At 39.5% G+C, this 111,392-nt stretch carries 114 protein-coding genes and 1 pseudogene (1 of these 115 cut by a window edge); 84 read left to right on the plus strand and 31 right to left on the minus strand.

Going from position 1 to position 111,392, the window contains the following annotated elements; all coding sequences use genetic code 11:
- On the plus strand, positions 1–335 hold the final stretch of the coding sequence (locus tag ACTHOQ_RS04720) for a TrkH family potassium uptake protein (protein WP_440494524.1). It extends 1,015 nt beyond the left edge of the window; only the last 335 of its 1,350 coding nucleotides appear in the window; its start codon lies beyond the left edge, outside the window; it ends in the stop codon at positions 333–335.
- A 226-nt stretch (positions 336–561) separates the two neighbouring features.
- Positions 562–729: a hypothetical protein gene (locus ACTHOQ_RS04725; protein ID WP_440494525.1), complete on the plus strand. Its 168-nt coding sequence runs from the start codon at positions 562–564 to the stop codon at positions 727–729.
- A gap of 156 nt (positions 730–885) precedes the next feature.
- On the opposite strand, the gene ACTHOQ_RS04730 is transcribed toward ACTHOQ_RS04725, so the two are convergent.
- The gene (locus ACTHOQ_RS04730) at positions 886–2,622 is read right to left on the minus strand and encodes a B12-binding domain-containing radical SAM protein (RefSeq protein WP_440494526.1); all 1,737 of its coding nucleotides are present in this window, start codon (positions 2,620–2,622) and stop codon (positions 886–888) included.
- A 167-nt stretch (positions 2,623–2,789) separates the two neighbouring features.
- Between ACTHOQ_RS04730 and ACTHOQ_RS04735 the strand changes: the two genes are divergently transcribed.
- Both ACTHOQ_RS04735 and ACTHOQ_RS04740 read left to right on the plus strand, forming a co-directional pair.
- Complete coding sequence (locus tag ACTHOQ_RS04735) at positions 2,790–4,250, plus strand: ATP-binding protein (protein ID WP_440494527.1); 1,461 nt, start codon at positions 2,790–2,792, stop codon at positions 4,248–4,250.
- A gap of 320 nt (positions 4,251–4,570) precedes the next feature.
- A complete protein-coding gene (locus ACTHOQ_RS04740; RefSeq protein ID WP_440494528.1) occupies positions 4,571–5,017 on the plus strand; it encodes a MarR family winged helix-turn-helix transcriptional regulator in 447 nt (148 codons plus the stop codon).
- A 134-nt stretch (positions 5,018–5,151) separates the two neighbouring features.
- Here ACTHOQ_RS04740 and ACTHOQ_RS04745 read toward each other — a convergent pair whose 3' ends face one another.
- The 3 genes from ACTHOQ_RS04745 to ACTHOQ_RS04755 form a co-directional block, all read right to left on the minus strand.
- Complete coding sequence (locus ACTHOQ_RS04745; RefSeq protein WP_440494529.1) at positions 5,152–5,847, minus strand: chemotaxis protein; 696 nt, start codon at positions 5,845–5,847, stop codon at positions 5,152–5,154.
- Positions 5,848–5,909: 62 nt separating this feature from the next.
- Positions 5,910–6,521, minus strand: a complete 612-nt coding sequence (locus tag ACTHOQ_RS04750) for a CPBP family intramembrane glutamic endopeptidase (protein WP_440494530.1) — start codon at positions 6,519–6,521, stop codon at positions 5,910–5,912.
- A gap of 85 nt (positions 6,522–6,606) precedes the next feature.
- Positions 6,607–6,792, minus strand: coding sequence for a YkvS family protein (locus tag ACTHOQ_RS04755; RefSeq protein ID WP_008403508.1), 186 nt, complete (start codon positions 6,790–6,792; stop codon positions 6,607–6,609).
- Between the two features lie 179 nt (positions 6,793–6,971).
- Here ACTHOQ_RS04755 and ykzS point away from each other — a divergent pair, with 179 nt between their 5' ends.
- The 12 genes from ykzS (at position 6,972) to ACTHOQ_RS04815 (ending at position 18,376) form a co-directional block, all read left to right on the plus strand.
- Entirely contained in the window at positions 6,972–7,160 is a 189-nt protein-coding gene (gene ykzS, locus ACTHOQ_RS04760; protein ID WP_440494531.1) for a protein YkzS, read from the plus strand.
- Between the two features lie 93 nt (positions 7,161–7,253).
- Entirely contained in the window at positions 7,254–7,457 is a 204-nt protein-coding gene (locus tag ACTHOQ_RS04765; RefSeq protein ID WP_440494532.1) for a Spo0E family sporulation regulatory protein-aspartic acid phosphatase, read from the plus strand.
- A 214-nt stretch (positions 7,458–7,671) separates the two neighbouring features.
- Positions 7,672–8,538 (plus strand): NAD(P)-dependent oxidoreductase, encoded by an 867-nt coding sequence (locus ACTHOQ_RS04770; protein WP_440494533.1) that lies wholly within the window; start codon positions 7,672–7,674, stop codon positions 8,536–8,538.
- A 93-nt stretch (positions 8,539–8,631) separates the two neighbouring features.
- The gene (locus ACTHOQ_RS04775; RefSeq protein WP_440494534.1) at positions 8,632–9,537 is read left to right on the plus strand and encodes a chemotaxis protein; all 906 of its coding nucleotides are present in this window, start codon (positions 8,632–8,634) and stop codon (positions 9,535–9,537) included.
- Positions 9,538–9,741: 204 nt separating this feature from the next.
- Positions 9,742–11,283 carry a Ppx/GppA phosphatase family protein gene (locus ACTHOQ_RS04780; RefSeq protein WP_440494535.1) on the plus strand — a complete coding sequence of 514 codons (1,542 nt, stop codon included), beginning with the start codon at positions 9,742–9,744 and terminating at the stop codon, positions 11,281–11,283.
- Position 11,284: 1 nt separating this feature from the next.
- A complete protein-coding gene (locus ACTHOQ_RS04785) occupies positions 11,285–13,456 on the plus strand; it encodes an RNA degradosome polyphosphate kinase (RefSeq protein ID WP_440494536.1) in 2,172 nt (723 codons plus the stop codon).
- A 246-nt stretch (positions 13,457–13,702) separates the two neighbouring features.
- Entirely contained in the window at positions 13,703–14,470 is a 768-nt protein-coding gene (fadH, locus tag ACTHOQ_RS04790; protein ID WP_440494537.1) for a 2,4-dienoyl-CoA reductase, read from the plus strand.
- 95 nt (positions 14,471–14,565) lie between these two features.
- Positions 14,566–14,805 (plus strand): short-chain dehydrogenase, encoded by a 240-nt coding sequence (locus ACTHOQ_RS04795; RefSeq protein WP_440494538.1) that lies wholly within the window; start codon positions 14,566–14,568, stop codon positions 14,803–14,805.
- A gap of 215 nt (positions 14,806–15,020) precedes the next feature.
- Positions 15,021–15,464, plus strand: a complete 444-nt coding sequence (cbpB, locus tag ACTHOQ_RS04800; RefSeq protein WP_440494539.1) for a cyclic-di-AMP-binding protein CbpB — start codon at positions 15,021–15,023, stop codon at positions 15,462–15,464.
- A 74-nt stretch (positions 15,465–15,538) separates the two neighbouring features.
- Complete coding sequence (gene ccpC / locus ACTHOQ_RS04805) at positions 15,539–16,438, plus strand: transcriptional regulator CcpC (protein ID WP_440494540.1); 900 nt, start codon at positions 15,539–15,541, stop codon at positions 16,436–16,438.
- Between the two features lie 91 nt (positions 16,439–16,529).
- Positions 16,530–17,243 (plus strand): 2,3,4,5-tetrahydropyridine-2,6-dicarboxylate N-acetyltransferase, encoded by a 714-nt coding sequence (gene dapD / locus ACTHOQ_RS04810; RefSeq protein WP_440494541.1) that lies wholly within the window; start codon positions 16,530–16,532, stop codon positions 17,241–17,243.
- Between the two features lie 14 nt (positions 17,244–17,257).
- Positions 17,258–18,376, plus strand: coding sequence for an N-acetyldiaminopimelate deacetylase (locus ACTHOQ_RS04815; protein ID WP_440494542.1), 1,119 nt, complete (start codon positions 17,258–17,260; stop codon positions 18,374–18,376).
- A gap of 321 nt (positions 18,377–18,697) precedes the next feature.
- Here the strand turns inward: ACTHOQ_RS04815 and ACTHOQ_RS04820 are convergent, their stop codons facing one another.
- Positions 18,698–19,885 carry an MFS transporter gene (locus ACTHOQ_RS04820; protein WP_440494543.1) on the minus strand — a complete coding sequence of 396 codons (1,188 nt, stop codon included), beginning with the start codon at positions 19,883–19,885 and terminating at the stop codon, positions 18,698–18,700.
- A 182-nt stretch (positions 19,886–20,067) separates the two neighbouring features.
- Between ACTHOQ_RS04820 and ACTHOQ_RS04825 the strand changes: the two genes are divergently transcribed.
- A complete protein-coding gene (locus ACTHOQ_RS04825) occupies positions 20,068–20,529 on the plus strand; it encodes an 8-oxo-dGTP diphosphatase (RefSeq protein ID WP_440494544.1) in 462 nt (153 codons plus the stop codon).
- A 233-nt stretch (positions 20,530–20,762) separates the two neighbouring features.
- Here ACTHOQ_RS04825 and ACTHOQ_RS04830 read toward each other — a convergent pair whose 3' ends face one another.
- Genes ACTHOQ_RS04830 through ACTHOQ_RS04860 form a run of 7 tightly spaced genes read right to left on the minus strand, consistent with a single transcriptional unit; the run spans position 20,763 to position 27,778 of the window.
- Positions 20,763–22,376, minus strand: a complete 1,614-nt coding sequence (locus tag ACTHOQ_RS04830; protein WP_440494545.1) for a class I adenylate-forming enzyme family protein — start codon at positions 22,374–22,376, stop codon at positions 20,763–20,765.
- A 9-nt stretch (positions 22,377–22,385) separates the two neighbouring features.
- Entirely contained in the window at positions 22,386–23,165 is a 780-nt protein-coding gene (locus tag ACTHOQ_RS04835; RefSeq protein ID WP_440494546.1) for an enoyl-CoA hydratase/isomerase family protein, read from the minus strand.
- Complete coding sequence (locus tag ACTHOQ_RS04840) at positions 23,162–23,566, minus strand: acyl-CoA thioesterase (protein ID WP_440494547.1); 405 nt, start codon at positions 23,564–23,566, stop codon at positions 23,162–23,164. Before ACTHOQ_RS04840 ends, ACTHOQ_RS04835 begins: the two co-directional genes overlap by 4 nt.
- 46 nt (positions 23,567–23,612) lie before the next feature.
- On the minus strand, positions 23,613–24,458 hold the full coding sequence (locus ACTHOQ_RS04845; protein ID WP_440494548.1) for a 3-hydroxyacyl-CoA dehydrogenase family protein: 846 nt from the start codon (positions 24,456–24,458) through the stop codon (positions 23,613–23,615).
- Positions 24,448–25,638 (minus strand): thiolase family protein, encoded by a 1,191-nt coding sequence (locus tag ACTHOQ_RS04850; protein ID WP_440494549.1) that lies wholly within the window; start codon positions 25,636–25,638, stop codon positions 24,448–24,450. The genes ACTHOQ_RS04845 and ACTHOQ_RS04850 overlap by 11 nt, the downstream gene beginning before the upstream one ends.
- Positions 25,639–25,691: 53 nt before the next feature.
- Entirely contained in the window at positions 25,692–26,987 is a 1,296-nt protein-coding gene (locus tag ACTHOQ_RS04855) for a GntP family permease (protein ID WP_440494550.1), read from the minus strand.
- Positions 26,988–27,004: 17 nt separating this feature from the next.
- The gene (locus ACTHOQ_RS04860) at positions 27,005–27,778 is read right to left on the minus strand and encodes an enoyl-CoA hydratase/isomerase family protein (protein ID WP_440494551.1); all 774 of its coding nucleotides are present in this window, start codon (positions 27,776–27,778) and stop codon (positions 27,005–27,007) included.
- Positions 27,779–27,992: 214 nt separating this feature from the next.
- On the opposite strand from ACTHOQ_RS04860, the gene ACTHOQ_RS04865 reads away from it, so the two are divergent.
- The 3 genes from ACTHOQ_RS04865 (at position 27,993) to ACTHOQ_RS04875 (ending at position 31,664) form a co-directional block, all read left to right on the plus strand.
- Positions 27,993–28,988: a LacI family DNA-binding transcriptional regulator gene (locus ACTHOQ_RS04865; RefSeq protein WP_440494552.1), complete on the plus strand. Its 996-nt coding sequence runs from the start codon at positions 27,993–27,995 to the stop codon at positions 28,986–28,988.
- 81 nt (positions 28,989–29,069) lie between these two features.
- A complete protein-coding gene (locus ACTHOQ_RS04870; protein WP_440494553.1) occupies positions 29,070–30,491 on the plus strand; it encodes an aldehyde dehydrogenase family protein in 1,422 nt (473 codons plus the stop codon).
- Complete coding sequence (locus ACTHOQ_RS04875) at positions 30,492–31,664, plus strand: iron-containing alcohol dehydrogenase (RefSeq protein ID WP_440494554.1); 1,173 nt, start codon at positions 30,492–30,494, stop codon at positions 31,662–31,664.
- A 177-nt stretch (positions 31,665–31,841) separates the two neighbouring features.
- Here ACTHOQ_RS04875 and ACTHOQ_RS04880 read toward each other — a convergent pair whose 3' ends face one another.
- From ACTHOQ_RS04880 to ACTHOQ_RS04900, 5 genes are read right to left on the minus strand one after another with little or no spacing between them, the layout of a single operon-like run.
- A complete protein-coding gene (locus ACTHOQ_RS04880; protein ID WP_440494555.1) occupies positions 31,842–32,918 on the minus strand; it encodes an ABC transporter substrate-binding protein in 1,077 nt (358 codons plus the stop codon).
- Positions 32,915–33,715 carry an ABC transporter permease gene (locus tag ACTHOQ_RS04885; RefSeq protein ID WP_440494556.1) on the minus strand — a complete coding sequence of 267 codons (801 nt, stop codon included), beginning with the start codon at positions 33,713–33,715 and terminating at the stop codon, positions 32,915–32,917. Before ACTHOQ_RS04885 ends, ACTHOQ_RS04880 begins: the two co-directional genes overlap by 4 nt.
- Positions 33,715–34,518 carry an ABC transporter permease gene (locus ACTHOQ_RS04890; RefSeq protein ID WP_440494557.1) on the minus strand — a complete coding sequence of 268 codons (804 nt, stop codon included), beginning with the start codon at positions 34,516–34,518 and terminating at the stop codon, positions 33,715–33,717. The genes ACTHOQ_RS04885 and ACTHOQ_RS04890 overlap by 1 nt, the downstream gene beginning before the upstream one ends.
- Positions 34,511–35,611, minus strand: a complete 1,101-nt coding sequence (locus tag ACTHOQ_RS04895) for an ABC transporter ATP-binding protein (RefSeq protein ID WP_440494558.1) — start codon at positions 35,609–35,611, stop codon at positions 34,511–34,513. The genes ACTHOQ_RS04890 and ACTHOQ_RS04895 overlap by 8 nt, the downstream gene beginning before the upstream one ends.
- A gap of 17 nt (positions 35,612–35,628) precedes the next feature.
- Positions 35,629–36,171 (minus strand): helix-turn-helix domain-containing protein, encoded by a 543-nt coding sequence (locus ACTHOQ_RS04900; protein ID WP_440494559.1) that lies wholly within the window; start codon positions 36,169–36,171, stop codon positions 35,629–35,631.
- 267 nt (positions 36,172–36,438) lie between these two features.
- Between ACTHOQ_RS04900 and ACTHOQ_RS04905 the strand changes: the two genes are divergently transcribed.
- Together ACTHOQ_RS04905 and ACTHOQ_RS04910 are read left to right on the plus strand one after the other, a co-directional pair.
- Positions 36,439–36,867, plus strand: coding sequence for a TlpA family protein disulfide reductase (locus ACTHOQ_RS04905; protein WP_440494560.1), 429 nt, complete (start codon positions 36,439–36,441; stop codon positions 36,865–36,867).
- A 59-nt stretch (positions 36,868–36,926) separates the two neighbouring features.
- Entirely contained in the window at positions 36,927–37,589 is a 663-nt protein-coding gene (locus ACTHOQ_RS04910; protein WP_440494561.1) for a potassium channel family protein, read from the plus strand.
- Positions 37,590–37,656: 67 nt separating this feature from the next.
- Here ACTHOQ_RS04910 and rnjA read toward each other — a convergent pair whose 3' ends face one another.
- Positions 37,657–39,324: a ribonuclease J1 gene (gene rnjA / locus ACTHOQ_RS04915; RefSeq protein WP_440494562.1), complete on the minus strand. Its 1,668-nt coding sequence runs from the start codon at positions 39,322–39,324 to the stop codon at positions 37,657–37,659.
- A 5-nt stretch (positions 39,325–39,329) separates the two neighbouring features.
- The gene (locus ACTHOQ_RS04920) at positions 39,330–39,539 is read right to left on the minus strand and encodes a DNA-dependent RNA polymerase subunit epsilon (RefSeq protein WP_440494563.1); all 210 of its coding nucleotides are present in this window, start codon (positions 39,537–39,539) and stop codon (positions 39,330–39,332) included.
- Between the two features lie 343 nt (positions 39,540–39,882).
- Between ACTHOQ_RS04920 and ACTHOQ_RS04925 the strand changes: the two genes are divergently transcribed.
- Positions 39,883–40,653, plus strand: coding sequence for a Cof-type HAD-IIB family hydrolase (locus ACTHOQ_RS04925; RefSeq protein ID WP_440494564.1), 771 nt, complete (start codon positions 39,883–39,885; stop codon positions 40,651–40,653).
- A 348-nt stretch (positions 40,654–41,001) separates the two neighbouring features.
- Here ACTHOQ_RS04925 and def read toward each other — a convergent pair whose 3' ends face one another.
- Positions 41,002–41,559, minus strand: a complete 558-nt coding sequence (gene def, locus ACTHOQ_RS04930; protein ID WP_440494565.1) for a peptide deformylase — start codon at positions 41,557–41,559, stop codon at positions 41,002–41,004.
- Positions 41,560–41,943: 384 nt separating this feature from the next.
- Between def and pdhA the strand changes: the two genes are divergently transcribed.
- The 7 genes from pdhA to ACTHOQ_RS04965 all read left to right on the plus strand — a co-directional run bounded on the left by pdhA (position 41,944) and on the right by ACTHOQ_RS04965 (position 49,138).
- A complete protein-coding gene (pdhA, locus tag ACTHOQ_RS04935) occupies positions 41,944–43,059 on the plus strand; it encodes a pyruvate dehydrogenase (acetyl-transferring) E1 component subunit alpha (protein WP_440494566.1) in 1,116 nt (371 codons plus the stop codon).
- A 3-nt stretch (positions 43,060–43,062) separates the two neighbouring features.
- The gene (locus ACTHOQ_RS04940) at positions 43,063–44,040 is read left to right on the plus strand and encodes an alpha-ketoacid dehydrogenase subunit beta (protein ID WP_440494567.1); all 978 of its coding nucleotides are present in this window, start codon (positions 43,063–43,065) and stop codon (positions 44,038–44,040) included.
- 18 nt (positions 44,041–44,058) lie between these two features.
- A complete protein-coding gene (locus ACTHOQ_RS04945; RefSeq protein WP_440494568.1) occupies positions 44,059–45,447 on the plus strand; it encodes a dihydrolipoamide acetyltransferase family protein in 1,389 nt (462 codons plus the stop codon).
- Positions 45,448–45,451: 4 nt separating this feature from the next.
- Positions 45,452–46,864, plus strand: a complete 1,413-nt coding sequence (lpdA, locus tag ACTHOQ_RS04950; protein WP_440494569.1) for a dihydrolipoyl dehydrogenase — start codon at positions 45,452–45,454, stop codon at positions 46,862–46,864.
- Between the two features lie 394 nt (positions 46,865–47,258).
- Entirely contained in the window at positions 47,259–47,891 is a 633-nt protein-coding gene (locus ACTHOQ_RS04955) for a hypothetical protein (RefSeq protein WP_440494570.1), read from the plus strand.
- Between the two features lie 181 nt (positions 47,892–48,072).
- Positions 48,073–48,486 carry a CidA/LrgA family protein gene (locus ACTHOQ_RS04960; protein WP_440494571.1) on the plus strand — a complete coding sequence of 138 codons (414 nt, stop codon included), beginning with the start codon at positions 48,073–48,075 and terminating at the stop codon, positions 48,484–48,486.
- Positions 48,449–49,138, plus strand: a complete 690-nt coding sequence (locus ACTHOQ_RS04965; RefSeq protein ID WP_440494572.1) for an LrgB family protein — start codon at positions 48,449–48,451, stop codon at positions 49,136–49,138. The genes ACTHOQ_RS04960 and ACTHOQ_RS04965 overlap by 38 nt, the downstream gene beginning before the upstream one ends.
- Positions 49,139–49,178: 40 nt before the next feature.
- Here ACTHOQ_RS04965 and ACTHOQ_RS04970 read toward each other — a convergent pair whose 3' ends face one another.
- Positions 49,179–50,648 (minus strand): aminotransferase class I/II-fold pyridoxal phosphate-dependent enzyme, encoded by a 1,470-nt coding sequence (locus tag ACTHOQ_RS04970; RefSeq protein WP_440494573.1) that lies wholly within the window; start codon positions 50,646–50,648, stop codon positions 49,179–49,181.
- A 127-nt stretch (positions 50,649–50,775) separates the two neighbouring features.
- Between ACTHOQ_RS04970 and ACTHOQ_RS04975 the strand changes: the two genes are divergently transcribed.
- Positions 50,776–51,735 carry an NAD(P)H-dependent flavin oxidoreductase gene (locus ACTHOQ_RS04975; protein WP_440494574.1) on the plus strand — a complete coding sequence of 320 codons (960 nt, stop codon included), beginning with the start codon at positions 50,776–50,778 and terminating at the stop codon, positions 51,733–51,735.
- 24 nt (positions 51,736–51,759) lie between these two features.
- Positions 51,760–52,032, plus strand: coding sequence for a UPF0223 family protein (locus tag ACTHOQ_RS04980; RefSeq protein ID WP_440494575.1), 273 nt, complete (start codon positions 51,760–51,762; stop codon positions 52,030–52,032).
- A 108-nt stretch (positions 52,033–52,140) separates the two neighbouring features.
- Here ACTHOQ_RS04980 and ACTHOQ_RS04985 read toward each other — a convergent pair whose 3' ends face one another.
- Positions 52,141–52,770: a YktB family protein gene (locus tag ACTHOQ_RS04985; RefSeq protein WP_440494576.1), complete on the minus strand. Its 630-nt coding sequence runs from the start codon at positions 52,768–52,770 to the stop codon at positions 52,141–52,143.
- 193 nt (positions 52,771–52,963) lie between these two features.
- Between ACTHOQ_RS04985 and ACTHOQ_RS04990 the strand changes: the two genes are divergently transcribed.
- Positions 52,964–53,161: a YkzI domain-containing protein gene (locus ACTHOQ_RS04990; RefSeq protein ID WP_440494577.1), complete on the plus strand. Its 198-nt coding sequence runs from the start codon at positions 52,964–52,966 to the stop codon at positions 53,159–53,161.
- 315 nt (positions 53,162–53,476) lie between these two features.
- Positions 53,477–54,271 carry an inositol monophosphatase family protein gene (locus tag ACTHOQ_RS04995; RefSeq protein ID WP_440494578.1) on the plus strand — a complete coding sequence of 265 codons (795 nt, stop codon included), beginning with the start codon at positions 53,477–53,479 and terminating at the stop codon, positions 54,269–54,271.
- Positions 54,272–54,352: 81 nt separating this feature from the next.
- Here the strand turns inward: ACTHOQ_RS04995 and ACTHOQ_RS05000 are convergent, their stop codons facing one another.
- On the minus strand, positions 54,353–54,568 hold the full coding sequence (locus ACTHOQ_RS05000; RefSeq protein WP_440494579.1) for a DUF5325 family protein: 216 nt from the start codon (positions 54,566–54,568) through the stop codon (positions 54,353–54,355).
- 131 nt (positions 54,569–54,699) lie between these two features.
- Between ACTHOQ_RS05000 and typA the strand changes: the two genes are divergently transcribed.
- The 3 genes from typA (at position 54,700) to ACTHOQ_RS05015 (ending at position 57,856) form a co-directional block, all read left to right on the plus strand.
- Positions 54,700–56,550 carry a translational GTPase TypA gene (gene typA, locus ACTHOQ_RS05005; RefSeq protein WP_440494581.1) on the plus strand — a complete coding sequence of 617 codons (1,851 nt, stop codon included), beginning with the start codon at positions 54,700–54,702 and terminating at the stop codon, positions 56,548–56,550.
- Between the two features lie 24 nt (positions 56,551–56,574).
- Complete coding sequence (locus ACTHOQ_RS05010) at positions 56,575–56,973, plus strand: YlaH-like family protein (RefSeq protein ID WP_440494582.1); 399 nt, start codon at positions 56,575–56,577, stop codon at positions 56,971–56,973.
- A gap of 244 nt (positions 56,974–57,217) precedes the next feature.
- Complete coding sequence (locus tag ACTHOQ_RS05015) at positions 57,218–57,856, plus strand: fucose permease (protein WP_440494583.1); 639 nt, start codon at positions 57,218–57,220, stop codon at positions 57,854–57,856.
- A gap of 41 nt (positions 57,857–57,897) precedes the next feature.
- Here ACTHOQ_RS05015 and ACTHOQ_RS05020 read toward each other — a convergent pair whose 3' ends face one another.
- Entirely contained in the window at positions 57,898–58,101 is a 204-nt protein-coding gene (locus ACTHOQ_RS05020; RefSeq protein ID WP_440494584.1) for a YlaI family protein, read from the minus strand.
- A gap of 12 nt (positions 58,102–58,113) precedes the next feature.
- Positions 58,114–58,614, minus strand: coding sequence for a peptidyl-prolyl cis-trans isomerase (locus ACTHOQ_RS05025; RefSeq protein WP_440494585.1), 501 nt, complete (start codon positions 58,612–58,614; stop codon positions 58,114–58,116).
- A 170-nt stretch (positions 58,615–58,784) separates the two neighbouring features.
- Here ACTHOQ_RS05025 and ACTHOQ_RS05030 point away from each other — a divergent pair, with 170 nt between their 5' ends.
- The 3 genes from ACTHOQ_RS05030 (at position 58,785) to pyc (ending at position 63,749) form a co-directional block, all read left to right on the plus strand.
- A complete protein-coding gene (locus ACTHOQ_RS05030; RefSeq protein ID WP_440494587.1) occupies positions 58,785–59,066 on the plus strand; it encodes an Fpa/YlaN family protein in 282 nt (93 codons plus the stop codon).
- 61 nt (positions 59,067–59,127) lie between these two features.
- Positions 59,128–60,297, plus strand: a complete 1,170-nt coding sequence (locus tag ACTHOQ_RS05035) for an FtsW/RodA/SpoVE family cell cycle protein (RefSeq protein WP_440494588.1) — start codon at positions 59,128–59,130, stop codon at positions 60,295–60,297.
- Positions 60,298–60,314: 17 nt separating this feature from the next.
- Entirely contained in the window at positions 60,315–63,749 is a 3,435-nt protein-coding gene (pyc, locus tag ACTHOQ_RS05040) for a pyruvate carboxylase (protein WP_440494589.1), read from the plus strand.
- 40 nt (positions 63,750–63,789) lie between these two features.
- On the opposite strand, the gene ACTHOQ_RS05045 is transcribed toward pyc, so the two are convergent.
- Complete coding sequence (locus ACTHOQ_RS05045; protein ID WP_440494590.1) at positions 63,790–64,701, minus strand: COX15/CtaA family protein; 912 nt, start codon at positions 64,699–64,701, stop codon at positions 63,790–63,792.
- 960 nt (positions 64,702–65,661) lie between these two features.
- Here ACTHOQ_RS05045 and coxB point away from each other — a divergent pair.
- From coxB to ACTHOQ_RS05075, 6 genes are all read left to right on the plus strand, one after another.
- A complete protein-coding gene (coxB, locus tag ACTHOQ_RS05050; protein WP_440494591.1) occupies positions 65,662–66,732 on the plus strand; it encodes a cytochrome c oxidase subunit II in 1,071 nt (356 codons plus the stop codon).
- A gap of 37 nt (positions 66,733–66,769) precedes the next feature.
- Positions 66,770–68,710, plus strand: a complete 1,941-nt coding sequence (locus tag ACTHOQ_RS05055) for a cytochrome c oxidase subunit I (RefSeq protein ID WP_440494592.1) — start codon at positions 66,770–66,772, stop codon at positions 68,708–68,710.
- Positions 68,710–69,336 carry a cytochrome (ubi)quinol oxidase subunit III gene (locus tag ACTHOQ_RS05060; RefSeq protein WP_440494593.1) on the plus strand — a complete coding sequence of 209 codons (627 nt, stop codon included), beginning with the start codon at positions 68,710–68,712 and terminating at the stop codon, positions 69,334–69,336. Before ACTHOQ_RS05055 ends, ACTHOQ_RS05060 begins: the two co-directional genes overlap by 1 nt.
- A 1-nt stretch (position 69,337) precedes the next feature.
- Entirely contained in the window at positions 69,338–69,682 is a 345-nt protein-coding gene (locus ACTHOQ_RS05065) for a cytochrome C oxidase subunit IV family protein (RefSeq protein WP_440494594.1), read from the plus strand.
- A 178-nt stretch (positions 69,683–69,860) separates the two neighbouring features.
- Complete coding sequence (ctaG, locus tag ACTHOQ_RS05070) at positions 69,861–70,775, plus strand: cytochrome c oxidase assembly factor CtaG (protein WP_440494595.1); 915 nt, start codon at positions 69,861–69,863, stop codon at positions 70,773–70,775.
- 82 nt (positions 70,776–70,857) lie between these two features.
- The gene (locus ACTHOQ_RS05075) at positions 70,858–71,319 is read left to right on the plus strand and encodes a DUF420 domain-containing protein (RefSeq protein WP_440494596.1); all 462 of its coding nucleotides are present in this window, start codon (positions 70,858–70,860) and stop codon (positions 71,317–71,319) included.
- An 86-nt stretch (positions 71,320–71,405) separates the two neighbouring features.
- On the opposite strand, the gene ACTHOQ_RS05080 is transcribed toward ACTHOQ_RS05075, so the two are convergent.
- A complete protein-coding gene (locus ACTHOQ_RS05080; RefSeq protein ID WP_440494598.1) occupies positions 71,406–71,762 on the minus strand; it encodes a YugN family protein in 357 nt (118 codons plus the stop codon).
- Between the two features lie 150 nt (positions 71,763–71,912).
- Here ACTHOQ_RS05080 and ACTHOQ_RS05085 point away from each other — a divergent pair, with 150 nt between their 5' ends.
- The 3 genes from ACTHOQ_RS05085 (at position 71,913) to ACTHOQ_RS05095 (ending at position 75,010) form a co-directional block, all read left to right on the plus strand.
- A complete protein-coding gene (locus ACTHOQ_RS05085; RefSeq protein ID WP_440494599.1) occupies positions 71,913–72,962 on the plus strand; it encodes a CAP domain-containing protein in 1,050 nt (349 codons plus the stop codon).
- A 71-nt stretch (positions 72,963–73,033) separates the two neighbouring features.
- Positions 73,034–74,500 (plus strand): UDP-N-acetylmuramoyl-L-alanyl-D-glutamate--2,6-diaminopimelate ligase, encoded by a 1,467-nt coding sequence (locus ACTHOQ_RS05090; protein WP_440494600.1) that lies wholly within the window; start codon positions 73,034–73,036, stop codon positions 74,498–74,500.
- Between the two features lie 63 nt (positions 74,501–74,563).
- Positions 74,564–75,010: a YlbF/YmcA family competence regulator gene (locus ACTHOQ_RS05095; RefSeq protein ID WP_440494601.1), complete on the plus strand. Its 447-nt coding sequence runs from the start codon at positions 74,564–74,566 to the stop codon at positions 75,008–75,010.
- Positions 75,011–75,766: 756 nt separating this feature from the next.
- Here the strand turns inward: ACTHOQ_RS05095 and ACTHOQ_RS05100 are convergent.
- Positions 75,767–76,676, minus strand: a pseudogene (locus ACTHOQ_RS05100) (glycerophosphodiester phosphodiesterase family protein).
- Between the two features lie 245 nt (positions 76,677–76,921).
- Between ACTHOQ_RS05100 and ACTHOQ_RS05105 the strand changes: the two are divergent.
- On the plus strand, positions 76,922–77,194 hold the full coding sequence (locus ACTHOQ_RS05105) for a YlbG family protein (RefSeq protein ID WP_440494602.1): 273 nt from the start codon (positions 76,922–76,924) through the stop codon (positions 77,192–77,194).
- 8 nt (positions 77,195–77,202) lie between these two features.
- Here ACTHOQ_RS05105 and ACTHOQ_RS05110 read toward each other — a convergent pair whose 3' ends face one another.
- Positions 77,203–77,592, minus strand: a complete 390-nt coding sequence (locus ACTHOQ_RS05110) for a DUF7147 family protein (protein ID WP_440494603.1) — start codon at positions 77,590–77,592, stop codon at positions 77,203–77,205.
- A 54-nt stretch (positions 77,593–77,646) separates the two neighbouring features.
- Between ACTHOQ_RS05110 and ACTHOQ_RS05115 the strand changes: the two genes are divergently transcribed.
- The 3 genes from ACTHOQ_RS05115 to coaD all read left to right on the plus strand — a co-directional run bounded on the left by ACTHOQ_RS05115 (position 77,647) and on the right by coaD (position 80,224).
- Positions 77,647–79,062: an RNA polymerase II gene (locus ACTHOQ_RS05115; protein WP_440494604.1), complete on the plus strand. Its 1,416-nt coding sequence runs from the start codon at positions 77,647–77,649 to the stop codon at positions 79,060–79,062.
- Between the two features lie 107 nt (positions 79,063–79,169).
- Complete coding sequence (gene rsmD, locus ACTHOQ_RS05120; RefSeq protein WP_440494606.1) at positions 79,170–79,742, plus strand: 16S rRNA (guanine(966)-N(2))-methyltransferase RsmD; 573 nt, start codon at positions 79,170–79,172, stop codon at positions 79,740–79,742.
- Positions 79,739–80,224: a pantetheine-phosphate adenylyltransferase gene (gene coaD / locus ACTHOQ_RS05125; RefSeq protein WP_440494607.1), complete on the plus strand. Its 486-nt coding sequence runs from the start codon at positions 79,739–79,741 to the stop codon at positions 80,222–80,224. The genes rsmD and coaD overlap by 4 nt, the downstream gene beginning before the upstream one ends.
- Positions 80,225–80,395: 171 nt before the next feature.
- Here coaD and ACTHOQ_RS05130 read toward each other — a convergent pair whose 3' ends face one another.
- The gene (locus ACTHOQ_RS05130; protein ID WP_440494608.1) at positions 80,396–81,274 is read right to left on the minus strand and encodes a hypothetical protein; all 879 of its coding nucleotides are present in this window, start codon (positions 81,272–81,274) and stop codon (positions 80,396–80,398) included.
- A 295-nt stretch (positions 81,275–81,569) separates the two neighbouring features.
- On the opposite strand from ACTHOQ_RS05130, the gene ACTHOQ_RS05135 reads away from it, so the two are divergent.
- Positions 81,570–82,619: a SepM family pheromone-processing serine protease gene (locus tag ACTHOQ_RS05135; RefSeq protein ID WP_440494609.1), complete on the plus strand. Its 1,050-nt coding sequence runs from the start codon at positions 81,570–81,572 to the stop codon at positions 82,617–82,619.
- On the opposite strand, the gene ACTHOQ_RS05140 is transcribed toward ACTHOQ_RS05135, so the two are convergent.
- A complete protein-coding gene (locus ACTHOQ_RS05140) occupies positions 82,616–83,824 on the minus strand; it encodes a nucleotidyltransferase (RefSeq protein WP_440494611.1) in 1,209 nt (402 codons plus the stop codon). The two genes, ACTHOQ_RS05135 and ACTHOQ_RS05140, sit on opposite strands and share 4 nt — an antisense overlap.
- Before the next feature lie 184 nt (positions 83,825–84,008).
- Between ACTHOQ_RS05140 and ACTHOQ_RS05145 the strand changes: the two genes are divergently transcribed.
- The 30 genes from ACTHOQ_RS05145 (at position 84,009) to ACTHOQ_RS05290 (ending at position 111,102) form a co-directional block, all read left to right on the plus strand.
- Positions 84,009–84,542, plus strand: coding sequence for a YceD family protein (locus ACTHOQ_RS05145; protein ID WP_440494612.1), 534 nt, complete (start codon positions 84,009–84,011; stop codon positions 84,540–84,542).
- A 23-nt stretch (positions 84,543–84,565) separates the two neighbouring features.
- Positions 84,566–84,739, plus strand: coding sequence for a 50S ribosomal protein L32 (gene rpmF / locus ACTHOQ_RS05150; protein WP_008403415.1), 174 nt, complete (start codon positions 84,566–84,568; stop codon positions 84,737–84,739).
- A gap of 154 nt (positions 84,740–84,893) precedes the next feature.
- Entirely contained in the window at positions 84,894–85,658 is a 765-nt protein-coding gene (locus ACTHOQ_RS05155) for an enoyl-CoA hydratase/isomerase family protein (RefSeq protein WP_440494614.1), read from the plus strand.
- Between the two features lie 175 nt (positions 85,659–85,833).
- Positions 85,834–86,220, plus strand: coding sequence for a transcriptional regulator (locus ACTHOQ_RS05160; protein ID WP_440494616.1), 387 nt, complete (start codon positions 85,834–85,836; stop codon positions 86,218–86,220).
- Positions 86,221–86,357: 137 nt separating this feature from the next.
- Positions 86,358–86,570, plus strand: coding sequence for a biotin/lipoyl-binding carrier protein (locus tag ACTHOQ_RS05165; RefSeq protein WP_440494617.1), 213 nt, complete (start codon positions 86,358–86,360; stop codon positions 86,568–86,570).
- A gap of 17 nt (positions 86,571–86,587) precedes the next feature.
- Positions 86,588–88,126, plus strand: coding sequence for an acyl-CoA carboxylase subunit beta (locus ACTHOQ_RS05170; protein ID WP_440494618.1), 1,539 nt, complete (start codon positions 86,588–86,590; stop codon positions 88,124–88,126).
- A gap of 68 nt (positions 88,127–88,194) precedes the next feature.
- The gene (locus ACTHOQ_RS05175) at positions 88,195–89,088 is read left to right on the plus strand and encodes a ketopantoate reductase family protein (protein ID WP_440494619.1); all 894 of its coding nucleotides are present in this window, start codon (positions 88,195–88,197) and stop codon (positions 89,086–89,088) included.
- A 20-nt stretch (positions 89,089–89,108) separates the two neighbouring features.
- Positions 89,109–89,480 (plus strand): DUF3397 domain-containing protein, encoded by a 372-nt coding sequence (locus ACTHOQ_RS05180; RefSeq protein ID WP_440494645.1) that lies wholly within the window; start codon positions 89,109–89,111, stop codon positions 89,478–89,480.
- A 113-nt stretch (positions 89,481–89,593) separates the two neighbouring features.
- Positions 89,594–91,210, plus strand: a complete 1,617-nt coding sequence (gene bshC / locus ACTHOQ_RS05185) for a bacillithiol biosynthesis cysteine-adding enzyme BshC (protein ID WP_440494620.1) — start codon at positions 89,594–89,596, stop codon at positions 91,208–91,210.
- A gap of 176 nt (positions 91,211–91,386) precedes the next feature.
- Complete coding sequence (gene mraZ / locus ACTHOQ_RS05190; RefSeq protein WP_440494621.1) at positions 91,387–91,818, plus strand: division/cell wall cluster transcriptional repressor MraZ; 432 nt, start codon at positions 91,387–91,389, stop codon at positions 91,816–91,818.
- Between the two features lie 108 nt (positions 91,819–91,926).
- Positions 91,927–92,877, plus strand: a complete 951-nt coding sequence (gene rsmH, locus ACTHOQ_RS05195; RefSeq protein ID WP_440494622.1) for a 16S rRNA (cytosine(1402)-N(4))-methyltransferase RsmH — start codon at positions 91,927–91,929, stop codon at positions 92,875–92,877.
- A gap of 3 nt (positions 92,878–92,880) precedes the next feature.
- On the plus strand, positions 92,881–93,261 hold the full coding sequence (gene ftsL, locus ACTHOQ_RS05200; RefSeq protein WP_440494624.1) for a cell division protein FtsL: 381 nt from the start codon (positions 92,881–92,883) through the stop codon (positions 93,259–93,261).
- Positions 93,262–93,299: 38 nt separating this feature from the next.
- Positions 93,300–95,486: a penicillin-binding protein gene (locus tag ACTHOQ_RS05205; protein ID WP_440494625.1), complete on the plus strand. Its 2,187-nt coding sequence runs from the start codon at positions 93,300–93,302 to the stop codon at positions 95,484–95,486.
- A 59-nt stretch (positions 95,487–95,545) separates the two neighbouring features.
- Positions 95,546–97,462, plus strand: a complete 1,917-nt coding sequence (locus ACTHOQ_RS05210) for a penicillin-binding transpeptidase domain-containing protein (protein ID WP_440494626.1) — start codon at positions 95,546–95,548, stop codon at positions 97,460–97,462.
- 129 nt (positions 97,463–97,591) lie between these two features.
- Positions 97,592–98,566 carry a phospho-N-acetylmuramoyl-pentapeptide-transferase gene (gene mraY / locus ACTHOQ_RS05215; protein WP_440494627.1) on the plus strand — a complete coding sequence of 325 codons (975 nt, stop codon included), beginning with the start codon at positions 97,592–97,594 and terminating at the stop codon, positions 98,564–98,566.
- Positions 98,563–99,915 (plus strand): UDP-N-acetylmuramoyl-L-alanine--D-glutamate ligase, encoded by a 1,353-nt coding sequence (murD, locus tag ACTHOQ_RS05220; protein WP_440494628.1) that lies wholly within the window; start codon positions 98,563–98,565, stop codon positions 99,913–99,915. Before mraY ends, murD begins: the two co-directional genes overlap by 4 nt.
- A gap of 45 nt (positions 99,916–99,960) precedes the next feature.
- The gene (gene ftsW, locus ACTHOQ_RS05225; RefSeq protein ID WP_440494646.1) at positions 99,961–101,016 is read left to right on the plus strand and encodes a putative lipid II flippase FtsW; all 1,056 of its coding nucleotides are present in this window, start codon (positions 99,961–99,963) and stop codon (positions 101,014–101,016) included.
- A gap of 7 nt (positions 101,017–101,023) precedes the next feature.
- The gene (locus ACTHOQ_RS05230) at positions 101,024–101,878 is read left to right on the plus strand and encodes a cell division protein FtsQ/DivIB (RefSeq protein ID WP_440494647.1); all 855 of its coding nucleotides are present in this window, start codon (positions 101,024–101,026) and stop codon (positions 101,876–101,878) included.
- Positions 101,868–102,605, plus strand: a complete 738-nt coding sequence (locus tag ACTHOQ_RS05235) for a DUF881 domain-containing protein (protein ID WP_440494629.1) — start codon at positions 101,868–101,870, stop codon at positions 102,603–102,605. The genes ACTHOQ_RS05230 and ACTHOQ_RS05235 overlap by 11 nt, the downstream gene beginning before the upstream one ends.
- A gap of 23 nt (positions 102,606–102,628) precedes the next feature.
- Positions 102,629–103,336: a DUF881 domain-containing protein gene (locus ACTHOQ_RS05240; protein WP_440494630.1), complete on the plus strand. Its 708-nt coding sequence runs from the start codon at positions 102,629–102,631 to the stop codon at positions 103,334–103,336.
- Positions 103,337–103,350: 14 nt separating this feature from the next.
- Complete coding sequence (locus tag ACTHOQ_RS05245; RefSeq protein ID WP_440494631.1) at positions 103,351–103,716, plus strand: small basic family protein; 366 nt, start codon at positions 103,351–103,353, stop codon at positions 103,714–103,716.
- Positions 103,717–103,818: 102 nt separating this feature from the next.
- A complete protein-coding gene (ftsA, locus tag ACTHOQ_RS05250; protein ID WP_440494632.1) occupies positions 103,819–105,111 on the plus strand; it encodes a cell division protein FtsA in 1,293 nt (430 codons plus the stop codon).
- Positions 105,112–105,151: 40 nt separating this feature from the next.
- Positions 105,152–106,297: a cell division protein FtsZ gene (ftsZ, locus tag ACTHOQ_RS05255; protein ID WP_440494633.1), complete on the plus strand. Its 1,146-nt coding sequence runs from the start codon at positions 105,152–105,154 to the stop codon at positions 106,295–106,297.
- A gap of 439 nt (positions 106,298–106,736) precedes the next feature.
- Positions 106,737–107,558 carry a sigma-E processing peptidase SpoIIGA gene (locus ACTHOQ_RS05260; RefSeq protein ID WP_440494634.1) on the plus strand — a complete coding sequence of 274 codons (822 nt, stop codon included), beginning with the start codon at positions 106,737–106,739 and terminating at the stop codon, positions 107,556–107,558.
- Between the two features lie 13 nt (positions 107,559–107,571).
- The gene (sigE, locus tag ACTHOQ_RS05265) at positions 107,572–108,279 is read left to right on the plus strand and encodes an RNA polymerase sporulation sigma factor SigE (protein WP_440494635.1); all 708 of its coding nucleotides are present in this window, start codon (positions 107,572–107,574) and stop codon (positions 108,277–108,279) included.
- A gap of 83 nt (positions 108,280–108,362) precedes the next feature.
- Positions 108,363–109,133: an RNA polymerase sporulation sigma factor SigG gene (sigG, locus tag ACTHOQ_RS05270; RefSeq protein ID WP_440494636.1), complete on the plus strand. Its 771-nt coding sequence runs from the start codon at positions 108,363–108,365 to the stop codon at positions 109,131–109,133.
- A 153-nt stretch (positions 109,134–109,286) separates the two neighbouring features.
- Positions 109,287–109,526: a PRC-barrel domain-containing protein gene (locus ACTHOQ_RS05275; protein WP_440494637.1), complete on the plus strand. Its 240-nt coding sequence runs from the start codon at positions 109,287–109,289 to the stop codon at positions 109,524–109,526.
- 75 nt (positions 109,527–109,601) lie between these two features.
- A complete protein-coding gene (locus ACTHOQ_RS05280; protein WP_440494638.1) occupies positions 109,602–110,270 on the plus strand; it encodes a YggS family pyridoxal phosphate-dependent enzyme in 669 nt (222 codons plus the stop codon).
- Positions 110,271–110,282: 12 nt separating this feature from the next.
- Positions 110,283–110,819 carry a cell division protein SepF gene (locus tag ACTHOQ_RS05285; protein ID WP_440494639.1) on the plus strand — a complete coding sequence of 179 codons (537 nt, stop codon included), beginning with the start codon at positions 110,283–110,285 and terminating at the stop codon, positions 110,817–110,819.
- 22 nt (positions 110,820–110,841) lie between these two features.
- A complete protein-coding gene (locus ACTHOQ_RS05290; protein ID WP_440494640.1) occupies positions 110,842–111,102 on the plus strand; it encodes a YggT family protein in 261 nt (86 codons plus the stop codon).
- The last annotated feature ends 290 nt before the right edge of the window (positions 111,103–111,392 follow it).

Here is a 111,392-nt window from a genome sequence, read left to right on the forward strand (position 1 = left end):
AAATTTTTAATCGGGAAATTCATTTAATTGATGTGTACCGTTCATTTGCTGTTTTAATTTTTGCGATTATTATGGTGATCGGAGCGGCGATGATTTTATTTATTACAGAAAAACAAGCAACGATGATACAAGTTTTATTTGAGATTACCTCGGCTTTCGGAACATGTGGAATGTCTCTCGGAATAACCGATGATTTAACGACATTCGGCAAAATCGTCATTATGATACTCATGTTCGTAGGGCGTGTCGGATTGATTTCATTCCTGTATTCAATCGGCGGGTCGGCCAGCAAGAAAAAATACCATTATCCGAAAGAAAGGATCATTATTGGGTAAACTTAACCAAATATATTTGGCGAAAATGGTTAAAACAGCATTTAACGACCATCGTAATAAATTAACCGGCCCATACAATGATAATTAAAAACAGGACATGAATTTTCGTCTTCGATAGCAACTACAGACGCAATGCTTCTAATAATTTTGCGCAAAAGGCCAGTATTTATCCTTTCAAGAATAGATTGACACCAAATGGTTAATTTATTTAATGGAGGTGATAATTGTGCAAAAAAAGAAAGACAACCAAAAAGAAGTTAAGAGAGCGGAATTCGGAGCAGATTTAAGTCCTGACGATTTAGATATTCGCGAAGACAATGATTTGACGGAAGAACAATATAAAAATTCAAATCAAGAAAAACAAACCGATAATTCCAAAACGAATAAGCGATAAAAATCTCAATACTAATAAAGAGAATAAAAAAACGCTGCGAAATCCATAGTTAAGATTTCGCAGCGTTTTAAATTTTTACTAATGATATTACAGAATATCACATCAAGCCCTCAACACTTGCTGCTTCTACGATGTGCCCTCGGAGTTGTGAGCAATTTAAATGGTAAACGTATAAAAATAAGGCTGTTCTCCATTGCGGAAGTATGTGAATAAATAGCCGCTTTTCTTTTGCGGGGTACCGATTTCGTAGTTTTGCAAGGCGATATGAAATGGAATAACTAAAGAATGTTTAAATAATTCGCGTTCCGTAACATGCATGTCGGCAAATAACTCGCCTGCAATGGAAGGGTTCTCTTTAATGCGAGAGTAAACTTCCTTCATCTCTTCCTCTGAAAGGCGGTCATTCCACCAAAGTTTACGCGGCTGGAACTGCTGACCTTGCAGGAAGTCGTACTTCATTAAGCTTGTAATAACTTGTAAATCCGCCTGTTCCACCGTTTGCAGAAACTCGAGTAAACGACGGAACAAATCTTCCAGCTGATGGCCGATGCGTGACCAGCCTTTCGTTTCCCAATATGTCCCGAAGCTTTGGAAGAAATCAAATGGCGTTTCGAAAACTTCCGTTACTAAATATTCGATCGTATTGTCCATGCGATGTGCATTCCAATATTTTTCTAGCACGTCCTCGGCATGTTTAATTCGGACGATATCATCGAATGTCAGAACGTTATTGGAGAAAATTTCGTATGGTGAAATGTCTACATATGTGTAGCCGTATTTTTCAGCTTCCAGACGCAAGCCTGTACCGCGCAGCAATTTTAAGAAGCCGAGCTGCAATTCCTCAGGGCGCATCGCAAATACATCGTTGAATGTTTTGCGGAATGATGCATAATCCTCTTCAGGCAAGCCGGCGATTAAATCCAAATGCTGATCGATTTTGCCGCCTTCTTTTACCATAGTGACAGTACGAGTCAGCTTTTCAAAGTTTTGCCGGCGCTTTACAAGGTCATTTGTTAAGTCATTTGTAGATTGAACACCGATTTCAAAGCGGAATAGGCCCCGCGGTGCATTGTCATTTAAAAACTGGATTACTTCAGGGCGCATAATGTCTGCCGTAATTTCAAACTGGAACACGACTCCTGGCTTATGCTCATCAATTAAAAACTGGAACATTTCCATTGCATAGCTACGGCTAATATTAAATGTCCGATCGACGAATTTTATCGTTTTTGCCCCGTGATCCATTAAATAACGTATATCTTCTTTAATCTTTTCACGGTTAAAGTAGCGAACGCCCACTTCGATGGAAGACAGGCAAAATTGGCAGCTGAACGGACAGCCGCGGCTTGTTTCGATATATTGGATACGCTTGCCTAAGTGCGGCAAATCTTCTTCAAAGCGGAACGGTGTAGCAATTTCGCGTAAGTCCACTTTTGCTGGCTGTGCATGTATTTTCAATTTGCCCTCTTCCAAATAACAAATCCCGGGCACTTTTTCCAGCGGAATCTCTCCATTAAAGTAGCGAAGCATTTCTTTGAAGGAAACTTCCCCTTCGCCCATGATGATATAGTCGATTTCCTCATGCTTACGAATCCATTCATGAACATCGTATGAAACTTCAGGTCCGCCAAGCACGATTCTAATATTCGGCAACACGGTTTTAAGCATGCGAATGACTGAGATCGTCTCATTAATATTCCAAATATAACAGCTAAATCCGACAACATCGGGCTTCTTTTGGAAAAGGTCAGATACAATATTAAATGCTGGGTCTTTAATCGTATATTCTGCAAGCTCGCAATCAAATTCAGGAAGTGCAGCCGCTTTTAAATAACGAATCGCTAAATTCGTGTGGATGTATTTTGCGTTTAGCGTACTTAAGATGATTTTCATATTTTAATTCTCCTCTTCATAAAGTTTATTGTAGCAGTGAAAACGGCTGCAAACAATATGGTATAATATACCCATTTTATTACAAAAGCTAATATGAAATAATAAATAATCATGGTCTTAAATTCAGAAAATTCTATAATGTCTAAAAATGGGGGGCAAAAAAAGTAGTGGAAGGACAATTGAGCACGATGGTAGGAGAGCTTTTTCAGCAATCGAATGAACAAATTATTATTTTTAACCGCCAGGGAAAGATTGAATTTATGAATAATAAGGCGGATGAAATGCTACGGTCGGCACATATCCCTTCATATTTTTGGGATAGCGCCGATAAGCTTAGCGGCGAGTTTGAGCGATTTATAGGCACTGTAACGAAAAACGAAACTTCTAGTACTACTTTTTCGGTAGTGAACAAATATCATCAGAAAATGCCAATTAAAATTTGGGGCTACTATCTTGAACATAAACAATTAATTTTTACAAGAATCCAACTAAACCCGTCAAATGTTATTTCATTTGAAGAAAAAAATGAAACAATGGCATTCCAAAATTTAATTAACGGGATGGCACAAGGGGTTATTTTAACGATGCTGAACGGAAAAATTTTATCGGTCAATGCTATGGCGCTGCATTTATTAGATAGAAAAGCCGTTCAAATAGAAAATAGAAGCTATGATTATTTATTTGAAGACTGTCAATATGAATCATCTGTCATCGTCCAATATTACAAAAAAATCTCCAATAGGGAAATGGCAAGCATTTTTGTGAAAAGGGAAGCCGCTGACGGAAAAATAGTCTATTTGAATTTTATAAGTAAAGTAGATGACAATCTTGGCCTTTTGGTGACGACGATAATTGATCAAACAGAAGAGATGATGTTGCTGAAAAAAATCGAGCATCAGCAATCATTATCGTTCATCGGTCAAAATATAGCATCTATTGCGCATGAAATCCGCAATCCGATGACGTCTATTCAAGGATTCATTCAAATGATTAAAAGCAGTTTAAATGAGCAGGAACATCCTTATTTTCAAATTGTTGAATCAGAGCTGCAGCGAATGGACGATTTGCTCGCAGATTTATTGAATATTGCAAAACCGAAGAAGCAAGTTTTTAATAATCTGGATATGAGAGAACTCGTTGAACAGGCGATTCAACTTATGCAGCCGACAGCAATGACCACAAATGCGATGATTGTATTTGAATATGATGAAGAAGCAGAATATACGATGAACGGAGATTCTAGCCGTTTAAAGCAAATGATTATTAACTTATTGAAAAACGCGATAGAATCTATTGAAGAAAACAATTATATTGTTGTAAGTTTGCTTCACCGCAAGAAAAACTGTATTCAGCTTTCCATTAAAGACACCGGGAAAGGGATGGATGCCGTCGATATACAAAACGCTTTAAATCCATTTTATACGACGAAAGAAGGCGGGTCCGGGTTAGGGCTATTGCTTGTCCAATCAGTCGTTAAGGAACATAACGGAACACTTAATATCGAAAGCGAGCTAGGTGTGGGATCCAACTTTTTAATTGATTTCAATTTACGTAATGAAATTGAATATTTAAGTACCGCACATGCATACAAAATAAGCGAGGCAAAACTTTCATTGCTTTCGAAGTGATTTTGACAAATCTTTCAATCCATCGCTATAATAAGCATATCTCCACTCAGCGGATGTTTAAGCATCTGCTGAAATTAGCGGAACTTAGTCTAAGAGCACCACACCCATGTGGTAACGGCTGAGTGACCAGCATCATGTTGGCCAAGCTTCTGGCAGATGTCACAGATTTTTAAGGGAGATTTTGAAAAGGTACTCAGCCTGGACAGCGCCGCATTGTGAGACAATGGCTGACTGACCCGCATCCAGTGGGCCTCATTCGAAAAATCTGGACGCAATTACGCCGAGGCGTAATTGATTACTTAAAATAGAGGATGGTTTTTATGGCTTCAGAGGAAGTAAAACAATCGTTGAAATTATTTATCGTATTATCAAGAGCCCATAAAGCGATAAGTGAAGCGACGAATCAATTTATACAAAAAAATGGATTGAATCCAACAGAGTTCGCCGTTTTAGAACTTTTATATCATAAAGGCCGCCAGCCATTACAGCAAATTGGAACAAAAATTTTGCTGGCGAGCGGTTCAATTACGTATGTTGTTGATAAGTTGGAGAAGCGGGAGTTTTTAGCGCGAATTTCATGTCCAAATGATCGACGCGTCACATATGCGGAAATTACGGAGCTTGGTGCCCAATTTATGGACAAGCTGTTTCCGGAGCATGAGAATCAGCTTCATGAGCTCTTAGGTGCACTAACGGCCGAAGAAAAGGAAACAGCTATAGAGCTATTAAAGAAACTAGGTTTATCTATAAAGGATTTATCCTACTAGGGAAACGCGAAAAAGGGGGTGAGTTAAAAGTCAAGAAACTTTTAACTCACCCCTTTCTCTCTGCTAAATATTCGCTTCTATGATTACCCGCCATAAAGGAGCCGGCATGAAATGGCTTCATGGATAGCTTCTTTTTATTGAATCGTTAAGCCCATCTGGAAAAAGGCATCCGTTAAATCTGCTTGTTCTGTATCATAAATCGTTAATGTAGCAAATAAGTTTTCGCGCTCAAACGCAATTTTTACAATCTTTTCCCCATCCAGCTCTGTCTCATAACCAATAATGTTCAAAATTCCATCGCGTTCCGTTAAAACCGAAGATACTTCGAACTCTTTAACATTATCAGGGGCAATGGCAGAAATCGTGTCATTTGCAGATGTTTTTATTTGATCAAATGTTACGTCTTCTTTTTTTGCCACCTCAATCTGCATTGAAAAGGCTTCATCTTCATTATATAGCAAATGATCGACACCGGGTTCTTCTGCCACAAGTGTATAGTTTTCAAGGTGTTGGATTGTGTAGTCCATTTCTTCGCTTTTCGCAGCTGTAACATCCTCTGTAAATAATTGACCATGTGAAATATAAGTTAATGTTGAATCATCTTTATTTTCTTTTTGTTCTTTTTTTAGTTCCTCTGGTTGTTTTGTATTATTTGCAGGCTCTGTATCTGTTTCTGGCTGTTCCTCTTTTTGTACTTGCCCGACTTGCTCATTTTCCGGTTGCTGATCATTCGCTGCTGTCGATTTTGGCTCCTCTGTATCTGTATTACAAGCTGCCAAAACAGTTGAAAGAATAAATACTGTACCGATCGCGGAAATAATTTTTTTCATATTGCTTCCCCTCCTACATGTATAGACGGAATTTAGAAAGATAAGTTTCTGCTTTTATTGTATCAGAATAAAGGTAAAACTAAAAATAATAATAAAACAAATACAATATGCGAAACAATAATTAACGGTAAGCTTTTCTTCCATTCATATAAAGCACCCCATAAAATACCGGCGATAATGGCTGCCAATGCACCAGGCAAGAAACCACTAATGGCCAGCGATAGTGAAAATAAAATGGAAGTAATGATGACAGCCCAAAAAGGTGACGTAAATTGTTTTAGCTGCTGTTGCACATAGCCGCGCCAAAACATTTCTTCTCCGACGGCCACTATAAAGATTAACATTAAGTAATGGAAAATATTTTGCGGTCCATACACATCCAAAAATTTCGTAATATCATTCACTGCATTTTTATCGATATAGGGCATTAATATATAGCCAAGTTTAACGAGGCCGTACGTAATCGTTCCATAGCCAATCCCGAAAATCAAATATTGCCAAGTCGGTATACTGTCTTCGAATTTTCCTGCCACTAAACTGATGGCTATCCCGACAAGTAAAGTAAACGCATATAAATACCAGAAAATAGCTTTTTCATAAAATGTAAAAAACATCATACTAAAAATAAAAACTAATGCCAGAAGGAGTGTAATGGTTTGTTTCTTGTTTATCATTGTTTTCAACCTCCTTTTACGTATCGTAACAAAAATTACCCTTTTTATCATCATCTCAATGTTAAAAAGGGCAATTTGCATTAAATTATTCGTTATTAGCTAATATTTTATACCGTTTGTGATTAACAACTGTTTTTTCTTCCATTTCCAAATCATGAAAATTGTCCATGATCGTAATATCCACGATGACCGAATTTTCATTCACCTTTTCCACGACCCCTTTTAAGCCGTCTTTAAACTCGATTATATTTCCAACCTCAGCAATTTTCATACACAGTCAGTCCCTTCATCGACTATTGATTAACAGTTTGCTTGAAATTATACTACAAAGTTCCGCTAGTTTGAATAATTTTGTTATTTTAATATGATTAGTTTTTGGTTTTTCTTTTCTAGTGGGAGTTTGATATATTGGATAATAATTATATTAAGTAGAGAAAAGGATGGGTTATGATGGCAGACTATAAAGCAGTTTTAGATCAATTACGCAATGGGGAGATACAATCTGCATTAATTAAAAAAGATGAATTTTTACAATTTCGTGAACACTTAATTAAAGATGAGCAATTTAAAAATTTCCGAGGTGAGGCAAAGCAAGGTGGGGACGTCGTTTATACGTTTTTGGAAAACCCGAGGGCATAAATATTGTCGAATTTTGCATGATGATTTTTTTGTAAGAAGTTTTCAAAATGAGTATAATAATGGTAACCGAATGAAAGGTGAGGAGGGGGAAGGTTGGGTAGAGCAACACTCGATGAAGCACTACTTATAGAAATTGAATTGAAGCGGAAGCAAATGATTCAGTCGGGCTTAGAAAATGGATTACAAAGTGATAAAACGCTTCAGCTAAGCAAACAAGTTGATCGTTTAATAAACGCATTTGATCAATCACAAAGTGCAAAATCGATAATTCAAATAATAAATGAAAATAATTTATAATTTTATGTTTATAAATCGGTGTAAGGGGAATAGTAAGGTTGAACACAGCAACATTCTCATTTCCCCCTTTAGAGTAGAAGCGGATGAACGCTGCTGCTCTCTTTTTTTTATATATGCGAAATATTGCGCTTTATTCATAATTGCAAGAAATTACTGACATTGAAGTTTTCCCTGATTTTGTTAAAATAAAAGAAAATGCTAAAGGGGAATAGACATGGAATCCAAAAAAATAGGCTTTATCGGCACAGGTGTGATGGGGGCCAGTATCGTAAAGCACTTATTAAATGCAGGGCATAATGTAACAATATATACACGTACAAAAAGCAAGGCGGCAGAGCTTATTGCCTCAGGAGCGAAATGGGCGAATACACCTGCAGAAGCGAGTAAAGATCAGCATATTATATTTACAATGGTCGGCTATCCAAAAGATGTGGAAGAAGTATACAGCGGAAATGAAGGGATCTTTTCCACTGCAAATAAAGATGCGATTGTAGTGGACATGACGACATCCGAGCCGACACTTGCGAAAAAACTGTATGCACAGGCAAAAGACATTGGATTACATAGTATAGATGCGCCCGTTTCCGGCGGTGATGTCGGGGCGAAAAATGGAACGCTATCACTTATGATTGGCGGAGATTTTGATATATATGAAAAAATGAAGCCGATTTTCGAAATCTTCGGTCAAAATATTGTGTATCAAGGTGAAGCGGGCAGTGGCCAACATGCAAAAATGTGCAATCAAATCGCAATTGCATCAGGAATGATCGGTGTTTGCGAATCGATTGCGTACGGATTAAAAGCAGGGCTATCGATGGATGATGTTCTGCGCTCGATTACAGCAGGTGCAGCAGGTTCTTGGTCATTATCCAACTTGGCGCCAAGAATACTAAAAGACGATTTGGATCCAGGCTTTTTTATTAAACATATTATTAAAGACATGAAAATTGCCCTTGATGAAGCGGAACGTATGAACCTCCAATTACCAGGCTTGGCTTTAGCTAAATCAATGTATGATAAATTACTCGCGGAAGGCTACGGGGACAACGGTACACAAGCATTAATCAAGTATTATAAGTGAGTACATATTACACAAGAATTTATAGTAGATATGGGTACCCTATGATACAATGGAGTTATCGTTAACCTGGTAGTTTGGAAGGAGAGGCATGTATTGGAAAATCAAAAAGGGATTTTGCTGGAAAGCGGAACAAATGAACTTGAAATTGTTGAATTCGAAGTAGCTAATAATAAATTTGGTATTAATGTCATTAAAGTGAAAGAAATTATTCAACCGATTCCAGTCACATTTATTCCACATGTACATCCGCATGTTGAAGGGATTATTCAATTACGTGGAGAAGTGTTGCCTGTTGTGGATATGCTTAAAGTGTTAGGTATCCCAACAAACAACCGCAATCCGCAACAAAAATATATTGTTGCTGAGTTTAATAAGCAGCGTGTTGTGTTTCATGTTGATAATGTAACACAAATTCATCGTATATCTTGGGATCAGATCGAAAAGCCATCTGATATGTATCAAGGTGGAACATCACAAGTAATTGGTGTTATAAAACGTGACAGCGAAATGATTCTACTGTTGGATTTTGAAAAAATTATGGTTGATATCAATCCTGAATCGAGCATTAGCGTTGATTCTGTTAAAAAGCTCGGCAAGCGTGACCGCAGTGAAAAGAAAGTCGTCATTGCAGAAGATTCGCCATTATTGCGAAAGCTTCTATTCGATACGATGAATGAAGCAGGCTATGTCAATACAGAGTTTTTCGAAAATGGCCGTGATGCGTACGAGTATTTGGAAGCTTTAGTAAAAGCAGACAAAGAAATCGAAAAACATGTACAAATGGTTGTGACAGACATTGAAATGCCGCAAATGGACGGGCATCATTTAACGAAGAAAATCAAAACGCATCCCGATCTGCAAAAGCTGCCAGTAATTATATTCTCTAGCTTAATTACCGACGATTTGCGCCATAAAGGGGATCAGGTTGGAGCGGAAGATCAAATTTCAAAACCTGAGATTACAGAGTTGATTTTACGCATGGATAAGTTAATTTTGTGAAAATTCCCTCAATGAATTGAACCATCTTTATAAAATGTATAAAATAGTGATAAAGCCGGATACTTGAAAAAGTAGTTCCGGCTCTTTTTGTAAGTGCAATGGAAATTATTAGTAATCAAAAGAACCGAATGGCGCAGATTCCCATATATCTTCAAATGGAAGCGATAGCTAAGGCATATATTCAGAAAGAAGTGAAACAAATCGATGAAAAAAATTAAAACGGCAATTATCGATATCGGTTCGAACACGATTCGGCTTGTATTATACTCCTATAATAAAAATGAAGGGTTACGAGAATTCGGAAATATTAAAACGGTTGCCCGTCTGCGCACTTATATTATGCCGAACGGGGAAATGTCGGAAGAAGGAATTCAGCTATTGGCAGAGACATTGAAGTCATTTCGCCTAATACTGGCGGATTATCAAGTGACAGATGTGAAAGCCGCTGCCACTGCCGCGATACGTCAGGCTATTAACAATGAAGCGATTATTGCACGCATGCAGAACGAAACCGGCATTATGATTGATATTTTAACAGAGGAAGAAGAGGCATATTACGGGTTTGTTGCAGTGGCACAATCAATGGATACGTCCTCTGCAGTAACGATTGATATCGGTGGCGGTTCGACGGAAATTACATTGTTCAAAAATAAAAAACTTCAAAAAACAGTTAGTTTTCCATTTGGGACCGTTTCTTTAAAGCAAAAATTTGTAGATGGCTCCATTATTAATGAACGAGAGCGCGAAAAACTGCGGAATTTTTTACAGGAGCAGTTTGCTTCGTTGAACTGGATTGTGGACGCAGGATTGCCGATTATTGCGATTGGGGGAAGCGCCCGCAATATTGCCCAAGTTCACCAGCAAAAAATAGGCTATCCGCTATCAGGCGTTCATCAATATGAAATGAAGCAGGAAGATTTAAAGAAATTATGCGATTATTTGACGGAATTTTCTTTCGATGAATTAAAGCAGCTTGACGGTCTTTCCTCTGACCGCGCGGATATCATCGTAATAGCCCTTGAGGTGTTTATTGCACTAATGTCTGTCGTCCATGCGAACATCTTTCAAATTAGCAAGAAGGGATTGCGGGAAGGACTCATTATTAGTCGTGTTTTGCAAGGAAATCCAAAAGCATATGATAAATATAATGTTTTTCAAGAAAGTGGCCGGCAACTCGCATTCGCTTACGGACGCTCTGAAGAAGAAGTGAAAACATTAGAGTCACTGACGGAGCAATTTTATCGGGAGTGCAGTTATTTGCATTTATTTGAATATAATGAAGCGGACTTGCAGCTGTTAAAAAAAGCGGCAAAAGTATATGCAATCGGAGAATATATTGAACTGGATTCCTCTAGCCAGCATACATTTTACTTGATTTCAAACCAGTCAATACCAGGCTTGTCGCACGTAAATCGTGTAAAGCTGGCATTGCTCGCATCTTATAAAAACCGCGATTATTTTATGCGTTTTGCCCAGCCATTCGATGGCTGGATTTCAAAGGAAGAATTAAAAAAGCTGCGCGATTTTGGCGCAATGCTGAAGTTTGTATATGCACTGAATATGACGAAGCGCAATGTCGTAAAAAGTATTTCCATAGAAAAAATAAGCGATTTCCTGCAAATACAAGTGATGACATCAGAACGGGCCATAGCGGAACTGGCACAGGCAGAAAGACAGAAAAAGCATATAGAACGTGTTTTTAAATGTGAGATTAAACTTATATTCAAAGAAGAAGGGTGGAACTAATATGACGATGAATATGGAAGCAGATCCTATGTTTGATAGAAACTTTGAAGAAAACAATGAAGAGCTGAAAACCCAGATCCAGATGTTTGAGGAAATTGCAAAGCCTCAATATTACAATAATCGTGAACTGAGCTGGCTTGCATTCAATGAACGTGTTTTGGAGGAAGCGGAAGATGTAAATAATCCGTTGTTGGAACGCCTGAAGTTTTTAGCGATTTTCAGTTCAAACTTGGATGAATTTTTCATGGTTCGTGTCGCGGGTCTGCAAGATCAAATTCGTGCGGGCTTCCACAAACCTGAAAATAAATCTGGTTTAACACCGAAGGAGCAGCTCGCAAAAATTGCCGAGCGTACACAAGCGCTAGTAAGACGCCAAACAGAAGTATATCGCCATTTGGTGCATGAATTATTGCCGAAAGAAAAAGTCCATATCCGCGATTTGAAATTTCTGAATGGGGAACAAAAAAACTTCGTAAATGAATTATTCGAAGAAACGATTTTCCCAGTGCTGACACCGGTTGCAGTCGACGCATACCGGCCGTTTCCTACGCTGTTGGGGCGTACGCTCAACTTGCTTGTCATGCTTGAAAATAGCGGCTCAGACACGGAAAATATGGATAAAGTCGCCATTGTCCAAGTACCGTCTGTTTTAGAGCGTTTCATTAAAGTGCCGACGAAAGGTGAAGAAACGGTTTTCGTATTGTTGGAAGATGTAATTTCAAGCAATATCGACCGCTTATTTTTTGGCTATAAAGTAAAATCGACACAAGCATTCCGCTTAACACGAAATGCGGATTTGACGATTCATGAAGAAGGTGCACAAGATCTTCTGGTGGAAATCGAAAAAGAGTTAAAAAAGCGGAAATGGGGCGTTGGTTCCCGGTTGGAAGTTCGGGACGGCGAGATGAATGATGATGTTTTGGAATATTTATTGGATGAATTCGAAATAGAGGAATCCGATGTATTTAAAATTGATGGCCCTCTCGATTTAACGGCAATGTTCGCTTTTGTAAAAGCAATTTCTGCAGGTAGGGAGCATTTGGAATATGAAAGCTTTATCCCGCAGCCGCCGCAAGATTTACAATCGGATGAAAATATTTACGAAAAAGCATTAATGCAAGATATATTTTTCCATCACCCGTTCGAATCTTTTGTGCCGATTGTCGACTTTATTTCAGAGGCGGCGAAAGATCCGAGCGTGTTGGCGATTAAACAAACATTGTACCGAGTAAGCGGGAATTCGCCTATCATACAAGCTTTAAAGCAAGCGGCGGAAAATGGAAAGCAAGTAACTGTGCTTGTGGAGCTTAAGGCACGCTTTGATGAAGAAAACAATGTGCATTGGGCGAAACAGCTGGAGCAGGCGGGATGTCTCGTAATTTATGGCATGAATAATTTGAAAACCCATTCGAAGATTACGCTAGTCGTGCGTCGCCGCCAAGGGAGGATTGAGCGCTTCGTTCATTTAGGAACAGGCAACTATAATGATGCGACTGCAAAAATCTATACGGATATGGGGATTATTACATCGAATAAAGAATTTGGAATTGATGCCACAAACTTTTTCAATTATTTAAGCGGTTATACGGAAAAGCCTAAATTCCATCATATTGTCGTCGCGCCTTTTGATATTCGCGATGAGTTCCTGAATTTGATCGATAAGGAAATTGCATTACATAAACAGCATGGAAATGGTTTTATTCGTGCAAAGATGAATTCGTTGACAGATAAGGATTTAATGATGAAGCTTTATGAAGCATCGATTGCAGGCGTGAAAATCGAGCTTATTATCCGCGGCATTTGCTGTATCCGCCCAGGCATTCCGGGAATATCCGAGAATATTACCGTTTTGAGCATTGTTGGACGCTTCCTGGAGCATTCCCGTATTTTCTGGTTCCATCATAATGGGGAAAATAATTTATACTTGTCGTCAGCAGATATGATGACACGCAACATGATCAAGCGTGTTGAAATTTTATTCCCGATTTACTCGGCGGAAATCAAAAGCCGTATTCAGCGTATTATGCTAACACAAATTGAGGATAATCAAAAAGCGCGCATTCAGGATTCAAATGGCAAATACCATTATAAAGAAGATCATAACAGTGATGTACGCATTAATAGTCAGGAAATCTTTTTAATTGAATCGCTTGGCACGATTGTAGAGGAATAATTGGATGAAGCTGCTATGGATGAAAACATTCATAGCAGTTTTTGCGTTTTTAAAGGGCATAGCAAACTTAGCAGGATGAAAGCTTGGTACACTTTTTCTCTTAAAGATATGCGAACTTCGTTTATGGAATTAGAAAAATACTGTTTAAATCAGAAAATTTCATATTTTAGTATGTATTTCCTCGCTACTGTAGTAGAATACAATTATGAATGGTTGTTCATTTTATATGCAAAGGGGATGTATGGAATGCTGCAAAACAAGACGATTATTATTACAGGCGGCTCTAGCGGAATGGGGCTTGGCATGGCGAAGCAGTTCGTGAAAGAAGGGGCGAATGTCGTTATTACAGGGCGTGATGCAGAGCGTCTGGCAAAAGCAAAGGACGAAGTTTCGGCTTTTGGCTCAACAGTTGAAACATTTCAAATGGATGTGCGTGAACCGGAACATGCACAGGCAATGGTAGCGTTCGCAGCTGAAAAATTCGGACAAGTGGATGGGTTAGTGAACAATGCAGCCGGAAACTTTTTAGTGCATGCAGAAAAATTATCGCCTAATGGATGGAAAGCGGTTATTGATATTGTATTGAACGGCACTTTTTATTGCTCATCGGCGGTAGGGCGCTATTGGATTGAAAAGGGCATTAAAGGGGCAATGCTGAATATGGTTGCAACATATGCATGGGGCGCGGGTGCGGGCGTTATCCATTCTGCTGCTGCAAAAGCGGGTGTATTATCATTAACCCGCTCGCTTGCAGTTGAATGGGGCGGGCAATACGGCATTCGTGTAAACGCTATTGCACCAGGTCCAATTGAGCGTACAGGGGGCGCGGATAAATTATGGGAATCGGAAGCACAGGCGAAGCGCACAATTAATTCAGTGCCTTTGAAACGTCTCGGCACACCGGAGGAAATTGCGGATTTAGCAGCATTCATGCTATCCGATAAAGCAAGTTATTTAAATGGGGAATGTATTACATTAGATGGTGGGCAATGGCTTAATCAGCATCCATTCTAATTCAGATGCAATTATGCTGAACTATAAGAAATGCTGACGAATAGGTTGCCTTAAATTGCCGCATACTATCGCTAATCGCGAAAAAGGAGGCGGTAGTGATCGGAATGTGGCTATATCCAACAATTTTTGTTGTCATCATTCTTTGTTTTATGGGCTACTATTTGACGGTGCGCGTCGGGCATAATATAGAAGCCAGTGGACGGGAACGGGATCCGGAAGTTCCGGAAGAGATTCAGGAGCACCCTTTTCTGCTCAATCCGATTATTTTATCATACGTTGTTTTCGGAGCTTTTACCGGTATAATTATTTTTTATTATTGGGCAAGAGGCTACTAATTTCATTGCATAATGAGACGGAAATTCTCGTCTTATTATGCTTTTTCTTTTTTCGGAATAGGCGCCTTTCATAGTCATAAAAATGGTTCGTATGGTATTATAGAGATAAGAAAAGTTGTTCTGCCAAACGGTGGAGCAAGTGAGTAACGGCAGTCATTTTCAGCTTTTTTCGTATGGTGCTGCCCGTTATTAGCGGGATAAAGGAGTAGAATGTCATGATTTCAACGAACAACAGAGCTTTACTAGATATGCCTATAAAAGATTTTATTATTTCATCTGAGAAGGTAGCCCATGTTCAAAGTGGCAATAGCGCTGAACATGCATTGTTGGTTTTAACGAAAACAGGGTATTCTTCAATTCCGGTATTAGACGTTAAGTATCGGTTAAAAGGTTTATTGAGCACAAAAATGATTACAGAGTCTATTTTAGGCTTAGAGCGAATTGAATATGATAAATTGGCAGATATCCGTGTTGACGAGGTAATGAATCAAGATGTTGCGTATTTAAAGATTTCGGATACGTTTCAGCGTGCACTTGATTTAGTCATTAACCATGCTTTCTTATGTGTTGTCGATGATGAAGGCACCTTTGTTGGTATTATGACCCGAAGAATTATTTTAAAACAATTAAAAAAGTATATTTACCAGCACAATGCTTAAATGTAAAGTCGGCAAAGTCCAAAAAGGGATTTTGCCGACTTTTTAATCGGTTTAGTAGAAAGGGAGAAATATAAATGACAGCGACAGAAGCTGAAATTATTAAAGTATTGGCAGAAGAGAAAAATATGCGGAAAGCAGCAGAGCGGCTATTTTTAACACAGCCTGCATTATCGCAGCGTTTGCAATCAATCGAAAAAGAATGGGGTGCCCAATTATTTATCCGTTCCCAAAAAGGGTTGACGGCCACACCTGCCGGGGAGCTCGTCATCCAATATTCGAATGAAATGATCATAAAGCGCGAAGAAATCTTTGAAGCGATACAAGCTTTGAATTCAAAAGTCCATGGTACATTAAAAATCGCCTGTGCATCAATTGTGGGCCAAAATTGGCTGCCGAAAGTGCTAAAAGACTTTGTGACGAAATACCCGGATACGAAAATTTCATTAATGACGGGATGGAGCTCGGAAATTGTCAAAGCTCTTTATGATGGAGAAGCGCATATTGGCATTGTCCGAGGTCAAGCAGATTGGAAAGGGAAGAAAATCCACTTGTTCCGGGATACAATGTATTTAGTCGATAAAGAAATTCAGGATATGGAAGATATTATTACATCAGATCGCCCCTTCATCCAATTTAAAAGCGATTCGAACTATTATCAGGAAATTCAGCAATGGTGGCAGCGTCATTTCAACTACAACCCAAAGCATCAAATTATTGTGGATCAAATCGAAACATGCAAGCAAATGGCAGTGAACGGAATAGGCTATGCGATTTTACCTTCGATCACATTGAACGGAGAGGAGAATGTCCATAAAATCCCGCTGACAAACAGTGAAAGTGATGATGGATTAACGCGTGACACATGGCTTATCGGCTATGAATCTACATTTGAATTGCGGCAAGTCGAGGCTTTTGTGAATGTCGTGCAAGATCATGCGCGCTGTCTTTACGATTATTCGAAAGGGATTAACTAAAAAACAACTATGCCGAACTGCAATTGATTTTCGACGGAAATTTAGTACAATTTAGAATGTAAAGAAAATTGACATATGACGAGGTGTATAAATGGAAAAATTAAATGCACAGCAAATTATTAACTTTATTTCAGAAGCGAAAAAAGTAACACCAGTAAAAGTATATGTGAAAGGTATAGGGGTTGCGGATTTATCATATGGTTCGCAAAGCAAAGTTTTTGGTGAAGGAAATAGCGCAATTGTATTCGGTGAATGGTCAGAAATAGAGGATGCATTAAAGGAGCATGCTAAACATATTGAAGATTATGTAGTTGAAAACGATCGACGCCATTCAGGTGTGCCGCTTTTGGATACAAAACTGGTGAACGCACGAATTGAACCAGGCGCCATTATTCGCGATCAAGTAAAAATCGGGGATCATGCGGTCATTATGATGGGGGCGATTATTAATATTGGCGCTGAAATTGGGGCTAAAACGATGATTGATATGGGCGTTGTAGTAGGTGGTCGCGCAACAGTGGGTGAAAACTGCCATATTGGTGCAGGGACAGTGCTTGCGGGTGTCGTGGAGCCGCCAAGCGCGTTACCGGTTGTTGTCGAGGATGATGTCGTCATTGGGGCAAATGCAGTCATATTGGAAGGTGTACGTATCGGAAAAGGGGCGGTTGTAGCTGCGGGTGCCATCGTTATTAAAGATGTGGAGGCATATACAGTTGTAGCAGGAGTTCCGGCCCGCCAAATTAAAAAAATAGATGAAAAAACAAAATCGAAAACAGAAATAATCGATTCGTTGCGCAATTTATAAAAAGGTGTGGTGTTATGAACCATCTTATTGAAGTAAGACGGGATTTACATAAAATTCCGGAAGTAGGCTTTAATGAATTTAAAACACAAAGTTATTTGCTGCAGTTTATTTCAAGCTTGGAGCAAGAATATATACAAGTGACAACTTGGAAGACTGGTATTGTCGTATTCATAAAAGGAAAGGATCCGACGAAGCTCATCGGTTGGCGAACGGATATTGATGCTCTCCCTGTACACGAAGAGACGGGATTGTCGTTTGCATCAGAGCATGAAGGGTATATGCATGCATGTGGTCATGATTGTCATATGGCGGTTGCTCTCGGTATTGTCGAGGCATTTTCGAAACAGCCGCCTGCACAAAATGTTGTAATATATTTTCAGCCTGCAGAGGAAGGGCCTGGTGGAGCAAAGCCGATGCTGGACTGGTTAAAAGCCGAACATCCAAAGCTTGTCGCAGATGAGATCTACGCACTACATATTGCACCGGAATATGCTGTAGGAACGATTGCGACAAAGCCAGGGCTATTATTCGCGAATACGTCGGAGCTATTTATAAATTTAAAAGGGGTTGGCGGACATGCAGCCTTTCCGCATAAAACGCGTGATATGACGATTGCAGCAGCGAATTTATTGCTGCAGCTCCAAACGATCATTAGTCGGAATATTGACCCGATGGATAGTGCAGTTATTACGATCGGAAAAATGGCAGCAGGCACGGTGCAAAATGTAATTGCAGAAAATGCGCGCCTGGAAGGAACGATCCGGACGTTAAATGCATATGCAATGGCAGAGGTGAAACGGCGCATTGAGGCGATTTGTTCAGGAATCGAAGCAGCATTCGAATGTAGTGTGACGATTGATTACGGCTCGATGTATTATGAGGTGGACAATGATAAAGACTGTGCGGATGCACTTTTACAATTTGCTGAACAATTTGAAGATGCGATAGCATATGAATGCCCTGCTGCCATGACCGGCGAAGATTTTGGCTATTTTATAAAAGATATTCCTGGTGCGATGTTTTGGACAGGGGCAAATTCTTTATTCGGACTTCATCATGCAAAACTGGCGCCGGACGAGTCGTTAATTCCGTTTAATATGCGCTTTGTAGAGCAGTTTATAAGGCAATGCTAAATTTAACAGTCTAAAGCTTTCTAGTAAAATTATTTATTTTCCAGGAAGCCTTTTTCATAATATAGAATAATCGGTTTGCTGGGAACTTTAGCAGAAGAATCCCGTACAGTATAACAAATAGAGGTTGCTAATAAAAACTTCTGTCGTGCCGGCACTGTTCTACTTAGCAAGCAGAAGCGGCTAACATAAATTTCTCTGCATTGATCGCTTATTAAAAATTTCAGGATATGTGCACAATATAATAAACGCCCCTAAATTTACAGCATTGCAGAGGCAAATTTGGGGCGTTTTCACATGCTTTTTCATTGGGAAAGCGGGTTGTCACGACGATGCTTTCATTAAATGCGGCGCTTTTTTTGTTGTCCATAAATAAGCGAGCAAGAAGCAGCCGACTAAGACGACAGTACCTAAAATATAGGGGGAATCCGAGTTCCAGTCGAACAATACACCCGCAAGTGCCGGTCCGAACATATTTCCTAAGCTCATATAGGCATTGTTCATGCCGGCAGCAAAACCTTGTTCTTCGCCTGCAAGCTTTGAGATGAGCGTATTAACTGCTGGCCGAATAAAGGTTGTTGCGATTGAGAATAATGTAGCAACAACTAGAATTATGAAGTAGCCGCTAATATAAATGAAGAGCAGCATTGTCGCCGCCGCCAATAGTAAATTGACTAAAATCACTTTCATTTCCCCGAAACGCTTGAATAATTTATTGACGACATACATTTGCAGTACAACACCAGCAAAGCCGCCAACTGTTAATATAATCGCAATTTCTGTTGGTGTGTAACCGAATTTATAGTCTAAATACAATGTTAAGGTTGCTTGGAAATTGGCGATTCCGAAGCTAAATGTAAAGACGACAATCAAGAAAATAAAATACGATGTCTTCACAGATCTCGCTAATTGTTTTATTAATTTTTCGCGTGGTGCCGTTATCGCCTGACTGTTTTTAATATTTGGTAAATAGATTGCCGATAGCATTGCTGCAATCAATGCAACAACCCCTGCCAAATAAAAAGGAAACGTTAAATTAACATTCGACAGAAAACCGCCGATTCCCGGACCGATCATAAAGCCTAATGACATGGCAGCACCAATCATGCCCATTCCCTTACCACGTTCTTCATACGTAGTAATATCGGCCACAAAAGCCATAATAGGAGGCATAATAAATGCCGCCCCCGCCCCGCTTAAGAAACGGGCTAAAAACAATACCCATACTTCCGAAGCGAGCCCGAATAAAATTTGAGCCAAGCCGTAAACGATGAGCCCGCAAATAATAAATAACTTTCGCCCATGCCGGTCCGATAAATCGCCTGCAATCGGAGAAAGCAAAAACTGGGCGAGCGCAAAGCCCGCAATTAAAAAGCCAAGTACTTGTCCACCGACACCGAATACTTGCAAATAAGCAGGCATCACCGGAACGATGATTCCGATTCCTCCCATAGTAATAAACATATTGAACATTAATAAATATAGTGCTAATTTATTCGATTGTTGCTTCATATAAAAAGCCAGCCTTCCCATTTAAATATTTCGGTTGTAGAAATATATATTTCCAATAGCATACCATATTGTAGCGACTTTCACGATAATTTACATCCGTCCTTTGAAGGAAATAAAACATTGAAAAGTCGAATAAAAATTGCCAAAATGAGTTTATGACAAGTGAAAAGAAGGGTAGCGACATGAACTATAAGTTTTGGACTGTAGTAATGATACAAAAAGAGGATAAAGTTTTATTGCTCAATCGTCAGCACGATCATTTTAAGGGCTATATTCCTCCTGGGGGAAAGGTCGATTTTCCAGAAGGGTTTGCTGAAGGCGCGATACGAGAAGTGAAAGAGGAGACTGGGTTAGATGTGCAATCTTTAATATTCAAAGGAATTTCACATTATACGAATGAAGTAAAAAAAGACCATTTCATTATTTATAATTATTGGACAGATGATTTTTCCGGGGAACTGCTCGTACATTGTGATGAAGGTACATTAGAATGGGTGAAAATCAGTGAAGCAAAAAACTACCCGATGCAGGAAGATATTGAAGTGCGCTTCGATTACTTTTTTGAGCCGGGAACATTTGAAATACATATGATTTGGGATGAGGAAAATGATTGCCTCGATCGGCGGATTGTACATAAGCTATAATTGCAGCTCTGCTTTTTAAACTTCAGTTGCCGCTTGCCGTAAGCTGATAAGTCTATAAGTTAAATAGACTTCAAATTCATTAAAACGCCCTCCATCCTAATCTAGCGCTTTAATTGCAAAAAACTTGCGCTAGTCGTTAAGTGGAGGGTTTTAAGTGATTTCTATATTTCTCGTCTTGAATTATTTAGCAATAATAGATGACTCGCCAAGAACTACCTTTGATTCATTACGATCTATTTGGCTTTTTCGGTATCCTTGCGCAGCAAACGGCGCAATAACTTACCGGAGTTTGTTTTTGGAACAGCGTCAATAAACTCTACTTCACGAGGATACTTATATGCTGACATTCTCTCTTTTGCCCATGCAATCATTTCTTGTTCTGTAGCTTCCACACCATCCTTTAACACAATAAACGCTTTTACGGATTCACCGCGTACTGCATCCGGGATACCAATGACAGCGACTTCGTCAATTTTTTCATGTTTCGCCAACATTTTTTCAACTTCCTCTGGATAGACGCTATAACCAGAGCATTTAATCATTTCTTTAGCGCGTCCTAAAAAATATAAAAATCCATCATCATCAATCATGCCCATATCTCCTGTTAGGAAAAAACCATCATAAAACGACTTTTTTGTTTCTTCGTCTTTTCCTTTATACCCTTTAAATACACTTGGACCCTTTACTAAAATCATTCCCTGTACATTTGCGGATAGTTCTTCGGCATAGTTGTCCGTATTTACGATTTTAATTTCCGTGCCTTCAGGCGGTTTTCCATTTGCGCCATATTTAATGTTATCGGGCGGTGTCATTGTATTTCCTGTATGGGTTTCGCTCATTCCATAGGCAAATTCCATTAACGGGATTCCCGTGAAGCTTTCCCACTTATCGGAAATTTCCTTCGTTAACTGAATGCCGAAGCTTGTAACAATATTGATCACTAAAGAAGAGAAATCTGTATCCTTTATTTTTTCTTCGTTCATCATCTGAATATTCATTGGGGTTGTTGTATATAAAATCGATGCCTTATATTTTTCGAGTGCTTGTAAATATCCTACTGGTTCGAAGCGAGTAAGCAAAATAACAGTGGAGCCAGTAATGAACGGACTCATCATGCCTACTAGCTTACCGGCGATATGGAAAATTGGCATAATACTAATAATATTATCTTCTTTTCGGTAGTTGAAATTTTTTGCTACCGCAGTTGCCTGGTATTCAGAGTTTTTAAAAGTTAACATCGCTCCTTTTGGGGCACCTGTTGTTCCGGAAGTATAAACAATGAGACCAACATCTTCAAATAAATCAACTTCAGCTCGTTGAACCGCTTGATGAAAAGCATTATTATTCATAATGTCGTACCATAAAATTGCATTTTCAAATGAACTTGCATCAATTTTTTCCGGAAAGTTCGGATAAGGTACGGATGGTAAGTAATCTGCATAGTTAATTAAAATTTTATGTTCAATTGTAGTTTCACTATCTATTTTAAGAAATATAGGATATAAATCTGGAGAAGTAACAATTACTTTTGCCTGTAAATCATTTAATTGATAGTGTAACTCCCATTCTTTAAACATTGGGTTACAAGGTCCTACAGTTGCACCGATTCTTTGTGCCCCATAAAAAGCAATAATATACTGAGGCGAATTTTGTAAATAGAGGGCTATTGTATCGCCCTTTTGAATATGAATACTTTGCAGATAATTTGCAAATTTATTAATCTCGTCATTTAGTTTGCTATAAGAAATTTCTTGACCATAAAAGTTGATGGCTGTTTTAGTTGGGGTGGAAGTTGCGTATTCCGCGATATATTGATCAATCGGTATATTTTTTAATTGGTCGAGCATAGTAATTCCTCACTTTCCGGTAAATTTAGGCTCTCTTTTTTCTATGAATGCTTGGATACCCTCTTTATGATCTTCCGAATGATAGGAGACGAATGTCGATAAAGTTTGTAATTTAAAGGCTTGTTCATAGTCCAGTCCGGCTGAAGCGTGCATTGCTTTTTTCATTAGACCAATGGATTTGGTTGCACTTGACGCTAATTTGGTTGCCAGTTTTTGTACATTCTCTTCAAGTGATTCGATTGTTGCAATATCATACAGCAGCCCTAAATGCTGTGCTGTAGAAGCATCGAACATTTCACCTAAGTATAAGTATTTTGCTGCTTGATGATAGCCGATACGTTGTTGTAAAAGGTAAGTACCCGAAGCTAACCCGCGTAATACAAAAGGAAGCCCGAATTTTGCCTCTTCACTTGAAATGATAAAGTCTGCCGCTAGCGCTATTTCAAATCCAGCACCTAATGCATATTTATGAACAGCTACTATAATAGGTTTTTCAAGTTCTTTCATAGCTAGAACAATTTGAGGATAACCTTCGTAATATTCTTTCACTTTATCGCTTGGATTAGGATGTATTGCTGTCCCCATATCGACGAGATCATCTCCGGCACAGTAGGCACGCCCATTGCCTTTCATGATAACTACACGAATAGCATCATCATTTCCAGCATCTTTTAATGATGCGATAATTATTGCGATCATATCATTATTCAAAGCATTGAGTGCTTCAGGTCGATTTAATATTATTTCTGCAATACCATTATTTTTTGAATAAATAACTTGTCCATTCATTGTTCTACCCCCTCAAAAATATGATTTTCCAGTATGGCTTTAATGGAAAAGGGAATAGGTTCACTTTTTTGTTCGGCTGTATTGAAATTGACATAGATTGTAGAAGCGGTAATACATCTAGTATCGCCTTGCCAAATTTCCTCATATAGTTCCAAACTCGCATTTCCAATTCGTTTAATCCAGCATTTAATCAATACATTTTTTCCAAAATAAATTTGAGATTCATATTCAACACAACTTTTAACAATGACCATTCGCCAATTCTCGAAATCATCTTCCGGATTAAAAATTTTAAATAAGTCGTTTCGCCCTGCCTCTAACCAAACAGGTATCGTTGTATTATTAATATGACCGACGCCATCTGTTTCTGAAACGCGCGGAACTATAGTTGTTTCAAACATTGTTTTCACGTCCTTACATTAAATGTTTGTTTGAATCGTTGCCTGCCTATGAATAATTATAAAAACCTTCGCCGCTTTTTCTGCCGAGTTTGCCGCTTTCAACAAGCTTTTTCAAAAGAGGACAAGGGCGATATTTTGAGTCGGCAAAATCCTTATACAATGTTTCCAATGCGGATAAAGTTGTATCCAAACCACACTCGTCCGCAAGCTTTAACGGTCCGATTGGATGATTTGCTCCGAGCCTCATAGCATTATCCACATCTTCAACCGGTGTACCTTCCATAACTAAAAAAGCGGCTTCATTCATCATAGGCAACAAAATTCTATTAACAATAAATCCAGGGTAGTCTTGTGCGACAACAGTTTGTTTATTAATTTTTACGCCAAATTGTTTAACAGCTTCCAATGTTTCAGATGCCGTCGAAAGAGATGTTACAATTTCCAGAAGGGCCATCAGCGGTACTGGGCTAAAGAAATGCATACCAATCACGTTTTCTGGTCGATTTGTAGCTGAGCTAATTTCAGCAATCGATAGGGAAGAGGTATTACTCGCCAATATTGCTTTTGGTTGAATGATTGCATCAAGCTTTCTGAACATTTCTTTTTTCAATTCCATGTTTTCAGGAATGGCTTCAATTACTAAATCTGCTTCAGCCCCGTCTTGGAGATTTGTAGAGAATTGGATGTTTTGATGGATACGACGTTCATCATCTTCCGAATATTTATCACGTTTCCGCATAGAAGAGATACTTTTTTCAATGATTTTTTTCCCACGTTCAATATCGCTTTCTGCACGATCGACTAAAACAACAGGGATTCCTGCAAGTGCAATAACTTGCGAAATTCCACTTCCCATTAATCCAGCGCCTACAACCAATACTTTATTTATCAAGCTTGTTTCCTCCTAATGCGGCATTTTTAATAATGACTGAAACACCTTGACCTCCACCTACACATAAAGAGGCGAGACCATAGTTTTTGTTTGTTCGAATTAATTCATGAAGCAAGGTTACGATGATCCTTGCTCCTGAATTACCGACAGGGTGACCTAACGCAATAGCACCCCCATTGACATTTACTTTATTTATATCAATTTTCAAATCTTCCAATACTGCCAATGTTTGAGCAGCAAATGCTTCGTTTAATTCGAATAAATCGATATCATTCAGCGTTAGATTTGCCCTGCTCAAAGCTAGATTTGTTGCAGCGACTGGCCCGATTCCCATAAACTTTGGTTCTACCCCTACAGATGCATGGGCGATAATCTCTGCTAGTGGCTGTAAATGATTTTCCGCACAAAATTTCTCGGAGCAAATCATGACGAGCGATGCTCCATCATTTAAACCTGATGCATTACCGGCAGTAACAGAGCCATTATTTATAAATGCAGGCTTTAAACTTGAAAGCGCATCAAACGTCGTCTCCCGTATAAATTCGTCTTTTTCGAAATAATTGTTTTGGATTGGCAATGGAACGATTTCTTCATTAAATTTGCCAGACCGTTGTGCAGATAGGGCGCGCTGCTGGCTCATTAAGGCATATTCATCTTGCTCAGCACGCGAAATAGAATACTTTTTTGCTAAATTTTCTGCCGTCATTCCCATATGGTAGTTTTCGTAGGAGCAAATTAATCCATCATATAAAATACTATCCTCTATCGTAAAACTGCCAAGCTTTTTTCCTGATCGCCCTTCCAATAATAAATGGGGGACTCTTGACATGTTTTCTGTACCACCCGCTAAAATGCAGTCAGCTTCACCTAATTTAATTTGCTGATAGGCCAATGTAATGGAGCGGAGTCCAGAAGCACATTGCTTATTTATCGTCATTGCCGGAATTGTGAAAGGGAGCCCCGAATTTAATGCAACTTGTCTTGCAGGGTTTGCTTTATTTCCTGCTTGATACACATTCCCAATAATTACTTCATCGATTTTTTCGGGATCAATAGCAGTTTTATCTAGAATATCTTTTACTAGGGGGATGGCTAATTCAATGGCAGGAATATTTTTTAATGTTCCTCCAAATTTTCCGATGGCAGTCCGATTTGCTGATACAATAAAAACTTTTGACATATAATCACCTCAAATTGTATAGGCAGAATAAAATTACTCTGCCTATGAAATTTTTATCCGAAAATAGTAAACAAAATAATCGCAAAAGTAGTTGCTATTTGGGTTAAAATAACGGCCATGCAAGCAACTGGCAAGTAGGCGGTTTTGAATGATTCCTTTGAAATATTCCGAATTGTCGTTACAACATATCCGTTATGCGGCAATGATGCGAGACCATCTGAAGACATTACCGATACACGGTGTAATGCACCAGGATCGATACCCATATTTAAATACGTAGGGGATAAAATTGGTAATGCAATCCCTAGACCGCCAGAAGCAGAACCTGTTAAACCAGCGATCAGATTAATACAAATAGCCATACTGATTAATGGAGGACCTGGAATTTGCAACACTGTTTCGACAATTTGAGTGAAGCCTGTCGTCAATGCTGCAACTTTACCAAACGCTATTACAGCAGACGTATTACAAGCTGCAATAATTGCTTCATTTGTGCCTTTGCTCATAACATCCCAAAATTTAGAAAGATAATTAAACATAATTATTAACGCAACGAGAATGGCTGTTAGTAGGGCAAAAATTGTTGCAGTATTCGCGATGAAAAATTGTGAATACGTAATCATCCCGATGATGACAACTAATACAGGGAGAAAGGCCTGAATAATGCTAGGCAACTTTTTGTCATTTTGTTCGATATCTTTGTCCGATTCATAAGGGATGAATTCTTCCCCGCGTTTTTTAGCGCGATTGACCATCCAATAAAGCCAAAATGAACCGATTCCGAATGTAAATAGTCCAACAACTAATCCAACACCTAACCCAGAATATGGGGTTGTACCGAAAAATTCAGTAGGCATAATATTTTGGATTTCTGGTGAGCCCGGTAAATACATTGTAAAAGTAACAGAACCAAATACTAATGCCGCTGGAATGAAACGTCGAGGCAAGTTGGCTGTTCTGAATAATGATACAGCAATCGGATAAACCGCAAAACCTACTACGAATAATGAAACTCCACCATATGTCATAATGGCACAAGCTAAAACTACAGCCATTACGGCACCTTTAGGACCGATAATTTTCATAATCCAACGCGCAATCGATTCGGCTGCCCCAGTGTCGGCCATAATTTTACCGAAAATCGCCCCGAGCAGGAATATTAAAAAGTATGAAGCAAAATAGCCTGTAAAACCTTGCATATAAGTATCAGTCATTGCATCCACAATATTCAAGCCTGAAACCAATGCAACAAATACACTAGCTAAAATGGCGCTAACGATAATATTTATGCCCTGGACAGTCATAAATATTAAAAGTGCTAAACCAATTAATAATAATACGACACTCATTCATTTCCCACCTTTAATCAGTTGAATTTTGGTTTTCTTTTTTCGATGAAAGCTTTAATGCCTTCTGCAGCATCTTGGTGGTTAAAGCTATTCATAAATAGTTTTTTCTCGATTAATAATGCAGATTCAAAGTTCGTATCAGCCCCTTGTATAACGGATTGCTTAATATTTTTTAAAGCATTCGACGATTTTCCCGAAATTTCCTTAGCAATTTTTAAAACTTGATCAAAACCTTCCCCAGTATTGAAAATATCATTGACAAGTCCTATATTCAGCGCTTTTTCAGCTGTAATAGGTGTTCCCAAATACATCAATTCGAGCGCTTTTGCTTTACCAAGAAGTTTTGTTAAGCGTTGAGTACCGCCTGCGCCCGGAAAAATACCTAGATTAATTTCCGGTACACCCAATCTTGAATGACTCTCTGCATAACGTATATCGAATGCAAGTGCGACTTCAAGACCTCCACCTAATGCAAGTCCATTTATAAAGGCAATTGTAGGCTTTGGGAAATTCTCAATGAAGTTGATTAATTTATGATTTTTTTCTACACTTTCCTGTAGTGCCGGTGATTCGATCCAATTTGGGAATTCTTTAATATCCGCACCTGCAATGAAAAATTTCTCTCCTCGTCCACGAAGTACGACAACGTGAACAGAAGAATTTTCAGAGAGCGATTGAAAGCATTGATACAGCTCATCGGCTAGTTTATTGCTTAATGCGTTTGCTGGGGGATTGTCAATTTCGATTACTGTTATATGGTCAAATGACTGAACATTTAAAAGCTCATACAAAATAAATACCTCCCTTATTTTTTTGAATACGTATACATTTTCAGTTAGCGTTTACAACCTCAATATAAATTTGCCTGAACTTTCTGTCAATAGTAAAATTGAAAAAAGCTTAAAAAAACTTTTTTTAGCTGCTTTGGGTGTTAGTTTACAAATCTTTACTTTATGCCTAATCTACGGTATAAAGTAGTTATTAGAAAGAAATAGAGGTGGCGTGATGGTAACTTCAAAAGATGTCGCAAAATATGCAGGTGTTTCACAAGCTACAGTATCTAGAGTATTGAATACACCTGAAGTTGTAAAAAAGGAAACAGTAAATAAAGTCATGAATGCAATTAATGATTTAAATTACATTCCTAATGCCAATGCGAGATCGCTTGTTCAAAATAAAATAGGAACAATTATTTTACTGTCAGGACCATTAAGTAATCCTTTTTTCGTTGATACTACGAGTGTTATAGTAAATTATGCTAGTAAAATGGACTACCGTGTACAAGTCCAGTTCGTTAATGACAATAATTTGGAAAAAGCCTATTCAAATGCTTTAGAGCAAAAGAATGACGGAATCATCTTATCTTGCATTCTTGAAGACGATCCTATTTTTGAGAAATTAAAAGGATTGGGAATTCCTTTTATTACATATAACCGGAAACATAAATTAAACGAAAATTTTGTCGAGATTGATAATTTTCATGCTGGGGAACTTAGTTTTAAGTATATGAGAGAATTAGGTCATGAAAATATTGCATGGATTGGCGGGCAATTAAATGTAACGACATTCAAAAATCGGTATGAAGGCTTTATTCATGCCATGAAAGAAGGAAATATGCCGATAGATCCGAGCTATATTGTTCATAATGCTGTTTCTAAAAGTGATTTGGAAGATGCTATATATAACTTACTTCATCTTCGTGTACCACCAACTGCAATTTGTGCTGCAACAGATTCCATTGCATTGGATTTAATTGATATTGCGAAAAAAGCGAATATTTCCATTCCGGAAGAACTAAGTATTATGGGAATTGATAATGTTGAAATTAGTCAGCACGGGATGATTGAACTCACAACAGTAGGCAGCAAATATAAGAAAAACCTAGGTTATATTGCTATACAAGAGCTAATTTCGATGATTGACGGAAAAAATAATAGTTGCATTTGTATTACGGAGCCTGTTAAACTCTTCGTAAGGAAAACAACACAGAGATTGAAATAATCCCTGTGTTTTTCTATATCACTTTATGAATACGTATACATTCTTGGCGTTTACAAACTATTTAACAAGGATGATGGATGTATGAAAAAAGCATTGTACATGAACGGAAAGTGGACGGATGCATCAGAATATGCTGCTTTACATTCGCCTTACCAAGAGGAGTTTTTGGCGAATATTCCTGTCGCTACAAGTGAACAAGTTGAAGAAGCGATTCAGTTTGCCATTAATGCAGAGCAGAGTATGAGAGATCTTACTTCTTTAGAAAAATCAAAAATACTATTACAAATTTGCGCACAATTTGAGGATAGAAAAGAAGAGGCTGCAAAGATTATTGCAACGGAAACAGCAAAGCCGATGAAATTTGCTTTAGGTGAGATTGAGCGGACAATTGAAACATACCGTTTCGCGGCAGAGGAAGCTAAGAGATTAACTGGTGAGCTCATACCTATGGATGCGGCAAAGAACGGGTTCAATAAATTAGCCTATACTTTATACGAGCCGATTGGGACAGTTGCAGCTATTACACCTTTTAATTTTCCTCAAAACTTAGTAGCGCACAAAGTTGGACCCGCAATTGCTGCCGGAAATCCGGTTATTTTAAAGCCTGCATCGCAAACACCATTATCAGCATTATTTTTAGCTGAATTAATTCATAATACAGATTTGCCAAAAGGAGCATTTCAAGTCATTACAGGGGGCGGTTCACAAATTGGCGACCACCTCGTCCTCCATAATGCAGTGAAAATGATTACTTTTACAGGCAGCCCAGGCGTTGGGAAGTCCATAAAAAATAAAGCTGGGTTAAAACGTGTATCGCTTGAGCTTGGGTCAAATGCCGGATGTATTATCGATAATGGCGTCGATATTTCAGCAATTGCTAAAAAATGCGTTGTTGGTGCATTTTCTAATCAAGGGCAAGTATGTATTTCGCTGCAAAGAATATATATTATGGAAGACAGTTATAAAGCGTTTATTGACGAGCTTATTAAAGAAGTGAAGTCATTGAAAATTGGTAATCCCCTATTATTGGATACAGATATATCAGCGATGATAAATAAGAAAGAAACTGTAAGGGCAAAAGCTTGGATTGATGAGGCGGTTAATCTCGGTGCTACGATTGAATATGGCGGAGAAATTATAAATGATATGCTTCAGCCTACAGTTTTGGCAAATGTGCCTAGCCATGCAAAAATTTCATGTCAGGAGGCATTTGCCCCAGTCGTGTTAATCAATAAAATTTCCTCTGTTGAAGAGGGCATCTCAGAAATAAATCATTCTATATATGGACTTCAAGCAGGAATTTTTACAAATAATATTACAACAGCCTTCCATGCTTCAAAATGCTTGCATGTAGGCGGCGTAATTATTAATGATATTCCTACATTCCGGGTGGATCAAATGCCATATGGCGGTGTGAAAGACAGCGGAACAGGACGAGAGGGAATCAAATATGCACTTGAAGAAATGACGGAAATGAAACTTGTTGTTTGGAATGAGGGATAAATGATGGCAGAGAAAATTAGCTTTGTGAGCAAAAATCATGTTGGGTGGGGTGCCATTCAACATTTAAATGAAGAAGCTGCAGCTCTTGGGGCAAAAAAGATACTAGTAGTAACAGACCCTTTTTTAGTTGATCTCGGAATGGTGGATAAAATACTAAATAAGCTTGATTCAAAATTTGAAATTAATCTATATACGAAAGTCTCTCCTGAGCCATCTTTGGAAATGGGAGAAGAATTGGTCGCATACACACGAGAAAATAAATCGGAGCTTGTCATCGGAATTGGAGGCGGGAGTGCATTAGACTTAGCTAAAATAGCCGCCGTTCTCGCTACACATGATGGAAAGGTTAAAGATTATTTAAATATATCGGGCACTAGGCAATTAGAAAACAAAGGTTTACCGAAAATATTAATTCCAACTACTTCTGGCACGGGCTCCGAAATAACGAATATTAGCGTATTGGCATTAGAAAGTACAAAGGATGTTGTAACACATGATTTTTTATTGGCGGATGTTGCAATTGTTGACCCTGAGCTAACTCTTTCATTGCCGCCGAAAATTACCGCTTCTACAGGGATCGATGCTTTAACACACGCGATAGAAGCTTATGTGTCAATTAATGCGAGCCCTACCACGGATGCCCTTGCCATAAAAGCGATTCAGCTTATCGGAAAATCGATTCGCAAAGCAGTAAAAGAGGGGAATGATGTCCAGGCTCGAACGGACTTAAGTTATGGAAGTTACTTAGCGGGTTTAGCATTTTATAATGCGGGCGTGGCTGGTGTCCATGCTCTCGCATACCCATTAGGTGGAAAATTCCATATCGCACATGGTGAATCAAATGCCGTCCTGTTGCCATATGTAATGGAATATATTCGGAGTAGCTGCAAAAAACGGATGACGGATATTTACGGTGCATTAGGATATAATCCATTGCAATTATCTGAAGAGGAAGCTTCGATTAAATGTGTGGAACAATTAAGAAACTTAGTGAAAGATGTAGGAATTCCTCTTACGTTAAAGGAATTCAATATAGAAGAAACCGATTTACAAGATTTAACGAAAGATGCAATTAACCAAAAGCGGCTTCTTGGAAGGTCACCGATGCCATTATTGGCAGAGGATATTTATTCGATTTACAAGGCAGCGTATGACGGAACAGCTGCACAGTAAAAATTCCGACAAGATGCTCTTTTCCGTTTATAGGATTAAAAAGAGACCCTTTCCACAAATATTATAACGACTAGGCAACTTGCTCCCGCAATAAAAACCTCCAAAACAAAATGGCGCCGCCTATACGATAAATCCATCGTATAAGTAGCGCCATTCCCATGTCCTAACCGCTCACTGCTATTTCAAGCTCATCTTGAATTCCAGGAAATACTCGTTATACTTGCCTAACCATTCAAGGCCAAGATTTTCGTATACTTCCAATGTTTCACGCTGGTCATGTGGCGGGTAGAAGCGCTCATCATTAATTACTTCTTCGTCCATTAAGTCCCATGCGGCTTCATTCGGTATTGAATAACCAACATAATCTGCATTTTGAGCAGCATTTTCAGGGTCCAGCATGAAGTTGATGAATTTATGTGCACCTTCAATATTTTTGGAGGTTTTTGGAATGACCATATTATCGAACCATAAGTTTGAACCTTCAAGTGGCACGGCAAATTCCAATTCTTCATTTTCCCACATCATATCCGCGGCCTGGCCAGAGAAAGTTAAGGCGACAGATGCTTCGTTGTTAATCATGAGCGGCGTTATTTCATCGCCGATAATCGCTTTAATATTTGGTGAAAGTTTGATTAAATTATCAGTCGCTTCCCGCAATAATTTTTCGTCTTTCACATTAAGTGAATGACCGATAGAGTTGAGCCCCATACCGATTACTTCCCGAGAGCCATCGACTAAAAATACTTTGCGTTTTAATGAAGGATCCCATAGATCATCCCAAGATTCAAATGTTAGATGGTCTTCGATCAAGTTAGGATTATACACAATCCCTACTGTGCCCCAAAAATAAGGAATTGAATATTCGTTGCCAGGATCAAATGGCAAATCCAGAAAATCTTCATTAATATTTTGCAAGTTCGGTACTAAGCTGTGATCGATTGGGATAAGCAAGTTATCTTCCTTCATCGATTCAATCGTATATTCAGAAGGGACCGCAATATCATATGCCGAGCCGCCTTGCTGTACCTTTGTCAACATCGCTTCATTGGAATCAAATGTTTCATATATTACTTTAATGCCTGTTTCCGCTTCGAATTTTTTGATTAGATCTGGATCGATATATTCGCCCCAATTATAAACGGTTAATACGTCTTTGCTTCCCGCTGAGCCGACAGATTGCATGCGGTCAACTCCAACAAACAATAGGGCGCATACAATGACGATTGCAACTGTCGCTTGAACTAAATCTCTCATCGTTGTCCCTCCATTGCTGCTGATTTTGAACGTTTGTTAATGAAATAATAGCCGATAACGATCAATACAGTAATGGCAAATACTAAGCCGGAAATCGCATTGATTGTCAAAGAAATTCCTGCACGCGCCATCGAATAGATTTCTACCGATAATGTACTGAACCCATTGCCTGTAACGAAGAAAGTTACCGCGAAGTCATCAAGTGAATATGTTAATGCCATAAAAAATCCTGCAAAAATACCTGGCGAAATATACGGCAATATAACACGTGTCAATACATCGCGTTTTGTCGCGCCTAAATCGCGGGCCGCGTCAATGAGCGAAGTATTCATTTCAAGCAATTTTGGTAAAACCATCAACACGACAATCGGCACACTAAACGCTACATGCGATACTAATACAGAAGCGAAGCCCAGTTTAACGCCAATCATCGTAAATAAAATTAAAAAACTCGCCCCGATTACAACGTCCGGTGAAACGATCAGAACATTATTTAATGAAAGCAGTGTATTGCGCACTTTTTTGTCTTTCAATGAAATGATGCCGATTGCGCCTAATGTCCCGATGATTGTTGCAATCAGACCTGACAGCAAAGCAACGAGAACCGTATTGAGCAAGATGACGATTAATCGAGAGTCATCGAATACAGCTTTGTAATGCTCCAATGTGAACGACTCGAAATTGTTCATATTCCCGCCGCTATTAAACGAGTAGAAAACTAAATATAGAATTGGTGCATAAAGGATCGCGAATACGAAAAGTAAATATACTCTCGACATGGCTGACAACTTTTTCATTAGACACGTCCTCCTTTAGATTTTTGTTTCGTGAACAGCATTGTCAGTACCATGAATAAAATCAGGAACACCGCAATTGTCGAACCCATACCCCAGTTTTGTGAAACGAGGAATTGTTGTTCAATCGCAGTACCTAATGTAATCACCTGGTTGCCGGCGATTAAGCGTGTAATCATGAATAAAGAAAGTGCTGGAATAAATGTCACTTGTATTCCTGATTTTACACCGTCAATCGTCAATGGGAAAATGACGCGTCGGAATGTTGTCCAAGCATTTGCCCCTAAATCGCGGGCAGCGTAAATCAATGATGGATTCATCTTGTCCAATGAATTGAAAATCGGAATAATCATAAACGGAATGAAAATATAGACCGATACGAATACGAAACTGAAGTCCGTAAACAAAATTTGCTGTGGATTAAAGCCAAATACTTCAATCATTGCATTAATTGGACCGTATAACCCGAAAATCCCGATAAACGCATATGTCTTCAATAATAGGTTAATCCATGATGGAATAATGATAAGCATGAGCCAAAGCTGTTTGTGCTTTGTTTTTGTCAATAAGTAAGCAGTAGGGTAAGCAAATAATAACGTGAACAATGTAATTAAAAAGGCATACCAAAAACTGCTTAACGTCATTTTTAAGTAAACAGGCGTGAAAAACTTCGCATAGTTGGCTAAAGTGAAGTTGCCGTTCAAATCAAGAACAGAATAATAAACGATTAACGCAATTGGCGCGATGACAAATAATATTATCCAAAATACGTAAGGAATTAGCGGTCCCTTTGCTGTTTTATTCATCGTCTTCATCCCCGTATGCTTCTAAACGTTTGTCAAAGTCTTCTTCAGTTTCATTTAATCGCATTACATGAATCGCTTCCGGATCAAAATCCAATCCGATTTCTTCGCCAACTTCCGCTTTTTTCAGTGAATGGACTAACCATTCATTTCCGTCTTTGTCATATGTCGATAATTCGTAGTGCACACCGCGGAACAGCTGTGTATCAACCGTTACAACCAATTTGCCGTTTTCCGGTGTTGTCATTTCCAAATCTTCCGGGCGAATGACAACATCGATTTTTTCATTAGGCTTCATGCCAGCATCCACACATTCAAACACTTTGCCGGCAAATCTAACTTTGTAGTCTTCGATCATAATGCCGTCAACGATATTTGATTCACCGATAAAGTCTGCTACGAAACGGTTGATTGGCTCGTCATAAATATCTACTGGTGTGCCGGATTGCTTAATCTCGCCATGGGATAGAACGAAAATTTCATCGCTCATCGCTAGTGCCTCTTCCTGATCATGTGTAACGAATACAAATGTTTTGCCGAGGCGTTGCTGCAACTCCCGTAGTTCATATTGCATTTCCGTACGTAGTTTCAAATCGAGCGCTGATAATGGCTCATCCAATAAAATGACTTCAGGATCATTGATGATGGCACGGGCGATCGCAACACGCTGACGTTGACCGCCTGACATTTCCGAAATTTCGCGGTTGCCATAGCCGGCTAAATTGACGAATTTTAATGCTTCTTGCACACGCTCTTTCACTTCAGCCTCTTTCACTTTTTTTATGCGCAAACCAAACGCCACATTTTCAAATACATTTAAGTGAGGAAAGAGGGCATAATCCTGAAATACAGTATTCACTTGGCGGTCGTTTGCCGGCACATCATTTATACGATTGCCATTGAAAAAAACATTGCCAGTCGAAGCATCCGTAAAACCAGCGATAATACGCAGAATCGTCGTTTTGCCGCATCCAGATGGTCCAAGCAGTGTGTAAAACTTGCCGCGCTCCAATTCAAAATTAATATTTTTTAAAATAACTGTTCCATCTTCATATGATTTTGAAACATTCTCAAAGCGAATAATCGTGTTATCCATTAAAGTAACCTCCAGAATTATAAGTATGATTGCGTTGCGACGAGGAGTAGCTTAGTTATTCCGTTGTGCGCATTGAAAATTTGATGATTGGAAGATGCTTCGTAATATACAGCATCTCCTTCACCAGCAATAAATTCATCATTGCCGAGAACAACCCGAATTCGCCCATTTAACACATAAATGAAAGTTTCCGCCAATGATGGCTCAAATGGTTTGAATTCCGCATCTTTTTGCAATGTAATGAAAACCGGCTCCATTTCTTTTTCATTGGATGTAGGGATGAGCCATTCGATTTCATATTTTTTGTCATGATCAATAAAACTCGTTCGATCATCTTTCGTGAATACAATTTTTTCATTTTCCTGCTCGTCATCAAAAAAGTCTCGTGGCCTGCACCCGAGAACTTCCAATAAGTTGAATAATGTTTCGATTGAAGGTGAATTTAAATCGCGTTCTAATTGTGAAATATAGCCTTTTGTTAAATCAGTGCGCTCCCCAAGCTCTTCTTGGGTAAGACCTTTTTTTATGCGCAAAGCTTTGATCTTCGTACCAATTTGCATGTAGTCACGCCCCTTATATTAATAACTAGTATAGTTTACTAATGATAAACATCCAGTAAGGAAGTTTACTTTTACAGAACTTCAAGTTTACGAAAGCATTAATAATTATACATAATATCGCCATATTTTCAAGTGTCTTCGCAAAATATATATGGAAATATGCAATGGGTGATTTATCTTCATTCAGCAAATGCATTTTGCACCATAAGCGAAGCGGCAGGTACAGAAAAAACATTGCATACATATGTTACAACGAGGAGGGTGTGAATGAGGATTCGAACAACAATGCCGTCGTTGAGCGGTGCGACGAAAATACTAAATCGGAGCAATATGAACGAAGGCAACGCTACAGCGACATTAATTTATTTTTGGTCGATGAGCTGTCCGCAATGCGAGCAATCAATAAGAAATTTGAAGCAACTAGGAGATGTATTCAATGATCGATTAACTATCGAAGCGATTCATATGCCAAGAGAAGAACTTGATTATTCTTCAGATTTAGTAAGAGAAAAAATAAAGCAGTTGGAAATAACATACCCTATTCATCTGGATAATGAACTTCAAATTAGCGATAAATTCGGAAACAAATTCGTTCCAGCCTATTATTTGTTCGATCAACAACAGCAATTACGCTTTTATAAGGCAGGGTATTTATCAACAAAATTACTGCAACAGAAAATCGAGCGTATAATATAGTGACAACACATAAATTATTGCGTTAAAATGTTGGCAACTGAATGTTCGGAGGAGAGACGATGAAAAAAGAATTTGTAGTAATAGGATTAGGGCGCTTTGGAGGAAGCATTGTACGTGAACTTGTTAAACAAGGGGCGAATGTCATGGCGATTGACACAGATAGTGAACGTGTCGATGAATTCGCCCGTATCGCGACACAATCAGTAGTAGCGGATACGACAGAGGAAGAAACAATTAAATCACTCGGTCTATGGAATTTCGAGCATGTCATTGTTGCGATTGGCGAAGATATTCAGGCGAGTATTTTAACGACTTTAATTTTAAAGGAACTTGGTGTAGCACAAATTACAGTGAAAGCCCAAAACGATTACCACGAAAAAGTGCTGCGTAAAATTGGTGCGGACTTTGTCGTGCATCCTGAACGCGATATGGGTATTCGAATCGCAAATAATATGATGTCGAATAGTGTGCTAGATTATTTGGAACTTTCTGGTGAGCATTCAATCATGGAAATTAAAGCGAATGAAAATATTGCAGGACATTCATTAATTGAACTCGATGTACGCGCAAAATACGGTGTGAACATTGTCGGGATTACACGTGGGGAAGAAATTATGATATCCCCAGCGGCAACAGAGCGTATTCAACTAGGGGATGTGCTATTGATGATAGGAGCAGATGTCGACATTAACCGTTTTGTAAAGAAGGTTATTCAAGGGTAGGAAACAGATAAGCATAAGCTGAATATAAAAACCAAAAACCCGCCTACATAAAGTAAGCGGGTTTTGCTTATACTTCCATAATGATTGGTAAAATCATAGGACGACGTTTCGTTTTTTCGTATAAGTATGGGCCTAATACATCGGTAATTTCATTTTTCAAGTCATTCCATTGTGTATCTTTTTCCTGAATTGTGCTGTTTAAATGATGGTTCAGCATTTTTTGGGCTTCGTTAATCATCATGCCTGATTCACGCATGTACACAAATCCGCGGGAAATGATATCGGGACCTGAAACGATTTTGTTTTTAGCCATATCGACACTTACGACAACGATGACTAAACCTTCCTCTGAAAGAATGCGGCGATCGCGCAATACAATATTGCCGATATCCCCGATTCCATTACCATCAATATACACATCGCCGGAAGGAATGCGGCCTGCAACATGTGCTTCATTCGCACTTAATGCAAGAACATCCCCATTTTCCATAACGAATGAGTTTTCTATTGGCACTTCACAAGCTTCGGCTAATTCTGTATGAATCTTCAGCATCCGGTATTCACCGTGAATCGGCATGAAGAATTTCGGCTTCATTAAACGAAGCATAAGCTTTTGTTCTTGCTGAGAACCGTGACCTGAAGTATGGATATTATTTAATGCGCCATGGATAACTTCTGCACCCGCGCGGAATAATAAGTTAATGATTTTGTTTACACTCATCGTATTGCCCGGTACTGGAGAAGATGAGAATACTACTGTATCACCTGGCTGAATTTGAATTTGACGATGTGTGCCGTTTGCAATGCGCGATAAAGCAGCCATTGGTTCACCTTGGGAACCGGTACATAAAATCATTACTTCATTTGCAGGCAAACGGTTCAAACTCTGTACATCAACAAATGTTTCTTTCGGTGCTGTAATATAGCCTAATTCGCGCCCGATTGTAATCGCATTGTCCATTGAGCGACCGAACACGGCAATTTTGCGTCCGTATTTTACAGCCGCATCCGTCGCTTGCTGGAGACGATGGATATTCGATGCAAATGTCGCGAAAATAATACGCCCGTCAACTTTGCGGAAAATTTCGTCAATACTTTTTCCTACTGTGCGCTCAGACATAGTAAAATCGGTCTTTTCGGCATTTGTACTATCAGAAAGTAAACATAATACGCCATCGCGTCCGATTTCAGCCATTTTCGTCAAGTTGGCAGGCTCGCCAACTGGAGTGAAATCAAACTTGAAGTCGCCAGTATGCACGATATTGCCAGGAGGCGTTTTTATAACAACCCCATACGCATCCGGGATACTATGTGTTGTACGGAAAAAGCTTACGGCTGTTTTACGGAATTTAATCACATCGTCCTCTTTAAATTCGATTAATTTCGTTGAACGTAATAAGCCGTGCTCTTCCAATTTATTGCGAAGCAGTCCTAATGCAAGCTTCCCGCCATATACCGGAATATTTACTTGACGTAATAAATAGGGTATGCCACCGATATGATCTTCGTGGCCATGTGTTATAAATAAGCCTTTAATTTTATCTACGTTACGTACTAAATACGTATAGTCTGGAATTACATAGTCAATACCAAGCAAGTCGTCCTCAGGGAATTTAATACCTGCGTCAATTAAAATGATTTCATCTTGGAATTGTACTGCATATGTGTTTTTGCCGATTTCGCCCAGTCCGCCGAGTGCGAATACAGCTGCTTGATCATTCTTAACGAATTTCATAACAATTAAGCGTTCTCCAGACTGAAATTCGGGCTATTTTGTTCATACTCTAAGTAGTTGCCTTCTAGAAGCTGAACAAGTTCGATATTGTAGTTACGGTCTTTTAAATAGTGACGTACTTCACGCTCTGACGACGCCTCTAAATAAAGTGTTTTTGTGTTTTCGCGAACTGGAATCTCAGTGATGCTTTCTTGATAATAAATTTTGTAAATCATAGTTACTCTCCTTTAATTACGAACGTTATTACTGCATTCTCTCATAAGTGTAAAAATGCATTTCCTTTATCTTATCACGGGAGTCCTTTAAAATAAAGAAAAGCCCTTCAAATTCATGAACATAGCGATGATCATCAACCCAAAAAAATGGCACGTCCTTTAAACAGGGCGTGCCACTCTAAATGAAAAGTGTTAGGCAATTAATTTTTTTCCGAGGATGCCATTTAATCGTTTCCGCCATTTCTTTTTGAGACGTTTTAACATAGGTCATCACTCCTCATGTTCATTATACGAAATATTCAGTTTTTTGTAAAGGGTTCATAAAAACAAAGGAGAGATCAAATTGAAAAAAATATTATTTTTCGATGTGGACGGCACGTTGTATAACTCTAATAAGGAGTTGCCCAAGTCGGCTAAGGAAGCGATTTTTAAAGCGCGCGAAAACGGGCATGAAATCGCGATTGCAACAGGACGCGCGCCATTTATGATCCAAGATTTGCTGGAGGAATTGCAAATTGATACATATGTGACATTTAACGGTCAATACGTCGTTTATAAAGGTGAAGTTGTTTATACAGATCAAATCGACAATGATACATTAACCGAAATTCTGGAATTTGGCGCACAGCGGAATCATCCGTTAGTTTTCCTGAATGAAAAGGAAATGATTGCTTCCGAAAGCGACTATGAAAGTGTGGAAAGCAGTTTGTCAACACTTCAATATCCATATCCGCAAATCGATCCGAAGTATTATTTGCATACGCCGGTTTATCAGACACTTGTATTTATAGAAGAAAAAGATCAGCCGATTTATGAGCAGCAATTCCCAGAAGTTCAATTTATCCGTTGGCATCCTTTTTCTTGTGATGTGCTGCCGGATGGTGGTTCCAAGGCAAAAGGTATTCGAAAATTGCTGGAACATATTGATTTTCCGGTAAAGGATGTTATTACATTTGGCGATGGATTAAACGATATTGAAATGCTTTCCGAGTTTGGCTATAGTGTAGCGATGGATAATGGACATGCACGGGCGAGGGAAGCGGCCTCAATGATTACAGGACATGTAGACAAGAACGGTTTGGCTGACGCAATGAAAAAATTGAAATTGATATAGACAGACAGGTTAGGAAAAGCGTTGTGAAAAGGTTTCTGCACAGCGTTTTTTTGTTGTTAGTATGGGATGTTGATTTTATTTGAACAATGTCAATGCTTATTGGAAAATCAGATATTGATATTAGAAAAATGGAAAGGATTTTTAGAACATCGCGCTGCTATCTTAGAAAAATCAGCAGTTATTTTAGAAAATCCCATTTTTATTGGAACTTTTAAAAGGATATTAGAACATTTACGATTTTATTAGAACTTTCATAAGCTGAGACCACTTTCTTCTATTCTTTTCTATGGTAACAGATTCAAAAAAAGACCCCATTTTCGCCGCTAACGAAAATGGGGTCTGCAAAAGTTATTCTCTTCCGAATGGAATGCTGTTTTCCAATTGGATAAACGGATCTTTTTCATCGATGCGATCGTAAAACATTACCCCGTTTAAATGATCAAGTTCGTGCTGGAACGCGATTGCGGGAAGACCGGATAAACGCATTTTTTTTTCTTCTCCGTCCACCGTCATGAATTTTACAGTAATACGTGCATAGCGATAGACATAACCTGGCACGGCGCGATCTACAGATAAGCAGCCCTCACCGCTTGTTATATAAGTCTGTTCAACAGAATGGCTTACAATTTTCGGATTAACTGCTACAAAGCTGATCAGTTCGCCGTTTTCATGTTCCAAATGCAGCGCAAACATTCGTTTTAAGCTGTTCACCTGGTTTGCTGCCAAGCCAATACCTCCGCGTAAATTATATTTTTCAGCAATTTCGGGATTTTGGCTATTAATTAAATACTGAAGCATATCTTCAGCTAATTGACGATCCTCCGCACTTAATGGAAAAGTAACTTCCTCTGCGCGTGTCCGTAAAGTAGGGTGCCCTTCCCGAATAATATGTTCCATTAAAATCATGTGAAACTTCCTTTCAGTTCAAACTTATAAAAACAAGTATACACGACTCTCGATAATGGAAGTAGAAAAAACTTCGGATGAAATAAATTATTCAATAATACCGATTTAAGGTTTCATTAAAAGGGAATGAATGAAACGGTGGGGGTGTTATTGAGCGGATAACAATAAATTGTAAGGAAATTTCCTATTATAGTACAGTTATGAGTTGTGTATATAACAGTTAATGTAACTGTACTATTTTCGCTGAAGTTAAGAAAAATCTTTAATTAAGATGATAAACAATGATTGACCGATAGAATTTTATTCATTATACTCGGTTTAGAGCAACATTGTACTAGTGAAAATTATAAAATTTTTAATACAGTTCAAAAGGGGATGTAAACAATGACAGAAAAAATGATGAATCAATTGGACCCAGCTGGAACATTACAGGAAATTGAAAGCAAGTTTGAAATGTTCCAAATTTTAAATGAGCAAGGTGAAGTAGTAAATGAAGCGGCGATGCCGGATTTAGCTGACGAGCAATTAGTTGAATTGATGGAACGCATGGTTTACGTACGTATTTTAGATCAACGTTCGATTTCATTAAACCGCCAAGGCCGTTTAGGTTTCTATGCACCAACTGCAGGTCAGGAAGCTTCACAGCTCGCTTCACACTATGCTTTGGAAAAAGAAGACTGGATTTTGCCGGGCTACCGTGATGTCCCGCAAATCGTAATGCATGGTTTACCTTTATGGAAAGCGTTTTTATTCAGCCGCGGTCACTTCATCGGTAACCAAGTTCCGGAAGGGGTAAATATTTTAGCGCCGCAAATTATTATCGGTGCCCAATATATTCAAACTGCCGGGGTAGCACTTGGCTTGCAAAAACGAGGGTCAAAAACAGTGGCGATAACGTACACAGGCGACGGCGGTTCTTCGCAAGGTGATTTCTACGAAGGAATCAACTTTGCGGGTGCATTTAAATCACCGGCAATCTTCATCGTACAAAACAACCAATATGCGATTTCAACACCGCGCGAACTGCAGACAGCGGCAAAAACAATCGCTCAAAAAGGCGTGGCAGCAGGTATTCCATGTGTGCTAGTGGACGGTATGGACCCATTGGCGGTATATGCAGCGACAAAAGATGCCCGTGATCGTGCAATCCGCGGTGAAGGCCCAACACTAATCGAAACAATGTGTTACAGATATGGCCCGCATACGATGGCAGGGGATGACCCGACACGTTACCGTACAACAGATACGGACAATGAATGGTCAGCAAAAGATCCATTGGTGCGCTTCCGTAAATACCTTGAAGGAAAAGGCTTATGGGATGAGAAGAAGGAAGAAGAAGTAATTGAGCGCGCAAAAGAAGAAATTAAAGATGCAATTAAACAAGCAGACCAAGCGCCAAAACAAAAAGTTACGGAATTAATGGATAATATGTATGCTGAGGAAATGCCAGCTAACTTAAAAGAACAATATGCGATTTATAAAGAGAAGGAGTCGAAATAAGCCATGGCACAAATGACAATGATTCAAGCAATTACAGATGCATTACGCTGCGAATTAAAAAATGACGAGAACGTTTTAGTATTCGGTGAAGATGTTGGTGTAAACGGCGGGGTTTTCCGTGCAACAGAAGGTCTTCAAAAAGAATTCGGCGTTGATCGTGTATTCGATACGCCACTTGCAGAATCAGGAATCGGTGGTTTAGCAATTGGTTTAGCGTTAACTGGATATCGCCCAGTACCTGAAATTCAATTTTTCGGCTTCGTATTTGAAGTAATGGACTCTATCAGTGGGCAATTGGCACGTATGAAGTATCGTTCAGGCGGCACGTATAATGCACCTGTAACTATTCGTTCTCCATTCGGCGGCGGGGTTCATACACCGGAAATGCACTCGGATTCTTTAGAGGGCTTAATGGCGCAATCACCAGGTTTAAAAGTTGTCATTCCATCAACACCATATGACGCAAAAGGTTTAATGATTGCATCGATTCGCGATAATGACCCTGTTATATTCTTAGAGCACTTAAAACTTTACCGTTCGTTCCGTGAAGAAGTTCCAGAAGAGTCGTACACAATTGAAATCGGCAAAGCAGATGTAAAACGTGAAGGGAAAGATCTTTCAATTATTGCTTATGGTTTAATGGTCCATGAAAGTTTAAAAGCGGCAGAGGAGCTTGAAAAAGAAGGCTATTCGGTCGAAGTAGTGGATTTACGTACAATCCAGCCATTAGATATCGAAACGATTATCGCATCTGTTGAAAAAACTGGTCGTGCAATCGTTGTTCAAGAGGCGCAAAAGCAGGCAGGCATCGCGGCAAATGTTGTCGCGGAAATTACAGAGCGTGCAATTCTTTCATTGGAAGCGCCAGTATTGCGTGTTGCTGCCCCGGATACAATTTATCCATTCCCGCAAGCAGAGGGTGTATGGTTGCCAACGTATAAAGATGTAATGGAAACTGCAAAGAAAGTTTTAACATTCTAAGAATTGAGGGTGAGATAAATGGCATTTACGTTTCGTTTACCAGATATCGGAGAAGGTATTCATGAAGGGGAAATCGTCAAATGGTTCGTTAAACCGGGCGATCAAGTGAAAGAGGACGATATTCTAGCAGAGGTTCAAAATGATAAAGCAGTAGTGGAAATTCCGTCACCAGTTGATGGCACAGTAGAAGAAATCTATGTGGAAGAAGGCACGGTGGCGATTGTCGGCGATGCATTAATCCGATTTGATGCACCTGGGTATGAAGACCTGAAGCTAAAAGGTGATGACCACCACGAATCAAATGAATCAAGCAAAACAGAAGCACAAGTACAGTCTACTGCTGAGGCTGGCCAAGATGTGAAAAAAGAAGAGACTAAAACAGATAAAAATGCAGATGCTGCTCAGCCTGAAGCACCAGCTGAAACAGAAAAGGCTGCACCTCAAACCGAAGAGGATACTTCCAACAAACGCATTATCGCAATGCCTTCTGTTCGTAAATATGCACGTGAAAAAGGTGTTGAGATCCAGCAAGTATCAGGCACAGGTAAAAACGGCCGTGTGCTGAAAGAAGATATCGAAAGCTTCTTAAACGGCGGTCAACAATCGGCTTCTGAAAATGCAGAAGTAAAAGAAGCGCAAGATATTGAAGCTGCAGATAAAACGGCGAATGCAAAACAGGCTGCTCCAGTCGCTCTTGAAGGGGAATTCCCAGAAACACGCGAAAAAATGAGCGGTATGCGTAAAGCAATCGCAAAAGCGATGGTACATTCGAAGCATACAGCACCGCACGTGACGCTAATGGACGAAGTGGACGTAACAGAGCTTGTTGCCCATCGTAAACAATTCAAGGATATTGCGGCAGAGCAAGGTGTTAAATTGACGTATTTACCGTACGTTGTGAAGGCTTTAATCTCGACATTACGCAAATATCCTGAATTCAACCGTTCGCTGGATGACGCGACACAGGAAATTATTCAAAAACATTACTATAATATAGGTATTGCGGCTGATACAGAAAAAGGTTTATTAGTTCCTGTAATAAAGCATGCTGACCGCAAGTCGGTATTTGGCTTATCGCAGGAGATTAATGAGCTTGCTGTAAAAGCGCGTGATGGTAAGCTGGCACCGCATGAAATGAAAGGTGCATCAATGTCGATTACAAATATCGGTTCCGCTGGTGGACAATGGTTCACACCGGTAATTAACCATCCTGAAGTGGCAATCTTAGGAATTGGGCGTATTTCAGAGAAACCAGTAATAAAAAATGGTGAAATTGTAGCAGCACATGTGTTAGCATTATCATTGAGCTTTGATCATCGAATGATCGATGGAGCGACTGCACAAAACGCTTTAAATCATTTAAAACGTTTATTAAGTGAGCCGCAACTTTTATTAATGGAGGCGTAAAAAAATGGTAGTAGGAGATTTTCCAATCGAACTAGATACTCTTGTAGTAGGTTCTGGCCCTGGAGGTTATGTTGCAGCAATCCGTGCAGCACAAACTGGTCAAAAAGTTACAATTGTTGAGCGTGGAGCATTAGGCGGCGTTTGTTTAAACGTAGGCTGTATCCCATCTAAAGCTTTAATTTCAGTAGGTCACCGCTTTGAGAATGCAAAACATTCTGATGATATGGGTGTTACTGCATCTGAAGTAAAGCTGGATTGGTCTAAAGCACAGGCATTCAAAGATGGCGTTGTCAAAAAATTAGTAGGCGGCGTTGAAGGCTTATTAAAAGGAAATAAAGTAGACATCGTAAAAGGTGAAGCATATTTCGTGGATGCAAACACTGTACGTGTCATTGATGGTGATAACGCACAAACTTATACATTCAAAAATGCAATTTTAGCGACAGGATCTCGTCCAATCGAAATCCCTACATTCAAATTTACTGAGCGTGTAGTAAGCTCAACTGGCGCTTTATCATTCCCGGAAGTTCCAGGTAAATTAGTAGTGATCGGTGGCGGTTACATCGGTACAGAGCTTGGTTCTGCTTATGCTAACTTAGGTTCTCAAGTAACAATTATCGAAGGCGGTAAAGATATTTTAGCTGGCTTCGAAAAACAAATGACGCAAATCGTTAAAAAAGGTCTTAAGAAAAAAGGCGTTGAAGTTGTAGTTAACGCATCTGCTAAAGGCGTAGAAGAAAACGAAACTGGCGTAATCGTTACTTATGAAGCAGGCGGCGAAGAGAAAACTGTTGAAGCAGATTACGTATTAGTGACTGTAGGCCGTCGTCCGAATACGGATGAAATGGGCTTGGAAGAAGTAGGTATTAAATTCGCAGAGCGCGGATTATTGGAAGTAGATAAACAAAGTCGTACTTCAGTATCGAACATCTATGCAATCGGTGATATCGTTGCAGGTCCGCAACTTGCTCATAAAGCTTCTTATGAAGGTAAAGTTGCTGCAGAAGCAATCGCTGGTGAACCATCAGTAGTTGACTATTTAGCGATTCCGGCAGTATGCTTCACAGATCCGGAAATGGCAACTGTAGGCTACTCTGAAGAGCAAGCAAAAGCGGAAGGTTTAGAAGTGAAAGCTGCTAAATTCCCATTCGCTGCAAACGGTCGTGCATTAGCATTGAACGAAACAGAAGGTTTTGTGAAACTAGTAGCGCGTAAAGAAGACGGCTTATTAGTTGGTGCTCAAATCGTTGGTGTTGGTGCTTCTGATATGATCGCTGAAATGGCAACTGCTATTGAAGGCGGCATGACTGCAGAAGATATCGCATTAACAATTCACGCACACCCAACTTTAGGTGAAATTACAATGGAAGCTGCTGAAGTTTTACTAGGCAACCCAATTCATATTGTAACTAAATAAATCTTATGCTTATAAAAAGGGGCGTCCGAAAAGCCATTTTCGGATGCCTTTTTTTGCGATGGCAGGAGTATGATTTTCGCTTTTCATGCAGCTTTTCTCTTTAAAGAAAATGCACATTAGTTAAGGTGGAAGCCTGCAAAAAAGAAGTATAAAATGTTGACCGGGAAAATTAATGCACATAGAAAAACTGCAAATTATAGGTTTTTAAATTGAGTAATTTGGTTATATATAACTGAATGAGTCGATTTTATATTAGGGGAAATTAAGTCGAAAATCCCATTTATAGTATATAGGCTTACAAAAAGTACATAAATTTACTTATCGCTTTAACATGTTGGATAGGGAAACATTTATTGTTAATGTGCGGTTAATTGATTAAGGGAGCTGGCAACTTATGAGTCATCAGAATAAGAGGAAGAATTTAAAATGCAAGTGGATATCAACGGTAGTTTTGTTAGAAGACATGAGGGAAATAGAACGAGAGGAAATGGCGGCAACGGACCGTTTTCCTGCTGCTGCTTTAGATATATTAATAATGAAACTGTTGGAAGTACAAAAAAATGAATTTACAAAAGATTCTTATGAAACATTGCAAAATACTATTTTAAAAGCGCTTAATACGAAATCAGGGGAGGTAGCCCAAATCTTTAATGAACTCCTTACAGCCGCAGGGAACCTTCAAATAAAGCATGCAAACGAACAGCGGCAATATGCTGATAAAGAAACAATAAATGAATCCCCGCGTCAAACTGCTGCATCCATTTTACAAAAGGCGTTGCAGGCCATCGTATTTAATGTGAATCAATTCCCGTATGATCAAATGACAGACGTATATGTAGAGCAAGTAAATAGGTCATTGCGATCTGCGGATGAAGCGGTCAAGGAAAAAGCGGAGAAACATGAGTTGAAATTGGCATTTATGAGTGTTTTAGCATCATTGATGAATGTTCAATTATTGGAGAAAAATGAAATGGAAGAACAGTTGACGACACCAAAAAACCTAGAGAGAGTCGAAAGAAATAGTTGATGGCATGGGAGAAAAGGGTGGAATTTGAAAGCTATCTTGTAGAAATAATTGACAGGATAGCTTTTAATTTTGCGTAAAAGTAATCGAAAAATAGAAGATGTCTACATTATAGTGAGAAAATAAAATAGACAGAAATTTCTAATAGTCGTACAATGAAACTGTACAAAAGGAGGGGGAGTAATTGAACATTATTCGTACAATAGCTCAAATCGGAATTATTATTATATTTTATTTAATAGGGGAATATATTGTCTCAATTACTGGAATTATTATACCGGGAAGTATTATCGGGCTGGTTTTATTATGGTTTGCCCTATATTTTAAACTGTTAAATGTGAAATACATACAAAAAGGCGCTAGTTTTATGCTTGCTTTTTTAACATTGTTTTTTATCCCCTCTACTGCTGCGGTAATCAATTATCCGGAATTGCTTACAAAGTCAGGGGGGCTCCTTGTTTTGGCTGTAATAATTAGTACGATTATTTCATTGGTCATTACGGGGAAAGTGAGCAAAATGATCGAAAAGAAAGAGCAACAAATTAAGGAGGAAAGAAATATTGTTACATCTGCTGCAAATCCTATTCATCATAAGTAGCACAGTTCTCCTTTTTATACTGCTCAATAAGCTTTATTTAAAGGTAGGAAACCCGTTTTTGCTTCCTATATTAACGGCGACATGCATTACTGTATGCATTTTATTAATATTTAATATTCCATATGAAACTTATATGGAAGGCGGTCAATGGATTTCGAAAATGCTCGGTCCTGCAGTCGTAGCATTAGCCTTTCCGTTATATAATCAGCGGGAAATTATTTTCAAATATAAATATTCGATTGTTATTAGCATCATTATTGCGATGCTTGCAGGTCTTATAAGTGTTGTTGCATTGCTTTTGCTATTTGGGTCGGGTAAAGAGTTTTTATCTACTTCATTGCCTAAATCGCTGACAACACCTGTAGCGATGCAAATAAGTGAACTTATAGGCGGTGTAGCTCCTCTTACTGCTGTGTTAGTAATGGTAGCAGGGTTTACAGGGGCGATTTTAGGTCCGGTTTTATTTAAAGTATTCAAAATTGATACAGCGATTAGTCGAGGTGTCGCGATGGGCAGTGCCTCACACGGCGTTGGCTTAACGAAACTTAAGGAATATAGCGAAGAGGATTTATCCATTGGCTCATTATCAATGGGTTTAAGTGCGGTCGTAGGTGCGTTTATTATCCCGATTGTTTCAATTTACTTATTTTAAAAAAGACAGACGACACGGAAATGGTCGTCTGTCGAGCGTGTCAATAAATCGCTTTTCGTTCTTTGATCACACGTATATTTTGCAGTGTACTGTCTTCCGGGCCTTGAACAGGGAGACCTGCTTCAATATTCATTTTAATAAAATCAATATTGCTTTGCGTAATTATTTCCCCGGGAATAAAAATTGGAATTCCAGGCGGGTAAACCATTATAAATTCAGCGCAAATATAGCCTTCTGCCTGTGCAAGCGGGATGCTTTCCGTTTGTGCATAAAAAGCATCGCGCGGCGTCATGGCAAGTGCAGGAATTTCAGGTATTTGCACATTTGTTTCTGTAATCGTCGCTTCAGATTCAAATGTTTTCGACATGCGTGTTAAAGCATTGATCAGTAAATTGATTTCTTTTTTCGAATCACCGATTGTCACTAAACATAAAATATTGTATAAATCCGATAACTCGACTTCCAAATTAGCGTTGAGACGCAGCCATTCTTCCGCAATATGCCCTGTGATGCCTAAGTCTTTCACACATATTAACAGTTTTAATGGGTCCATATCGAATGTTGCGGAAGTGCCTAGTTTTTCGCGCCCTACACAATGAAGATGGGGAATCGCATTAATACGTTTACGGGCGTCTTTCGCTAAGCGAATTGCGTCGTCCAGCAAATCATTGCCATGTACGGCTAATTGGCGACGTGCTGTATCCAGAGATGCTAACAAAGGATACGAAGTCGATGTCGTTGTTAACATCGAGAACACAGCTTGTACACGCTTTGCGGAAACGAGCCCTTCTTTTACATTTAATACGGAGCTGCCTGTCATCGAGCCACCTAGCTTATGTGTGCTCGTAGCAGCCATATCGGCCCCTGCCTGCATTGCGGATAATGGCAGTTCGTCATGGAACTTAATATGGACTCCATGTGCTTCATCCACAATTACAGGAATATTTCTAGCATGTACAATATCCACGATGCGTTTTAAATCGGCCACAAATCCAAAATAAGTTGGGTTAATGACCAATACAGCTTTTGCATCCGGATATTTTGTTAGCGCGCGTTCAACAGATTCAGGTGAAATGCCGTGGGAAATACCAAGCTCACTATCCACTTCCGGATGGATAAAAATAGGGATAGCACCTGCGAAAACAATCGCTGACATAATCGATTTATGTACATTCCGCGGTACTATTATTTTATCGCCTGGACCAACGACGGTCAGAATCATCGTCATGATGGCGCCACTAGTACCTTGCACGGAAAAAAATGTATGGTCGGCACCAAAGGCTTCAGCAGCAAGGTTTTGCGCTTGCATAATCACACCTTTAGGAGCGTGTAAATCATCTAGTGGAGCAATATTAATTAAATCAATTGATAAAACGTTGTCGCCTACAAATTCTCGGTAAGCTGGATCCATTCCCTGCCCTTTTTTATGACCTGGAATATGGAACTGAATAGGATGTCTGTTGCGATGCTTAAGTAATGCATCAAACAAAGGAGTCTCTAACTGTGACAACGCAGGTACCACCTCACAATATTGTAATTTTTAAAAACAAGTGAATTATAGCACCTATTAAAGTTGCTGACTATATAAATATTTCGAATACTTGAAATGACTATCATTATTTTTTGGAGGAATGGCAATGAACTGGCAAACAAAAGTAACAGAATTACTGCAAATTCAATACCCGATAATTCAAGGCGGGCTGGCGTATTTAGCATATTCTAAACTCGCCGCGGCAGTATCGAATGCAGGCGGCTTAGGTCAAATTACGGCAATGAGTCTACATTCGCCTGAAGCGCTGAAAGAAGAAATAAAAAAAGTAAGAGAATTGACAGAACGGCCATTTGGCATAAATTTTGCAATTGGAATGCATGGCAAGGGATATGAAAAGATGGTAGAAGTCGCTGCCGAAATGGATGTTCCCGTTGTAACGATAACAGGGGGAAATCCTGCACCGATTTTTGATATTTTAAAAGATGCGTCCTGTAAAAAGCTTGTATTAGTGGCGGCAAAACGTCAAGCGCAAAAAGCTGAACAACTTGGAGCAGATGCTGTAATGGTCGTCGGGCAGGAAGGTGGAGGCCATTTAGGAAGAGATGATGTCGGAACAATGGTATTAGTACCTCAAGTTGTTGACAGTGTATCGATTCCTGTCATAGCATCAGGAGGGATTGGAGACGGTCGAGGCTGGATGGCAGCACATGCTTTAGGAGCAGAAGGAATTGAAATGGGTACACGTTTCATTGCGACAAAGGAATGTGTTCATGCTTCTAGAGCGTATAAACAAGCATTGATCGATAGTGAAGAAACCGATACAGCCATTATTAAACGTTCCATTGGTGCACCTGCCCGGGTGATCAGCAATGAATTCACCGATAAGATTTTAGAAATCGAGCAACATACCCCTACATATGAAGCATTAAAAGCATATATTAGCGGGGAAGCCAATAAGGCATTTATATATGACGGTGATCAAGCAAAAGGTTTTGGTTGGGCAGGCCAAGTGACCGGTTTAATCAATGATGTTCCGACAGTTGAGCAATTAATTCAACGTATGGTTGTACAAGCAAAGGAAATCCGTTTAAAATGGGGTCAGTAATGAATTAAAGGCAGGTAATAGTTTATGGAGTATTCATACCCATTATCAACAGACTGGACAACAGAGGAGATGGTCGATGTCGTACACTTTTTTGAAGTAGTGGAAATGGCTTACGAAAAAGGGGTAAAGCGGGAATTAGTCATGGCTCGCTATAAACGTTTTAAGCAAATCGTTCCTTTACAGGCGGAAGAAAAAACAATTTGCCGTGATTTCGAGCAGGCAAGCTCCTATGTCCCGTATCGTGTCGTGAAGCTGGCAAAGGAATTGGCTGACGGGCAAATTGTAAAGATGAAATAGACAAAGAGCTAATAACAGTCCGAATGGATTCGTTATTAGCTCTTTTTGAATTAAATTTATTTTTATTGGAATGTTTAGCAGTCATTTGTACATATTAATAATAAATGGTTAATTTTTACCTTGGATTACTTCATAAATAGGAAGGAGCTCATCAAAAGTTTTTTCGGCCAATTGTAAAAACTGCTCGGCAGACATTTGAACCGCTTCCTTTGCTTCGATGTGTCGACCGATTAAAAATTCACCTTTTTTAACGTCGCGCAGACGAATAAGGAGCTGCTCCAACTTTTCGCCGCGTGCTTCCTTTAAGGAAATGGCGCTTGGTTGCATATGGTCTCCGGAAATCACGTAGTCATCCGGCAAATTTTTGAGAGTGTGGATATCCGTTAGTAAGCGCTGTGCCATTTCATACTTTTGCGGCGCCTCGTAAATAATCGCAACAACGATGAAAAGATGTGTTCCCCATAAACCAATTTGAAAATGCGGCAAAGATTTATAGCCGCGTTTATAAGGAGCAAATGCTACCCAGGAATCTTTCGGCGGGTTGACAGTACGGCGAGCATGTTTTGCTACATGTCCAAAAAACTCCTCTCCTGTTTGTGCGCTGAAATAGCCTGAAAAGGTTTCCGATAGTTCATGAAACTTTGGTCGGATTATATTATTTAAAGCTTCCATACGCTCATCTAAGCCGTTAATTTCAAATACTAGGAAGTCTTCTTTTGTCCATTTTACAATACTCAATTTTTTCAATTCCTTTCGATTTAATGTTTATTTTATTAAGTTTTTGGGAAAAAATCTGTTAATAGAAACTTTTTTACCATTAGAAATTTTGGCAGAAGAAATTTATAAGTTTTGAGTAATTAGTCATATTAACCAAACCGCCATCATCCAAAATATGGTAAAAGTTAAAAAATATGATGAGGAAGTGATCTTAATGAAACAGATGATTAAAATTATACGCAAAGTCGATATTGAAAAGCAATACGAAGAGATTTTAATGCTGGAAATGGACTATGAACTTGCAACACTTTACGCGGCAATGAATAACAATGATCAACATGAAATAGATAAATCCAAAAAACGTTTAACAGAAATCCAAGAGGAATTAAAGGGTTTACATGCGTATGCGTAATGAAAAAATGTATCCAAAATAAAAAATCACTTGCCAAAGTAAGATAGCAAGTGATTTTTTGTTATAATAAGGATATTTAAGAATATTAGCAAAAAGTTAGGGATGACAAAACTCCATGCCAAGGAGAGTTGGTTGGAATGGGGCGAGCGTTCGTGCTGACGACTTCAGCTTGCGCTACAAGATTTTCTCTGCGACGAAAGCGTCCAACCTGTAATGGAAATCAACCCAATGTTATGACGATGAACCAAATTTAAAGAAAAGCTCACTATATTTACATATAAAAACTAGCGATTGTTGTCGGAAGGTGGATGAACGATGGATGTAAAACAACTAGATGAATTTGCAAAAAAAATTATTTTTGAGGCGGGCAGAAATATACGAGCAGCATTTTCGTATGACATTGAAATCGAAACAAAATCAAACCCCAATGATTTAGTAACGAATATTGATCGGGAGACGGAGTTGTTTCTCATTGAAAAAATAAAAGCATCCAATCCGACGCATCGGATTTTGGGCGAAGAAGGAATGGGGGAAAAGGTCGAAAGCTTAGAAGGTGTTGTATGGATAATTGATCCGATTGACGGCACGATGAATTTCGTGAAACAACATCGCCATTTTATGATTACAATTGGCATTTATGTTGATGGCATAGGGGTATTGGGTTACATATTTGATGTAATGCGGGAAGATTTATTCAATGCGATTGCCGGTGCAGGCGCATGGTATAACGATTCCCCGCTTCGCAGGCTTCAGCCGGTGAAAATTGAAGAAGCTGTGATCGGAATAAATGCAAGCTGGGTTACACCGAACAATCGCATTAATCACGAAAAGATAATTGAGTTGGTTCGCACAGTGCGCGGTACCCGGTCTTATGGTTCGGCAGCTATGGAAATAGCCTTTGTCGTAAGCGGGAAGCTTGATGCATATATTTCGATGCGTCTGGCGCCATGGGATATTGGCGGGGGGGTCATTATTGGTAAAGAAGTTGGCGCGATTTCCACAAACTTTAACGGAAAAGATTTTGACTTTTTATCGAAGGATACATTTTTAATCGCCAACCCTTCCATACATCGGGAAATATTGGATAATTATATTGAAGAGAAAAAGTAAAAAACTCCGGTGCATTGAACGCACCGGAGTTTTTTTGAATCATTTCAAAAAGTTATGCTAGCTTAATGACCTTTTTCGAAATTATAGTAAACCTTGATCTTTAAATTTACGTTTCGTCTTGAATGCCATTCCGAATATGGCACACATAACGACAACGCCTAAAATAACGCTAATCCAGCCGATTGTTTCATAATCAGGGCCTGTCATAAAAATTAGTGAAAAGGCAAACCCCATGCTTACCATTGAAAGAATCGCAGCTAATGCATAAATAGCCATGACGAATTTTGCTTTATTCATCGTTCCATACCTCCATTTATCTTTTTATATGTGACTAAAAAATGATATTAATTATTGTGAAAAGACATTTAATCTTTCATGTGCTATAATATCACAGTTAAACAATTGAAAAAAGAATATGGAGTGGAATAATGACAAATTTACGTCAAGATATTCGTAATATCGCAATTATTGCTCACGTTGACCATGGTAAAACAACGTTAGTAGACCAATTATTAAAACAATCAGGTACTTTCCGTTCTAACGAGCGTGTTGAAGAACGTGCAATGGACTCTGGTGATATAGAGCGCGAACGTGGAATTACGATTTTAGCTAAAAATACAGCAGTAAACTATAACGGTACACGTATCAACATCCTTGATACGCCTGGACACGCAGACTTTGGTGGGGAAGTTGAACGTATCTTGAAAATGGTAGATGGCGTTTGTTTAGTTGTCGATGCGTATGAGGGTTGTATGCCGCAAACACGCTTTGTATTAAAGAAAGCGCTGGAACAGAAAATTACGCCAATCGTTGTAGTTAATAAAATCGATAAAGATGCAGCTCGTCCACTTGAAGTAGTGGATGAAGTGCTGGAGTTATTTATCGAATTAGGTGCAGATGATGACCAGTTAGACTTCCCGGTAGTATATGCTTCTGGTGTAAATGGGACAGCATCACTTGATCCAGACCCGGCAACACAGGAAGAAAACCTGAATTGCTTATTTGAAAAAATTATCGAAACAATTCCATCACCTGTGGATAATTCAGATGAGCCGTTGCAATTCCAGGTTTCGCTGCTTGATTATAACGATTTCGTAGGACGTATCGGTATTGGCCGTGTATTCCGCGGTACAATCTCTGTAGGACAACAAGTAGCATTAATGAAATTGGACGGCACGGTAAAACAATTCCGTGTAACGAAAATTTTCGGTTTCTTCGGCTTAAAGCGTGAGGAAGTCCAAACAGCCAAAGCTGGTGATTTAATCGCCGTTTCAGGAATGGAAGATATTAACGTAGGTGAAACAGTTTGTCCTATCGAGCACCAAGAAGCGTTAACACCATTACGTATTGATGAACCAACATTGCAAATGACATTTTTAGTAAACAACTCTCCGTTCGCAGGTCGTGAAGGGAAATGGGTAACTTCCCGTAAAATCGAGGAGCGTTTGCGCGCACAATTGCAAACAGATGTATCATTGCGCGTTGAAGATACAGAATCACCGGATGCTTGGACGGTTTCAGGTCGCGGTGAGCTTCACTTATCGATCTTAATCGAAAATATGCGCCGTGAAGGTTTTGAGCTGCAAGTATCAAAACCGCAAGTAATCATTAAAGAAATTGATGGCGTAAAATCAGAGCCAATCGAACGCGTTCAAATCGATGTACCAGAAGAAAATGTCGGTTCGATCATCGAATCAATCGGTACACGTAAAGGCGAAATGCTGGATATGATTAACAACGGTTCTGGCCAGGTTCGTTTAATTTTCCACGTTCCTGCACGCGGTTTAATCGGGTATACAACAGAATTCATGTCATTAACAAAAGGCTTCGGTATTATTAACCATACTTTCGACCACTACGCACCAGTCGTACAAGGCCGTGTCGGAGGACGTCACCAAGGTGTATTAGTATCAATGGAAAATGGTAAATCGACAACTTATGGTATGATGGGTATTGAAGATCGTGGTACATTATTCGTAGAGCCGGGTACTGAAGTATATGAAGGCATGGTCGTTGGCGAGAACAACCGCGATGCAGATATTACAGTAAACATTACAAAGCAAAAACAAAAAACAAATATCCGTTCTGCGAATAAGGATCAAACAAATGTCATTAAAAAGCCTCGTATTTTAACATTGGAAGAAGCGTTGGAATATTTAGGCGATGACGAGTATTTGGAAGTTACACCAGAATCAATCCGCTTACGTAAGCAAATTTTAGATAAAAATGAACGTGAACGTATTGCGAAAAAGAAAAAGAACGCTGAGTTAGAAGGTTAATTGGCGTCAATAAGGAAAGGTTGAATGATGTTGAATATGATGGCTGTGTTAAGTAGCTATTTTAATTTGGTATTACTAGCAACTGTATCTACAAGTGAAAATGAGTACGTGATGAATCGTATGTCAGGAATTACAAGATATTTATACGAAAATTTGCCGAACTTTGATATAGCCGGCTATGCAACGTTTATTCTCGTATTCCTTATGTCGGCAATTGTATACAAACTAGGCTTCGCAAAGAAACTATCATTAGGCAGAAATATCGTTATTTACGCTTTCTTATTTGCAGGATGTATCGTATTAACATTTTTGGCGTTATTTTTGCCGATGATTGAAGGATTAATTGTAGCCGCATTAATTTTAATCGTTTACAAATCACGTTTATGGCGTGAAAAACGAGAAGAAGCAAAACAGGCGAATTAGTAACGAGAAAGGGCTTTCCGGGATATCAATTCGGGACAAGCCCTTTTATATGAATAGCGGGAAATGCTTCGGCCGCTTCTGACCAAACAGTTTTTAGCGGACATTTAATATAAGGAAGGGGTGTGCTAGAAGTTTTTGACTTTTAACATACCCCTTTTTTAATAGGACTGTTTAATTGAAAACGCTTTACTGGAAACGTTATAATTCTTTATTGGGGATAATAATACAAATGGAGTAGAGGAAAATGAATTTTACTAAAAAGCAAGTAATTATTAGTGTGGCTTTAGCGCTTATTATCATTAGTTGCATTATTTTCGTGCCTGCCGTATTAACGGCAAAAAATGAAGATAATGCAGCTGCGGAACTGAGCGAAATTTATAATGATCAATTTGTCGTGACGAAATCGACTGCACCTGCCTTCGGTGATGATTTTGAAATTACAGTACAATCTGAGACATCAAAAACAGTTTATGATTTTGATGTGAAAGACGGCGAATATTCAGGCGAATATTTTGCTGAAAATATAAACGCAGAAGTAAATGAGCTTATTCAGCCAATCGTTGGAGAGCGTGTTTTAGTAATGTCAAATGTATTCCAGGATGGCTTGCGAAAAGAAGCGACATTTGAGGAACTGGAAGTAGAAAAGGCAACGGTGCACCTATTAGTCGATGAAGATTTATCAGAGGAAAAGGCACAGCAAATTGCCGATGCGCTAAAAGCTGAATTTGGCGAAATCGCTGTTTCAGTTGAAGCATATGTCGTTGATGAGGAGCGTGTATTTGAAGGAGTAAAAACAGAAGTATCTAACTTCTTCCAACTGAGCAAAATCGATGCACAAAGCTTCATCGATTTTAAATTCCATGAACAATCATTTGAATTTTAATTAAAAAATGCGGCGAGCCCTAAATTTGAGCTCGTCGCATTTTAAAATTCTTCGTCAAATTTTGAAGATGTTCTAAAGAAGCGGAACTTTCCTGTTTCGATACGTTTTTGCGTGTTGTCGGCAATACGCTCTGAACATGCTGAACACATAAATGTATGAATGGGACGATTGCGCAATTTTTTTGCTAAAGGTAAATCGTTTGGTAACTCATGTAGTGTATCGCAAATGACACATTTTACACGCATGACGAAATCCTCCTACTGAATACGAATCGCACGCACATTTTTTATTGGATTTTCTAAATTTGAGCCATCCGCAAATAATACATGCACTGGACCATCTTCTAAAAGCGGTTTCCCGTCCTGGCTGAATTTAAAAATAAAATTTTCGGCTTGCTGCAATGGGAAAATGAATTCTTCTTGCGTTGTGCATTCGAAAACGACTTCGTTAGCACCATTAAGAATTTCAGCATTATTTAAAAACGGCTTAATTTCCATCCCGAATGTACCAGTCATCATGCCTTTACGGTCAAATTTGCGCTCTGTTTTCAATGTCGGCGGAAATACCGCACCTTCCATAATTTCGCGTGACCAATGCGCACCCATATCACGCAAGTATTTTTCGTTATCTACTTCAACTTTTTCTGAAACAAAATATGTAGTCAGATCCAGTTTGCGATCATCAAAAATCCATACGGTAGGATCTAATGTCAATTGAAATTTAACCGCGCCTTTTACAGGAATGATTGTTTCGACCATTTGTAAGCCCTCCTTAACTATTTTCCTTCATAATTATAACGCGATTCCCCGTAGAAAGAAATATAATTGAATTGAAAGTAAAACATACAAAGACGCTTGCATTTTTGAATGTAAAAAGATACACTTTATTAAGATAGAATCGAAGAAATATCATAGATGGGGGCGTCCTCATGGATACGAAAGCACAAGCTTCCTTTCAGGAAAAAGCATTAGAGCTATTAACTGCGGATGCAGAAAAAATTGCTCAGTTAATTCGCGTACAAATGGATAACTTGACAATGCCATCTTGTCCGTTATATGAAGAAGTTTTAGATACACAAATGTTTGGTTTATCGCGTGAAATAGAATTTGCTGCAAGGCTGGGGCTAATTGAACGTGATCAAGGAAAGAAAATTCTCGATTCGTTGGAGAAAGAACTTTCTTTATTACATGATGCGTATACAGACAAATAAAAGAAAACTCAAACGCTTCATTGCGGTTTGAGTTTTTTTTTCAAAGATGAGGTTTATAAAAATGAAGCATTATTTTAAAAGTTATTTTCGCAATTTTGACTATGGTTTACTGTTCGTATACATTTTATTAATGTTATTTGGACTAGTCATGATTTACAGTTCCAGTATTTGGGTTTCTATTTTTAATTATAACGATTCGAATTATTACTATAACCGGCAGTTTACTAATATAGTCATCGCCTTGATTTTGTTTGCGGTCGCTGTCATTACGCCTTATAAAAGATTGTCGAGCAAATTTATTTTAAGTTTTTTACTTGCTGTTATGTTTGTGCTGGAGTTCTGGCTTTTAATTGGCGGTCAAAATATCAATGGGGCGAAAAGTTGGATCAGCATATTCGGCCTTATGAATTTCCAGCCGTCGGAATTTGCGAAACTCTTTATTATTGTATTTTTCGCGGGCACATTTTACCGGAAAAGCGTCAATCGCGGCTCAATGCAGCTGCTGACGTTTGACGATGTATCTTACCCTCTGGGGATGTGGCTGTTTATCGTTATTGTTGTCGGCTTTGAAACAGATTTAGGCGCATTGGCTATCATTGTAGCCATTGCACTTGTCGTTGTTATTACGAGCGGACTTAGGGGCAAAACACTTGGCAAAATTTTCGGCTTATTAAGCGCATTGGGTGTTGTAGGGATTATAGGGATTTTAATATTCAAATGGGACACGATTTTTAACGCGAGTCGCAGAGGCCGTATTACATCGTTTTTGGATCCGTTTAGTGATCCGCTCAATACAGGCTATCATGTCGTGAATGGCTATTATGCAATAGGTGCAGGCGGCTTGGAAGGACGCGGGCTCGGTCAATCGATTCAAAAGCTTGGATATGTGCCGGAGCCGCAAACCGACTTTATTATGGCGATTATTGCTGAAGAGCTGGGGCTTTTAGGCGTATCTATTGTTATTATAGGATTAGGCTTTATCGTGATACGCGGTTATTATATCGCAATGTCTACAAAGGACCCGCTTGCAAGAATGTTGGCGGCGGGCATTTCTACATGGATTGGATTACAAACTTTTATTAATTTAGGTGGATTATCGGGACTTATCCCGTTAACCGGAGTAACGCTTCCTTTCATAAGTTATGGCGGTACTTCAATATTATTGCTTTCAGTAGCAATGGGGATACTTATAAATGTCTCCACACATCACAAATTAGAAAAGAGAAAGTAATTGGGGGTTGAGGAGAAATGAAGTCAATTAAGAAGATTTTAGTTGCGAACCGAGGCGAAATTGCGATACGTATTTTACGTGCATGCAATGAATTGCATATTAATACTGTAGCAATTTATTCACGTGAAGATAGCGGGTCTTACCACCGTTATAAAGCAGACGAAGCTTATATTGTAGGGGCAGGGAAAAAACCTATTGATGCTTATTTGGATATTGAAGGCATTATAAAAATCGCCAAAGAAGCGAATGTCGATGCGATTCACCCAGGTTATGGCTTTTTATCGGAAAATGTATTATTTGCTCGACGTTGCGAAGAAGAAGGCATTCAATTCATCGGTCCGACTTCCGCACATCTTGATATGTTTGGCGATAAAGTAAAAGCTCGGGAACAAGCGATTTCCGCTGAAATTCCAGTCATTCCAGGTACAGACGGCCCGGTGGCGAATTTACAGGAAGTCGAGCAGTTTAGCGAAGACCACGGTTTCCCTGTCATGATTAAAGCGGCCCTTGGCGGCGGCGGGCGCGGGATGCGTTTAGTGAATTCCAAAGAAGAGCTGCAATCTTCTTATGAGCGAGCGAAATCGGAAGCAAAGGCGGCATTTGGCTCAGATGAAGTGTATGTTGAAAAGGCGATTATTAAGCCGAAACATATTGAAGTACAAATTATCGGGGATACACATGGCAATATCGTGCATCTATATGAACGCGACTGTTCGATTCAGCGACGTCATCAAAAGGTTGTGGAAATTGCGCCTTCCAATTCGATTTCAGAACAATTACGCAATCAAATTTGTGATGCTGCAGTTAAACTAATGAAAAATGTAGGCTATATTAATGCGGGTACGGTTGAATTTTTAGTGTCGGGCGAAAATTTTTATTTCATCGAAGTAAACCCGCGTATTCAAGTTGAGCATACGATTACGGAGATGATTACCGGTATCGATATTGTCCATGCGCAAATTAAAGTAGCGCAAGGGCTGAATATTCATTCAAAAGAAGTAGGAATCCCGGCGCAAGACAAAATTCCGCTATTTGGCTATGCAATCCAGTCCCGTGTGACGACAGAGGACCCGGCAAATGATTTTATGCCAGATACAGGAAAGCTTATGGTATACCGTTCAAGCGGTGGCTTTGGAGTACGTTTGGATGCAGGGAATGGTTTCCAGGGCGCCGTCGTGACACCTTATTATGATTCATTGCTAGTGAAAATTTCAACATGGGGAATGACTTTTGAAGAAGCTGCGGCGAAGATGGACCGCAACTTGCGCGAATTCCGTATTCGTGGTGTAAAAACAAACATCCCGTTCTTAGGCAATGTCGTATTGCATGATAAATTTTTAACAGGTGAATTTGATACGAGTTTTATTGATACGACACCAGAGCTATTTGAATTCCCTGAGCGTAAAGACCGTGGAACAAAGTTATTGAATTATATCGGAAATGTAACATTAAATGGTTTCCCGGGTGTTGAAAAGCGTGCGAAACCGATTTTCGTCCAGCCGGAAAAGCCGAAAGCGGACATTTTAATTCCTTCTCCATCCGGCACAAAACAAATTTTGGATGCGCACGGGGCAGATGGTCTTGTGAAATGGATTAAAGAACAACAAGATGTCCTATTAACGGATACAACATTCCGCGATGCGCATCAGTCACTGCTTGCAACACGCGTACGTTCCCAGGATATGCTTGAAATTGCAGAAGAGACATCGCGTTTAATGCATAATTATTTCTCGCTGGAAATGTGGGGCGGGGCAACGTTCGACGTCGCATATCGCTTCTTGAGCGAAGATCCTTGGAAACGACTTGAGAAATTGCGCAAAAAAGTTCCGAACGTCTTATTCCAAATGTTATTGCGTGGAGCGAATGCGGTAGGCTACACAAATTATCCGGATAATTTAATCCGCGAATTTATTCAAGAGTCTGCAGCTTCCGGTGTTGACGTTTTCCGTATCTTTGATTCACTGAACTGGATTAAAGGGATGGAAGTGGCGATTGATGAAGTGCGCAATAGTGGAAAAGTAGCAGAAGCCGCAATTTGTTATACGGGCGATATTTTGGATGATGCACGGGCGAAATATACCGTTCAATATTACAAAGACATGGCACGTGAGTTAGAAGCGACAGGAGCCCATATTCTGGCGATTAAAGATATGGCGGGTCTTCTTAAGCCGCAAGCTGCATATCGCCTAATATCGGAGCTTAAGGATGCAACAAGCCTGCCAATCCATTTACATACACATGATACGAGTGGGAATGGAATTTATCTGTATGCGAAAGCAATTGAAGCGGGCGTGGATATTATTGATACGGCATTAGGCTCAATGGCTGGCTTAACGTCACAGCCGAGTGCAAATTCATTATACTATGCGATGAAAGGCTCGGACCGACATGTACGGGCGGATATCGAAAGCTTGGAAAAGTTATCTTACTATTGGGAAGATGTTCGTAAATACTACGTTGATTTTGAAAGCGGCATGAATGCGCCACATTCTGAAATTTATGTGCACGAAATGCCTGGCGGTCAGTACAGCAACCTGCAGCAGCAAGCAAAGGCAGTTGGTTTAGGTGACCGCTGGGATGAAGTAAAGGCAATGTATTCCCGCGTAAACTTAATGTTCGGCGATATTGTGAAAGTGACGCCTTCCTCAAAAGTGGTAGGGGATATGGCTCTGTTTATGGTGCAAAATGATTTAACAGAAGATAATATTGTTGAGCGTGGACAAGTGATTGATTTCCCGGAATCCGTAATTGAATTTTTCCAAGGATATTTAGGACAGCCGCATGGGGGATTCCCTGAAGCAATCCAGCAAGTTGTTTTAAAAGAGCGAACACCAATTACAGTGCGACCTGGAGAGCTCTTGCCACCAGTAAATTTTGCTAAGCTATCGGCAGAATTAAGCGAAAAATTCGGGCGAACTCCATCTAAACAAGATGTATTGGCCTATGCACTTTATCCGAAAGTGTTTGAGCAGTATATGCAGGCAGTAGAGTCATTTGGCGATATTTCAGTATTGGATACGGCAACATTCCTTTACGGATTAAAACTTGGCGAAGAAATCGAAGTGGAAATTGAAAAAGGAAAAACGCTTATCATTAAGCTTGTGTCAATCGGCGAGCCGCAGCATGACGGTACGCGTGTTCTTTATTTTGAAATGAACGGCCAATCCCGCGAGCTTGTCATCCAAGATTTAACGGTGGAAGTAGATGGCAGCATCGCATTAAAAGCGGATCCATCCAACCCGAACCAAATTGGTGCTACAATGCCCGGCACTGTTTTGAAAGTAGTGGTGAATAAGGGCAGCACAGTCAAACGCGGCGATCACTTATTGATTACTGAGGCGATGAAAATGGAAACAACGGTGCAAGCGCCAAAAGACGGTATCGTAAAAGAAATATATGCGTCAGCAGGAGATGCTATTTCGACAGGCGATTTGCTCATCGAATTAGAATAAATAAAAAGAGGGACCAGATTATATTCTGGTAACCCTCTTTTTATTTTGATCGAGAAACTAGCATTATTAAATAACATAATAAACCGAATAACAGGGTAATTAATAATGAGTGCATTAATGATACGAGCAATTGCAGCTTTAACAGCACAACTAGCATTCCGGCAATTACTTGCAATATGACAAGCGAAAAGGCAATAATCCAGCCCCAGTAGATAACGCGCTGATTTTTGTAATTTCTAATGACGTGTATAGCGATATACGCAATCCAAATAACGAATAATAATACCGCAAAACGGTGACCCATCTGTACCCACTCATACATATTGTAAGGCTGGGCGAGCGGCTGATCATTGCGGCACAATGGCCAATCCGGGCATACGAGACTCGCATCCGTATGGCGGACCAGCGCACCCGAGTAGACAACTACATATGAGTATAATGTAACGCATATAGTATGTATTTTTAATCTTCTACTCATATAGATTCGATCGGCATCAAATTTCTTGTCGACTTCAAATACAATTAGTGTCAGCAGGAGAACGGCTGCAAAGGATATTAATGAAATTCCGAAATGCAATGCCAAAATAAAGTCGCCTTGTCCCCACAGAACTTGCGCGGCACCGATCAATGCCTGAAGAACAAGGAAAAACATTGCTAAAAAGCCTAAAAACTTCACTTCACGGATATGCCCGAGCGAGCGCCATGTCCAAACGACGAGAATAAGAATAAAAATTGATACGGAACCTGTAACAAGACGATGGGAAAATTCGATTAAAACTTCCGTTGTTATTTCTTTCGGAATTAACGAACCGTTGCAGTCCGGCCAGTTTCTTCCGCAGCCGAGCCCGCTATCAGTCTTTGTAACAAGTGCCCCGCCTTGAAGGATGAGCAGCATACCAAGTGTCGATAGTACAGCAAACCATTTTAAAAATTTGTAATATTTCTGATGCATAAAGTGAGTCCACCTACTTTAATATTCACATCGCTGCTAAGAGCGTCTCTCGTCTTAGATGATAGCGAAAAAATGCTGAAAAAACAACTTCTATCAAGGTTTCGATTGTAAACGCACCCATTTTTTCACAAATTGTTCATAAATTCGTCTCCTATCCTTCACAAATATTGGCAGAAAATGCATTACTATATAGTTGTTGTTTTAGATTTCTGTACGCTTCGTCCTGTTTGAAATGTTGATATTTGAAATTTCACGAAACGTCTAGAAATCCGATACAAATTTAGATATAGTTATGGTAGCGGAATATGCTTACAAATTTGAAAGGAGAAGTAATTTTTTGACGCATTTGCCATGATGTATCGAACAATACATCATTCAGCAAAAAGATTCTTTAAGTTTTCTTGCACTTATAAAGATTGAAATTGGTAATTCAAACTCAGTGAAGACTTGAAAAAAGAATCCGGTTTACATAGTCATTATCGTTCGTATCCATTTCAGGATGTTTGAAATATATACGTTAAGTGAATGGGACTATATGTAAAAATGTGTCGATAATTGCAGAATCCTTCCTCATACGTAGGCGAAATTTTGTAATCGATGGCATCATTCGCTGCCAGCATGTGGGGACTTATAGTTCGATTAGCCATATTGTCTTAATTAAAGCTTTGCGCAAATAAATTGGAATTTTTGCAATCTATTATTCAACCGCATTACGTAAAGTAGCTTAATGCAGAGCCGATAATAAATTACTTTTCAATGTATGGGCGTGAGAGGGGATCGACAAGGAGTGGCTTGCAACATTGGGATTCTTTCTTTAGCAGTAATTTACTGCATTAGATTTAACTATATTTTGTATTTTCCGGACAAAATATATGAATCTAGTATAAGAATTCACATAGACATAACCGTAGTCCTGGTTACACATGAAAATACAACGAAGAAAGAGGGGTTTATTAAGCTATGATGAAAGGGCTTAAAAAATGGCGATTATTTTCGCTGTTAACAGTAATGACAGTATTCCTTTCAGCATGTGGTGAAGATTATATTTCGACACTTCGCCCATCAGGTCCGGTAGGTAAAGAGCAATTAAATATTTTAATATTGGCTATTACAATTATGGCATTAGTAGTAATCGTAGTATCTGCCATTTATTTAGCTGCGTTCTTTAAGTTCCGCCGTACAAAAGTTGGCGAAAACCATATGCCAAAGCAAGTGGAAGGTAGCCACACATTAGAAGTGATTTGGACAGTTATTCCGATTATTCTATTATTGATCCTGGCTGTACCAACATTAAACTCTACTTATAAATTTGCGGATGTTGCCGCAATGGATGAAGTAGATGAAAGCGGTAATAAAACTGCACTTACAGTCAATGTAACGGCAAAATTATATTGGTGGGAGTTTGAATATCCAAACCAAGGAATTATTACAGCTCAAGAATTAGTAGTACCGACTGGAGAAAAAGTGTATTTTAACTTAATCGCATCTGATGTAAAGCACTCATTCTGGATTCCAGCAGTTGGCGGTAAGATGGATACAAACGTTGATGGCATCAACAAATTCTATTTACAGTTCGATAAAGAGTCAGCAGGCTTAAATGATGGCGAGGGCGTATTCTACGGTAAATGTGCCGAGTTATGTGGACCTTCTCACGCATTAATGGACTTCAAAGTTAAAGCGCTTGAGCCAGAAGCATTTAAAGCGTGGGTTGCAGCAATGCAAGCTACAGAAGGTCAAACAGCGGACAAAGAGTCATCTGATTTAGGTGAAGCGACATTTGCCAACTCTTGCTTAGGATGTCACGCTGTATCAGCGGTAGCCGGCAATGGCATGGGTCCAAACTTGACAACATTTGGTGACCGTAACCGCTTAGCAGGTTTCATGGAGCACAATGTTGAAGAAACAACAAATTGGATTATGGATCCTGAACCATACAAACCAGGTAACACAATGACTGGGAAATATGATGTTACTGAAGAAGAAGCAAAAGCAATTGCTGAATACTTAATGACATTAACTATTGAGAAATAATTTAAACGAGAGAGAAACTTTGAAGGAGGTTAAAGTTGTGAGCTCTGTTACACAGAAAAAGGGCTTTGGGGCACATGTATGGGACTATTTAACAACAGTCGATCATAAAAAGATCGCGATTATGTATTTAGCTGCCGGTACACTGTTCTTCGCAATTGCAGGATTTGAAGCGTTACTTATGCGTATTCAATTAATGTTCCCGGAAAGTACATTCATTTCTGCAGGCCTATTTAACGAATTATTAACGATGCACGGTACAACGATGCTATTCTTAGCTGCAACACCAATTATATTTGCCTTTATGAACGCAATCGTTCCACTGCAAATTGGTGCGCGTGACGTTGCATTCCCATTCCTGAACTCATTAGGGTTTTGGTTATTCTTTATCGGTGCGGTATTCCTTCACCTGTCATTCTTCCTAGGTGGCGCGCCTGATGCAGGATGGACTTCTTATGCATCACTATCTTTATATTCACCGGGCCATGGTATCGACTTCTATATTCTTGGTCTCCAAATTTCCGGTGCGGGTACGTTAATCTCAGGTATTAACTTCATCGTTACAATCATTACGATGCGTGCACCTGGTATGACGTTTATGCGTATGCCATTATTTACATGGACTACATTAGTATCAAGTTCATTGATTTTATTTGCATTCCCTCCACTTACTGGTGGTTTATTCTTAATGTTGGTTGACCGTATGTTCGGAGCAAACTTCTTCGATCATACAATGGGTGGTAACACAATTATTTGGGAGCACTTATTCTGGATTTTCGGTCACCCTGAAGTATATATTTTAGTATTGCCGGCGTTCGGTTTATTCTCTGAGATTATTCCAGTGTTCGCCCGTAAACGTCTGTTCGGATACTCTTCGATGGTATTCGCCACAATCTTGATCGGTTTCTTAGGGTTCATGGTATGGGCCCACCACATGTTCACAGTTGGTTTAGGTGCTACTGCGAACGCAATTTTCGCTGTTGCTACAATGGCGATCGCTGTTCCTACAGGAATGAAAGTATTCAACTGGATCCTTACAATTTGGGGCGGTTCGATTAAAGTTACAGTACCGATGCTTTATGCACTTGGTTTCATCCCGTCATTCGTTGCGGGTGGGGTTACAGGGGTTATGCAGGCAACTGCGCCGCTTGACTACCAATTACACGATTCTTATTTCATCGTTGCCCACTTCCATTACGTAATCGTAGGCGGTATCGTAACAGGGCTATTCGGTTCAGCGCACTTCTACTGGCCGATTATGTTTAACCGTGCGTTAAATCCGAAACTTGGAGTGCTTACTTTCTGGATGTTCTTCATTGGTTTCCACTTAACGTTCTTTATCCAGCACTTCTTAGGATTAATGGGTATGCCACGTCGTGTGTTCACGTACATGGGCGGCCAAGGCTGGGATTTATTCAACTTCATCTCATCAATCGGTGCTATTATGATGGGAATCGGGGTAGTATTATTAGTAGTTGATGCATTATTATCAATTAAATCAGAGCCGGTTAACCGTCGTGATTACTGGGGCGATGGTCGTTCACTTGAGTGGGCGATTGAAACACCGCTGCCATTCTATAACTTTAAACAAACACCGCTTATTCGCGGCTATGATCCATATTGGATCGAAAAAGAGGAAGGCAACAAAGAAGGCATGGTATATGCTGAGCCACTAGGTGAAATCCATATGCCGAACAATTCAATTCTGCCGTTCATTATGTCAATCGGTACAATGATCGCAGCATTCGGTGCTCTATACAGCCCATGGGGAGACCAAGTTCAAGCAGGAACAGCTACAGGCACGACGCCAGCTATTTCCCTAGCGTTGATTATCGGAGGTTTAGGCTTAACAATTGCATGTATGATTACTCGTTCATTCAAAGACGATTTAGGATTCCATGTAACGGTTGCTGAAATCGAAAAAATCGAGACAGATTTGGCTCACTACCGTGCAACAGGTAAAAAAGGGGGTAACAAGTAATGGATATTAATCAAAAATTTACTCCACAAACTTGGCCGAAACACCCTGAACAAGCTACAGCGGAAGGGAAAAACAAGTTAGTTGGACTTTGGATTTTCCTGGCATCAGATACAGTATTATTCGCGAGTGTATTTGCTACATATATCGCACTGAAAGATAGCGGTCCAGCAGGTATGGAATTCGCGGCGAAGGATCTATATGAATTACCGTTAGCATTTATCATGACGATGCTGCTTTTAACATCATCATTAACTTCTGTGTACGCAATGTACCATATGAAAAATTTAAACTTCTCTGGTGTCCGTACTTGGATGGGGATTACAGTTCTTTTAGGTTTAGGCTTCCTATGCTTGGAAATTTATGAATTCCAGCATTATGTGCATATTGGATTCGGTTATACACAATCGGCATTCTCTTCAGCGTTCTTTACGCTCGTAGGGATGCATGGTGTCCACGTAGTTATTGGTTTAATTTGGATTACGGGATTAATCATCCGTAACAGCAGCCGTGGCTTAAACTTATACAACGCGCCGAAGTTCTTTGCTGCTTCACTTTACTGGCACTTCATCGACGTTGTATGGGTATTCATCTTCACAGTAGTCTATTTGATGGGAGTGTTAGGATAATATGGGACACGAAACTCATGTAGAAGTACGTACTCAAGCTCAATACGAATATGATAAAGCACATTCAAAAGCTCATATGCGTAAACAAGTAGTAAACTTTGCGATCATGATTTTCTTAACATTTATCGCGTTTGCTGCCGTACTAGCAGATTTTGCTCCAAACTTTATTGTTCCAATCATTTTATTAATGGCTGGAGTACAAGTAGTATTGCAACTTTATGCTTTCATGCACTTGGAAGATCGCTCAACACATATGGTTGGCGTAATTGAATTCTTCATCTGGAGTGCAGCCTTCATCGCGTTTACGTTCTTCGTAGCGTTCACAACGATCATTTGGTGGGGCTAATCGCATAATAAAACGTCCTTGGCAATTGCTGAGGGCGTTTTTGTGTATTCAAAAAATTATATATAACCTATATGAAAAATACATGTTTGATTTCAAGCAATTGTCATAGTTCTTTCATTGAAGTTGGAGAATTTGCCATCTATAATGAAATTACTGATGTTTAAAGGAGCATGGTCATATGCCGATAAGTATATTTGGTTTTCAAGCATTATGGAGCCCTTATTTAATCGGGGGTTTAATACTCATAACAGTTTTCTATTTTTTAATAACGGTTACATGGCAGGAAAAGTTTAAAGAGAGCGAAACATTAAAGAAAAGCGAAGCAGCTTATTTCCTTTTAGGAATCATTTCTTTTTATATTATTAAAGGATCTCCAATTGATTTGCTCGGTCATATTATGTTTACGATGCATATGACGCAAATGGCATTTTTATTATTGTTAGTTCCGATTCTTTTTATTAAGGGAATTCCGTGGTGGGTTTGGAAAGTAGTAGTCGAAGCCCCTGTAGTGCGCACGATTTTTAAAGTTTTTACACAGCCATTAGTTTCCATCGTCTTATTTATAGGGCTGTTTTCGGTTTATCATTTACCATCTGTATTCGACACAATTAAACTAAATGAAGCCTATCACTTGGCATATACGTCGATTTTATTTACTTCTGCCATTTTTATGTACTGGCCATTGCTGAATAATGTCGAAGGTCAGCATGAAATGAAAAATATGAATAAATTAGCGTATATTGCTTCAAATGCGGTTTTAATTACACCTGCTTGTGCCCTCATCATCTTTGCTTCAAGCCCGATGTACGGGACATATAGCGATAGTGATATGTGGCTGAAAGCGATGGAATTATGTGTGCCTGCATCGACACTGTCGGGGCTTACATTGTCCGGACCTGAGCTATTTTCGAATATGGATTTAGTGAGCGACCAGCAAGTAGGCGGCGTATTGATGAAAATTATTCAAGAAATTATTTTCGGCGTTATTTTATTTAAAATTTTCCGCAAATGGTGGAACTCGGAACGTAAAAACCAAACAGAAATTACGGAAAATGCTTTAAAAGAGTTTCAAAATAGAACACGCTATCAATAAAATGATAAACTGTTTACGCATGTAATTACTAGCATGTGATATAGTTCTTATCGACATATTATTTGAGATTGGGGATTTGAAAATGAATGTACCTGTTTTACCCACAATAAGCACAGCGTTTATTGTCATTAGTGCAGTGCTTGTAGCCATTGGTTGGGTATTAATTGCACAAAGAAAAATAGATGCACATAGAAAAGTAATGACAGCAGCCGGTGTATCAGCATTAATCTTCTTCATCATTTATGCATCACGTACCGTATTTATTGGAAATACTGCGTTTGGCGGTCCGGATGAGTTAAAAGGATATTACACATTCTTTTTAGTTTTCCATATTATTTTGGCAACAGTCGGAGCGGTATTCGGCATTACGAGTTTGCTTTCTGGTTTTAAAAATAACTTAAAGCTGCATCGCCGTATTGGGCCGATTACAAGTATTATCTGGTTTTTCGTAGCCATTACAGGTGTGCTCGTATATTTATTATTGTATATAATTTACGAAGGCGGAGAAACAACATCTGTCTTTAAAGCGATATTAGGCTTTTAGTCCATTAAACTTCCTTTACAACATTGTATAGGAAGTTTTTTCATGGAAAATAAAAAAAGCTGGTAGGTTCCAGCTTTTTAAAAGGTTTAAATGCCGTATGCAGTAAGCTCTTTGCGAACATCTGCCAATACTTTTTCGCATTCTTTTACAAGATGTCCCGGAAATACCTCATCCGTGTATTCAACACCGTGCGGATAATAGTATTTCCCGATTGCAGGCTTGTTAATGTTTAAAGTTGCATTATGTGCGCCTACATCACCTGATACTGCGTTGCAAAAAACACGTAAATAAAAACGACCTTCACGTACATCATAGCAACGGTCAAATGCCATACGGTCATAATCCCATGCACCGTGGCACTCTAAACCGAATTTGCCCATTACTGTCGTTAAAACTTCTTGATCAACTTTAACATTTTCGAGTTGTGTGTTTTCAAAATACATTTCGTTATCCTCCTTTTGCCCATCGTACATAAGTATACGGTCAATTTTAATAATAGAACAAAATGGTAATCGATGCAATGACAACATTGTGTCATCGTGTCCAAAATTGGTATAATTATACTAAGTAAAATAATAGGATAGGGGATTCTTATGAAGGTTTTATTTCGAATTTTAATTGTTGCGACTTGTATTGGGATTGTTGTCTATTACACAAATGGCGATTCTTCTCAAACAGAATTATTGGAGGGGCCACCATCGATAACAAAACCCGCATTGGAGGCAGAATCCCCGCAAAATAGTGACCAGCAGCTTCCACGGCCTGCATCGGGCATTTCTACGTTTATAGGAAAATCATCGCAGGATATTTTGACAGCCTTTGGAGAGCCTTATCGAATCGATCAGTCGGAATTTGGCTATGAATGGTGGATTTACAATACGAATAATAGTTTGTTAATGGTAAGCATAACGGACCATCTTGTCAATCAAATTTATACGAATGATATGAATTACAATACAGCTCCATATGTAATTGGGCAAACATTGGATGATATATATCGGATGACGCTTTTTGAACAGGAAGTAACAGTCGAAATGGAAGATAATATTTATATTTTTGCGATGAATGAACAGGACTTACATAATCGAATTTTAGTGAAGTATGAAAATCTGTATGCACAGCTATACATGGATAGCATCACAGGGCAGCTGCATGGTGTGCGTTTTATAGATGGGGAAACACTCGTATTGCATAAGCCGTATGAAATGCAGTTTATTGGTGAACTTTTGGAAGTAAGCACACCTTCCAGCTATGCGCAGATCGAGATTAATTTAGCAAACAGAAGGCAATTGACGGATTTGGCTAATTCGTTTCGTATGAAAAATGCTATCCCGGCATTATTGCAATCAGACATCCTTGCATCAGTGGCAATTGAGAATAGCGAGCAAATGTTTATGCAGACGATGGAATCCCAAACGGCTGAAGAGGAGTATACAGTAGAACAGCAATTAAACGAAATGCAGCAAACCTATAATCAGTATGGGATAAATGTGGCAGCGAATTATAAAGATGCGATTGAAGTAATACACGGATGGATGAATTCAAAAGAGCATCGTTCATTGCTTGCCGATGAGAAATTTACCCATATTGGTTCGGGAGCCTATGTAAATTACTATACACAGCTTTATGTCCAGCAAAAATAAGCGAATTTAAACGCTACATCATGTGTAGCGTTTTTTTATTGTCTTCATAAAGTATGGTAAGGAGTGAAACCGTGCAAATTGGAGAATTGCTAAAAGATTGGCCGTGCACTATGAAGGGCTCCATCAGGGTGGAAATAAACCGGGTGGAAGATGATGCAAACCTTATTTTGCCTGGGGATATTTTTATCGCAAGAAAGGGAAATAAATCGAACGGTCTTTCCTTTATCGATATCGCTTTGGAAAAAGGAGCAGCCGCCGTTGTTGTAGATGATGAAACATATTTTAATGATTCTGATCTGCCTGTTCCGATTATTTGGGTGCCGAATTGTTTAAGCTTTATCGCATATGCGAGTGCTAAACTTTATAATTTCCCGGCAGAAGCATTAACGGTCATCGCGGTTACAGGTACGAATGGGAAAACGACTGTCACGCATTTTATAGGGCAAATTTTGAAACAGCTCAATGAAAAATCAATGGTAATCGGTACGAACGGTGTTTTTATAGATGGGGAAAAATGCTTCCGGGAAATGGAAGCTTTAACGACATTGCAAGCGAAAAATATGCACTTCTTATTTAAGGAAGCATTGCGCCTTAAAATTCCTTACGTTATTTTAGAGGCATCCTCGATCGGTCTGGAAAAGCACCGCCTCGATTATTGCGATATTGATATCGGCATTTTTTTGAATGTTACAGAAGACCATATTGAAGACCACGGGAGCTTTGAGAGGTATAAATTATCTAAACAAATTTTAGTGACATTGGCGAAAAAAAATATTATAAATAGCGATGACAGTATTTGCCGCTCGATCGGTTTGGCCACGAAAGGCAAGCGGATCTTTTTCGGTAAAGGCAGCCATGTCGACTTTTTTATGCAAATCCTAGTCGAGGGACCGTCATCAACGACTTGCTGTATTCAGCATAAAGATGAAAAGCATATCGTGAACATACCTTTGGCAGGTGACTATCAATGCAGCAATGTGCTTGCGGCGATAAGCTGTGTGATGCAGCTTAATTTTCCATTGGAGGATATTTGTAAAGCGGCAGAAAATTTAATGCTGCCTGAAGGACGTTACGAGCGTGTTGAAAACAAATTAGGTTTATCGATTATCGTCGATTATGCCCATACACCTGATGCGATGAAAATGATTTTGCAAACATTGAAAAAACATACACAGCGCAGACTGATTGTCGTGTTTAGCTGCGGGGGGAACCGTGACCGCGCAAAACGCCCTAAAATGGGGATGATTGCTTCCATTTATGCAGATTACATCATTTTAACGACAGATAATGCCCGCGATGAAAGCCCTCAGCTCATTAATAAGCAAATTCGTGAAGGCTTTTCTTCAAAACAGCTTTATATCGAATGTTTAAACCGGAAAGAGGCGATTGAGCATGCCCTTAACTATGCACAAACAGGGGATACAATTGTTCTATTAGGAAAGGGGCATGAAAAAACTCAGCAAATCGGGCAGAAACAAAAGTATTTTTCCGACAAGGCATTTGTTCAGCAAATGGTGAGACAGCTTGAACAACGGTGATTCAACAAACATTGATTTTCCTTCCGTTTCTGTTATGATAAAGTGAGATTGGAGGAATATACAATGCTCATGACTTCAGATTGGGTTTTTATTTTAGATGAGGTCGATGAATTAAGTGCGATGATCCTTTCCTCTAAACAAGCGGAAAATTTGCGCCTTGCGAACAAGGCAGTATATGAGGATGCGGAATTAAGCGCACAAATCAAGGCCTTTCAACGGTTAAAAGATCAATATGAGGATGTTCAACGCTTTGGCAAATACCATCCTGATTACAATACAATTATGAAAAAAATCCGAACAGAGAAGCGTCTGATCGATATGAATGAACAGATTGCGGCACTGAAATTGGCGGAAAACGATTATCAGGATCTGCTTGATGAGATTAGTATGATTATCGGACGTTCCGTTTCAGAAGCTGTGAAAATACCTGTAAGCAATCCATTTTTTGCAAGCAGCTCTTCCTGTGGCACTGGGTGTGGCACAGGGGGCGGCTGTTCGTGCTCGGCATAAGGCGAAAAATGACGCTGCGATAAAAAATATTGTTTTTCTCATAGAGAAAAACAATATTTTTTTGCTTACGTTAAAATTGATTTCCGTTGCGGGGGAGCTTTCGATGGGCATAGCTCTACACGAACAACGCTCCCTCTTGCTTGCTGTTCGAGGGCGCTGGAAAAATAAATGTTTAAAAATCAAAGAAATCAACGGAAGGTTCTGATTTTTTCCTCTAAGTTACCTTTCCCTAATTAAGGCGGACCACAAATTTCTGTTTTAATTTAGGGTAAGTAAGTAAGTAAGTAAGTAAGTAAGTAAGTAAGTAAGTAAGTAAGTAAGTAAGTAAGTAAGTAAGTAAGCGGAGAAATTCCGGCTAAATGCAGCATGGAGTTCATTTCGGGGGTAAATAAGGGGAGAAACTCCGGTTAACAGAGCAAAAACTCTCCTTTTTCCTGTTTTTTATGTCGATAGGCGGAAATTCTCCGTCTATTCAGGTTATTTTATATTCTATTTTTTGAATAGGGGAAATATCTCCGTCTATTTATCCGATGAACCACTTAATCTTATTTCCCGCCGATAAAAGGGGGCATGCTTCATCTCAAATAGGGGACATCAGTGTTTTTCAGCGTGTCGTCACTTCGCCTCAAATCCTCGCGACCTTTTTGGGAGATGCGGCATCTCCTTATCGACTGCGCAATAATATAGCCCTTGAATGAATACAGGCGCATTTCTTCAAGAAATGCGCCTGATTGTTTTATTCTCATAAAACCTGTATTACTGTGAATTTTTTTTGATGAGCACTTCCGCAATGTCCGGACGATTTGTTACGATACCCATTGCGCCTTGGCGGATGACACGATTCATCGTCACTAAATCGTCAATGCCACTATAAATAGTCGGAACATTCAACTCGGCCAAAAACTTTACGAAGCGCGGAGAATCAAAATTGAAAACCCCCTGCTTTAAAGGAACGACAAATAAGTCCACTTTCGGATGATACAGGTGGCCGAACTGGCTTGTAAAAGGAGGTCATCGCTTTTTTTACATCCCCTTCGCCAGCTCCTAATGCGATGCGGTTTTGAGCATATAAATTGAAGCGGTCGATTTGTTCGCTATAAGGGCTTGAGACGATAATTTGATATTGTATATCCAATTCTTCGATTAAGCGCCATAGTTTGGAAGGCATTAAACTTCCTTCATACGTATCCGGACTATCTTGAATGTTTACGATAAACAGCTTGTCAGGATAAGCTTCAAATAATTCGCGTAAAGTTACAGCGCATACATGCTGTTCACGGTAAGGGAAAGCACCGTCCAAGTCTTCAAAATTGTAGCCGATATTCAAATCTTTTAATTGTTCGAATGTAAAGTCTTTAATAAAACCTGAGCCATTAGTTGTGCGGTCTACGGTTGCGTCGTGAAAAGCGATGATTTCCTCGTCTTTTGAAAGGCGGACACTTACTGTAAAACCATCCACTCCAATTTCCTTCGCTTGTTCAAAAGCAAGCAAGGAATGTTCAGGTGCTAAGCCCGCCCCTCCATGTTGTGCGATAATAATTGGACGTTCAAACTGTAATGCTTCTTTTGATTCGCGTTTTTGCGGCTTCGAAATCGCTTTTGTTCCTGCCCATGCCGCAGCGCTTGCCGCAGCGATTGCTAAAGCAACTTTTGTTTTCTTACCCATTAAATTCGTCCTCCTCTAACCGTACATTGTTCATTGAAAGTTATGTGCAATAAATTAGTGTTAAAAGCTTATAATAGTATGGAGTGCCAATGCCACTCTACTATTTTCCATTATAACGGAAAACAAGTGCAACTGTCTAAACTCTGTTGCTATCAATTTACACATTTGGTATGCTTTTAAAGGATAAGATAGTATAGAAATCGCGAAAATTCACAAAAATTGATATAAGAAATGAGGGATTTTCCATGAATGAAAGACAAGCTTTAATCATATACGTTCATCAGCTAAAACATGCGAAATCATTAAGAAAATACGGTCATGTAAATTTTATCTCAAGAAGATTGAAATATGTTGTGATTTATTGCAATCGTGATGAAATCGAGATGATTAAAAATAAAATACAACGCCTTCCATTTGTGAAAGACGTTGTGGAATCATACCGCCCATTTGTAAAAAATGAGTTTGAAAATGCAAAACCGGATAAAGCAAAAGAATATGACTATAAAGTAGGTTTATAATCTCTACATCACTGCATTGGTGGTATGTAATGATTTAATCGCAAAATACCAATTAGGTATTGATAAAATTGATTTTTTTCCGAAAAAATAGATGAGTGTTTAATTTCGAGAATGTTTTCACGCTGTCCGGCATGTAGGATAGCGTGTTTAAATATTTCGATTCGCTTCGACAGTTTTTCCTCGTCATATGGGATCCCTTCGCGGCAAATGTAAATCGGCATGAATTTGCTTTCACCTGATGGCTTAAATGCGACAGCAAGTGAAGCAACCGAGACACCATCATGATTGGCAGTGAAAATGAACGCGTTATGGAACCGGTGCTCATTTGTTTTGATTAGTTCGCAAAGCTCGTAAATATCTCCATATCCTTGACCGAGTTCGATAAATTGTTGAATCATTTTTTTAGCACATCCTTTCTATATAATAGTATCATGATGCAGGAGGACAGGCACATGAAAATTGCCGTAAGTATTTTTTCGTTTTTAGCAATACTGATCGGAACTGTACTTTTTATGCAGTTCCAAGTTTATTCGGATGAAGTAGGCTCCATTGAAAAGGGCTATAGTTATTCGCAGGAAATTGAAATTGTTTACCGTGGAGAAAGTTTGGATATACGGCAGCATTTCAAAAATCTGCCGAAAGAAGAGCTGACAATCGAATGGCCGAAAAGCTCGATCAACCCTAATTGTTTCATAGAAAATGAACACAGCTGTGCACGCTTAAGCGAGGACTCTGCCAAGTTTAAAGAGGGGGAGACGCGAGCACAATCGATTTCCTATGTTATACCTTTAAAAAATGGCTTACAATCACGCAAGCTAATGAAAAATGTATTTGCTACATTAAAGGATGGGAATGTTCAATTCTCAACAGTACATATTTCCACAGAGAGGGATGTTGACGGACAGTGGGTAACAGGTTTACCGCTAATCGGTGAACAAAATCTGTCATTGGTCAATTATTCAATGTTTAGTGGCGAAGGCCCCGTGAAGGATCTTTTCTGGCAAGATGGCGAATTTAAGCTGCAAAATGACATAGGTGTTTTATCGATCTACTCAAGAACACCATTAAAGCCGGCGTTTTATGACAAATTGGAAAAAGTTAATTTTTTAAGCGAGGAGCATTTAGCCATTATTAATGGAACAAATGTAGATGGTGCGGAAGGTTTTCGCATGCTCTTTTTACCGAATGTGACCGTTGCGAAAGTACAACAAAAAGTTATAATTTCCCAGCTTGAAACATCATATGACTTTGGCGAGAGCCCGCATTGGTTGAAGGAATTGGTCGCATCGCACTTAACGGGCACTGTGTTCGGCAGCGAGAAAACGAAAGATGTTTCCGCAACGATTATTGCTCAGATGACAGATGCGCAATTAGCTGAATGGACGGAGCGTTTACGTGCTTTAGAGGGCCAAAGCTTGAATGCTCAAGTACTGGATGAGCAATTGTCTGAAGTGTTGGGCGCTTCGACAAAATACATTACAATGAATGTTCAAACAGAGAACTCATATCCGTTTTTATACAATGATCCTCGTGAATTGTATGTCAATTTGGATAAACAGCCTGCTATTCAAGTAGTTTTAAAAGATGGCGAAGTATTATACGCGGCAGATTCTTTACTAAAAACTTTAGGATATGATGTAAGTGTAGGCGAAAACGGGTATTATGTAACAAGTGAGACCCGTGCATTCCGCTTCCCGAATGAGCCAGGGTTTTATGTATTCAACCAACGGCGCTATAATACGGTTTCCCTCCCTGTAAAACAAGTTGCGGGACAATACTTTATTGAAGAGTCGTGGCTGCAGCGTTTATTTTTAGTGGAAATAAAGAAATCGGAAAATCGCATTACAATTACTGCACCTGGAGAATAATTGACGATTTGACTTCTTTTCGGCGAGTGCTTGAACATCCGCTGAAATAGATGAATCCGGGCGTATTTACGCCGAGGCGAAATTGATTTGGAAAGTTTGGTGAAAACATGCGCGTTGTTGCAGGGGACAGAAAAGGTATGCCTTTAAAAGCGATTGCGGGAAATACGACACGCCCAACTACAGATAAGGTAAAGGAATCCATTTTTAATATGATTGGACCATTTTTTGATGGTGGTACGGCAGTGGATTTATTTGCCGGCAGTGGAGGACTTGGTATTGAAGCGTTAAGTCGAGGGGCAGCGCATGCTTTATTTATCGAGAAAGATGCCCGCGCCTATCAAGTGCTGCAGGAAAATATTAAAAAATGCCGTTATGAAGACGTATCGGAATTATTCCGAACAGATGCGATGCGTGCGGTAAAGGCATTATTAAAAAGAGACATTGTTATTGACTATTTATTCGTGGACCCACCATATCATAAAAAAGAATATTACGATTTAGTTGAAGCACTTGTTGAAGGCGGAAATTTGGCGCAAGATGCCATTATTATGTGTGAACATTCCACGGAAGTGACGTTGCCCGAAAACTACGGCATATTCCACCTTGCTAGACAAGAAGAATATGGCAGTACAATCATTTCAATTTATCGTCATGTAGAGGAAGAGGGAGAAATGGAGTGACAGAAAAAATCGCAGTAGTGCCTGGGAGTTTTGATCCGATTACGAATGGCCATATTGATATCATTCGCCGTGCCGCAGATGTTTTTGATACGGTGTATGTCGCAGTGCTTAATAATTCGGCAAAAAAGCCATTGTTTTCGATTGAAGAACGTACAGCATTAATTACAGAAGTGACGAAAGATTTGCCGAATATCCGCATAGAGACATCGTCGGGTTTACTTATTGATTATGCCCGCGAAAAAAAGGCGAAAGCGATTGTACGCGGTTTACGCGCCGTTTCAGATTTTGAATATGAAATGCAAATTACTTCGATGAACCGAGTGCTTGATGAAAATATCGAAACCTTCTTCATTATGTCGAAAAACCAATATTCATTTTTAAGTTCAAGCATCGTGAAAGAAGTTGCCAAGTACGGCGGAAAAGTTGGCGAGCTCGTGCCGACAGTTGTAGAGCAAGCGTTAAAAGAAAAATTCAGCCAATAATAGTAAAGCTTTTGTGCAGGGGAAATACTTTGCACAAAAGCTTTTTTTTCGGGAATCATAAATTTTCGGGTTGGGAATAACTATAAACGATTTACCGATTTCCAAGCACAACACAGTTTAATAATCATCCTATCCGGTAAACGGAGCTGTTTGCTTCGCCAAGTCTATATTTTATAAAAACAATAAGGCAAACAGCAACGGAATAGCAATACTGTATATAATTCGAATCATAATATACGGACGAATTGCGATATGCGCAGTGCGGGCGATGACAATGACTTGTAAGTGAATACTTAAACTTTGAGTTGTCAATAACAGCACCGTAAAAAACAGCAGCATGTCGCCATACGCATGTTGATGAAGCAAAAATAAACCGTTTGTCATTTCGAGAAAGCTTGCAATACCGAGTTCCAAATAAGCGGGGATTGAAGGGAATACGACTTCGACACTATGTAAAAACACGTGATAGATCGTCGTGAAAAAGATAATCGTTGTCGCGACAATCAGTATAGTAGGAGCGCTTTCCCGAATGCTGCTCGTAAAAGGTGTAGGATCTTTTGGCGCTTTATGGACTTCATGAGAAAGTGAAGGAACAAAAAAATATACAGCAATTAATAAAATAAATGAAAAGCTATGTAAAAGGATTAAATATTGCCAGCTGAACGTGGAAGATTGCAATAGGTCGCGACCGATAAATCCGAATAAAAAAAGTGGGCTTGGACAATGACAAATCCCCAGCAAATAGGCGGCTTGCTGTTTTGTGATCGAATTGCGTTTCACGAGTTGCGCGATTGTTGCAGCACCCGTTGGAAACCCGCCAATTGCACTAATGCCATATGTTTGCAAAAAAACGGCAAACGGTGCATTTTTATAGGAATGCGTTAATTTTAAAAGCCAATTTGTCAATACTAAATACGGCAGTAAATACGGAAATAACGCTTCCATAAAAAGAGAAACACCGATGTCTGCACCTTCATGTGTGACTTCGGGGGAAAATAATAATAAACTAATAAGTGCAATGCATAAAAGGATTGTCCAAATAATTTTCATCCTTTTCAATATTTTGTCATTCGTTTGCTCAAATGCTACACTAATTGTATGCAAATGATGATTAAATTAGTCTTTTAACTTCTTTCAGTGAGGCTCACACGCTCGCTGATATAAATGAACTCGTGCTAAAACCGCAGCATTATGCGGCAATGCGTGAGTGACCCGCAACATGTGGGTCTAAAGTCTCCGGCGGATGTCATGGAATCGGTAAGATGTTCTTTGCGCCAACGCAAAGCCGAATCCGGACCCAATTACACCGAGGCGTAATTGATCAATTTTGGGGGCGTTCTAATAAATGGGAAATAAAGCGAAAGTTTCATTAGGTCTGTTTTTTATTTTAATTATAGGTTTATCTTTTTACAGATTGGATTATTATATTACAAAACCTGGTGGTACATACAATGTAGGAGAGTTTCTTGCAATCCAAAACGGCGATAAGGACGATCAAGGCTCATTTTATATGACGACAGTTGCGATGGGTCAAGCAACACCGTTAACGTATGCGATGGCGACAGTCACTGATTTTTATGATGTCGTGAAATTAACCGATGTACGTCAGGAAGAAGAAGATGATGAGGAGTATAATATACGCCAATTAAAATATATGACCGATTCACAATTTAATGCAACATATGTAGCGTTCAATCGCGCAGGTCTCGATTACCAGGTGACTTACAAAGGGCTATATGTATTGAATGTTCTTGCAAAAGGCGCTGCTGATGGGCATTTAAAGCCAGGCGATGAAATTGTCGAGGCTGATAATGAACGCATCGATAGTTTGGAAAAGTTCAGGACGATCATTACACCGAAAACAAAAGGGGATTCTATTCATCTTGTTGTGAAGCGCGATGGAAAGTTAATTGATCAAACATTGGGGATAAAGGAAATACCGGGATCTGAAGGGCGCTACGGCATCGGTATTACGTACTCTGAAAGCAAATCTATTAAAACAGACCCGAAAGTAACGGTTAAAACAGAAGATATTGGCGGACCTTCTGCCGGATTGATGTTTACGCTGGAACTTTTAAACCAGTTGGTCGACGATGATATTACAAAAGGGTATAAAGTAGCAGGAACAGGCGAGATGTTTGAGGACGGCTCTGTTGGAAGAATAGGAGGAATTGAGAAAAAAGTCGTTTCCGCCGACAAGGAAGGAATCGATATTTTCTTTGCGCCTGACGATGAAATAACAGAAGCAATGCTTGAGTATAACCCTAGCATCACTTCCAATTATGAGCTCGCACATAAAACCGCGGAAGAAATTGATTCAAGCATGAAAATCATCCCTGTAAAAACGATTGACGATGCCCTCGAATATTTAAATGAATTACAACCGAAAAATTAATAGCGAATAGGCGGAGTTTTATAATCTTCGTCTATTTTTTTGTCCGAAAATTGCTGTATGCCTAATTGGTACATTTGTGTCGCGCGTAAATCAATCGCCAATAACGGATCTTCAACTGCTGCGACACGGCTTATTAATGGCAAGGAAAGAGATTTTTTAATGCGTGAAACATATTGCTGACCGCTATTTGTCATTCCCAATATCCGGATATAGCGTGGATTCGAATATGCATGTAATTGCTCTTTCGTCACACCTGTATAAATATGTGTAAGCATTCGCTGGAGCCTTGTCCACGTATAGCGCTTTGATTTTAATGCATTCATGAACGCTGTGTAGCTTGAGCTTGCAGCGGCATATTTTACTAGCGAGTTTTCAAGTCCTTCCGATACATCGGCATATTGCTTTAATTGCTGTGGAGTATGCCTTAAAATCGCATATTTCAATAGTGGCCAAAAGCTTTCCCAACTAGCGAAATTACGATGCTCCGTCTGCCAGTGCTCCAGTTGCCCGATAGTCCCATCTGGTAAATACTGGAATATCTGCTGGAGTGATTGGCCGCTGAACAATGCTTGGCGAATGCCTGTAGCGCTGGCGATTTCGCTATCGACATTAATCGAATCATGATAGCCTGCTGCGATACGCTGAATTGTGGCAGGCTGCATTGTGCATTGGAGCCGCTTTATTGCTTCGACATAATGGAAACCTAAAATATTATTCGGCTGTGCCAAATCAATGTATGCATTCGGGAAAAGTTGTTTAAGCTGTTCGTATGCAGAAAAAAGAGCTTGTGGGTAGCTTTTGCCGAGCTGAATATTTTCTTTAATAATTTCATTGTAGTGCACACGATTATTTTCGATTAAATGATAACTATTCAGAAAGGGCTCAATGCTGCCTTGCTCGCTTCCGAAAGCTAGTGTAGTGCATTGTATCGCCTCCAGTAGCTGCACGGCACCTGACGCAAAACCGGTAGCCTGAGCGGTACTGAAAACATAAGGAAGCTCAATGACGAGATCAACACCGCTTGCAAGTGCCATTTTCGTGCGATGCCATTTATCGACGAGTGCGGGCTCCCCTCGTTGTAAAAACTGGCCGCTCATTACTGCAACGGCAATTTCGCTTCGAGTAGTGCGCTTTGCCTCTTTTACATGATGTAAATGCCCGTTGTGAAAAGGATTATATTCAACTACAATACCGACAGCTTGCATAAAATTCCTCCTAACGATAAAATGAATTTTTGTTTACATTATTGCGATTTGAATGAATGCAATGATGCAATATGATAGAATTAACTTGATTATAAGCACGTTTTAAAAGAGTGACAAGAAATTATCTTGACATCTTTTTTTATGGGATATATAATAAACAGTGTTGTCTCGAGGTGATTAACGAATGAAATGGTCAATTCATCAATTATCAAAGTTTCGAAAAGACGGAATGCCGATTGATACAGTTGTTCAGTTGGATGAAGTAAAAAATCGTAACACGGATATACGTAACGTTTCACCCGTTCATGTAAAAGGGCTTTGTACTTTTGGTGCATCGCAAATGACTTGTCAATTAACGATTAGCGCTACATTGACGCTTCCATGTGCACGCACGTGGGAAGATGTTGAATATCCTGTGAACATCGAAACGGTAGAAGTTTTCAGCTGGGTCGATGAAGAAAATCGCGGGGATGTCGAAGGCGATATCCATTATGTTGATGGAGAGGTTGTTGATCTGAAACCAGTCATGGAAGAATTAATTCTTCTGGAAGTGCCGATGCAAGTATTCAAAGAGAATACCGAAGGACAAGTGCAAGGCGGTAAAGGCTGGAACTATTCAACGGATGAAGATGTAGAAAAGGCTAAGGAAGTTGACGAACCAAAATTGGATCCAAGACTGGCTGCTTTAGCTAAGTATTTTGATCAAACAGATGAATAAATATCTGTAAGGAGGTGCCATCAATGGCTGTACCATTTAGAAGAACTTCTAAAACTGCAAAAAGAAAGCGTCGTACGCATTTCAAACTATCTGTACCTGGTATGGTAGCTTGCCCAAACTGTGGAGAAGCTAAATTATCTCACCGTGTTTGCAAAGCTTGCGGACAATACAAAGGTAAAGAAGTAGTAGCGAAATAATTCAGTATTTGCGCTATATAAAGACTAGTTAAGAGACCATGGCTCTTAACTAGTCTTTTTTCTGTTTTTGCATAGAACCATTGTCAAAACAATAGCGCTCAACTATTATTAAAATAGTTTGATATATCGAAATAATTATACAGGGGATGAGCGAATGGATTACTTAATTCAAAATGAAGATGGGGTTATGACATTCACGATTAATCGAGAGGAAAAGCGAAATGCGATCAACTATGCGGTTATGGATGGTTTGAAGGAAGTTATTGCATACATAAGAGAACATGAAGATGTGCGCTTTCTAGTAATTACAGGTGCGGGTGAGAAGTCTTTCTGTTCAGGCGGGGATTTGTCGGAGTTTCATAATTTGGAAACGGAAGATGAAGCTTTCGGCATGCTTAGTAAAATGGGGCATATTTTATATGACTTAGCGACATTGCCTGTTCCGACAATTGCTCTAATAAATGGTACAGCAGTAGGAGGAGGCTGTGAAATCGCGACAGCTTGCGATTTCCGTTTAATGGCGTCACATGCTAAAGCGGGATTCATCCAAGGCACTTTAGCGATCACGTCAGGATGGGGCGGCGGTACATATTTATTTGAGCGCGGATTGCGCCATGACAGGGCATTGAAGATGCTTGTCGATGCCAAACCATATGATGCGCAAACTTTATTTGATATCGGCTGGGCAATGCGTGTATATATCGAAGGAACAAAAGAGCGGACCATTAAGGATTTTATCGAGCATATGGCAAAAATCCATCCCTCTGTACACCAGGCCTATAAAGAAATTGAATTAAGGAAATGGCGTGAGCGCAACATGTATGAGCGTGTAATGGAAGAGATTAAACTTTGTGCAAAACTATGGGAATCAGAAGCGCATCATAAGGCGGTACAAAACTTTTTGGATAAGAAAAGATAGGAATAGCCGCCATAGATTAGGTTTGACTCTGATTTTGTTTGGAAAAATAATCATATAAAAACGGAAATCAAACCCCTGTTACGATGAAAACTATTTTTGTCGTAACTTTTTTTGTTTTTAATTCTATTTTGTTCATCATGGCATATAGTAGTAAAAAATATGAGGTGGTGCAACTGTGGAGCAAAAAAGAAGGAAAGATCAATGGACAATTGCAGATGATGAAAAGTTAGCTGAAATTGTCATTCAGACAGTTCAAAATGGACGTACACAGCTGGAAGCGTTTGAACAGGCGGCACAGCAATTGAATCGTACAAAACAAGCGTGCGGCTTTCGATGGAATAAAACATTGCGTACACAATATGGTCAAGTTTTAAATAGCGTGAGGAAGCGTCCTAAGCAATTGATGCGCAGCCATTTAAAATTAGCCTTATCCAGCTTTGAAGAACTGACGGAAGCATATAATGAGCTTGAAATGAAATATTCGGAATTGCAATCGGAATACGACAAAATTCTGAAGTGGCTGCAACAAGGTGTAACGTTGACAAAAGGGAAAACGAGCTGAAGGAAAAGTCGTTATATATAGAAATATGATTATTTTTCGAGAAAATATTTGTAATTAATTTTAAGGCTACTTACAATGGTAGTAGAAACATAGCGCATAACTCGCGCAAATATCTTCTAACAAGGGGGCCTCTTATTATGGCAGAAGTAAAAGCACAGATGGCAGGTACAGTATTTGAAGTAAGTGTTAAAGAAGGGGACAGTGTGACAAAAGGGCAAACACTCATTATTTTGGAATCGATGAAAATGGAAATCGCCCATGATGCGGAATCAGAGGGAACAGTGACAAAGATTGCCGTTGCTGAAGGCGATTTTGTCGAAGAGAATGATGTATTAGTAGAATTAGCTTAAGTGATGGAGGAACGATAATGACACAGCCTACTTACAATGAACACTTACAGCAAAAAATAGAGGAAATTTATGCAGGCGGGCAACCAAAATATCATGAAAAATTAAAAGAAACGAACAAACTGTTTGTCCGTGAGCGTTTGAAGCAATTATTTGATGATGGCATATATGAGGAAGATGCCCGTTTTGCCAATTGTAAGGCGGGGGATCTTCCGGCAGATGGTGTTGTAACGGCGATCGGGCAAATCGATGGTCAAACCGTTTGTGTCATGGCAAATGATTCCACTATTAAAGCCGGGTCATGGGGATCGCGAACAGTCGAGAAAATCATCCGCATTCAAGAGACTGCGGAAAAGATGCAAGTTCCAATGCTTTATTTAGTCGATTCTGCAGGCGCACGCATTACAGACCAGCTTGAAATGTTTCCGGGGCGCCGCGGCGCAGGGCGAATTTTCCATAATCAAGTGCGTATGAGCGGGATGATACCGCAAATTTGTATTTTATTCGGTCCTTCCGCTGCAGGAGGCGCATATATTCCGGCGTTTTGCGACATTGTTATCATGGTGGACGGCAATGCCTCGATGTACTTAGGATCACCAAGAATGGCTGAAAAAGTGATCGGCGAAAAGGTTTCGCTTGAGGAAATGGGCGGTGCACGCATGCACTGCACAGTAAGCGGCTGCGGGGATGTATTGGCAGAAAATGAAGAACAGGCGATACGTGAAGCGAGACGCTATATCAGCTATTTCCCTGCGAACTTTGCAGAATTCCCGCCGATTGATGAAACAAAAGCGCCGAAGAGCGGAAGAACACTGGAAGAAATTATTCCGGAAAATCAAAATGCGCCATTCGATATGTATGAATGCATCGACCAATTAATCGATGAGCATAGCTTTTTTGAAATAAAAAAACTATTTGCCCCAGAGATAATAACAGGGTTAGCCCGTATTGACGGCCAAGTAGTCGGTATTATCGCCAATCAGCCGAAAGTTAAAGGCGGCGTATTGTTCATAGATTCCGCGGACAAGGCCGCGAAGTTTATTACGCTGTGTGATGCGTTTTCGATCCCGCTATTATTTTTGGCGGACGTGCCAGGCTTTATGATTGGTACGAAAGTTGAAAAGGCGGGCATTATCCGCCATGGCGCGAAACTTATTTCCGCTATGAGCTCAGCGACTGTTCCAAAAATTTCGGTTATCGTTCGAAAAGCTTATGGAGCAGGACTTTATGCGATGTGCGGGCCAGCGTTCGAACCGGATGCAGTCATTGCACTGCCGACTGCCCAAATTGCTGTAATGGGACCGGAAGCTGCGGTCAATGCCGTTTACTCAAATAAAATCGAAGCAATTGAAGATCCGAAAGAGCGAATACAGTTTGTGAAACAAAAAATCGAAGAGTACAAGGAAGAAATCGATTTATATAAATTGGCTTCCGAAATGGTAATTGATGATATTGTCGCACCAAATCAACTGCGACATACATTAATTCAACGTTTTAATTACTATAATTCAAAACAAATTGTTCTACCATATCGAAAACATCCAGTGTATCCAGTATAATAATGTTAGCTGAAGGTCTGTCTTGAAGGCAGACCTTTTTAATTCGAAATAAATTTGAGGTATAATAAATGCGAATCGAAATTATAGGAGCAGGCGCAGTCGGTTTATTAGTGGCGAGCTATTTTGCGGAAAAGGAAATGGACGTACATATTGTTGGAAAACCTTCGGAGCAAAGGGTGTATACCGATCTGCAAATTAAACGGACAAATATAGATCATTCAGTCACTTCCGTGCAGGTAAAGTATATTCCGGCTGTTTCAAATGAAGCTGATTTAATTATCGTAGCTGTAAAATATGGACAACTTCATGAAGTGTATGCAAGTATTGAGCATGTGGGGGAGTCTATTCCTGTCATGTTTTTGCAGAATGGATTAGCGCATTATGAAGAAGCACTCAAGTTGCGCAAACGGCATATTGCGTTTTGCTCCATTCAATTTGGTGCCCAAAAGATAATGGCAAACCATGTCGCCCATAAAGGGAAGGGTATAATGAAAGTGGCGGCGGCAAAAGGGGATGGTGAAAAGTTCAACTTTTTAAAAACTCTTTCATCGCCGCAGCTGCCGATTATATTTGAGCGAGATGCGGAAACGATGCTGATGGAAAAGGCATTATTAAACTGTTTCATCAATCCATTAACCGCTATTCTACAAGTGAAAAATGGCCAATTAATTACCGAAAACAATACTTTTCAATTATTGAAAAGTTTATATAATGAAATAATAACTACATTTCCGCAATTTGAAAAAACATTCCAATTTGAACAAGTAGTCGCACTTTGTGAAAGAACAGCGGAAAATACATCATCCATGCTTGCGGATAGACTTGCAAATCGTAAAACGGAAATTGATACAATTGCAGGGGCAATTTTAAAAAAAGCTGGGCAAAATAATAAAGAAATGCCTATTTTACAAACGCTTTATTGGCTCGTGAAAGCATTTGAGGAGAGCGGTGAAAAAATGTGATATTATTTGTTCAATTCCTTGTGGCGACTATTATATTGTGTCCGATTATTGCTTTTTTTGCTGTAATAGTCACTTGTCGTAAGCTTCGATTGAACAAGCATAAAGCAATCGGTTTAGCAGCTGATGTTACAACATTTCTTTTGTTTTTTTCGATACCGGTTGCGCTGCGAGGGCTTTGGGATATTGGAGCATTGATGCCGATGCTTATCGTCGTGCTTGTTATAGCGATTATTATTACATATGCTGATTGGCAAACGAAGAAAGAAATCGAAGTGAAGCCATTGCTAAAAAAAATATGGCGTGTTTACTTTCTATTGTTCAGCATCACTTATTTTTTTATTTGGATTATTGGAATAGCCCATTCGGTTATGATTTTTATGATGATTGATTAAATGATTTAGCTTTTTCCTGTTGCTTTTACTGCGAACAAGCAGCATAGGAAACGGGAAAATCGGCTGAAAAACTAATTTTAAAATTGAGTAGAGAGAAGTAGAGGAGAATTTTCATGGAGCTAGAACAAATTCATTCCCCCGTAACGAATAAGCTATTAGCGGATTATTGGTCAGAGCACGCACATATACATTCGTTTTTTGAGTATAAATATAATGATGATTCTTTTGATGATCGGATCGCATACTTAAAAAAACGTACACATCGTTCGAAAGAGTTATCGCAAATTATCCGTGCCTATATGGGGCAATATGGCATATCGCAAAAAGCGGAGCGTCATTTAAGTGAACTGGAGCAAGATGCTGTAGTCGTAGTTGGCGGTCAGCAGGCAGGGCTGTTAACAGGGCCTTTATACTCTGTCCATAAAGCGATATCGGTTATTTTGCTGGCAGAACAGCAGCGAAAAAAATTAAATACACCAGTCGTGCCGATGTTTTGGATTGCTGGCGAGGATCATGACATAGAAGAGATCAATCACACGTTTACGATCACAAATGGCGAAGTGAAAAAACGCGGTTACAGCGAACGTTCAAAGTTGAAAAAAATGGCTTCAACGACAGAGCTGAACAACGAGGCATTACAGCAATTTGTTGTAAATGTATTCAAAGACTTCGGTGAGACAGAGCATACAGAAGGCTTATTGAAAAAAGTTCTGCATCATGCAGAGAGCAGTAAAACATTTACCGACTTTTTTACGCTGTTATTGAATGATTTATTTGAAAATCATGGTTTATTAATGCTTGATGCGACATTCGAGCCGTTTAGACAATATGAAAAATCTTATTTTGCCAAACTGATCGAACTAAATGAAGAAATCGCGATGGGTGTTGTTGCCCAGGAACATAAGTTTGCCCAGGCGGGCTACGCGATGCCGATTGAAGCGACAGAACAAAACGCGAATTTATTTTATATTAAAGATGGAGAGCGTTTTTTACTGGAACGAAAGGACGGTCGCTTCAAAAATGGACTAGCCCATGTGAATTTTACAAAGGAAGAGTTATTGCTTATTGCAGAAGAATGTCCTGAATGTTTAAGCAATAATGTTGTTACACGACCATTAATGCAGGAAATGGCGCTTCCTGTACTGGCATTTGTAGGAGGTCCGGGTGAACTGGCTTACTGGGCTACATTAAAACCCGCTTTTGAAACATTGCAATTGCAAATGCCTATTTTTGCTCCGCGTCTTAGCATGACGCTTGTTACACGACAAGTCGATGCATTGCTGCAGCAAAAAAAGCTGACTATAACAGAAGTATTAGCGAATAAGGTTGAGCAAAAGCTGGCGCAATTTATGGAAAGTGTGAAAGATGAGCAAGTAAATCAATCCATTGAACAAATGCAAAAACAATTGCAGCGCCAATATGAACAATTTGCGAGCTATTTGCAACGTGAAAACTATCATGTAGAAGAGTTATTGCAAAAGAATAAAAACTATCATGAACGACAGTTCGATTATTTGCAGTCGAAGCTTGAGCAACAAAATATAGAAAAGCATGAAATCACGATTCGCCAATATAAAACGATTCAGGCTATTTTATATCCGAATGGCAATTATCAGGAAAGGGTATATAGCCCATATCTATTTCTTAATACCTATGGGGAATTATTGATAGATGATTTATTGGCATTACCAATGAGTATTTCAGAGCAACACCAACTAATTACCCTTTAACAAACAAGAGTTATCTCATATGGAGATAGCTCTTTTTTTATGCCTTTTAGCACCGAACGTATGTGTGAAAATGTGCTCATTTACGTAATTTCTTCTTAATGGTAATAGAAGTTATGAAATGAGTGGTGGAAAGTGGGGGGATGTGGTACATTATTTATTAAAGTGGGGTGAGTAGCATGTTCATGGGAGAATATCAACATTCTATTGATGCAAAAGGCCGTATGATCGTCCCTGCAAAGTTCCGAGATTCACTTGGCGAACACTTTGTACTGACACGCGGGCTAGATCAATGCATTTTTGGATATCCTATGGATGAATGGCGAAAACTCGAAGAAAAATTAAAGGATTTACCGATGACGAAGAAAGATGCCCGTGCATTTGCGCGATTTTTCTTTTCAGGAGCAACAGAGGTCGAAGTAGATAAGCAAGGCCGAATCAACATTCCGTCTACCCTGATCGGATACGCTAATCTTGAAAAAGAGTGCGTCGTATTAGGCGTATCGAGCAAAATAGAAATTTGGGCTAAAGAAGCTTGGCTACAATACTTTGAGCAATCGGCTGAATCATTTAATGATATTGCAGAAAATTTAATTGGCTTTGATTTTTAAATTCCTTCAGGTTCACACCGGAAGAATTTAAAGCCCCGGCGGATATCGAGGATTCGGATGCCCTTGCGCCGAGGTGTAATTGATAAATAGTAAGAGGTGCTTTAAGATATGTTCGATCATACAACTGTATTATTGAAAGAAACTGTTGATGGGTTGAACATCAATCCGGACGGTATTTATGTAGATTGCACATTAGGCGGTGCAGGTCATAGTGAATACCTTGTGCAGCAATTGTCGGAAAATGGTCGTTTAATCTGTTTTGACCAAGATACGGCTGCCATTGAAAACGCAAAAGTGCGATTAGCAGATTATTTGGATCGTGTGACATTCGTACACTCAAATTTCCGCTATTTAAAAGAGGAACTATACAAACTGAATATTCATCAAGTAGATGGTATTTTATATGATTTAGGCGTTTCATCGCCACAGCTCGATACACCGGAACGCGGTTTCAGCTATCACCATGATGCACCGCTTGACATGCGGATGGACCAAACCGCTGAGCTGAGTGCTTACAATGTAGTGAATGAATGGTCATACGAAAATCTGGTACGCATTTTTTTCCGCTATGGCGAAGAGAAATTTTCGAAACAAGTTGCGCGAAAAATTGAACAAGCCCGGGCAAATTCCCCTGTTGAAACGACGGGGCAATTAGTAGAGCTTATTAAGGATGGCATTCCAGCTCCAGCACGCCGAAAAGGTGGACATCCTGCAAAGCGGATTTTCCAGGCAATCCGGATTGCTGTAAACGATGAATTAGGTGCAGCGGAAGATTCGTTGGTAGATGCAATTGATTTACTGAAAATTGGTGGTCGTATTAGTGTGATTACATTCCACTCACTAGAAGACCGGTTGACAAAAACACTATTTAAAGAGGCTTCATCACTTCCGGATTTACCTCCAGGATTACCAATTGTTCCAGATCATATGAAGCCGACCCTTAAATTAGTGACGAGAAAACCAATTTTACCAACAGACGAGGAGTTAGCTGCGAATAATCGTTCACGTTCAGCAAAATTGCGCATCGCTGAAAAAATTAACGATAAAGGACGTGGGTAAAAAATGGCATTAAGAGCAAGGCAACCATACATCCAACATCAGCCAGAACTACCTCAGCATCAGCAGCAGGAACAAAGGCAGCCTGTACAGCCGAAAAAGCGGAAAGTAAAGTTTTTTTCTGTACAGGAAAAGTTTTTGTTCATCATTTTTGCAATCATAGTAGCATCTTTCGCTATTTCCATATTACATACTCAAGGAGAAATCCAAACGCTCAGTATGGAAATCCAATCGATCGAACGAGATATAACGGAAGCCAATAATAATAATACTGATTTAAAAGTCCAAGTGAGTGAACGCTCCACTCATCAACGAATTTGGGAAAAAGCGAAGGAACTCGGTTTAACACTAAATGAGAAAAATGTGAAGGTAGTGCCGGGAGAATGAAAAAGAGAAGATTTCGTTACCAGTATGGAGCCTTTCTAATGTTTATAATCTTTGGGGGGCTCTTTTTACTATTATATTGGCGCTTCGTATCGATTCAAGCAACAGGAATAGTAAAAGGGCATGAGTTGGAGGCAGAAGCTTTAGCAAAATACCAGACAGGCTATGTACTTTCTGCTGACCGCGGGAAAATTTTGGACCGCAATGAAAATGTGATTGCAGAAGATACGTTAAGCTATCGTCTTGTTGCGGTTATTAATGACTCTGCTACAGTAAACAAAAAGAATCCAAGACATGTTGTCGATAAGGCGGAAACCGCAAAATTATTGGCGCAGTATATTCCGATGGATGAAGATAAAATATTGGCACGATTAACGCCTAAGCCTGGAGCCAATACGTATCAAGTCGAGTTTGGGCTTGCAGGGCGCGGCATTAGCCACGAAATAAAAAAAGAAATAGAAGCACTTGAGTTGCCAGGGATTATTTTATATAGCGATAAAAAACGCTATTATCCAAATGGCGCATTTGCCTCCCATTTAATAGGATTTGCGTTGCGTGAAACAGACGAAGACGGCAACACATCCGTCGTTGGAAAAATGGGTCTTGAATCTATTTATAATGAGCAATTGACAGGGACGGACGGCAAGCTGACATATCAGCGCGATGCACGTAACTATTTATTGCCTAGCAGCGACAAAATTATACAAGATGCACAAGACGGCAACGACATTTACCTCACAATCGACAAAACGATACAAAACTTTTTGGATGAGGCGATGTCGCGTGTGGATGAGAAATATAATCCGCAATCGATGGTCGCTGTAGTTGCGAATCCTAAAACCGGGGAAATATTGGCTATGTCGCAGCGTCCGACATTTAACCCGGATACACGTGAAGGACTGGATGGCAACTGGCTGAATGATGTCGTGGAAAATACGATTGAACCAGGTTCTACATTTAAAACATTCACTGTAGCAGCAGCGATCGACTCGGGGAATTGGCATCCAAATGCAGAATATCAATCCGGTCAGTATAAAGTATATAAGGATACGGTGAAAGACCATAATGAGTATGGCTGGGGGAGAATTTCCTATTTGGAAGGCTTCCAGCGTTCATCGAATACAGCGATGACCAATCTGCTCGATATTATGGGATGGCAAACATATGAGAGCTATTTAAAAAAATTCGGGTTCGGTCAAAAAACAGGCATTGATTTGCCGAACGAAGCGAGCGGCATTATTAACTCGCGTTATCCTTTGGAAAAATACACGACAACATTCGGCCAGGGCTCGACCGTGACACCAATCCAATTAATCCAAGGCTTAACAGCTGTCGCGAATGACGGGGAAATGATGCAGCCATATGTAATTGATAAAATAGTAAATCCAAACACAGGCGAGATTGTCGTAGATTCAAAGCCTACAAAAAAAGGACAGCCGATTTCCGCGGATACAGCAAAAAAAACACGGGAACTTCTTGCATCAACTGTTTATGGTGAAGCGGGTAATGCGAAACGTTTCCAAATTGAAGGATATAAAGTGGCGGGGAAAACAGGAACAGCGCAAATGCCGAAAGCGAATGGCAAAGGGTATGACTGGGGGAAAAATGAATTCCTCTATTCGTTTTTAGGAATGGCTCCTGTTGAAGATCCACAGCTTGTCGTATTTATTTCCGTGGCTAAACCAAAGCTTGGTATAACGGAAGCAGGCTCCGACCCTGTATCGCAAGTATTTAATTCAGTCGTGTTAAATAGCTTAAAATACATGAACATTAACCCGGCGGATGTGGCAGAAGTGCAAAAGAAGAAAATTGCCGATTATACAGGGCAGCAAACAGACTCGGTGATGACTGAGCTAGAAGCAGAAGGATTGCATCCGGTACTGATCGGTCAAGGCGGTCAAATTTTGGAGCAGTTCCCGGCTGCGGATGCTTCACTCATAAAGGAAAGCATCGTATTTTTAAAAACGGAAGGGGATATTACTTTACCATCGTTCGAAAATTGGTCATTGCGCAATTTGCTCGTCTATAAATCATTATCGAAATTGCCGATTGAAATTTTTGGCGAGGGCTATGTTGAAAGCCAAAGTGTTTCTCAAGGAACGATGATAGTGGACGAATCCCCGATTGTTGTAAAACTGAAAACGCCTGAGGAGAAACATTCGACACCACCGGCAGAGGATATGGAGATGGAAGACGAAGAAAGTGGCGAAGAGCTTCCACAAGATTAATAGGATTTGAATACAAACTTCATTTTTAACATACGCTGTTTTAGGTGAGGTGTCATATAATGAAGTGGGTATCAACAAACTCAAAAAAACGTTTAACATGGATCGCCATCGCACTAGTATTATACGGCGTGGCGATTTTTGTTAAATTACTGTCTGTCCAGGTCGTTCAATATAAGGAACTTTCGACATTGGCTAAAGAAAATTGGGACAGGGAAATCCCCTTTCATGCACAGCGAGGGGAAATTATCGACCGAAACGAAGAAGTCATCGTAACGAATGAGCTAGCACCGACGCTATACTTCATGCCAGCACAAAATGAAGATAAAGAACAAGTAGCAGATGCAATTGCAAATGTGCTCAATAAAGACCGCGCGAAAATATTGAAAAGATTGCAGCAGCGTATATCGCTAGTTAAAATTCAGCCGGAAGCAAAAAATATTTCGTATGAACAGGCTGAAACAATTCAGCAGCTCCAAATTCCGGGCTTATATAGCGGGGTCGATTATGTGAGGTCATATCCGCACGGCAATTTATTAGCGCGCTTTTTAGGATTCACAGGTGTGGACAATCAAGGGCTGGCTGGCATTGAATATGAATATGATAAGTTATTGGACAGTTCCGATGCAGCCATTCGTTTATTCACAGATGCGAAAGGAAAGGCTTTGGAGCATGTGGACGACGAATGGAAAGACGGCAAGGACGGCGCGACAATTCAGTTGACCATTGATCTAAATCTCCAAAAAATTGTTGAGCGGGAATTATCGCAGGCGATGCTGGAATATGATGCGGATCAAGCATTGGCAATGGCAATGAACCCAAACACGGGAGAAATATTGGCGCTTGCATCGTTTCCGACTTATGACCCGACGAATTTTGCGGAAGTAGAGCCAAGTATTTACAATCGCAATCTTCCAGTGTTTATGTCGTATGAGCCGGGTTCTACATTCAAAATTATTACGTTAAGCGCGGCCATTGAAGAAGGTGTTGTCGATATGGAGCACGACCACTTTCATGATGCCGGCTATACGATGGTAGAAGGGGCACGTTTACGCTGCTGGAAACGGGAAGGGCATAAACATCAAAACTTTTATGAAGTTGTACAAAATTCTTGTAACCCAGGATTTGTCGAGCTTGGTCAGCGTCTTGGCCCTACAAAGCTGCTCGACTATATTCACCGGTTTGGCTTCGGGCAAAAAACAGGATCGAATATTGCCGGGGAATCATCGGGCATATTATTCTCAAAAGAAGCATTTGGACCGGTGGAACAGGCTACGACGTCTTTTGGTCAGGGAATTTCCGTCACCCCGATTCAGCAAATGCAAGCGGTCGCGGCAGTCATAAATGGCGGTACACTATATCAGCCGTATACGGTATCCAAAATTTTGGATGGCAAAACCGATGAAGTACTCATGGAGCAAAAACCGGTGGCAAAGGCTCAAGTAATCAGCGAGGAAACATCTGAGCAAGTACGGCATGCTTTAGAGCTCGTTGTAGCGAATGGATCCGGGCGTCAAGCTTTTCGCGATGGTTTACGTATCGCAGGGAAAACAGGGACTGCGCAAAAAGTCGAAAATAGTCGCTATAAAGAAGGGGATTATATCGTTTCCTTTATAGGTTTTGCACCGGCAAATGATCCAGAAATCCTCGTATATGTCGCAATCGACCATCCGAAAAGCGCCCTGCAATTCGGCAGTGTAATCGCTGCTCCAATTGTCGGCCGCATCATTGAAGATGCTGCGCCATTATACAATATAGAAAAGCAGGAAAATCAAATAAACCGGTCCTATGTCTGGGGCGACGAACTGACAGAGCATATTCCAAGCTTCATTGGATTGAAGAAAGAGGAAATTATAACGAATCTGTATCCTTATAAAATTGAATGGCACGGTGAAGGAAACGAAATTGTCCAACAAATTCCACTACCTAACAGCGAAATTCTTCAAAACGACATCGTTCATTTATATTTGGGAAATTAAATCGTAATTCATCCTTTTAAAATCCAACTAAAACAACTATTATAGTGAAGGATGTTTGTTCACTATAATAAACCGTTGAAAATCAAACGTTCAATCACATACAGACAGAAGTTTTAAAGGAGATATATTATGACATTATCAACAACATTGACCATACTCGCTACATCATTTGTATTGACGGTCATTTTAGCGCCAATAGGCATACCGCTTTTACGCCGGTTGAAGTTCGGTCAAAGCATACGCGAAGAAGGACCTCAATCGCATATGAAAAAAGCGGGTACGCCTACGATGGGCGGTTTAATTTTCTTATTAGCCATCATTGTTTCGACAATTGCTGTCGCGATGATTTTCGACTTGTTTACAACACAAACGGTTGTATTGCTGCTTGTTTTAGTTGGATTTGGTGTAATCGGCTTTTTGGATGATGGATTAAAAGTTATTTTTAAACGTAATTTAGGTTTAACATCTCTTCAAAAATTAATCGGGCAAATTGCCATTGCTGTTGCGGCCTTCTTGCTTTTGCGATTAGGTTCTTTTGATACAACTGTGGGCATTCCCTATACGGATATATCGATTGATTTAGGGATTCTCTATGTAGGTTTTTTAATTTTCTGGCTAGTAGGCTTTTCGAATGCTGTCAATTTAACGGATGGATTGGATGGGCTCGTATCAGGAACTGCATCGATCGCTTTTGCGGCATTCGGCGTCATCGCACTATTTAACGAGCAAGCCGATATTGCGTTATTTGCATTTGCGGTAACAGGTGCATTATTAGGGTTCCTGATTTTCAACGCAAACCCGGCAAAGGTGTTTATGGGAGATACAGGCTCACTTGCGCTTGGCGGTGCGTTGGCGATGATTTCCGTGCTAGTGAAGCAAGAGTTGCTATTACTGTTAATCGGTCTTGTATTCGTCATCGAAACATTGTCCGTTATTTTACAAGTAGGGAGCTTTAAACTTCGTAAAAAGCGCATTTTCAAAATGAGCCCTATCCACCATCATTTTGAACTGTCGGGCTGGTCGGAATGGAAAGTCGTAGTTGTATTTTGGTCAACAGGTTGTATCGTAGCACTTATAGCAGTATTAGCGGAGGCGTTATTATGAGGGATTTTGATGGATTACAAGCTAAAAAAGTACTCGTTTTAGGGTTGGCGAAAAGTGGTGTTGCAGCTGCAGAGCTTTTACATCAGCTGGGCGCATTTGTGACAGTCAATGATGCAAAGCCGTTCGATGCTAATCCTGAAGCACAGGAGCTTTTATCAAAAGGAATTACCGTAATTTGCGGACGACATCCTGAAGATTTGCTTGATGAAGGTTTTGAGCTTGTCGTAAAAAACCCTGGGATTCCATATACAAATCCTATTGTTGCGGATGCGATTGCAAAAGGTCTGCCGGTTGTTACAGAAATGGAACTTGCCTATTTAGTAAGCGAAGCGCCTTTTATCGGTATTACTGGTTCGAATGGTAAAACAACAACGACAACTTTACTTTACGAAATGCTAAAAGCAGGCCGTTTAAAACCATTAATCGCCGGGAATATTGGAACCGTTGCTTGTGGTGTTGCAGCAGAAGCAAAAGCAGATGAGGTCATCGTTACTGAGTTATCATCGTTTCAGTTAATGGGGACACGAGAATTCAGACCGCATGTTGCAATTTTGACAAATCTGTATGAAGCCCATTTAGATTACCATGGGACGTTTGAAGAATATGCTGAGGCTAAATTTGGGGTTACGCGCAACCAGACAGCTGACGATTATTTTATTTATAATGCCGATCAGGAAGTTGTGGCAAAATATGCCGGGAAGTCACAAGCGCAGCTCATTCCGTTTACTACTAAAGGCTATGCGGAACAGGGAATCAGTGCAGATACAGAATACATTTATTGGCAAGGTGATGCAATCTTAAAACGTGATAATATTGTATTGCCGGGTAAACATAATCTAGAAAATATATTATGTGCTGCAGCTGCAGCGCTATTACAGCACTGTCCTATTGAAGCTATTGAAGAGGTTCTGGCGACATTTGCAGGGGTGCGTCACCGTACACAGTTTGTCCGCGAATGGCAGGGACGCAAAATTTACAATGATTCAAAAGCAACAAATGTATTGGCTACAAAAAGTGCTTTGGCAGCATTTGATCAACCGATTGTTTTATTGGCAGGCGGATTGGACCGGGGACATTCATTTGAAGAGCTTCGCGAAGAAATGACACGTGTTAAAGCAGTTGTCGCATTTGGTGAAACTGCACTTCGCCTTATAGAATTTGCAAAGTCATGCGGCATTACGAATATTGTGCGTGCAATCGATGTAGAGGATGCGGTTGGCTACGGGGCAAAAATGTCTGAATATGGCGACGTCATTTTACTTTCGCCAGCATGTGCAAGCTGGGATCAGCATGCAAGCTTTGAAATTCGGGGCGACTTATTTATTGATCGTGTTATGAAACTTTCTTAAGAAAGGATAGTTACACTGTCACAAAAAATTCGGCAATATTTTTTTATATGTGCGATTGCATTGTCGCTCATTGGCATTGTCTTTATTTTTTCTGCAGGTACATATTGGGGGAATGTTCATTATCGTGGACAAACCCCGTTTTACCTAAAGCAGTCTATATATTTCGTCATTGCGCTTATTATTTGCGTAGGGGTGATGCGATGGGAATTGCTGCAGCGACAAAAAGTTTGGGGAATTTTTTATATTGTTTCAATCGGCCTGCTCATCGCAGTGCTTATTCCGGGTATCGGCATTGTCAGAAATGGTTCCCAAAGCTGGATTGGCATAGGTGCACTTACAATACAACCAGCTGAAATTGCAAAAGTAACAACGATTATCTATTTAAGTGCCCTGCTGACACAGCGTAAATCCTATGAGCGTATTGTACAATGGAAACATTTTATCATTTTGATCATCCCATCGATTTTAATTATGATGCAGCCGGATTTTGGCGCTGTATTCATTTTAGTTGTCGTTGTTTTAATTGTATTTTTTCTCGCACAATACCCGATACGCCTATATGTTATTTTAATAAGCGTAGGAATTGTCGGATTAGTTGCGTTAATAATTGCTGCTCCTTATCGGCTGAAACGTATTGAGGCGTTTATAAATCCATGGGCCGATCCGCTGGGAAGTGGGTTCCAAGCGGTACAATCTTTATTTGCGATAGGTCCAGCCGGATTATTTGGACATGGATTATTAAAAAGTAGACAAAAGTATTTATACTTGCCAGAACCGCAAAACGATTTTATATTCGCAATCATTTTGGAAGAAATCGGACTTGTCGGTGGAATGGGACTGCTGCTTATTTTTGCGTGCTTTTTAATATTTGGCTATCGATTAGCTTTACAATGCAACAATGTATTTCACTTTTATGCAATATGCGGGCTCACAACGATGATTGCTGTGCAGGCAGCGCTCAATATCGGCGTTGTCATTAATTTGTTGCCTGTAACAGGGGTCACATTGCCATTTATCAGCTATGGGGGGACGTCGTTAGTAGTCGTATGGGTCACCGTAGCGCTTATTTTGAATTTCGCGAATGAAAGAAGAAAGGAGTAGAGAAATGATGGAAAAAGTAATCGACATTACAGAGCGCGTACCAGCTATGAAAAAACGTAGAAGGCGCCGGACGAACTTTAAATTTCTTGCATTAGTGACCATCTTTCTTTTCATCATTATCATACTTCTTTATTTTCAATTACCTTATAGTGATATAAAAAAAATTGAGATAAAAGGTGCACAACTTAAGGAAGATACCTTTTATATAGAACAGTCGAATTTAAACATTGATGATTCTTTATGGGGCTTTAAAATATCGGAGGTGGAGCAGGCGATCGCCCAGCATGAATGGGTGAAATCTGTACATGTTCAAAGAAAGTTTTTGAATCATGTTCAAATTACAATCGACGAATGGCAAAAAGTAGCCTATATATCAAAGGATGGGGAGTTTTACCCGATGCTTGATAATGGCGCTATTTTCAACGAATCAAATGCCATCGTCCCTATCGATGCTCCAATCTTTTTGAAGTTTGAAAATGAGGCAATACGAAAAAAGCTACTAAAAGAGCTTGCACAGTTAAAACCAGAAGTATTGTCGCTCATTTCGCAAATTAATGCAAATCCTACCGAGGCCGATCCGTATTCCATTACGCTTTTCATGAATGATGGGTATGAAGTACGAGCAGATGCGAATACTTTAGCAGAAAAACTAAATTACTATCCATCAATCGTTGCGCAAATTGAAAACGAAGAAACTTCCGAAAAAGGGATTGTAGATATTGAAGTTGGTTCTTATTATCGACCATTTTCAGATGAGTATTCATTAATAAATGATGCTGAAGAAAAAGGGGAACCGACGGATGAAACAAAAGGAGCGGAGGCCGAGGAAGGGGGGCAATCAGAAGAACAAAATGATGAATAGCAATAACGATAATAATAAGCAAAAGAAAAAATCATTAATGTTTTCCCGCAAATATGTCGCTTTGCTTATCGTATGTATTATAACGGGTTTTATTATCGGTTTTTCATACAATATGTCAAAGGACAAGCGTACGTTGAGCACTGCCTCTACACAATTGGAACAGGAAAATCAATATATGGAAGATTTAATTGCGAAAAAAGAACGCAACAAGGAGCTGACAGAAGAGCTTGCACAATTGGAAGAGAAAATTCGTACATATGAAAAGCAATTTTCTTCTAATGAAGCCCAATACGAACAAAATCGCCAGGATGCAGAGCAATTGAGATTGTTATTAGGATTATCTGCTGGAATTGGACAAGGGATCAAAATTACGCTGGAAGATGGGGACTATAATCCAAATACTACGAACCCAAATGAGTATATTGTTCACGAAAGTCACATATTTAAAGTATTAAATGAATTAAAAATCGCCGGTGCGGAAGCCATTTCGATTAACGGCCAGCGATTAAAACCGAATTCGTACATTAGCTGTAACGGTCCTGTTATTACGATTGACGGACAGCAATACCCGGCGCCGTTTGTCATCGAGGCAGTAGGAAATCAGGATGTGCTAATTTCATCATTGGATTTATCCGGCGGAGTATTTGACCAATTATTAAATGAGCAAGTAATCGTAACACTCGAAAAAAGCGATTTAATTCATATGCAAACAATCAGCGAAGAGTAAGACACGGAACCGGGGGGAAGATGATGACGAAAAAAATGTACCGCAACATTACGATAATCTCGTTCATCATCGGCTTTATGTTGGCAGTGCAATACAACACTGTTCAAAATCCGACCGAACGAAACACAGTAGATATTTGGGAAATACGTCAACAACTTTCAGCAGAACAGGAGCGTCATTCAGAGCTTCTGACAGCAATAAGCGATTTATCGGAAACGGTAAACAAATATGAGGATGCGGAATTTAACAATCCTGAAATATTATTGCAGCAAACTGTCGATAATTTAAAAGAGAGTGCAGGCATTTTACCGACAAAAGGACCAGGTTTGACATTAACTATCGAACCTTCACAAGAATTGATGAGCTTCGGATATGAAATAAAGCCCATATCACCTGAATTATTGATCCGGCTTATAAATGATTTAAACCGATATAGTGCCCAGGCGATTGAAATTGATGAAAAACGGATAACCTATAATACTGCCATCCGCGATATCAATGGAAAAACGACAATAAATAGTGAGCCAATCGAGAATGAAAACATAGAAATAAATGTGGTTACACATACTTATGAGCAAGCTGAAAAGCTGAAAAATCAGTTGTTGGCTTCGTCGTTTCAAGATGAATTTTATATCGATAATCTGGTATTGACCATTCACGAAGCAGAGAGAAATGTACGAATCGATTCAACAGTTACAGTAAAGAAAAGTAGTTTTTTATCAGAAAAGTAGAAGGGGATGCGAATATGTGGCTGCCACTTTTAGGACTTATATTCGGTGTGGTATTAGGAATTTTAACAGATATTCAAATTCCATCTGTTTATGATAACTATTTATCCATTGCCGTGCTTGCTGCGCTTGATACGATGGTCGGCGGTATTCGTGCACAGCTGCAACAAGTTTACGACGATAAAGTATTTATTTCAGGCTTTTTCTTTAATATAATTTTAGCAGCAGGGTTAGCTTTTTTAGGAGTTCATATAGGTGTAGATTTATATTTAGCCGCTATTTTTGCCTTTGGTGTACGTCTATTTCAAAATATTGCAGTCATTCGTAGGATAATATTAACAAAAATTGATAATAGGAGATTGAAAAAGGGGGAAAACTCTTAACAATCACGTTAAAATATCATTACAATTTATCGTTTTACTTAGACAATCAACGAAATTTACAATAGAATGAACTATAGGAGTAATCGAAGGAGGTGCAGAAAGTTGAATCATCAAGAAATTTATGTTTCGCTCGATATTGGGTCATCTTCCATTAAGGTCCTGATCGGGGAAATGAACGATGATCAATTGCACGTAATTGGTGTAGGTCATGTGAAATCAACAGGTATAAGAAAAGGTGCAATTGTTGATATAGATGCAACTGTACAGTCAATAAAAAAAGCTGTGGATCAAGCAGAGCGAATGACTGGTATTAAAATAGAGGAAGTTGTGCTCGGCGTACCAGCAAACCAAACAGTTCTACAACCTGTAAAAGGGGTTGTGGCGGTGAATGGGGAGGACCGGGAAATTACAGATGATGATTTAGCAAGAGTAATAGACTCTGCACAAGTCATGTCGATACCACCAGAGCGAGAGTTAGTAAACTTAATACCTAAACAATTTATAGTGGACAACTTAGACGAAATTAAAGATCCACGAGGCATGATTGGAATTCGTTTAGAGATGGATGCAACGATGATTACGACTTCTAAGACGCTTGTACATAACGTATTAAGATGTGTAGAACGTGCAGGCTTACAAATTCGCGAAATTTATTTACAACCATTGGCAGCAGGAAGTTTTGCTCTAACAGAAGATGAAAAAAACCAAGGTACGGCTTATATAGATCTAGGTGGCGGCTCCACGACGATTGCGGTATTCCAAGATGGCTTATTAACGAATACAGCAGTTATACCAGTTGGTGGAGATCATATTACAAAAGATTTATCGATTGTATTAAAGACACCGACTGAACAAGCGGAGAAAATTAAAAAGCAGTATGGACATGCTTTTTATGACGATGCTTCTGATGAGCAACTGTTTGATGTTCCTGTCGTTGGAACAGATACGACAGATCAATACAGTCAACGCTATATTTCAGAAATCATCGGTGTACGTTTGGAAGAGTTATTTGAATTAGTGTTAGATGAATTAGCTCGTATGGGTGTACAAGATTTGCCTGGCGGTATCGTGATTTCCGGTGGAGTAGCACAGCTGGAAGGGATTGCACAGCTAGCCCGTCAAATTATGTTAACGCGAGTTCGTATTTATACGCCAGATTACATCGGTGTACGTGAGCCAGCCTTTACAACGTCGGTAGGTTTAATTCGATACGCGAACGCAGAAGACGATTTCTATGGCCGCAGTGAGCCGGTAGCAGCTTCTTCTTATGCACCTTATCCTACTCAACCAGCTCCTTCTAAAAAACAAGCAAATGTACCGGAGAGAGTAGAAAGCGCAAATAAAGTAAGTGTTATTGATCGCGCAAAAAACTTATTAAACAAATTTTTCGATTAATACGAAAATGAATGACGTGAACAATTAGGAGGAGAAGTGTATGTTAGAATTTGAAACGGGTACAGACCAATTAGCCGTTATTAAAGTAATCGGCGTCGGCGGTGGCGGTAACAATGCTGTTAACCGTATGATTGAACATGGTGTACAAGGCGTGGATTTTATCGCTGTTAACACAGATGCACAAGCTTTGAATCTATCAAAAGCTGAATATAAATTACAAATTGGCGGTAAATTAACTCGTGGACTAGGAGCAGGCGCCAACCCTGAAGTAGGAAAAAAAGCAGCCGAAGAAAGCCGCGAGCAATTAGAAGAAGTACTGCGCGGAGCGGATATGGTATTCGTCACAGCGGGAATGGGTGGCGGCACTGGTACAGGCGCTGCTCCTGTTATCGCTTCGATTGCACGTGAATTGGGCGCTTTAACAGTAGGTGTCGTAACACGTCCATTTACATTTGAAGGCCGCAAACGTCAAACACAGGCAATTGGCGGTATCACTTCCATGAAGGAAGCGGTTGATACGTTAATCGTCATTCCAAATGATAAATTATTGCAAATCGTCGATAAATCAACACCGATGCTAGAAGCATTCCGTGAGGCGGATAATGTTTTGCGTCAAGGTGTTCAAGGGATTTCCGATTTAATTGCAACACCTGGTTTAATTAACTTGGACTTTGCGGACGTAAAAACGATTATGTCGGATAAAGGTTCTGCATTAATGGGAATCGGGATTGCTTCAGGTGAAAACCGTGCAGTGGAAGCAGCGAAAAAGGCGATTTCTTCTCCGCTTTTAGAGACGTCAATCGATGGCGCAAAAGGTGTAATTATGAATATCACAGGAGGAACGAACTTAAGTTTATATGAAGTTCAAGAAGCGGCTGATATTGTACAATTAGCGTCAGATGAAGAAGTTAATATGATTTTCGGTTCAGTTATTAACGATAACTTGAATGACGAAATTATTGTAACAGTCATTGCAACAGGCTTCTCCGATGATTTTATTATGCAAAAACCACAGCCCGTCCGTCCGTCAATCGGTGCTCGCCAGCAAGCTGCAACACAGCAACAGCCTGTGCGTGCACAAGAGCCGGTACAGCAAGAAGTGCCGCGCCAGCCTCAGCAAACAAGCTATCAGCAAGATGATGCATTAGACATTCCGACGTTTTTACGAAATCGCCGCAACCGCTAATAGCATCTGCTTTCATAACAGTAAAAACGATTATTCTGCCTTTTAGTGCGAATAATCGTTTTTTATTTTTTGGAAGCTATTGTTCATTTTGAATAAAAAGAGTGTTGGCAAAGAATAAGTTAAAATGCCGTACCTAAATTATGAGCCGAATTAGAAGATTTTTTAAAATATATACGGGGAAAAGATTTTTAATGCACTTTAGTGTTTTTAATCTATTTGCCAGCATTCATCAATTTCCTCTGTTTTGCATGTTGATTGACTTAGTGCTTCAATTGTCGGGGCAATTACAGTACATTGCCGCATTTTTCTTTACGGAAACTTTTTGTCGAATGTGTCTGAATGGCGTAAGTATATGTCACACGATTCTTCGGTTTTACTGCAACGGTTAGACAAAAATCTCATATTTGCTTTGATAGTCTTGTTTACAGGAGGACAATACATGTATGCAGAGTGGATTCTTTTAATGAATTTTTTAATGAATCTCGTATTACTAAAATTTACCGCAACAATGACATATACCATCATTCCCATTTGGCGATTATTATTAGGAGCCTTTTGTAGTGCGTTGATTGCTGTGTTATTTATGGGGAACATCTTCATGTTGCTGATAAGTTTCATCGTACTTTTAGGCATTGCCTTTTCATTTAAATGGAAAATATTTTACGAGCAAGGCAAGTGGATTGTCGTTGCTACTTTGCTCGCAGGTGGATTATTAACAGCATTACAACCATTTTTGCTTGCATCTCCATTTTTCGTATATATTTTTATATGTTTCGGCATAGTATGTATTAGTTTGACAGTGATGAAAAAAGGCTGGTTTCAAAAATTGCAGCATATTGCACAAAGCCGTTATGTGACGACGAGTATAGTTGAAATATTGGATGAGCAGTTAGAGCTTGTGACATATATCGATACTGGAAATGAATGTGTTGAGCCATTTAGTCAGGCACCAGTCCATTTTATCTCATTTAAATCCGTTCAATCGATGTTGCCGCCTGAATTTAATGAATGCCTGCTTGCGTGGAATGAGCAGGAGCCATACTCATTGACAATGTTTTCAAAGGAAATGCAGAAGCGGATACGGATTGTTCCTATTACAACAGTACAAAAAGGCAAAGTACTTTTACCAGCCTTCCGTATCTCCATTGTCATTCATAATAAAACGTATTCGAACCACTATGTAGTTTTTACGAAAAATGATGCGCGCTTTCCGCAAAATGCACAAATGATTGCACATGTGTTTGTCCTAACGAATTCATAAGGGAGGATCGATATTGCTTCAAAAAATAAAATCGATAATTTTAAACGTTCTGAGCTACTTTAGAAAAAAAGGGACATACTATATAGGGGGACATGATTCATTGCCGATTCCATTAACTCGTGAAGAAGAAGTTGTCGTAGTCGAAGCTTTTATGAATGGTGACTTACATGCCAGAGATATGTTAATTGAAAGAAATTTACGTTTAGTCGTTTATATTGCACGACGTTTTGATAATACAAGCACTCCGATAGAAGATTTAATTAGTATCGGGTCAATTGGGCTTATAAAAGCGATTGAAACATTCAATTTGGATAAAAACATCAAATTGGCGACGTATGCATCACGCTGCATCGAAAATGAAATATTGATGCATTTACGAAAAACAAGCCGTATGAAGGGGGAAGTTTCCTTCGATGAGCCGCTAAATGCCGATGCAGATGGCAATGAATTATTATTATCGGATATATTGGGAACAGAAGAGCATATTATTACACTGGATGTAGAACGGAAAATCGAACGTCAGCATATGTTTAACGCCATCAATCAATTAACACCACGCGAAAAATATATTATGGAATGCCGTTTTGGATTAAACGGAAAAGATGAAATGACGCAAAAGGAAGTAGCGGATCATTTAGGCATATCGCAATCATATATTTCAAGATTAGAGAAAAAAATTATACTAGATTTACGAGAATATTTGAACGAACCGATTGCATAAGTTGGTTAATTTTGGCGCGCATAGCGAATAGCATTTCGGACAAAATGATTGAAAAGACAATCAAGTTCGGAAGGTGAAGTTGGATGCGTACAAAAGTGGAATTATGTGGTGTGGATACATCAACATTACCAGTACTGAAGCCAGATGAAATGAAGGATTTATTTATCCGATTACAGCAAGGAGAATGGATTGTTCGTGAGCAATTAGTATTTTGCAATTTGCGTTTAGTATTAAGTATTGTAGGTCGCTATGCATATCGTGGTGAACAGGCAGATGATTTATTTCAAGTAGGGTGTATCGGCTTATTAAAAGCGATTGATAATTTTGATCTGAAGCATAATGTGCGATTTTCGACATATGCGGTACCGATGATCATGGGAGAAATTCGCCGTCATTTGCGTGATCATCATGCACTGAGAGTATCACGTTCGTTGCGGGATATTGCATATAAGGCGATGAAAGCGAAGGAACAATTTATTGCGGAACATTTAACTGAACCAACAATCGAGCAATTAGCGCAAGCAATTGATATGAAAAAAGAAGATGTTTTATTTGCACTTGATGCCATTCAAGACCCGATGTCGCTGCAGGAGCCGATATATTCCGATGGCGGCGATGCGATATTTATGATTGATCAGATTAAAGATAAAGTGACAGAAGAACATTGGGTCGGTTCGATTTCATTGCAAGAGAGTATGAAAAAGCTAAACAGCAGACAAAAAATGATTATAGAAAAGCGCTTTTTCCTAGGTGAAACTCAAACGGAAATTGCCCAGTCTTTAGGTATTTCACAAGCACAAATTTCAAGGTTGGAAAAGAGCGCAGTAGAAATGATGAAGCGCGATTTTCGTTAAATAGATAGAAATTATGAGGGACTGTCCAAATTGTAGGGCTGTCCTTTTCATCTTCATACAGTTTTTTTAAAAGGATTTTCGGATAAATTGTAAAAAACTGGATGTACCTATTTCGGGAAGCATAATATTATACTTGAGAGAGAGGATGGAGGAATGCGATTTTCATCCGTTCAGGAAAAGGAAATTATTGAAGCGACGAGCGGAAAATTCATCGGTTATATTGTGGATGCAGAAGTAGATGAAAAAGAAGGTGTCATCATTGCGTTTATAATTTCTCCGCCAAAAAAGTTTTACCATTTATTTCAAGGGGAAGAGTTAGTTAAGAAAATTGCCTTTAGTCATATTCTCACAGTCGGAAAAGATGTCATATTAGTGAAATCGCCCGATGAATAGGTCGCCCTATTCATTGATAATTAAACATACCCTTGTTACAATGGAAGAAACTATTGTCGTAAAGTTGGGAAAAAAGTGGCGAAAATCGAAGAAAATTTAAAAAAGATTCAATACCAAATAGAAAATGCAAAAAAGCGTGCGAATGTGGATCAGGGAGTTCAAATCATTGCGGTGACTAAAGAAGTCGATGTCATCCGCACCGAAGAAGCAATTGAGGCTGGGCTTGAGCATCTGGGGGAAAACCGTCCAGAAGGCCTGGCCAATAAATTACAGTCCATTCAATCAAACATTTCCTGGCATTATATAGGCTCGCTGCAGACGAGAAAAGTAAAGCAAATAATCGATCAAATCGACTATTTACATTCGCTGGACCGTCTAAGCTTAGCGGAAGAGATTGAAAAAAGGGCATCAAAAACTGTGAAATGCTTCTTGCAAGTAAATGTTTCGGGCGAAGAATCAAAGCATGGATTGACGAAACAACAAGCGCTTGACTTTGTGAAGCAGCTTGAGCAATTTTCAAAAATTGAAGTAGTTGGTTTAATGACAATGGCTCCTTTTACAGAAGATGAAACCGTTATAAGACAAGTGTTTAAACAGTTAAAACAGTTGCAGCAAGAAGTGTCACAATTGAACATACCAAATGTACCTTGTACTGAATTATCGATGGGCATGTCAAATGACTTCGAAATTGCAGTTGAAGAAGGGGCAACATTTGTAAGAATTGGAACAGCTCTTGTTGGTTAAGGAGGATTTAATATGAGCATTAAAAATATTTTTGATAAATTCTTTTATTTGGAAGAAATGGAAGATGAATATGCTCCGGCTCAAACACAAGCAGCGCAAAAACAAGGACCAAAAGCTGTACAAAATGAATCACAGCAATATTATCAAGAACCAGTGCAGAAGCAACAGCCACAACTCATTCAAAATCGGATGAAAAAGGAGCGTAAAATGCAGCAGCAACCACCGCGCAATGATGTCGTTACGCAAAACCATAACAATGTTGTGAGTCTACAAGCTGCGTCTTCATCAAAAAATTCAAAACTTGTTTTAGTAGAGCCGCGTGTATATGCAGAAGCGCAGGATATCGCGGAACATTTAAAAAATAAACGTGCAACTGTTGTTAATTTGCAGCGTATTGATCGAGATCAAGGGAAGCGAATTATCGATTTTTTAAGCGGGACAGTGTATGCTTTAGGTGGAGATATTCAGCGTATAGGAAATGATATTTTCCTTTGTACACCAGAAAATGTTGAAGTATCAGGAGAAATTTCGAATTTAACATTCGAGTAATTTATTATAGAGAGGTATAAAAATGATTATTTTTCAATTAGTATCAACAGCATTTATCGTCTACCGCTTCATGCTGATTGGTTACATATTAATGTCTTGGATACCAGCACTCCAAGAGTCGGCTGTTGGTCGCTTCCTTGAAACAGTATGTGAACCGTATTTAGGGTTTTTCCGCAAGTTTATTCCACCGATCGGCATGATTGATATTTCGCCGATTATTGGTTTATTCGCACTTATGTTTATTGAACGAGGCGTTTATAGCGTTCTAGCATTTTTCTTATAACCTAATTGAACTCCTGCTAAATGTGGGGGTTTTATTTGTTTTAATTTCCTTAGGATTAAATACTTGCTTCGGCTTAGCTTAACAAACGTTTCATCATAAAAAAGCCTGAAACGCTGAAAAGTGAGTGCCACTCCTGCATCTGGGGTGAAGAGGGTCCGGTCTTTTCGGCGGGAGTTCGGTTTAAGCGTCCATATAGAGGAATAGCAGGAGAAATGAGACTGTCGATTAACTCAAGTAAATTTGTATTTCCACGTGATTTTTTTGATTCTTAATTTATTGTCTGTTTTATT

Source organism: Solibacillus silvestris (assembly GCF_051967575.1).
In the GTDB taxonomy this organism is placed as follows: domain Bacteria; phylum Bacillota; class Bacilli; order Bacillales_A; family Planococcaceae; genus Solibacillus; species Solibacillus silvestris_B.

Bases quoted from the DNA above. Each gene is read 5' to 3' on its own strand.
- ACTHOQ_RS05110 (WP_440494603.1), bottom strand. From the start codon at position 77,592: ATGATTCAACAATTTATCGAACTCGGTCAAGGATATGGAGATATTTAC.
- rsmH (WP_440494622.1), top strand. From the start codon at position 91,927: ATGTTCGATCATACAACTGTATTATTGAAAGAAACTGTTGATGGGTTG.
- ACTHOQ_RS04740 (WP_440494528.1), top strand. From the start codon at position 4,571: ATGGCTTCAGAGGAAGTAAAACAATCGTTGAAATTATTTATCGTATTA.
- ACTHOQ_RS05240 (WP_440494630.1), top strand. From the start codon at position 102,629: ATGACGAAAAAAATGTACCGCAACATTACGATAATCTCGTTCATCATC.
- ACTHOQ_RS04850 (WP_440494549.1), bottom strand. From the start codon at position 25,638: ATGTCAAAAGTTTTTATTGTATCAGCAAATCGGACTGCCATCGGAAAA.
- ACTHOQ_RS04755 (WP_008403508.1), bottom strand. From the start codon at position 6,792: ATGAAAATTGCTGAGGTTGGAAATATAATCGAGTTTAAAGACGGCTTA.
- ACTHOQ_RS04885 (WP_440494556.1), bottom strand. From the start codon at position 33,715: ATGAAAAAGTTGTCAGCCATGTCGAGAGTATATTTACTTTTCGTATTC.
- ACTHOQ_RS05170 (WP_440494618.1), top strand. From the start codon at position 86,588: ATGACACAGCCTACTTACAATGAACACTTACAGCAAAAAATAGAGGAA.
- ACTHOQ_RS04875 (WP_440494554.1), top strand. From the start codon at position 30,492: ATGATGGCAGAGAAAATTAGCTTTGTGAGCAAAAATCATGTTGGGTGG.
- ACTHOQ_RS05105 (WP_440494602.1), top strand. From the start codon at position 76,922: ATGAATGAAAGACAAGCTTTAATCATATACGTTCATCAGCTAAAACAT.
- ACTHOQ_RS04750 (WP_440494530.1), bottom strand. From the start codon at position 6,521: ATGATAAACAAGAAACAAACCATTACACTCCTTCTGGCATTAGTTTTT.
- ftsZ (WP_440494633.1), top strand. From the start codon at position 105,152: ATGTTAGAATTTGAAACGGGTACAGACCAATTAGCCGTTATTAAAGTA.
- coxB (WP_440494591.1), top strand. From the start codon at position 65,662: ATGATGAAAGGGCTTAAAAAATGGCGATTATTTTCGCTGTTAACAGTA.
- ACTHOQ_RS04895 (WP_440494558.1), bottom strand. From the start codon at position 35,611: ATGGATAACACGATTATTCGCTTTGAGAATGTTTCAAAATCATATGAA.
- ACTHOQ_RS05145 (WP_440494612.1), top strand. From the start codon at position 84,009: ATGAAATGGTCAATTCATCAATTATCAAAGTTTCGAAAAGACGGAATG.
- ACTHOQ_RS04880 (WP_440494555.1), bottom strand. From the start codon at position 32,918: ATGAGAGATTTAGTTCAAGCGACAGTTGCAATCGTCATTGTATGCGCC.
- rpmF (WP_008403415.1), top strand. From the start codon at position 84,566: ATGGCTGTACCATTTAGAAGAACTTCTAAAACTGCAAAAAGAAAGCGT.
- ACTHOQ_RS04820 (WP_440494543.1), bottom strand. From the start codon at position 19,885: ATGAAGCAACAATCGAATAAATTAGCACTATATTTATTAATGTTCAAT.
- ACTHOQ_RS05085 (WP_440494599.1), top strand. From the start codon at position 71,913: ATGAAGGTTTTATTTCGAATTTTAATTGTTGCGACTTGTATTGGGATT.
- ACTHOQ_RS05130 (WP_440494608.1), bottom strand. From the start codon at position 81,274: ATGAAAATTATTTGGACAATCCTTTTATGCATTGCACTTATTAGTTTA.
- ACTHOQ_RS05045 (WP_440494590.1), bottom strand. From the start codon at position 64,701: ATGCATCAGAAATATTACAAATTTTTAAAATGGTTTGCTGTACTATCG.
- ykzS (WP_440494531.1), top strand. From the start codon at position 6,972: ATGGCAGACTATAAAGCAGTTTTAGATCAATTACGCAATGGGGAGATA.
- ACTHOQ_RS05035 (WP_440494588.1), top strand. From the start codon at position 59,128: ATGAAGCATTATTTTAAAAGTTATTTTCGCAATTTTGACTATGGTTTA.
- ACTHOQ_RS04730 (WP_440494526.1), bottom strand. From the start codon at position 2,622: ATGAAAATCATCTTAAGTACGCTAAACGCAAAATACATCCACACGAAT.
- ACTHOQ_RS04830 (WP_440494545.1), bottom strand. From the start codon at position 22,376: ATGCTCGACCAATTAAAAAATATACCGATTGATCAATATATCGCGGAA.
- ACTHOQ_RS05065 (WP_440494594.1), top strand. From the start codon at position 69,338: ATGGGACACGAAACTCATGTAGAAGTACGTACTCAAGCTCAATACGAA.
- mraZ (WP_440494621.1), top strand. From the start codon at position 91,387: ATGTTCATGGGAGAATATCAACATTCTATTGATGCAAAAGGCCGTATG.
- ACTHOQ_RS04945 (WP_440494568.1), top strand. From the start codon at position 44,059: ATGGCATTTACGTTTCGTTTACCAGATATCGGAGAAGGTATTCATGAA.
- ccpC (WP_440494540.1), top strand. From the start codon at position 15,539: ATGACAGCGACAGAAGCTGAAATTATTAAAGTATTGGCAGAAGAGAAA.
- ACTHOQ_RS05140 (WP_440494611.1), bottom strand. From the start codon at position 83,824: ATGCAAGCTGTCGGTATTGTAGTTGAATATAATCCTTTTCACAACGGG.
- rsmD (WP_440494606.1), top strand. From the start codon at position 79,170: ATGCGCGTTGTTGCAGGGGACAGAAAAGGTATGCCTTTAAAAGCGATT.
- ACTHOQ_RS04835 (WP_440494546.1), bottom strand. From the start codon at position 23,165: ATGAATGGACAAGTTATTTATTCAAAAAATAATGGTATTGCAGAAATA.
- murD (WP_440494628.1), top strand. From the start codon at position 98,563: ATGAGGGATTTTGATGGATTACAAGCTAAAAAAGTACTCGTTTTAGGG.
- ACTHOQ_RS05010 (WP_440494582.1), top strand. From the start codon at position 56,575: ATGATGTTGAATATGATGGCTGTGTTAAGTAGCTATTTTAATTTGGTA.
- ACTHOQ_RS05245 (WP_440494631.1), top strand. From the start codon at position 103,351: ATGTGGCTGCCACTTTTAGGACTTATATTCGGTGTGGTATTAGGAATT.
- ACTHOQ_RS05285 (WP_440494639.1), top strand. From the start codon at position 110,283: ATGAGCATTAAAAATATTTTTGATAAATTCTTTTATTTGGAAGAAATG.
- ACTHOQ_RS05205 (WP_440494625.1), top strand. From the start codon at position 93,300: ATGTTTATAATCTTTGGGGGGCTCTTTTTACTATTATATTGGCGCTTC.
- ACTHOQ_RS04815 (WP_440494542.1), top strand. From the start codon at position 17,258: ATGAACCATCTTATTGAAGTAAGACGGGATTTACATAAAATTCCGGAA.
- bshC (WP_440494620.1), top strand. From the start codon at position 89,594: ATGGAGCTAGAACAAATTCATTCCCCCGTAACGAATAAGCTATTAGCG.
- ACTHOQ_RS05025 (WP_440494585.1), bottom strand. From the start codon at position 58,614: ATGGTCGAAACAATCATTCCTGTAAAAGGCGCGGTTAAATTTCAATTG.
- def (WP_440494565.1), bottom strand. From the start codon at position 41,559: ATGATTTTAATGGAACATATTATTCGGGAAGGGCACCCTACTTTACGG.
- ACTHOQ_RS04980 (WP_440494575.1), top strand. From the start codon at position 51,760: ATGGAGTATTCATACCCATTATCAACAGACTGGACAACAGAGGAGATG.
- ACTHOQ_RS04910 (WP_440494561.1), top strand. From the start codon at position 36,927: ATGAAAAAAGAATTTGTAGTAATAGGATTAGGGCGCTTTGGAGGAAGC.
- cbpB (WP_440494539.1), top strand. From the start codon at position 15,021: ATGATTTCAACGAACAACAGAGCTTTACTAGATATGCCTATAAAAGAT.
- ACTHOQ_RS04825 (WP_440494544.1), top strand. From the start codon at position 20,068: ATGAACTATAAGTTTTGGACTGTAGTAATGATACAAAAAGAGGATAAA.
- ACTHOQ_RS05095 (WP_440494601.1), top strand. From the start codon at position 74,564: ATGCTCATGACTTCAGATTGGGTTTTTATTTTAGATGAGGTCGATGAA.
- ACTHOQ_RS05230 (WP_440494647.1), top strand. From the start codon at position 101,024: ATGGAAAAAGTAATCGACATTACAGAGCGCGTACCAGCTATGAAAAAA.
- ACTHOQ_RS04955 (WP_440494570.1), top strand. From the start codon at position 47,259: ATGAGTCATCAGAATAAGAGGAAGAATTTAAAATGCAAGTGGATATCA.
- pdhA (WP_440494566.1), top strand. From the start codon at position 41,944: ATGACAGAAAAAATGATGAATCAATTGGACCCAGCTGGAACATTACAG.
- ACTHOQ_RS05260 (WP_440494634.1), top strand. From the start codon at position 106,737: ATGTATGCAGAGTGGATTCTTTTAATGAATTTTTTAATGAATCTCGTA.
- rnjA (WP_440494562.1), bottom strand. From the start codon at position 39,324: ATGAAATTCGTTAAGAATGATCAAGCAGCTGTATTCGCACTCGGCGGA.
- ACTHOQ_RS05080 (WP_440494598.1), bottom strand. From the start codon at position 71,762: ATGTATTTTGAAAACACACAACTCGAAAATGTTAAAGTTGATCAAGAA.
- ACTHOQ_RS04975 (WP_440494574.1), top strand. From the start codon at position 50,776: ATGAACTGGCAAACAAAAGTAACAGAATTACTGCAAATTCAATACCCG.
- ACTHOQ_RS04770 (WP_440494533.1), top strand. From the start codon at position 7,672: ATGGAATCCAAAAAAATAGGCTTTATCGGCACAGGTGTGATGGGGGCC.
- pyc (WP_440494589.1), top strand. From the start codon at position 60,315: ATGAAGTCAATTAAGAAGATTTTAGTTGCGAACCGAGGCGAAATTGCG.
- ACTHOQ_RS05060 (WP_440494593.1), top strand. From the start codon at position 68,710: ATGGATATTAATCAAAAATTTACTCCACAAACTTGGCCGAAACACCCT.
- typA (WP_440494581.1), top strand. From the start codon at position 54,700: ATGACAAATTTACGTCAAGATATTCGTAATATCGCAATTATTGCTCAC.
- ACTHOQ_RS05135 (WP_440494609.1), top strand. From the start codon at position 81,570: ATGGGAAATAAAGCGAAAGTTTCATTAGGTCTGTTTTTTATTTTAATT.
- ACTHOQ_RS05015 (WP_440494583.1), top strand. From the start codon at position 57,218: ATGAATTTTACTAAAAAGCAAGTAATTATTAGTGTGGCTTTAGCGCTT.
- ctaG (WP_440494595.1), top strand. From the start codon at position 69,861: ATGCCGATAAGTATATTTGGTTTTCAAGCATTATGGAGCCCTTATTTA.
- ACTHOQ_RS04780 (WP_440494535.1), top strand. From the start codon at position 9,742: ATGAAAAAAATTAAAACGGCAATTATCGATATCGGTTCGAACACGATT.
- ACTHOQ_RS04940 (WP_440494567.1), top strand. From the start codon at position 43,063: ATGGCACAAATGACAATGATTCAAGCAATTACAGATGCATTACGCTGC.
- ACTHOQ_RS05175 (WP_440494619.1), top strand. From the start codon at position 88,195: ATGCGAATCGAAATTATAGGAGCAGGCGCAGTCGGTTTATTAGTGGCG.
- ACTHOQ_RS04920 (WP_440494563.1), bottom strand. From the start codon at position 39,539: ATGATTTACAAAATTTATTATCAAGAAAGCATCACTGAGATTCCAGTT.
- ACTHOQ_RS05000 (WP_440494579.1), bottom strand. From the start codon at position 54,568: ATGAATAAAGCAAAATTCGTCATGGCTATTTATGCATTAGCTGCGATT.
- ACTHOQ_RS05290 (WP_440494640.1), top strand. From the start codon at position 110,842: ATGATTATTTTTCAATTAGTATCAACAGCATTTATCGTCTACCGCTTC.
- ACTHOQ_RS04890 (WP_440494557.1), bottom strand. From the start codon at position 34,518: ATGAATAAAACAGCAAAGGGACCGCTAATTCCTTACGTATTTTGGATA.
- ACTHOQ_RS05030 (WP_440494587.1), top strand. From the start codon at position 58,785: ATGGATACGAAAGCACAAGCTTCCTTTCAGGAAAAAGCATTAGAGCTA.
- dapD (WP_440494541.1), top strand. From the start codon at position 16,530: ATGGAAAAATTAAATGCACAGCAAATTATTAACTTTATTTCAGAAGCG.
- ACTHOQ_RS04995 (WP_440494578.1), top strand. From the start codon at position 53,477: ATGGATGTAAAACAACTAGATGAATTTGCAAAAAAAATTATTTTTGAG.
- ACTHOQ_RS05155 (WP_440494614.1), top strand. From the start codon at position 84,894: ATGGATTACTTAATTCAAAATGAAGATGGGGTTATGACATTCACGATT.
- ACTHOQ_RS05210 (WP_440494626.1), top strand. From the start codon at position 95,546: ATGAAGTGGGTATCAACAAACTCAAAAAAACGTTTAACATGGATCGCC.
- lpdA (WP_440494569.1), top strand. From the start codon at position 45,452: ATGGTAGTAGGAGATTTTCCAATCGAACTAGATACTCTTGTAGTAGGT.
- ACTHOQ_RS04905 (WP_440494560.1), top strand. From the start codon at position 36,439: ATGAGGATTCGAACAACAATGCCGTCGTTGAGCGGTGCGACGAAAATA.
- ACTHOQ_RS04745 (WP_440494529.1), bottom strand. From the start codon at position 5,847: ATGAAAAAAATTATTTCCGCGATCGGTACAGTATTTATTCTTTCAACT.
- sigG (WP_440494636.1), top strand. From the start codon at position 108,363: ATGCGTACAAAAGTGGAATTATGTGGTGTGGATACATCAACATTACCA.
- ACTHOQ_RS04855 (WP_440494550.1), bottom strand. From the start codon at position 26,987: ATGAGTGTCGTATTATTATTAATTGGTTTAGCACTTTTAATATTTATG.
- ACTHOQ_RS05115 (WP_440494604.1), top strand. From the start codon at position 77,647: ATGAAAATTGCCGTAAGTATTTTTTCGTTTTTAGCAATACTGATCGGA.
- ACTHOQ_RS04865 (WP_440494552.1), top strand. From the start codon at position 27,993: ATGGTAACTTCAAAAGATGTCGCAAAATATGCAGGTGTTTCACAAGCT.
- ftsL (WP_440494624.1), top strand. From the start codon at position 92,881: ATGGCATTAAGAGCAAGGCAACCATACATCCAACATCAGCCAGAACTA.
- ACTHOQ_RS05020 (WP_440494584.1), bottom strand. From the start codon at position 58,101: ATGCGTGTAAAATGTGTCATTTGCGATACACTACATGAGTTACCAAAC.
- ACTHOQ_RS05075 (WP_440494596.1), top strand. From the start codon at position 70,858: ATGAATGTACCTGTTTTACCCACAATAAGCACAGCGTTTATTGTCATT.
- fadH (WP_440494537.1), top strand. From the start codon at position 13,703: ATGCTGCAAAACAAGACGATTATTATTACAGGCGGCTCTAGCGGAATG.
- ACTHOQ_RS04900 (WP_440494559.1), bottom strand. From the start codon at position 36,171: ATGCAAATTGGTACGAAGATCAAAGCTTTGCGCATAAAAAAAGGTCTT.
- ACTHOQ_RS05165 (WP_440494617.1), top strand. From the start codon at position 86,358: ATGGCAGAAGTAAAAGCACAGATGGCAGGTACAGTATTTGAAGTAAGT.
- ACTHOQ_RS05235 (WP_440494629.1), top strand. From the start codon at position 101,868: ATGATGAATAGCAATAACGATAATAATAAGCAAAAGAAAAAATCATTA.
- ACTHOQ_RS04990 (WP_440494577.1), top strand. From the start codon at position 52,964: ATGAAACAGATGATTAAAATTATACGCAAAGTCGATATTGAAAAGCAA.
- ACTHOQ_RS04840 (WP_440494547.1), bottom strand. From the start codon at position 23,566: ATGTTTGAAACAACTATAGTTCCGCGCGTTTCAGAAACAGATGGCGTC.
- ACTHOQ_RS05275 (WP_440494637.1), top strand. From the start codon at position 109,287: ATGCGATTTTCATCCGTTCAGGAAAAGGAAATTATTGAAGCGACGAGC.
- ACTHOQ_RS04785 (WP_440494536.1), top strand. From the start codon at position 11,285: ATGACGATGAATATGGAAGCAGATCCTATGTTTGATAGAAACTTTGAA.
- ACTHOQ_RS04870 (WP_440494553.1), top strand. From the start codon at position 29,070: ATGAAAAAAGCATTGTACATGAACGGAAAGTGGACGGATGCATCAGAA.
- mraY (WP_440494627.1), top strand. From the start codon at position 97,592: ATGACATTATCAACAACATTGACCATACTCGCTACATCATTTGTATTG.